The 103,444-nt window shown below is 71.8% G+C and carries 100 protein-coding genes and 3 pseudogenes (1 of these 103 running past the window's edge); 51 read left to right on the top strand and 52 right to left on the bottom strand.

The features are described 5' to 3' along the window. Positions 1-418 precede the first annotated feature (418 nt). A complete protein-coding gene (locus tag ACFZDK_RS29720; protein ID WP_390976995.1) occupies positions 419-1,600 on the top strand; it encodes a GDSL-type esterase/lipase family protein in 1,182 nt (393 codons plus the stop codon). Between the two features lie 13 nt (positions 1,601-1,613). Here the strand turns inward: ACFZDK_RS29720 and ACFZDK_RS29715 are convergent, their stop codons facing one another. Then, positions 1,614-2,099 (bottom strand): DUF456 family protein, encoded by a 486-nt coding sequence (locus ACFZDK_RS29715; RefSeq protein ID WP_390976974.1) that lies wholly within the window; start codon positions 2,097-2,099, stop codon positions 1,614-1,616. A gap of 21 nt (positions 2,100-2,120) precedes the next feature. Next, on the bottom strand, positions 2,121-3,101 hold the full coding sequence (locus tag ACFZDK_RS29710) for a helix-turn-helix domain-containing protein (RefSeq protein WP_390976973.1): 981 nt from the start codon (positions 3,099-3,101) through the stop codon (positions 2,121-2,123). Positions 3,102-3,677: 576 nt separating this feature from the next. On the opposite strand from ACFZDK_RS29710, the gene ACFZDK_RS29705 reads away from it, so the two are divergent. Further along, a complete protein-coding gene (locus ACFZDK_RS29705) occupies positions 3,678-5,153 on the top strand; it encodes a protein phosphatase 2C domain-containing protein (protein ID WP_390976972.1) in 1,476 nt (491 codons plus the stop codon). A gap of 60 nt (positions 5,154-5,213) precedes the next feature. Beyond that, on the top strand, positions 5,214-6,956 hold the full coding sequence (locus tag ACFZDK_RS29700) for a pyruvate dehydrogenase (RefSeq protein ID WP_390976971.1): 1,743 nt from the start codon (positions 5,214-5,216) through the stop codon (positions 6,954-6,956). Positions 6,957-6,971: 15 nt separating this feature from the next. Here the strand turns inward: ACFZDK_RS29700 and ACFZDK_RS29695 are convergent, their stop codons facing one another. After that, positions 6,972-8,285 (bottom strand): helix-turn-helix domain-containing protein, encoded by a 1,314-nt coding sequence (locus tag ACFZDK_RS29695; protein ID WP_390976970.1) that lies wholly within the window; start codon positions 8,283-8,285, stop codon positions 6,972-6,974. A 177-nt stretch (positions 8,286-8,462) separates the two neighbouring features. On the opposite strand from ACFZDK_RS29695, the gene ACFZDK_RS29690 reads away from it, so the two are divergent. From ACFZDK_RS29690 to ACFZDK_RS29680, 3 genes are all read left to right on the top strand, one after another. Then, positions 8,463-9,083, top strand: coding sequence for a hypothetical protein (locus tag ACFZDK_RS29690; RefSeq protein WP_390976969.1), 621 nt, complete (start codon positions 8,463-8,465; stop codon positions 9,081-9,083). A 118-nt stretch (positions 9,084-9,201) separates the two neighbouring features. After that, positions 9,202-9,663 carry a hypothetical protein gene (locus ACFZDK_RS29685; protein WP_390976968.1) on the top strand — a complete coding sequence of 154 codons (462 nt, stop codon included), beginning with the start codon at positions 9,202-9,204 and terminating at the stop codon, positions 9,661-9,663. 307 nt (positions 9,664-9,970) lie between these two features. Beyond that, positions 9,971-10,420 carry an ATP-binding protein gene (locus ACFZDK_RS29680; RefSeq protein ID WP_390976967.1) on the top strand — a complete coding sequence of 150 codons (450 nt, stop codon included), beginning with the start codon at positions 9,971-9,973 and terminating at the stop codon, positions 10,418-10,420. Between the two features lie 82 nt (positions 10,421-10,502). On the opposite strand, the gene ACFZDK_RS29675 is transcribed toward ACFZDK_RS29680, so the two are convergent. Both ACFZDK_RS29675 and ACFZDK_RS29670 read right to left on the bottom strand, forming a co-directional pair. Further along, entirely contained in the window at positions 10,503-11,534 is a 1,032-nt protein-coding gene (locus tag ACFZDK_RS29675) for a DUF2637 domain-containing protein (RefSeq protein WP_355707536.1), read from the bottom strand. Between the two features lie 328 nt (positions 11,535-11,862). After that, entirely contained in the window at positions 11,863-12,687 is an 825-nt protein-coding gene (locus tag ACFZDK_RS29670) for a (2Fe-2S)-binding protein (RefSeq protein ID WP_390976966.1), read from the bottom strand. A gap of 163 nt (positions 12,688-12,850) precedes the next feature. Here ACFZDK_RS29670 and ACFZDK_RS29665 point away from each other — a divergent pair, with 163 nt between their 5' ends. After that, complete coding sequence (locus ACFZDK_RS29665; protein WP_390976965.1) at positions 12,851-13,618, top strand: FCD domain-containing protein; 768 nt, start codon at positions 12,851-12,853, stop codon at positions 13,616-13,618. A gap of 196 nt (positions 13,619-13,814) precedes the next feature. On the opposite strand, the gene ACFZDK_RS29660 is transcribed toward ACFZDK_RS29665, so the two are convergent. Together ACFZDK_RS29660 and ACFZDK_RS29655 are read right to left on the bottom strand one after the other, a co-directional pair. Beyond that, a complete protein-coding gene (locus ACFZDK_RS29660) occupies positions 13,815-14,582 on the bottom strand; it encodes a hypothetical protein (protein WP_390976964.1) in 768 nt (255 codons plus the stop codon). Positions 14,583-14,750: 168 nt separating this feature from the next. Then, positions 14,751-16,448, bottom strand: a complete 1,698-nt coding sequence (locus ACFZDK_RS29655) for a PucR family transcriptional regulator ligand-binding domain-containing protein (RefSeq protein ID WP_390976963.1) — start codon at positions 16,446-16,448, stop codon at positions 14,751-14,753. Between the two features lie 373 nt (positions 16,449-16,821). Between ACFZDK_RS29655 and ACFZDK_RS29650 the strand changes: the two genes are divergently transcribed. The 5 genes from ACFZDK_RS29650 to ACFZDK_RS29630 all read left to right on the top strand — a co-directional run bounded on the left by ACFZDK_RS29650 (position 16,822) and on the right by ACFZDK_RS29630 (position 23,549). After that, positions 16,822-17,712 carry an FAD binding domain-containing protein gene (locus tag ACFZDK_RS29650; RefSeq protein WP_390976962.1) on the top strand — a complete coding sequence of 297 codons (891 nt, stop codon included), beginning with the start codon at positions 16,822-16,824 and terminating at the stop codon, positions 17,710-17,712. Next, on the top strand, positions 17,712-18,281 hold the full coding sequence (locus ACFZDK_RS29645) for a 2Fe-2S iron-sulfur cluster-binding protein (RefSeq protein ID WP_390976961.1): 570 nt from the start codon (positions 17,712-17,714) through the stop codon (positions 18,279-18,281). The genes ACFZDK_RS29650 and ACFZDK_RS29645 overlap by 1 nt, the downstream gene beginning before the upstream one ends. 5 nt (positions 18,282-18,286) lie before the next feature. Continuing rightward, positions 18,287-20,680, top strand: coding sequence for a molybdopterin cofactor-binding domain-containing protein (locus ACFZDK_RS29640; RefSeq protein WP_390976960.1), 2,394 nt, complete (start codon positions 18,287-18,289; stop codon positions 20,678-20,680). Positions 20,681-20,838: 158 nt separating this feature from the next. Beyond that, the gene (locus tag ACFZDK_RS29635) at positions 20,839-22,296 is read left to right on the top strand and encodes a solute carrier family 23 protein (RefSeq protein ID WP_390976959.1); all 1,458 of its coding nucleotides are present in this window, start codon (positions 20,839-20,841) and stop codon (positions 22,294-22,296) included. 95 nt (positions 22,297-22,391) lie between these two features. Beyond that, the gene (locus ACFZDK_RS29630; protein WP_390976958.1) at positions 22,392-23,549 is read left to right on the top strand and encodes an XdhC family protein; all 1,158 of its coding nucleotides are present in this window, start codon (positions 22,392-22,394) and stop codon (positions 23,547-23,549) included. Positions 23,550-23,732: 183 nt separating this feature from the next. Here ACFZDK_RS29630 and ACFZDK_RS29625 read toward each other — a convergent pair whose 3' ends face one another. Further along, positions 23,733-24,389 (bottom strand): cyclic nucleotide-binding domain-containing protein, encoded by a 657-nt coding sequence (locus tag ACFZDK_RS29625; RefSeq protein ID WP_390976957.1) that lies wholly within the window; start codon positions 24,387-24,389, stop codon positions 23,733-23,735. A 96-nt stretch (positions 24,390-24,485) separates the two neighbouring features. After that, positions 24,486-24,926: an SRPBCC family protein gene (locus ACFZDK_RS29620; RefSeq protein ID WP_390976956.1), complete on the bottom strand. Its 441-nt coding sequence runs from the start codon at positions 24,924-24,926 to the stop codon at positions 24,486-24,488. A 156-nt stretch (positions 24,927-25,082) separates the two neighbouring features. Between ACFZDK_RS29620 and ACFZDK_RS29615 the strand changes: the two genes are divergently transcribed. Further along, complete coding sequence (locus tag ACFZDK_RS29615) at positions 25,083-26,123, top strand: DUF2278 family protein (RefSeq protein WP_390976955.1); 1,041 nt, start codon at positions 25,083-25,085, stop codon at positions 26,121-26,123. Positions 26,124-26,221: 98 nt separating this feature from the next. After that, positions 26,222-27,523 (top strand): cytochrome P450, encoded by a 1,302-nt coding sequence (locus ACFZDK_RS29610; RefSeq protein ID WP_390976954.1) that lies wholly within the window; start codon positions 26,222-26,224, stop codon positions 27,521-27,523. Here ACFZDK_RS29610 and ACFZDK_RS29605 read toward each other — a convergent pair. Beyond that, a complete protein-coding gene (locus ACFZDK_RS29605) occupies positions 27,451-28,239 on the bottom strand; it encodes a polysaccharide deacetylase family protein (RefSeq protein WP_390976953.1) in 789 nt (262 codons plus the stop codon). The genes ACFZDK_RS29610 and ACFZDK_RS29605 overlap by 73 nt on opposite strands. A gap of 124 nt (positions 28,240-28,363) precedes the next feature. Here ACFZDK_RS29605 and ACFZDK_RS29600 point away from each other — a divergent pair, with 124 nt between their 5' ends. From ACFZDK_RS29600 to ACFZDK_RS29585, 4 genes are all read left to right on the top strand, one after another. After that, complete coding sequence (locus tag ACFZDK_RS29600) at positions 28,364-29,005, top strand: phosphoribosyltransferase family protein (protein WP_390976952.1); 642 nt, start codon at positions 28,364-28,366, stop codon at positions 29,003-29,005. A gap of 17 nt (positions 29,006-29,022) precedes the next feature. Next, entirely contained in the window at positions 29,023-29,451 is a 429-nt protein-coding gene (locus tag ACFZDK_RS29595) for a TIGR03668 family PPOX class F420-dependent oxidoreductase (protein WP_390976951.1), read from the top strand. A gap of 117 nt (positions 29,452-29,568) precedes the next feature. Continuing rightward, positions 29,569-30,786, top strand: coding sequence for a hypothetical protein (locus ACFZDK_RS29590; RefSeq protein ID WP_390976950.1), 1,218 nt, complete (start codon positions 29,569-29,571; stop codon positions 30,784-30,786). Between the two features lie 119 nt (positions 30,787-30,905). Next, positions 30,906-31,862 carry a protein kinase gene (locus ACFZDK_RS29585; protein WP_390976949.1) on the top strand — a complete coding sequence of 319 codons (957 nt, stop codon included), beginning with the start codon at positions 30,906-30,908 and terminating at the stop codon, positions 31,860-31,862. Here the strand turns inward: ACFZDK_RS29585 and ACFZDK_RS29580 are convergent. Continuing rightward, positions 31,859-34,330, bottom strand: a complete 2,472-nt coding sequence (locus ACFZDK_RS29580; protein ID WP_390976948.1) for a SpoIIE family protein phosphatase — start codon at positions 34,328-34,330, stop codon at positions 31,859-31,861. The two genes, ACFZDK_RS29585 and ACFZDK_RS29580, sit on opposite strands and share 4 nt — an antisense overlap. Positions 34,331-34,564: 234 nt before the next feature. Between ACFZDK_RS29580 and ACFZDK_RS29575 the strand changes: the two genes are divergently transcribed. Next, positions 34,565-34,795, top strand: coding sequence for a helix-turn-helix transcriptional regulator (locus ACFZDK_RS29575; RefSeq protein WP_355707499.1), 231 nt, complete (start codon positions 34,565-34,567; stop codon positions 34,793-34,795). Between the two features lie 77 nt (positions 34,796-34,872). Then, the gene (locus tag ACFZDK_RS29570) at positions 34,873-36,006 is read left to right on the top strand and encodes an NAD(+)/NADH kinase (protein WP_390976947.1); all 1,134 of its coding nucleotides are present in this window, start codon (positions 34,873-34,875) and stop codon (positions 36,004-36,006) included. Between the two features lie 111 nt (positions 36,007-36,117). On the opposite strand, the gene ACFZDK_RS29565 is transcribed toward ACFZDK_RS29570, so the two are convergent. Both ACFZDK_RS29565 and ACFZDK_RS29560 read right to left on the bottom strand, forming a co-directional pair. Then, a complete protein-coding gene (locus tag ACFZDK_RS29565; RefSeq protein ID WP_390976946.1) occupies positions 36,118-37,830 on the bottom strand; it encodes a purine-cytosine permease family protein in 1,713 nt (570 codons plus the stop codon). 124 nt (positions 37,831-37,954) lie between these two features. Then, on the bottom strand, positions 37,955-39,031 hold the full coding sequence (locus tag ACFZDK_RS29560) for an ABC transporter substrate-binding protein (RefSeq protein ID WP_390976945.1): 1,077 nt from the start codon (positions 39,029-39,031) through the stop codon (positions 37,955-37,957). Between the two features lie 112 nt (positions 39,032-39,143). Between ACFZDK_RS29560 and ACFZDK_RS29555 the strand changes: the two genes are divergently transcribed. Next, positions 39,144-39,608: a MarR family transcriptional regulator gene (locus ACFZDK_RS29555; RefSeq protein ID WP_390976944.1), complete on the top strand. Its 465-nt coding sequence runs from the start codon at positions 39,144-39,146 to the stop codon at positions 39,606-39,608. Positions 39,609-39,814: 206 nt separating this feature from the next. On the opposite strand, the gene ACFZDK_RS29550 is transcribed toward ACFZDK_RS29555, so the two are convergent. Beyond that, complete coding sequence (locus tag ACFZDK_RS29550) at positions 39,815-41,158, bottom strand: hypothetical protein (RefSeq protein WP_390976943.1); 1,344 nt, start codon at positions 41,156-41,158, stop codon at positions 39,815-39,817. Between the two features lie 113 nt (positions 41,159-41,271). Here ACFZDK_RS29550 and ACFZDK_RS29545 point away from each other — a divergent pair, with 113 nt between their 5' ends. Beyond that, positions 41,272-42,510, top strand: a complete 1,239-nt coding sequence (locus tag ACFZDK_RS29545) for a molybdopterin-dependent oxidoreductase (RefSeq protein WP_390976942.1) — start codon at positions 41,272-41,274, stop codon at positions 42,508-42,510. Positions 42,511-42,856: 346 nt separating this feature from the next. Here ACFZDK_RS29545 and ACFZDK_RS29540 read toward each other — a convergent pair whose 3' ends face one another. From ACFZDK_RS29540 to ACFZDK_RS29530, 3 genes are all read right to left on the bottom strand, one after another. After that, entirely contained in the window at positions 42,857-43,612 is a 756-nt protein-coding gene (locus ACFZDK_RS29540; protein WP_390976941.1) for a methyltransferase domain-containing protein, read from the bottom strand. Further along, positions 43,609-44,235 (bottom strand): DUF2064 domain-containing protein, encoded by a 627-nt coding sequence (locus ACFZDK_RS29535; protein WP_390976940.1) that lies wholly within the window; start codon positions 44,233-44,235, stop codon positions 43,609-43,611. Before ACFZDK_RS29535 ends, ACFZDK_RS29540 begins: the two co-directional genes overlap by 4 nt. A gap of 116 nt (positions 44,236-44,351) precedes the next feature. Continuing rightward, entirely contained in the window at positions 44,352-45,071 is a 720-nt protein-coding gene (locus ACFZDK_RS29530; protein ID WP_390976939.1) for a glycosyltransferase, read from the bottom strand. A gap of 161 nt (positions 45,072-45,232) precedes the next feature. Here ACFZDK_RS29530 and ACFZDK_RS29525 point away from each other — a divergent pair, with 161 nt between their 5' ends. Further along, positions 45,233-45,997, top strand: coding sequence for a response regulator (locus tag ACFZDK_RS29525; protein ID WP_390976938.1), 765 nt, complete (start codon positions 45,233-45,235; stop codon positions 45,995-45,997). Position 45,998: 1 nt separating this feature from the next. Beyond that, positions 45,999-47,108 carry an ATP-binding protein gene (locus ACFZDK_RS29520; protein ID WP_390976937.1) on the top strand — a complete coding sequence of 370 codons (1,110 nt, stop codon included), beginning with the start codon at positions 45,999-46,001 and terminating at the stop codon, positions 47,106-47,108. A 1-nt stretch (position 47,109) separates the two neighbouring features. On the opposite strand, the gene ACFZDK_RS29515 is transcribed toward ACFZDK_RS29520, so the two are convergent. Then, positions 47,110-48,099, bottom strand: coding sequence for an NAD-dependent epimerase/dehydratase family protein (locus ACFZDK_RS29515; RefSeq protein WP_390976936.1), 990 nt, complete (start codon positions 48,097-48,099; stop codon positions 47,110-47,112). A 140-nt stretch (positions 48,100-48,239) separates the two neighbouring features. Here ACFZDK_RS29515 and ACFZDK_RS29510 point away from each other — a divergent pair, with 140 nt between their 5' ends. The 3 genes from ACFZDK_RS29510 to ACFZDK_RS29500 all read left to right on the top strand — a co-directional run bounded on the left by ACFZDK_RS29510 (position 48,240) and on the right by ACFZDK_RS29500 (position 49,501). Further along, complete coding sequence (locus ACFZDK_RS29510) at positions 48,240-48,485, top strand: multicopper oxidase domain-containing protein (RefSeq protein WP_390976994.1); 246 nt, start codon at positions 48,240-48,242, stop codon at positions 48,483-48,485. Positions 48,486-48,620: 135 nt separating this feature from the next. After that, positions 48,621-48,953 (top strand): Rieske 2Fe-2S domain-containing protein, encoded by a 333-nt coding sequence (locus ACFZDK_RS29505; RefSeq protein ID WP_390976935.1) that lies wholly within the window; start codon positions 48,621-48,623, stop codon positions 48,951-48,953. After that, entirely contained in the window at positions 48,950-49,501 is a 552-nt protein-coding gene (locus ACFZDK_RS29500; protein WP_390976934.1) for a TetR family transcriptional regulator, read from the top strand. Before ACFZDK_RS29505 ends, ACFZDK_RS29500 begins: the two co-directional genes overlap by 4 nt. Here ACFZDK_RS29500 and ACFZDK_RS29495 read toward each other — a convergent pair. Both ACFZDK_RS29495 and ACFZDK_RS29490 read right to left on the bottom strand, forming a co-directional pair. Further along, positions 49,489-50,115 carry a DUF4328 domain-containing protein gene (locus ACFZDK_RS29495; RefSeq protein WP_390976933.1) on the bottom strand — a complete coding sequence of 209 codons (627 nt, stop codon included), beginning with the start codon at positions 50,113-50,115 and terminating at the stop codon, positions 49,489-49,491. The genes ACFZDK_RS29500 and ACFZDK_RS29495 overlap by 13 nt on opposite strands. Positions 50,116-50,267: 152 nt before the next feature. Continuing rightward, on the bottom strand, positions 50,268-50,837 hold the full coding sequence (locus tag ACFZDK_RS29490; protein ID WP_390976932.1) for a hypothetical protein: 570 nt from the start codon (positions 50,835-50,837) through the stop codon (positions 50,268-50,270). Between the two features lie 215 nt (positions 50,838-51,052). On the opposite strand from ACFZDK_RS29490, the gene ACFZDK_RS29485 reads away from it, so the two are divergent. After that, complete coding sequence (locus tag ACFZDK_RS29485; RefSeq protein WP_390976931.1) at positions 51,053-51,748, top strand: DJ-1/PfpI family protein; 696 nt, start codon at positions 51,053-51,055, stop codon at positions 51,746-51,748. A gap of 280 nt (positions 51,749-52,028) precedes the next feature. Here ACFZDK_RS29485 and ACFZDK_RS29480 read toward each other — a convergent pair whose 3' ends face one another. Then, positions 52,029-52,835, bottom strand: coding sequence for an MBL fold metallo-hydrolase (locus tag ACFZDK_RS29480; RefSeq protein WP_390976930.1), 807 nt, complete (start codon positions 52,833-52,835; stop codon positions 52,029-52,031). A 304-nt stretch (positions 52,836-53,139) separates the two neighbouring features. Here ACFZDK_RS29480 and ACFZDK_RS29475 point away from each other — a divergent pair, with 304 nt between their 5' ends. Beyond that, complete coding sequence (locus tag ACFZDK_RS29475) at positions 53,140-53,742, top strand: muconolactone Delta-isomerase family protein (protein ID WP_390976929.1); 603 nt, start codon at positions 53,140-53,142, stop codon at positions 53,740-53,742. A 45-nt stretch (positions 53,743-53,787) separates the two neighbouring features. On the opposite strand, the gene ACFZDK_RS29470 is transcribed toward ACFZDK_RS29475, so the two are convergent. Continuing rightward, the gene (locus ACFZDK_RS29470) at positions 53,788-54,189 is read right to left on the bottom strand and encodes a cupin domain-containing protein (protein ID WP_390976928.1); all 402 of its coding nucleotides are present in this window, start codon (positions 54,187-54,189) and stop codon (positions 53,788-53,790) included. Between the two features lie 713 nt (positions 54,190-54,902). On the opposite strand from ACFZDK_RS29470, the gene ACFZDK_RS29465 reads away from it, so the two are divergent. Further along, on the top strand, positions 54,903-55,745 hold the full coding sequence (locus ACFZDK_RS29465) for a GAF domain-containing protein (protein WP_390976927.1): 843 nt from the start codon (positions 54,903-54,905) through the stop codon (positions 55,743-55,745). 27 nt (positions 55,746-55,772) lie between these two features. Here ACFZDK_RS29465 and ACFZDK_RS29460 read toward each other — a convergent pair whose 3' ends face one another. Further along, a complete protein-coding gene (locus ACFZDK_RS29460) occupies positions 55,773-56,123 on the bottom strand; it encodes a MarR family transcriptional regulator (protein WP_390976926.1) in 351 nt (116 codons plus the stop codon). A 118-nt stretch (positions 56,124-56,241) separates the two neighbouring features. On the opposite strand from ACFZDK_RS29460, the gene ACFZDK_RS29455 reads away from it, so the two are divergent. After that, positions 56,242-56,934, top strand: a complete 693-nt coding sequence (locus ACFZDK_RS29455; protein ID WP_390976925.1) for an ANTAR domain-containing protein — start codon at positions 56,242-56,244, stop codon at positions 56,932-56,934. 57 nt (positions 56,935-56,991) lie between these two features. Here ACFZDK_RS29455 and ACFZDK_RS29450 read toward each other — a convergent pair whose 3' ends face one another. The 11 genes from ACFZDK_RS29450 to ACFZDK_RS29400 form a co-directional block, all read right to left on the bottom strand. After that, positions 56,992-57,147: a DUF6131 family protein gene (locus ACFZDK_RS29450; protein WP_390976924.1), complete on the bottom strand. Its 156-nt coding sequence runs from the start codon at positions 57,145-57,147 to the stop codon at positions 56,992-56,994. A gap of 57 nt (positions 57,148-57,204) precedes the next feature. Next, positions 57,205-57,684: a hypothetical protein gene (locus ACFZDK_RS29445; protein WP_390976923.1), complete on the bottom strand. Its 480-nt coding sequence runs from the start codon at positions 57,682-57,684 to the stop codon at positions 57,205-57,207. Between the two features lie 32 nt (positions 57,685-57,716). Continuing rightward, on the bottom strand, positions 57,717-58,274 hold the full coding sequence (locus tag ACFZDK_RS29440; RefSeq protein WP_390976922.1) for a hypothetical protein: 558 nt from the start codon (positions 58,272-58,274) through the stop codon (positions 57,717-57,719). Between the two features lie 328 nt (positions 58,275-58,602). Further along, positions 58,603-60,453 carry a proton-conducting transporter membrane subunit gene (locus ACFZDK_RS29435; RefSeq protein WP_390976921.1) on the bottom strand — a complete coding sequence of 617 codons (1,851 nt, stop codon included), beginning with the start codon at positions 60,451-60,453 and terminating at the stop codon, positions 58,603-58,605. A gap of 10 nt (positions 60,454-60,463) precedes the next feature. Continuing rightward, positions 60,464-60,808, bottom strand: coding sequence for a cation:proton antiporter subunit C (locus tag ACFZDK_RS29430; RefSeq protein WP_355707450.1), 345 nt, complete (start codon positions 60,806-60,808; stop codon positions 60,464-60,466). Continuing rightward, positions 60,805-61,560 (bottom strand): MnhB domain-containing protein, encoded by a 756-nt coding sequence (locus ACFZDK_RS29425; protein WP_390976920.1) that lies wholly within the window; start codon positions 61,558-61,560, stop codon positions 60,805-60,807. The genes ACFZDK_RS29430 and ACFZDK_RS29425 overlap by 4 nt, the downstream gene beginning before the upstream one ends. Then, a complete protein-coding gene (locus ACFZDK_RS29420) occupies positions 61,550-61,855 on the bottom strand; it encodes a hydrogenase subunit MbhD domain-containing protein (RefSeq protein ID WP_390976919.1) in 306 nt (101 codons plus the stop codon). The genes ACFZDK_RS29425 and ACFZDK_RS29420 overlap by 11 nt, the downstream gene beginning before the upstream one ends. 7 nt (positions 61,856-61,862) lie before the next feature. After that, the gene (locus ACFZDK_RS29415; RefSeq protein ID WP_390976918.1) at positions 61,863-62,171 is read right to left on the bottom strand and encodes a monovalent cation/H(+) antiporter subunit G; all 309 of its coding nucleotides are present in this window, start codon (positions 62,169-62,171) and stop codon (positions 61,863-61,865) included. Between the two features lies 1 nt (position 62,172). Continuing rightward, positions 62,173-62,466: a monovalent cation/H+ antiporter complex subunit F gene (locus ACFZDK_RS29410; protein ID WP_390976917.1), complete on the bottom strand. Its 294-nt coding sequence runs from the start codon at positions 62,464-62,466 to the stop codon at positions 62,173-62,175. After that, the gene (locus ACFZDK_RS29405; RefSeq protein WP_390976916.1) at positions 62,463-62,963 is read right to left on the bottom strand and encodes a hypothetical protein; all 501 of its coding nucleotides are present in this window, start codon (positions 62,961-62,963) and stop codon (positions 62,463-62,465) included. Before ACFZDK_RS29405 ends, ACFZDK_RS29410 begins: the two co-directional genes overlap by 4 nt. Positions 62,964-63,152: 189 nt before the next feature. Beyond that, on the bottom strand, positions 63,153-63,431 hold the full coding sequence (locus ACFZDK_RS29400; protein WP_390976915.1) for a hypothetical protein: 279 nt from the start codon (positions 63,429-63,431) through the stop codon (positions 63,153-63,155). A 41-nt stretch (positions 63,432-63,472) separates the two neighbouring features. Here ACFZDK_RS29400 and ACFZDK_RS29395 point away from each other — a divergent pair, with 41 nt between their 5' ends. From ACFZDK_RS29395 to ACFZDK_RS29365, 7 genes are all read left to right on the top strand, one after another. Beyond that, positions 63,473-63,571: a hypothetical protein gene (locus ACFZDK_RS29395; protein WP_390976993.1), complete on the top strand. Its 99-nt coding sequence runs from the start codon at positions 63,473-63,475 to the stop codon at positions 63,569-63,571. Further along, the gene (locus ACFZDK_RS29390) at positions 63,568-63,804 is read left to right on the top strand and encodes a gas vesicle protein GvpJ (protein WP_390976914.1); all 237 of its coding nucleotides are present in this window, start codon (positions 63,568-63,570) and stop codon (positions 63,802-63,804) included. The genes ACFZDK_RS29395 and ACFZDK_RS29390 overlap by 4 nt, the downstream gene beginning before the upstream one ends. Further along, positions 63,801-64,223, top strand: coding sequence for a gas vesicle protein GvpK (locus tag ACFZDK_RS29385; protein WP_390976913.1), 423 nt, complete (start codon positions 63,801-63,803; stop codon positions 64,221-64,223). The genes ACFZDK_RS29390 and ACFZDK_RS29385 overlap by 4 nt, the downstream gene beginning before the upstream one ends. Positions 64,224-64,306: 83 nt before the next feature. Continuing rightward, on the top strand, positions 64,307-64,480 hold the full coding sequence (locus ACFZDK_RS29380; protein WP_359225796.1) for a CsbD family protein: 174 nt from the start codon (positions 64,307-64,309) through the stop codon (positions 64,478-64,480). Between the two features lie 93 nt (positions 64,481-64,573). After that, on the top strand, positions 64,574-64,933 hold the full coding sequence (locus ACFZDK_RS29375; RefSeq protein ID WP_390976912.1) for a low affinity iron permease family protein: 360 nt from the start codon (positions 64,574-64,576) through the stop codon (positions 64,931-64,933). 64 nt (positions 64,934-64,997) lie between these two features. Then, positions 64,998-65,363 carry a DUF6479 family protein gene (locus tag ACFZDK_RS29370; protein ID WP_390976911.1) on the top strand — a complete coding sequence of 122 codons (366 nt, stop codon included), beginning with the start codon at positions 64,998-65,000 and terminating at the stop codon, positions 65,361-65,363. Between the two features lie 21 nt (positions 65,364-65,384). Then, entirely contained in the window at positions 65,385-65,633 is a 249-nt protein-coding gene (locus tag ACFZDK_RS29365) for a hypothetical protein (protein ID WP_390976910.1), read from the top strand. On the opposite strand, the gene ACFZDK_RS29360 is transcribed toward ACFZDK_RS29365, so the two are convergent. Further along, positions 65,600-65,956 (bottom strand): CAP domain-containing protein, encoded by a 357-nt coding sequence (locus ACFZDK_RS29360; RefSeq protein WP_390976909.1) that lies wholly within the window; start codon positions 65,954-65,956, stop codon positions 65,600-65,602. The two genes, ACFZDK_RS29365 and ACFZDK_RS29360, sit on opposite strands and share 34 nt — an antisense overlap. Here ACFZDK_RS29360 and ACFZDK_RS29355 point away from each other — a divergent pair. Further along, a complete protein-coding gene (locus ACFZDK_RS29355; protein WP_390976997.1) occupies positions 65,898-66,137 on the top strand; it encodes a hypothetical protein in 240 nt (79 codons plus the stop codon). The two genes, ACFZDK_RS29360 and ACFZDK_RS29355, sit on opposite strands and share 59 nt — an antisense overlap. A gap of 1,041 nt (positions 66,138-67,178) precedes the next feature. Here ACFZDK_RS29355 and ACFZDK_RS29350 read toward each other — a convergent pair. Beyond that, complete coding sequence (locus ACFZDK_RS29350; protein WP_390976908.1) at positions 67,179-67,826, bottom strand: DUF1707 domain-containing protein; 648 nt, start codon at positions 67,824-67,826, stop codon at positions 67,179-67,181. Between the two features lie 169 nt (positions 67,827-67,995). Continuing rightward, complete coding sequence (locus ACFZDK_RS29345) at positions 67,996-68,385, bottom strand: metalloregulator ArsR/SmtB family transcription factor (protein ID WP_390976907.1); 390 nt, start codon at positions 68,383-68,385, stop codon at positions 67,996-67,998. Positions 68,386-68,522: 137 nt separating this feature from the next. On the opposite strand from ACFZDK_RS29345, the gene ACFZDK_RS29340 reads away from it, so the two are divergent. Next, positions 68,523-70,502 carry a heavy metal translocating P-type ATPase gene (locus ACFZDK_RS29340; RefSeq protein WP_390976906.1) on the top strand — a complete coding sequence of 660 codons (1,980 nt, stop codon included), beginning with the start codon at positions 68,523-68,525 and terminating at the stop codon, positions 70,500-70,502. Further along, positions 70,499-70,897 (top strand): (2Fe-2S) ferredoxin domain-containing protein, encoded by a 399-nt coding sequence (locus ACFZDK_RS29335; protein ID WP_390976905.1) that lies wholly within the window; start codon positions 70,499-70,501, stop codon positions 70,895-70,897. Before ACFZDK_RS29340 ends, ACFZDK_RS29335 begins: the two co-directional genes overlap by 4 nt. A gap of 344 nt (positions 70,898-71,241) precedes the next feature. Here the strand turns inward: ACFZDK_RS29335 and ACFZDK_RS29330 are convergent, their stop codons facing one another. The 3 genes and pseudogenes from ACFZDK_RS29330 to ACFZDK_RS29320 form a co-directional block, all read right to left on the bottom strand. Continuing rightward, positions 71,242-71,544, bottom strand: coding sequence for a YciI family protein (locus ACFZDK_RS29330; protein WP_390976904.1), 303 nt, complete (start codon positions 71,542-71,544; stop codon positions 71,242-71,244). A gap of 145 nt (positions 71,545-71,689) precedes the next feature. Continuing rightward, positions 71,690-72,676 (bottom strand): annotated as a pseudogene (locus tag ACFZDK_RS29325) (cytochrome P450); the annotation flags it as partial. A gap of 255 nt (positions 72,677-72,931) precedes the next feature. Next, a pseudogene (locus tag ACFZDK_RS29320) lies at positions 72,932-74,299 on the bottom strand (NAD(P)/FAD-dependent oxidoreductase); the annotation flags it as partial. 228 nt (positions 74,300-74,527) lie between these two features. Here ACFZDK_RS29320 and ACFZDK_RS29315 point away from each other — a divergent pair. Next, positions 74,528-75,085: a GNAT family N-acetyltransferase gene (locus ACFZDK_RS29315; protein ID WP_390976903.1), complete on the top strand. Its 558-nt coding sequence runs from the start codon at positions 74,528-74,530 to the stop codon at positions 75,083-75,085. A 63-nt stretch (positions 75,086-75,148) separates the two neighbouring features. Here ACFZDK_RS29315 and ACFZDK_RS29310 read toward each other — a convergent pair whose 3' ends face one another. Next, complete coding sequence (locus ACFZDK_RS29310) at positions 75,149-76,450, bottom strand: cytochrome P450 (RefSeq protein ID WP_390976902.1); 1,302 nt, start codon at positions 76,448-76,450, stop codon at positions 75,149-75,151. 191 nt (positions 76,451-76,641) lie between these two features. Then, on the bottom strand, positions 76,642-77,064 hold the full coding sequence (locus ACFZDK_RS29305; RefSeq protein ID WP_390976901.1) for a hypothetical protein: 423 nt from the start codon (positions 77,062-77,064) through the stop codon (positions 76,642-76,644). Between the two features lie 148 nt (positions 77,065-77,212). On the opposite strand from ACFZDK_RS29305, the gene ACFZDK_RS29300 reads away from it, so the two are divergent. From ACFZDK_RS29300 to ACFZDK_RS29290, 3 genes are all read left to right on the top strand, one after another. Next, entirely contained in the window at positions 77,213-86,737 is a 9,525-nt protein-coding gene (locus ACFZDK_RS29300; RefSeq protein ID WP_390976900.1) for a LamG-like jellyroll fold domain-containing protein, read from the top strand. Positions 86,738-86,750: 13 nt separating this feature from the next. Beyond that, positions 86,751-87,272, top strand: coding sequence for an SMI1/KNR4 family protein (locus tag ACFZDK_RS29295; protein ID WP_390976899.1), 522 nt, complete (start codon positions 86,751-86,753; stop codon positions 87,270-87,272). Between the two features lie 218 nt (positions 87,273-87,490). Then, entirely contained in the window at positions 87,491-87,922 is a 432-nt protein-coding gene (locus ACFZDK_RS29290; protein ID WP_390976898.1) for a hypothetical protein, read from the top strand. 289 nt (positions 87,923-88,211) lie between these two features. Here the strand turns inward: ACFZDK_RS29290 and ACFZDK_RS29285 are convergent, their stop codons facing one another. From ACFZDK_RS29285 to ACFZDK_RS29270, 4 genes and pseudogenes are all read right to left on the bottom strand, one after another. Then, positions 88,212-88,694, bottom strand: coding sequence for a GNAT family N-acetyltransferase (locus ACFZDK_RS29285; protein WP_390976897.1), 483 nt, complete (start codon positions 88,692-88,694; stop codon positions 88,212-88,214). A gap of 121 nt (positions 88,695-88,815) precedes the next feature. Continuing rightward, positions 88,816-89,194, bottom strand: a pseudogene (locus ACFZDK_RS29280) (ATP-binding cassette domain-containing protein); the annotation flags it as partial. A 116-nt stretch (positions 89,195-89,310) separates the two neighbouring features. Continuing rightward, on the bottom strand, positions 89,311-90,153 hold the full coding sequence (locus ACFZDK_RS29275; protein WP_390976896.1) for a DUF4097 family beta strand repeat-containing protein: 843 nt from the start codon (positions 90,151-90,153) through the stop codon (positions 89,311-89,313). A 102-nt stretch (positions 90,154-90,255) separates the two neighbouring features. Further along, positions 90,256-90,774 (bottom strand): hypothetical protein, encoded by a 519-nt coding sequence (locus ACFZDK_RS29270; RefSeq protein WP_390976895.1) that lies wholly within the window; start codon positions 90,772-90,774, stop codon positions 90,256-90,258. Between the two features lie 462 nt (positions 90,775-91,236). Here ACFZDK_RS29270 and ACFZDK_RS29265 point away from each other — a divergent pair, with 462 nt between their 5' ends. Next, positions 91,237-93,192: a KUP/HAK/KT family potassium transporter gene (locus tag ACFZDK_RS29265; RefSeq protein WP_390976894.1), complete on the top strand. Its 1,956-nt coding sequence runs from the start codon at positions 91,237-91,239 to the stop codon at positions 93,190-93,192. Positions 93,193-93,419: 227 nt separating this feature from the next. Here ACFZDK_RS29265 and ACFZDK_RS29260 read toward each other — a convergent pair whose 3' ends face one another. After that, the gene (locus ACFZDK_RS29260; protein ID WP_390976992.1) at positions 93,420-94,139 is read right to left on the bottom strand and encodes an undecaprenyl-diphosphate phosphatase; all 720 of its coding nucleotides are present in this window, start codon (positions 94,137-94,139) and stop codon (positions 93,420-93,422) included. 8 nt (positions 94,140-94,147) lie between these two features. On the opposite strand from ACFZDK_RS29260, the gene ACFZDK_RS29255 reads away from it, so the two are divergent. Both ACFZDK_RS29255 and ACFZDK_RS29250 read left to right on the top strand, forming a co-directional pair. Beyond that, the gene (locus tag ACFZDK_RS29255) at positions 94,148-94,711 is read left to right on the top strand and encodes a hypothetical protein (RefSeq protein WP_390976893.1); all 564 of its coding nucleotides are present in this window, start codon (positions 94,148-94,150) and stop codon (positions 94,709-94,711) included. Next, positions 94,708-95,517: an IS5 family transposase gene (locus tag ACFZDK_RS29250; RefSeq protein WP_390976892.1), complete on the top strand. Its 810-nt coding sequence runs from the start codon at positions 94,708-94,710 to the stop codon at positions 95,515-95,517. Before ACFZDK_RS29255 ends, ACFZDK_RS29250 begins: the two co-directional genes overlap by 4 nt. 17 nt (positions 95,518-95,534) lie before the next feature. Here the strand turns inward: ACFZDK_RS29250 and ACFZDK_RS29245 are convergent, their stop codons facing one another. Next, a complete protein-coding gene (locus ACFZDK_RS29245; protein WP_390976891.1) occupies positions 95,535-96,065 on the bottom strand; it encodes a hypothetical protein in 531 nt (176 codons plus the stop codon). A gap of 275 nt (positions 96,066-96,340) precedes the next feature. Beyond that, entirely contained in the window at positions 96,341-97,522 is a 1,182-nt protein-coding gene (locus tag ACFZDK_RS29240) for a CorA family divalent cation transporter (RefSeq protein ID WP_390976890.1), read from the bottom strand. 168 nt (positions 97,523-97,690) lie between these two features. Here ACFZDK_RS29240 and ACFZDK_RS29235 point away from each other — a divergent pair, with 168 nt between their 5' ends. Next, positions 97,691-98,803, top strand: a complete 1,113-nt coding sequence (locus tag ACFZDK_RS29235; protein ID WP_390976889.1) for a DNA glycosylase AlkZ-like family protein — start codon at positions 97,691-97,693, stop codon at positions 98,801-98,803. 26 nt (positions 98,804-98,829) lie between these two features. Here ACFZDK_RS29235 and ACFZDK_RS29230 read toward each other — a convergent pair whose 3' ends face one another. Continuing rightward, on the bottom strand, positions 98,830-99,477 hold the full coding sequence (locus ACFZDK_RS29230) for a LysE family transporter (RefSeq protein WP_390976888.1): 648 nt from the start codon (positions 99,475-99,477) through the stop codon (positions 98,830-98,832). Positions 99,478-99,541: 64 nt separating this feature from the next. On the opposite strand from ACFZDK_RS29230, the gene ACFZDK_RS29225 reads away from it, so the two are divergent. Together ACFZDK_RS29225 and dmpI are read left to right on the top strand one after the other, a co-directional pair. Then, complete coding sequence (locus ACFZDK_RS29225; RefSeq protein ID WP_390976887.1) at positions 99,542-100,408, top strand: LysR substrate-binding domain-containing protein; 867 nt, start codon at positions 99,542-99,544, stop codon at positions 100,406-100,408. A 45-nt stretch (positions 100,409-100,453) separates the two neighbouring features. Beyond that, positions 100,454-100,693, top strand: a complete 240-nt coding sequence (dmpI, locus tag ACFZDK_RS29220) for a 4-oxalocrotonate tautomerase DmpI (RefSeq protein WP_390976886.1) — start codon at positions 100,454-100,456, stop codon at positions 100,691-100,693. Between the two features lie 101 nt (positions 100,694-100,794). On the opposite strand, the gene ACFZDK_RS29215 is transcribed toward dmpI, so the two are convergent. Beyond that, the gene (locus tag ACFZDK_RS29215) at positions 100,795-101,586 is read right to left on the bottom strand and encodes a serine protease (protein ID WP_359223319.1); all 792 of its coding nucleotides are present in this window, start codon (positions 101,584-101,586) and stop codon (positions 100,795-100,797) included. Between the two features lie 204 nt (positions 101,587-101,790). Beyond that, a protein-coding gene (locus tag ACFZDK_RS29210; protein ID WP_390976885.1) for an AAA family ATPase crosses the window boundary here: on the bottom strand, positions 101,791-103,444 show its 3' portion. 1,148 nt of this gene lie beyond the right edge of the window; the window shows 1,654 of its 2,802 coding nt (coding positions 1,149-2,802); its start codon lies off the right edge, out of view; the stop codon is at positions 101,791-101,793.

The raw sequence follows: 103,444 nt of genomic DNA, 5'->3' as shown, positions 1-103,444 counted from the left end.
ACACCACCCCCCAGGTCATCCGTTCGACAGGGGGCAAAAGTCATGCCGGGCCCGGAGGCCAGCGGCCCTCTTGCAGGACCGCGGAAAACATAACGGGGCTTACCGGCGCTGGCAGGGTGCCGCCCGCGCCCACCTGTGCCGCCCTGCGGCACGCCTGCCCGCGGCTGCCCGTGACTGAGGAGAAGCGGCTGGACAGCGCCCCTTCAGGGGCGCGGGGCTGTATCGATGTGCGGCTCCGCCGCGTGGGCGCGCTCAGCCCCACCCCCCAGCCGCACCGCCACCACCGCCACCACCCCCCTCGGCCGCCCCCCCCATCGCGCTGCGCCACCCGAGTGTCCCCCCGGTCCAGTTGCCGCCCCTCCCACCCTTCGTATGTCACCTTCCCCTCCAGTGGGGCTTCGGAAGGGCGGGCGTGCGGATGGTCAAGGTCGGGCGGGTCGTCGGCGCGGCGTTGCTGCTGGTGATGGGGACGACGGGGCGGGCCGGTGCCGAGGCCGCCCCCTCGCTGTGGGCCGGGAGCTGGGAGGCCGCGCCCTCCGGTACCGTCCGCCAGGTTCCCGGCGCGGCGTTCCGCAACGTCGTGCATCTGAGCGTCGGGGGAAGCGCCGTACGGGTCCGGATCAGCAACCGGCTCGGCAGCGCGCCGCTCCGGCTCGGCGCGGTCACCGTCGCCCTGCGCCAGGGCGCCGGCGCGGACGCGGTCCCCGGGTCGATGCGCCTCGCCACCTTCGACGGCGCCGACACCGCCGTCGTCCCCGTCGGACAGGACCTGGTCAGCGATCCCGTGCCGCTCGTCGTCCCGGCCGCCGCCGACCTGCTCGTCACCGTCGAGACCCCGGGCGACTCCGGACCGGCCACCTATCACCGCGTCGCGCTGCAGACGAGCTACCTCGCCGAGGCCGGCGCCGGGCGGGCCGCCGACGAGAGCGGGGACGCCTTCACCCGGACCACCGGCAACTGGTACTACGTCTCCGGGGTCGACGTGGACAGCGTGCCCCTCGGCAGTGTGGTCGCCTTCGGCGACTCCCTCACCGACGGCAACGGCTCCAGCATCGGCACCAACCACCGCTGGCCCGACCGGCTCGCCGACCGGCTGCGGCCCCTCCGGATCGGCGTCCTCAACGCCGGGATCTCCGGCAACCGCCTGCTGAGCGACAGCACCGGGGGACCGAGCGCGCTGAACCGGCTGGACGCGGACGGTCTCGGCCGGGCGGGCGTCCGGACACTGGTCCTCCTCGAAGGCATCAACGACATCAAGGGCACCCCGGAGGCCACCGACCCCTGGGACTTCGTCCGGGCCTACCGGACCGTCGTGGCCCGCGCCCACGCGCGGGGGATCCGGGTCGTCGGCGCCACACTCACGCCGTACGCCGGGTACAGCGGCTACACCGAGGCCCGGGAGGCCGTACGGCAGCAGGTCAACGCGCTGATCCGCACCGAGCACGTCTTCGACGCGGTCGTCGACTTCGACGCCGTGGTCCGCGACCCGGAGCAGCCGGGACGCATCCGGCCCGCCTACGACCCCGGCGACCACCTGCACTTCAACGACGCCGGCATGAGCGCCCTGGCCGCCGCCGTCCCACTCGTCGAACTTCTCTGAATGGCCGGGCGGGTCAGCCGCCCCAGATCACCGCCGCCAGCCAGCCCGCCGCGATCAGCAGGCAGGCGAACAGCTCGGCCAGCACGCTGGAGCCGCCCGCGGCCATGGTGGCGCGCAGCGCGGCCAGCGCCTCGGCCCGGCGGCCCAGGCGGAGCCGTTCGTGCAGGTAGATCCCGGCCATGAAACCGGGGATCGCGCCCACCACGGGGAGCAGCACGAAGCCGAGGACGGCGCCGGTCCCGGCGTACCCGGCCATCCGGGGCGTGGCACCGCTCGCCCGCAGCCGGCGCGGGGGCAGCGCCCAGCGCACCACGAGCGAGGCCAGCAGCACCCCGGTCGCCCCGACCAGGACCGCCCAGGCCACCGGGCGCGGGTCGTACAGCGCCCACCACAGCACCGCGGCCCACACCAGCCACGAACCCGGCACCCCGGGCACCAGCACTCCGCACAGGCCGAGCACCAGCACCAGGCCGACCAGCAGGAGTTCCCCTGCTCCCATCTGCCCAGAGTGCCGTGTACGTCAGTCCCGGGCCACCCAGCCCCGCTCGTACGCGTGCCAGCCCAGCTGCAGCCGGGTCGTCACCCCGGCCAGCTCCATCAGCCGCTTCACCCGGCGCTGCACGGTCCGCAGGCCCAGATCGAGCTGCTTGGCCACGCTCGCGTCGGTCATCCCGGCCAGCAGGAGCGACAGCACCTCCAGATCGGTGGCGTCGGGGCCGTCCGGCGGCTCCTCGGCCACCCCGGACCCGCCGAGGCGCAGCGGCAGCGCCGTACGCCACACCGACTCGAACAGTTCGCAGAGGAGCTCCAGCAGGCCGCTGGCGTGCACCACCAGCGCGGCGGGCTCGGAGCTGTGCGAGGTGAGCGGGACCAGGGCCAGGGCGCGGTCGGCCACCACCAGCTTGGTCGGGACCTGGTCCACCACCCGCACCTGCTCGTCCCGGCCCAGCGCGGCCGTCAACTCCGTGATCCCGTGCGGCAGATCGAGCACCGACCGCTCCACCACCACCCGGTACCGCACCCCGCGGCCGGCGGCCTGTTCCTCCGCGTCGTTCTCCGTCCCGGAGACCACCATCGGATTGCCGGTGACCAGCGCGCGCACCTCGTCCGAGGCGCCCAGCTGGAGCTGCAGGAACCGCTGGGCGACGGCCGGGGCGCCGGTCACCACCTCCACCAGGTCGTGCACCGCCGGCTCGGCGGCCGTCGCCCGGTACTCCTCGGCCAGCAGCGCCGCCGCCAGCTCGGCCTTCTCCAGCTCGTGCCGCTGCTGGGTGAGCAGCGCGCCCAGCGCGACCCCGGGCGGTGCCGCCACCCAGCGGCCCGGCCGGCCCGAGGACTGGGCCGCCAGCCCGTGCCGCTCCAGCCGGCGCAGCGCCCGCTCGGTGTCCGGCTCGGCCAGCGTCAGCCGCTGGGCCAGATCGGGCACGTCGGCGGCGCCCACGGACACCAGCGCGCGGTACGCCGACTCGTCCCACTCGTCCAGACCGAGCGCTGTCAGCATCGACCCGCTGTCCTCCCTCGAAGCCCGGCGCGGCGCCCCTGGCGGGAACCGGCCACGGCGCAAACCCGCCGGGGCACATCATCCCCGTACCGCCGGTCACTCTGCCAAGATCGCGTCACCGCGGCAGCCCCGCAGCGGATCCGGATGTGACGCCTCGGATCCGGAGGGGTGATGCATGGGATCGGGATCCGTGATGCACGGGATCCGGACCCGTGATTCACAGCCGGCCGCAAGAAAAGCCCGTCACAATCCGGCCTTCCGGTCGGCGCCGTCGCGTCCGGCCGTCCGAACGGTGACCCGGGCCCATGACGCGCGCACGCGTAGGGGATCTGGGGCCGGGTCACTCCGGGTGTCGCCGGGTGGTTCTCCCGTGGGGGGTGGGACCACCCGGCGACTCACACGTGTCATCCGTGTCATCCGTGCCGTGCGTCCCCCGTGTCCCCCGCGTGCCCTCGACTCCCTTTCCTCGTACGGGTGTTCACGATGTCCCTCGACACGCCGTTCGAGACCGGGTCGGGTGCGGGATTTTCCGGATGCCCCGTTTTCATCCGGCCCGCGCGGTGGACAATTAGGGGCATGAGCCAGCCAGGGGGTAGGCCCGCCCGTCACGAGGACGACTGGTGGGGGCAGTTGTACGACGACTCCACCGAGGACACCGGCCCCACGACCGCACCCGATTCCCTGGACGACCGCTTCGTCTCGGCGAAGAACACGGTGGGGGGACGGCGGGGCGTCGTCGTGGAGCCCGAGGACGAACCGCCACCGCCTCCACCGTCGCCACCGCCGACGGTGCCGGCCCAGCGCGCGCCCACCGCCTCCACCGGGGCGCCCGCCGAGGCCGAGGACGCCGGGGCCGACCCGAAGTCCTGGCCGTGGGACGAGGAGGACCAGGAACTGCTGGAGACGGACGACGACGTCCCGGCGGGCTCCCACCCCGCGACCCGACTCGACCTGACCACCCTCCCACTGCACTCGGCCCCGGCCACCCCGGCCACCCCCGCCATCCCGGATCCGCACGCCGCCCCGGACCCGCTGCCCCCGCCGCACTCCCCGTCGGCCGTCCTGCTCCCCGCGCCGGCCGCCTCCTCCGTCGAGTACGTCGGCTCCGGTCCGCCCACCTACGACGCCGAGCCCACCGCCCTGCCCGCCGCCGACCCCGACGAACTCGACGACCTGGTCGCCGACACCGTGCTGGACGGCGCCCGGTACGGCTCCTGCACCCTGCGGGCGGTCTCCCAGCGCGGCGACTCCGCCCGCTACCGGGGCGAGCCGCGCCGCGACGCGCTGCTCACCGCCCGGTTCGGGACCGGCGACCAGGCCCTGGTCCTCGTCGCGATGGCCACCGGCGCCCGGGCCACCCCGGGCGCGCACCGGGCCGCCGCCGAGGTCTGCGCCTGGATCGCCCGGGCCGTGGGCCGCAGCCACCAGCGGCTCACCGAGGACATCCAGGCCGCCCGGCGCGGCGACCTCAAGTCCGGGCTGCACCGGCTCACCGACCGCAGCCTCGGCAAGCTCCGCGCCAGCGCCGCCGAACAGGGCGTCGCCCCCGGCGAGTACGCGGCCAGCCTGCGCTGCCTGCTCATCCCCGCCCACCCCCAGTGCCGTACCCGCGTCTTCTTCGGCACCGGCGCGGGCGGACTGTTCCGGCTCCGGGACGGCCAGTGGCAGGACATCGAACCGCGCGTCGACAGCGACTCCGCCGGGGAGGCCGTGGTCGGCTTCGGCTCGCTGCCCGCCGAGACCCCCGAGGGCGACCGGCTCACCATGGACCTCGGCATCCCGACCCCGCCGAGCCCGTACGAACCGGCCCCCCAACCGCCCCGCGACCCCTTCCTTTTCCGGGCCTCGGTAGCCCGCCCGGGTGATGCCCTGGTGATGTGCACCGGCGGCCTCGCCGACCCGCTGCGCGGCGAGCCCGCCCTCTGCGCCTACCTGTCCCGGCGCTGGTCCGGCCATACCCCGCCCGGCCTCGCCGCGTTCCTCGCGGACGCCCAGGTGCGGGTCAAGGGCTACGCGGACGACCGTACGGCGGCGGCCGTCTGGGAGGCGTGACGGCGGCCCCTGTGCGTGGATGGGAGGTATCCACGCACAGGGAAGGGGCACCCGTCCGCCATGGCCAAGCAGAACGTCGCCGAGCAGTTCGTCGACATCCTCGTCCGCGCCGGTGTGCGCCGCCTCTACGGGGTCGTCGGCGACAGCCTCAACCCGGTCGTCGACGCCGTCCGCCGCAACTCCGCCATCGACTGGATCCACGTCCGCCACGAGGAGACCGCCGCCTTCGCGGCCGGCGCCGAGGCGCAGATCACCGGCAGACTGGCGGCCTGCGCCGGCTCCTGCGGCCCGGGCAACCTGCACCTCATCAACGGCCTCTACGACGCCCACCGCTCCATGGCCCCGGTGCTCGCCCTCGCCTCCCACATCCCCTCCAGCGAGATCGGCCTGGGCTACTTCCAGGAGACCCACCCCGACCGGCTCTTCCAGGAGTGCAGCCACTACAGCGAGCTGATCTCCCACCCGCAGCAGATGCCCCGGCTCCTGCAGACCGCCATCCAGCACGCGGTCGGCCGCAGCGGGGTGAGTGTCGTCTCCCTGCCGGGTGACATCGCCGACCAGCCCGCCCCGGAGCAGACCGCCTCGGCCGCCATCGTCACCTCCCGGCCCACCGTCCGCCCCGGCGACGAGGAGTTGGACAGGCTGGTCGCGATGATCGACGAGGCGGACAAGGTGACCCTGTTCTGCGGCAGCGGCACGGCGGGCGCGCACGCGGAGGTCATGGAGCTGGCGGAGAGGATCAAGTCGCCGGTGGGCCACGCCCTGCGCGGCAAGGAGTGGATCCAGTACGACAACCCGTACGACGTCGGCATGAGCGGACTGCTCGGCTACGGCGCCGCCTACGAGGCCACCCACGAGTGCGACCTGCTGATCCTGCTCGGCACCGACTTCCCGTACAACGCCTTCCTCCCCGACGACGTGCAGATCGTCCAGGTCGACGTCCGCCCCGAGGTGCTGGGCCGCCGCTCCCGGCTCGACCTGGCGGTGTGGGGCGATGTACGCGAGACGCTGCGCTGTCTGGTGCCGCGCGTGCGGGCCAAGGAGAACCGGCGGTTCCTCGACCGGATGCTCAAGAAGCACGCGGACGCGCTGGAGGGAGTGGTCAAGGCGTACACCCGGAAGGTGGAGAAGCACGTCCCGATCCACCCCGAGTACGTGGCCTCCGTCCTCGACGAACTCGCCGCCGACGACGCGGTGTTCACCGTCGACACCGGGATGTGCAACGTCTGGGCGGCCCGTTACCTCTCGCCCAACGGCCGCCGCCGGGTGATCGGTTCCTTCTCGCACGGCTCGATGGCCAACGCGCTGCCGATGGCGATCGGCGCCCAGTTCACCGACCGGCGGCGGCAGGTCGTGTCGATGTCCGGCGACGGCGGGTTTGCCATGCTGATGGGCGACTTCCTGACCCTGGTCCAGTACGACCTGCCGGTGAAGGTGGTCCTGTTCAACAACTCGGCGCTCAGCATGGTCGAGCTGGAGATGCTGGTCGCGGGACTTCCCGCGTACGGCACCGCCAACACCAACCCCGACTTCGCCGCCGTCGCCCGGGCCTGCGGCGCCTACGGGGTGCGGGTCGAGAAGCCGAAGCAGCTCGCCGGCGCGCTCAAGGACGCCTTCCAGCACAAGGGACCGGCCCTGGTCGACGTGGTCACCGACCCCAACGCGCTCTCCATCCCCCCGAAGATCAAGGCCGAGATGGTCACCGGCTTCGCCCTCTCCGCCTCCAAGATGGTCCTCGACGGAGGCGTCGGCCGCATGCTCCAGATGGCCCGCTCCAACCTCCGCAACGTGCCGCGCCCGTAGCCCAGTGGCCGTGGCTCAGTCGGTGAGCGGTACCCACTGGCGGGCGCCGTCGACGAAGCCGTACCAGTAGTGGGGCAGGCCCTTGATGGAGCTGGTGCGGAAGGGCTGCCCGTGGTCGTCGATGCGGACCGTGCCCGAGCGGCCCTGGGACGACCAGTCGAGTTCGAGGTACCAGCGGCAGTCGCAGCCGACGGTGTTCGCCTTGACGCGCAGTACCTCCGGGTCCGTGGACGAGACCCGATAGGGCAGGTGCATGGTCGAGACGGTCTTCCCGTCCGGGCCCTCGCCGGCCACCGGGCGCGCGATCGGGCGGTCCTTGTCCAGGTTCACGTCGAAGTAGCGCGGGGTGAGCCCGCCGCCGCAGCCGTCGGCCGTGGAGTAGGCGATACCGGGCGCGGGCGCGGTACGGCCGACGACCCGCACCCGCAGGTCCTCCAGGACGACGGCGGTGGTCGAACGGCCCTGCACGGAGATGTCCACGATCGTGTTGCCGCCGTGCACCGCGTTCTGGGTGGCCGCCCAGGTGCCGGCGTCCTGCGGGACGGGCGGGGGCGGTACCTGGGCCGGCTGCTTGTCGATGACGTAGTCGTGGCCGCAGCCCCCTTCCCAGATCTGGGAGTCGGCCGTCCAGGTGAGGGGGACGCCGGTCGGGGCCGGGGCGGTGGTCGTGCTCCGGCCGGAGGGGGAGGGGGTCTTCGCGCCGCCCTGGGAAGGGGTGGGCGAAGGGGCGGACGAGGTCGGGCTCGGAGTCGTGGCGGTGGGCGAGGGGCCGTGGCGCCGGGCGTCGCCCGCGGCGGTCGTGGGGGAGGTGCCGGAGTGCCGGGCCGCGGTGTCGTCGGGGTGCCGGTCGTCCGAGAGGGCGGACAGGCTGCCGAGCGTCACCAGCAGGACGGTGGCCACGGCCGAGGCGGCGAGCGTACGGCGCCGGCGGTACCAGGGGCGCGGGGCGGGGGACGGTGTCGGCACCGGTTGTTCATCGGCTTCCGCCGCCGGTTCGGGGGTCTCCGATTCCGGTTCCGGATCCGGTAAGGGTGTACGCGGTCGCTGCCGGGCCGCCACCGCCCGCAGCCAGCGCTCGTGGAGTTCGAGCCGCTCCTGAGGTGTCGCCCCGCAGAACGCCGCCAGACGCTCCACCGGAGCGAAGTCCTGCGGCACCGCCTCGCCCGCGCAGTAGCGGTGCAGGGTGGAGGTGTTCATGTTCAGGCGGCGGGCCAGGGAGCCGTAGCTCCGGTCCGTACGGTCCTTCAACTGCCGTAGCAGCGCCGCGAACTCCTCGACGTCGTCGCGCACGGGCACCCTCCCCCGGTCGTCCGTATCCCAGGCACTCATATACCTGCACGTCAGCGGGGCTGGGATGGTTCCAGGGCGGCGGAACGGGCGGGAGCCGTTGCGGTGGCCGCGGGTGACCGCCGATGCTTCTGGTGTCGCACCGACCAGGGCCGGACCGACCATCCGGAGCCGTCGGCGGCATCCCACACCCATGCACCGATTCACGGGGGATCACCCATGCCCAAGCGCACCCGAGTAGGCGCGCTCACCGCACTCGCCGGCGCCGCACTGGCCGTCGGCACCGCACTCGCCGCCCCGGCGGCCGCCGCCCCGAAGGCACCCGGTTTCCTCGCCGCCGCCGACCTTCCGCCGCGCCCCGGCACGTCCTGGACGGCCGGCAGGGTCACCGCCGGCGTACCGGACGCGCTCCGGCAGGACATCTGCGTGGGCGTCGGACTCGGCACCGGCCAGGACACCTGGTACCGGGAGTTCCGGACCGACCTCGACACCGGTGCCCGTCAGGTCAGCGCCGTACTGCCCAGCGTCAGCAAGGCCAAGGGCCGGTTCGCGAAGCTGGACGAGGACATCGTGTCCTGCGCGGACCGGATCGAGATGGAGGACCCGGAGACCGAGGCCGCCTTCCAGGACCACGGCGACCTGCCCGTCGGGGACGGCGCCCATGTCTACGCCCTGCACACCGTGACCTCCTGGGGCGCCGGCGACATCCGGCTGATCGCACTCGGCCGGGAGGGGCGCACCGTCACGGTCGTCGACTGGGGGCAGCTCGGCGGCTTCGGGGACGCGCCGGTGAAGGCGTTCAAGAAGACCGCCACCACGGCCGTGAACAAGCTCCACTGACCCACGGCCACCGCACAGACCGGGGCCGTCCTCTCGCCCGGGGGACGGGAGGACGGCCCCAACGGACCCCAACGGTCCGTCACCCGCACCAGCACTCACAGAACACGGGGAAACAGACATGAGCAGCAAGACCCGCGCCGTCCTCACCGCCGGCGTCCTCGCCGTGGCCCTCGGGCTCGGCGCCACCGCCCAGGCCTCGGCCGGCGCCTCGCGCAGCGTGAGCGGAAGCCCGGCCGACAACATCACCCGCATCGCGGACTTCTACGGCGCCTACATCGACGCGGAGACCGACCCGGACGGCAGCGGCGACCTGCCCACCGCGCTGCGCGCCTACTACATCGACCCGACCTACCTGAAGAAGCTGGCGGCCTGGGAGGACCGCGAGCACGCCGACGGGGTGCTGCGGGCCCAGAACACCCCGCTCAAGTGGAAGGTGACCGACAACGGCACGGCGAACCACACCGAGGCCGTCATCACCCTCACCTGGAGCCGCAACACCACCACGAAGCTGGTCGTCGACGTGAACCGCCGCACCCACAAGATCACTCACATCGGCCCCACAGGCCACCGGGGCCAGTAGGCGGAAGGTCGGCTTTCGGCCAGCTTCGCCGGTGCCATGGACCGCGTGAATCAGCTCGGGGGGTTGTGCGAGGGGCTGATTCACGTCTGGTCCGTGGCACCGTTGGCGCGTACGGGACGGTCCGGGCGGCGGCGTACGCGCAGGGGCCGATCCGGGACATGGCCGAACACCCCGGCGTCATCGACGTGACATGACTGGCCCGTGCCCGAGCGGGCATGGATCCCCGTGAACGTGTTCGATCAGGAGGGGAACCGGCAACAGCGTGCAGGCGGGGGTCATGAACAGTCAGGCACGAGGGGGCGGTCCCGTGGCCATCGGGGCCTCCTCGGCGAAGACAACGGGGGAAGAAGCCGACACGACGGAACGGGAACATCCATCGCAGCTCAGGCGCCGGCTGGGACGGTCGGACCTGCGGGCGGTGCCCGAGGCGCGCAGGGAACTGCGGGAACTGCTGCGGCACTGGGGGAATCCGGGCCGCTCCGAGATAGCGGAACTGCTCACCAGCGAACTCGTCACCAACGCGCTCGTCCACACCGACCGAGAGGCCGTCCTCACAGCCGTCGTGGAACCGAGCCAACTGCGCGTGGAGGTACGGGACTTCACCGCCCGCAGGCCGCGCGTGCGCGCACCGGACACCGGTGACGGCACCCACGGCCGGGGCCTGGTCCTGGTCAACTCCCTCGCGGACGCGTGGGGTGTGCAGGCGCACGAGGTCGGCAAGTCGGTGTGGTTCGAACTGGACGCGGAAGCGGCCTAGCCGCGGCCTCGCACACAACGGGACGGGGGCGTGACCCTGAAGGTCACGCCCCCGTCCCGAGGTGTCGTACGGCAGCCGGTGATCAGCCGAACTGCTGCTCAAGGTCCTTGAGCTTGCGCTCCAGCGAGTCGAGCCGCGGAAGCGCCATTGTGTCGTCCTCCGCGGTCAGGTCGACCGTGATCGGGTCAGACCCTTTGCGGACGGGCTGCAGGGAGGGCCGCTGGCGTACGGGCAGTTGCTCCGGCGCTGCTATGGCAGGCTCCGCAGTGGGCTGGGAGGCGCGCTCCACCTGGTGCACCTCGTCCTGCCGGCCACGTCCGACGAAGCCGCGGTGGCCCCGGCTTATCGCCTTGAGCTGGGCCCGCTCCAGGCGGTCCTGCTCGCGGCGGCGCAGCCGGTTCGTCTCCTTCTGCCGCTTGTCCTCGCGCACCTCGTCGACCGCCTCGTCCAGGCTGCGCACGCCCTCGAGGAGCATCAGCGACCAGGCCTTGTAGGTCTCGCGGGGGGCGCGCAGCCAGCGGACGATACGGATCTGCGGCAGCGGACGCGGCACCAGGCCCTGCTCGCGCAGCGCGGCCTTGCGGGTCTGCTTCAGCGCGCGGTCGAAGAGGACGGCCGCGGACAGCGACATGCCGGCGAAGAACTGCGGAGCGCCCGCGTGGTCGACGCCCCTGGGCGCGTGCACCCAGTTGAACCAGGCCGCGGCGCCGGCGAACGTCCACACGAGTATCCGGGAGCCGAGGGCCGCGTCACCGTGGCTCGCCTCGCGCACCGCGAGGACGGAGGAGAACATCGCCGCGCCGTCCAGACCGAACGGCACGAGGTACTCCCAGCCGTCGGAGAGGCCGAGGTTCTGCTGGCCGAAGCCGACCAGCCCGCGGAACGAGAGGGCCGCCGCGACCGACGCGGAGGCGAACAGGAGCGCGTAGGAGACGGTGCCGTATATGGCCTCCTTGCGCCGCCGCCGCTCCTCGCTACGCTCCCACGAGTCGTCCTTCGCGTGCTCCCCGCCGGACCGCTTGGAGCGCGCCAGCACCGCCACCGCGACCAGCATGCCCAGGAGCAGTACGGCGCCGGGTAGCAGCCAGTTCAGCGATATGTCGGTCAGTCTCATCTGGGGTCCCTTGCATTGGGATAGGGCGTATCGCCCGCCATAGTGGCCCAATCCCACTGGCCCTCAGGGGGTTTCGGGGCAAGAGGCCGCCAAGGAAGTGCAAGGGGATGCCCCAGGGCGGCATTCTGCTCGAACTGCCGCTTGAGGGGCGGGAGTTGAGTTCGAGTAAGACTACCCATACGGGTGGTTCCTCGGAAAGTTCCTGCGACAAGTGAGGAAGTTGTGAATTCACTGTCGACGCAGGAGCGATCTTGTCATCGGCGATCCTAGTGGATGCCGGGCGGTACTCCGACCCGGGGGTGGCCCCGTACGACGGCCTGAGAGAACCTCAGGCCGCAGTGGCCGCCGCCAGTTTGGCGATCCGGTCGTCGTCGCAGGTGCGCGGGCAGGTGGTGCAGGTGTCCTCGGGGCGCAGCGTGTAGTACATGCAGCAGCTCGCCCGGTCCCGGGTCGGCAGCGGCTCCCCGGCCGGGCCGGTCAGCACCCGGAAGGCGGCCGAGCCGACGTACGGCTTGGTGGCGCCCGGGAGCAGCTGTTCGAGTTCGCGTACGGCCCGTGCCTCGTCCCCGAGCAGTCCGGCGATGTACCAGAGCCCCTCGACGATCTCGTCGGTCGCCATGCCCCACAGCGCGCGCCCGCGCCGCCGCATCCGCGGCCCGAAGCCGCCGAGGACCGGTTCCAGGTGCTCGGCGACGGCCGCCCGCACCTCGGCCCGCAGCGCCTCCTCGCCGGCCACGACCACCGCGCCGGGCAGCGCCGCGGCCGGGTCGCCCGGGAGACAGGCGAAGGAGGCGACGCGTACGGCCATCAGGCCCGCCGTGCGGTCGTACGACACCCCGGCCGCGGGGAGGCGGGGGACCCGGCGGTCCAGGAACCACGGGAGGGTGATCAGCAGGCAGGCGGCCCAGCTGTAGCGGTGCAGGCCGAAGCCGGCGACCACGTCGGGGCGGGCGGGCCGGCCGTGGTCCTGCCGGATCTGGTCCTCGTCCCAGGCGAGAAAGGCGTCCAGGCCGGGGCCGCCCGCGGCGAGCTCGGCGGCGCCGATCCAGCCGCTGCCCCGCGGTGCCGCGTCGCCGGGCCCCAGCTCCGTGATCACCAGGTCCGGGCAGACCTCGGTGAGGCGCGCGTAGGCGGCGGAGACGGGGGAGGTCATGGGCTACCACCGATCGGGTGCGGACCGACTGCCGGATAAGTAAGCCTTACCTTACCCAGTCGTTCGGAAATTTGAACCAGCGCCTTGTGCGCCTAAGGTGCTTGACGGACAAGTAACAACCCGCCGTTAATGACCCAAGTGCCGACGACCCGGAGGAGGACCCGTGAAGCAGGACGCGCACGCGGCTCCCGCCGAGACGGCCCGGGTGCCGGCGCAGACCCGCTCCGGGGAGACGGCCCGGGAGGCCGCCGGGTACACCGCCGCCGCGCCCGCCGCGCGGGGCGAGCACACGCACAGTGAGCGGCCGATCCCGCAGCCGCGCCCCGCCGTGCAGCGGGCGTCCGTGCGCGGCCAGATCCTGGACGCGCTGCGGACCGCACTGGCGAGCGGTGAGCTGGCGCCCGGCGAGGTGTACTCGGGCCCTGCTCTCGGGGAGCGGTTCGGGGTCTCCGCGACGCCCGTGCGCGAGGCGATGCAGCAGCTGGCCCTGGAGGGCGCGGTCGAGGTCGTGCCCAACCGCGGCTTCCGGGTCGTGCGGCGGGGTGCGCGGGAGCTCGCGGAACTCGCCGAGGTGCGGGCGCTGATCGAGGTGCCGGTGATGATGCGGCTCGCGCGCAGCGTGCCGGCCGAGCGGTGGGCCGCGCTGCGGCCGCTGGCCGAGGAGTCGGTCCGGGTGGCGGCGACCGGGTGCCGGGCGACGTACGCGGAGACCGACCGTGCGTTCCACCGGGCGGTGCTGGGCCTCGCGGGCAACGAGCAGCTCGTGCAGATCGCGGAGGACCTGCACCGGCGAGCACTGCCGCTGCGCGGGGCTCGGGCCGAGCTCGTGTCGGACGCGGCCGAGCACGCGGCGCTGCTGGAGGCGTTGATCGCGGGCGAGCTGGATGTCGTGCGGACGCTGGTGGCGGGGCATTTCGCCGACGCCGGCTGACCGGGGGCGGGGTTTGCGCGGGGGCCCGCCGTAGGGGGTGCGGGCGGTGTGCCGGGTGCGGGTGGTTCGTGGCCGGTCGCGCAGTTCCCCGCGCCCCTCAGGTTTCTCGGCCGCGGGCAGTCGTGCCGCTGGGGCGGCACGGGTGGGCGCAGCGGCACCCTGTCGGCGCCGGTAAGCGAACCCCCCGCCCCAGCCGTCACGCCGTAGCCGCTCCAGGTGCAGGTGGGGTCAGCTGGCGGGCCAGCCAGGTCGGGACGCCGCCCAGGAGGCGGAAGAGGCGGCCGGCCTCCTCGCGGAGTCGGGAGGCCTCGGGTTCGGATTCCGCGTCGGCGAGGGAGACGAGGGCTGGGGCTGTGCCCACCAGGTAGCCGAGTTCCTCTCTGATCCGCAGGGACTCGGCGAAGCCGTGCCGGGCTTCGCTCAACTCGCCGTCACGCAGGGCGAGTCCGGCCAGGTGGCGCCAGGTGAAGGAGAGCAGGAGCGGATCGGCGTGGGCCGTGGCGGCGGCGTGGGCACGGCGGTAGGCGGCGCGGGCCGCCTGGGGGGAGCGGGTCAGGTTCTCCGCCAGCAGGCCCCGGCGGAAGTCGAGCAGCGCCCGCCCCGGTGCCCCCGGAGGGATCAGCGCCGCCGCCCTGCCGAGCGCGGCCCGCGCCTCGTCGGCCCGGTCGCGGACGCCGTGCAGCGTGGCCGCGTAGGCGAGTTGGCCGCGTTCGCAGGCCGCCGCGCCCCGTTCCTCGTCGGTCCGGGCCACCGCCTCCGCCGTCCGCAGCGCGTCCTCGGCCTCCTCCCAGCCCCCCTCGGTGTACAGGCACCGTTCGACCATCAGCCCCGCCCGCTGCAGCGAGTACGTCGGCGTGTCCGACGGCAGCAGTGCCGCCGCGTCGACCCAGCAGGCCCGCGAGCGCAGCCGCCATACCGCGGTCTGGAGCGGATCGTCACCGGCGTTCGTTCCGTTCCCAGACATGGCGGAATACGCCACGTTGCCCTCCCCTAGCGCGCCGTCGAGCAGTGAAGTGGTGGCCGCATTCCAGCACCGATCGCCGCGCGGGGCCAAGAGGGTGGGTGAATAATTTCACAAAGTCGTGGGACAGCGGCGGTACTTGGCGAGAGCCGTCCGCCCGCCCGCGTGACCTCAGCTCATCCGCAACGCCAAGAAGAAATCGAGCTTGTCCTCCAGCCGGGACAGGTCCCGGCCCGTCAACTGCTCGATCCTGCCCACGCGATAGCGCAGCGTGTTGACGTGCAGATGGAGACGGGTGGCGCAGCGGGTCCAGGAGCCGTCGCAGTCGAGGAACGCCTCCAGGGTGGGAATCAGTTCGGCGCGGTGGCGGCGGTCGTAGTCCCGGAGGGGGTCCAGCAGCCGGGCCGTGAAGGCGCGGCGCACGTCGTCGGGGACGAAGGGCAGGAGCAGGACGTGCGAGGCCAGTTCCTGGTGGCCGGCCGCGCACACCCGGCCGGGGCGGGCGGCGGCCACCCGGCGGGCGTGCCGGGACTCCTCCAGCGCACCGCGCAGCCCCTCCGCCGAGTGCACGGCCGCGCTCACCCCGAGGGTGACCCGGCCGTCGTCGGCCAGGCCCGCCGTCAGCGGGTCCCGGACCGCCTCGAGGAGCTCGTCGGCCTGGATGCCGGACTCGGAGCCGTCGTGCTCGGCGGCGACGGCGGGCAGCGGGACGAGGGCGATCGCCTCGTCGCCGGTGTGGGCCACCGCTATCCGGTCGGACGGCTCCGGGCCGGTCGCCAGCGGGTCGACCAGGATCTCCTCCAGGAGGGACTGGGCGACCGGGCCGCCCTCGACCTCGCCGCCGTCCCACTCCACGCGGGCGACGACCACCTGCCAGTGCGGGGCCGCGCCGAGGCCCGGCAGCAGCACGGGGGCGGCCACCCGCAGCCGGGCGGCGATCTCGGCCGGTGCCGCGCCCGTCTGGACCAGTTCGAGGACCTCCTGGGCCAGCCGGCGCCGTACCGTGCGGGCCGCGTCGCGCCGGTCGCGTTCCACGGAGATCAGCTGGGTGACGCCCTGGAGCAGGTCGAGCCGTTCCTCGGGCCAGTCGCCCGCGTCCGCCTCGACGGCGAGCAGCCAGTCCGACAGGACCGTCTCCCGGACGTCCCGGGCGCCCTGCGCCGAGCGGCCTCCCCCAGCTACCGCTGGGAGGTGCCCCCGGCGGATCGGGAACAGGGAGTACGTGGTGCCGTCGAGCAGGACGCGGTGCGGGCCGCGGCGGCCGGTGCGGGTGGCGGCCAGGTGCTCGGCGGCGAGCCCGGCGCAGACACCGGCGGGCAGCGCGGGGCCCGCCACCTTGGAGCCCGCGATCAATCGGCCGGTCGGGGACAGCACCCAGGCGCGCAGGTCGAGGTCCGAGCCCAGCAGGTCCAGGACCACGTCCGGCCCGCCGCCCGCCGGACCCGAGGTCATCATCCGGCGGTGCCGGTCCACCACGGCCGCGAGGTCCCCGGCGCGCTCGCCGCTGACCTGCCGTACGACATGCTCGGTGATCGTCGCGAAGGCCACCGACTCGTGGACCGCGAAGAGCGGGAGGCGGTGCCGGGCGCAGGCCACGACCAGGTCGTCCGGGACGTCACCCAGCTCGGCCTCGCCGGCGGCCAGCGCCACCACCCCGGCCTGCACGAGCAGTCGTACGAACGGCTCGGAGTCCGCGGCGTCCCGGCGCCAGGCCAGGCCCGTCAGCACCAGCTCGCCGCCCGAGAGGTAGCGGCTGGGGTCCCGCAGGTCGGTGGTCATCACCCCGCGTACGGTGCGGTCCAGCTCGTCCTCGCCGCCGAGCAGCCGCAGGCCCAGCGCGTCGGTGTCCAGCAGTGCGCGCAGCCGCATCTCGTCGCCGCCGTTCTGTGTCTCGAAATCTACGATGAATCCTGAAGGGTCACGGGGAAGGCACCCGGCAGGCGCCTCCGCGGGCCGTGACCGAGAGCTGCGGGACCGCGACCGGCGGTCGCCAGGGCGTTTCCTGCGTTTCCACAGGAAAACCAAGAGGTTACTGATGACCTCCGTTCATACGAATCTACAAGATGCCCGTGCTGGCCAGCCAACTCCTTCATGGTTTCGGTGACTGACCCCGCTGGAGTACGGGGCGGTGTACTGGCCTCATTCCGCGTTAACAGGACATGAACGAGCCGGGCCCGCCGCACACGGATTGGCTCAATCCGCACGACTCACGAGACTCACGAGACGGAGAAGAGAGCCGGTCATGGACTTCCTTCGCCCCGCCAGCTGGGAGGAGGCGCTCGCCGCGAAGGCCGAGCACCCCACCGCAGTGCCGATCGCGGGTGGCACCGATGTGATGGTCGAGATCAACTTCGACCACCGCCGGCCCGAGTACCTCCTCGACCTCAACCGCATCGGCGATCTCTACGAATGGGAGACCGGCGAGGAGAGCGTACGGCTCGGCGCCTCGGTGCCGTACACCCGGATCATGGAGAACCTCCGCACCGAGCTGCCGGGCCTCGCCCTGGCCTCGCACACGGTCGCCTCCCCGCAGATCCGCAACCGCGGCGGCGTCGGCGGCAACCTCGGCACCGCCTCCCCGGCCGGCGACGCCCACCCCGCGCTGCTCGCGGCGGGCGCCGAGGTCGAGGCCGAGTCGGTGCGCGGCTCGCGGCTGATCCCGATCGACGAGTTCTACACGGGCGTCAAGCGCAACGCGCTCGCGCCCGACGAGCTGATCCGCGCGGTCCACGTGAAGAAGGCCGACGGGCCGCAGCAGTACTCCAAAGTCGGTACGCGCAACGCGATGGTGATCGCCGTGTGCGCCTTCGGGCTCGCCCTGCACCCCGGGACCCGGACCGTGCGGACGGGGATCGGCTCGGCCGCCCCGACACCCGTACGGGCGAAGACCGCCGAGGACTTCCTGAACGCGGCGCTCGACGAGGGCGGCTTCTGGGACAACGGCAAGATCATCACCCCGTCGGTCGCCAAGCAGTTCGCGGACCTGTGCGCCGCCTCCTGCAACCCGATCGACGACGTCCGGGGCACCGCGAGCTACCGCCGCCACGCGGTCGCGGTCATGGCCCGCCGCACGCTCACCTGGACCTGGGAGTCGTACCGCGGCACTACTTTTCAGAAGGGGAGTGTCGCCTGATGCGCGTCAACTTCACCGTCAACGGACGTCCGCAGGAAGCCGACGACGTCTGGGAGGGCGAGAGCCTGCTGTACGTGCTGCGCGAGCGGCTCGGCCTTCCGGGGTCGAAGAACGCCTGCGAGCAGGGGGAGTGCGGGTCCTGCACGGTCCGTCTGGACGGGGTGCCGGTGTGCTCGTGTCTGGTCGCGGCCGGGCAGGTGGAGGGCCGGGAGGTCGTCACCGTCGAGGGGCTCGCGGACTACGCCCGGCAGCGTGACTGCGGCACCGCCCACGGGACCTCGCTCGACCAGGCCCAGCGCTGGGCCGCCAAGGGGCAGGACTCCCAGACCGGCGAGGGGACCGAACTCTCCCCGGTCCAGCAGGCGTTCATCGACGCCGGCGCCGTCCAGTGCGGCTTCTGCACGCCCGGTCTGCTGGTCGCCGCCGACGAGATGCTGGAGCACAACCCCAACCCGAGCGACGCGGACATCCGCGAGGCGCTCTCGGGCAACCTGTGCCGCTGCACCGGCTACGAGAAGATCATGGACGCGGTCCGCCTCGCGGCCGCCCGGCAGGGAGAGGCGGTCTGAGCCGGATGCCCAGCAACAGCGCGCCCCTCGGCACTCCCACCAAGGTCACCCAGGGTTCCCAGACCAAGGGCGGCATCGGCGAGTCCACCCTCCGCCCGGACGGCACCCTCAAGGTCACCGGCGAGTTCGCGTACTCGTCCGACATGTGGCACGAGGACATGCTCTGGGGCCAGATCCTCCGCTCCACGGTCGCGCACGCCGAGATCGTGTCCATCGACACCAGCGAGGCGCTCGCCCAGCCCGGCGTCTACGCCGTCATGACCTACGACGACCTGCCCACCGAGGTGAAGAACTACGGCCTGGAGATCCAGGACACCCCGGTGCTCGCGCACGGCAAGGTACGCCACCACGGCGAACCGGTCGCCATCGTCGCCGCCGACCACCCGGAGACCGCCCGCCGCGCCGCCGCGAAGATCAAGGTCGAGTACCGCGAGCTGCCCGTCATCACCGACGAGGCCTCCGCCACCGCCCCGGACGCGATCCACGTCCACGAGGGCCGCGCCGACCACCACATCGGCCACGTCCCGCACCCCAACATCGTGCACCGCCAGCCGATCGTCCGCGGCGACGCCGACGAGGCCGCCAAGCGAGCCGACGTCATCGTCAAGGGCGAGTACTACTTCGGCATGCAGGACCAGGCCTTCCTCGGCCCCGAGTCCGGCCTCGCGGTGCCCGAGGAGGACGGTGGCGTCCACCTCTACATCGCCACCCAGTGGCTCCACTCCGACCTGCGCCAGATCGCGCCCGTGCTCGGCCTGCCCGAGGACAAGGTGCGGATGACGCTGGCCGGCGTCGGCGGCGCGTTCGGCGGCCGCGAGGACCTGTCCATGCAGATCCACGCCTGCCTGCTGGCCCTGCGCACCGGCAAGCCCGTCAAGATCGTCTACAACCGTTTCGAGTCCTTCTTCGGGCACGTCCACCGCCACCCGGCCCGCCTCTACTACGAGCACGGGGCCACCCGCGAAGGCAAGCTGACGCACGTCAAGTGCCGGATCGTGCTCGACGGCGGCGCGTACGCCTCCGCCTCCCCGGCCGTCGTCGGCAACGCCTCCTCGCTCGGCATCGGGCCCTACGTCGTCGACGACGTCGAGATCGAGGCCATCGCCCTCTACACCAACAACCCGCCCTGCGGCGCGATGCGCGGCTTCGGCGCGGTCCAGGCGTGCTTCGCCTACGAGGCGCAGATGGACAAGGTCGCCGGGCAACTCGGCATGGACCCGGTGGAGTTCAGGAAGCTGAACGCCATGGAGCAGGGCACGATCATGCCGACCGGCCAGCCGGTCGACTCGCCCGCCCCGGTCGCCGAACTCCTGCGCCGGGTCACCGCGATGCCGCTGCCGCCCGAGCGCCAGTGGGAGAGCAGCGAGGGCGCCGACGTACGGCAGCTGCCCGGCGGTCTGTCCAACACCACCCACGGCGAAGGCGTCGTACGCGGCATCGGCTACGCGGTCGGCATCAAGAACGTCGGCTTCTCCGAGGGCTTCGACGACTACTCGACCGCGCGGGTGCGGATGGAGGTGGTCGGCGGCGAGCCGGTCGCCGTCGTGCACACCGCGATGGCGGAGGTCGGGCAGGGCGGGGTCACCGTGCACGCGCAGATCGCGCGCACCGAGCTGGGCGTGGCCCAGGTGACCATCCACCCGGCCAACACCCAGGTGGGCTCCGCCGGTTCGACCTCGGCCTCCCGGCAGACGTATGTCACCGGCGGTGCCGTGAAGAACTCCTGCGAGCTGGTCCGCGAGAAGGTCCTCGACCTCGGCCGCCGCAAGTTCGGTACGTACCACCCGGCCTGGGCCACTGCCGAGCTGCTCCTGGAGGGCGGCAAGGTCGTCACCGACGGCGGCGAGGTGCTCGCCGACCTGGTGGACGTCCTCGGCGACGAGGCCGTGGAGATCGAGGCGGAGTGGCGGCACCGGCCGACCGTGCCCTTCGACCTGCACACCGGACAGGGCAACGGCCATGTCCAGTACAGCTTCGCCGCGCACCGCGCGGTCGTCGAGGTCGACACCGAGCTGGGCCTGGTCAAGGTGATCGAGCTGGCCTGCGCCCAGGACGTCGGCAAGGCGCTCAACCCGCTCTCCGTCGTCGGCCAGATCCAGGGCGGCACGACCCAGGGCCTGGGCGTCGCGGTGATGGAGGAGATCATCGTCGACCCGAAGACGGCGAAGGTCAGGAACCCGTCCTTCACGGACTACCTGATCCCGACCATCCTCGACACGCCGACCATCCCGGTCGACGTCCTCGAACTCGCCGACGACCACGCCCCGTACGGGCTCCGCGGCGTCGGCGAAGCTCCGACGCTGTCCTCGACTCCGGCGGTCCTCGCGGCGATCCGCAACGCGACGGGCCTGGAGCTGAACCGGACGCCGGTACGTCCGGAACACCTCACGGGCACGTGACCCCTCGGGGATCGAACCGGTGAGTTTCCCGGGGGACCTGGTCCCCCGGGCCCCCACATGTCCGTCCTGGGCCGTCCCCCGGGCCGTGCACATCCCAAATCCCGTACGTCGTGAAAGGCGATGCACGGGTGCCCCTGTGAACCTTGGGAGACGGCACCATGACCCAGCAATCAGTGGAGCCCAGGACCACGGCCGACGACGCGGGAGAAGGCACCCGCGTCCCGGCCGGACGCTCCTGGCTCGACCGTTACTTTCACATATCCGGGAGAGGTTCCTCCGTCGCGCGGGAGGTCCGCGGCGGCGTCACCACCTTCATGGCGATGGCGTACATCCTCCTGCTCAACCCCCTGATCCTGTCCGGCAAGGACGCGGCCGGGGACACGCTCGGCCAGAAGGCGCTCATCACGGCGACCGCGTTCGCCGCGGCCTTCACCACCCTCCTGATGGGCTTCGTCGGCAAGGTGCCGCTCGCGCTCGCCGCCGGCCTGTCCGTCTCCGGCGTGCTCTCCTCGCAGGTCGCCCCGCAGATGACCTGGCCGCAGGCGATGGGCATGTGCGTGCTCTACGGCGTGGTCATCATGCTCCTGGTCGTCACCGGCCTGCGCGAGATGATCATGAACGCGATCCCGCTCGCCCTCAAGCACGGCATCACCATGGGCATCGGCCTGTTCATCGCCCTCATCGGCTTCTACAAGTCCGGCTTCGTGCACCAGGGCAAGGCCACCCCGGTCACCCTCGGCCCCGCGGGCGAACTCGCCGGCTGGCCGGTGCTGCTCTTCGCCGGCACCCTGCTGCTGATCTTCATGCTCCAGGCCCGGAACATGCCCGGCGCCATCCTGATCGGCATCATCGGCGGCACTGCCGTGGCGGCGGCGCTGAACGGCCTCGGGGTCGTCGACCCCGAGCAGTGGGCCAACGGCGCCCCCGAACTGCACGGCTCCGCCGTCTCCATGCCGGACTTCTCGCTCTTCGGGCACGTCGAGTTCGGCGGCTGGGGCAAGGTCGGCGCGATGACGGTGGGGATGATCGTCTTCACCCTCGTGCTCGCCGGGTTCTTCGACGCGATGGCCACCATCATCGGCGTCGGCACCGAGGCCGGGCTGGCCGACGACAAGGGGCGGATGCCGGGGCTGTCCAAGGCGCTGTTCATCGACGGTGCGGGCGGTGCGGTCGGCGGGGTGGCGGGCGGCTCCGGGCAGACCGTGTTCATCGAGTCGGCGACCGGTGTCGGCGAGGGCGCCCGGACCGGGCTCGCCTCGGTGGTCACCGGCCTGTTCTTCGCGGCCTGCCTGTTCTTCACGCCGCTCACCGCGATCGTCCCGCAGGAGGTCGCCTCCGCCGCCCTGGTGGTCATCGGCGCGATGATGCTGATGAACGCCCGGCACGTGGACTGGGCCGACCGGGCCACCGCCATCCCGGTGTTCCTGACGGTCGTTCTGATGCCGTTCACGTACACGATCACCACGGGTGTGGCCGCCGGTGTGATCTCGTACACCGCCATCAAGGCAGCTCAGGGCAGGGCCAGGGAAATCGGGGCATTCATGTGGGGCCTGACAGGGATCTTCCTGGTCTATTTCGCACTCCATCCCATTGAGAGCTGGCTGGGCGTCCATTAGACGTTCCGCCGGCTTGGCCGTGAAGGGGCCGGGGGTCGGTACCCCCAGCGCCCCTTCGGGGCGCCTGTCCTGAACCTCGTTAAGGAGATCCGGAAATGCTGGACATCGCCGAGGAGCTGAGTCGGTGGGTCGCCGATGGGCGGGACTTCGCCGTGGCCACGGTGGTGGCGGTCGGGGGGAGTGCGCCGCGGCAGCCTGGTGCCGCTCTGGCGGTGGATGGGGAGGGGACCGCCGTCGGGTCGGTGTCCGGGGGGTGTGTGGAGGGGGCGGTGTACGAGCTGTGCCGGCAGGCGCTGGAGGACGGGGAGACCGTGCTGGAGCGCTTCGGGTACAGCGACGAGGATGCCTTCGCCGTCGGTCTGACCTGCGGCGGTGTCATCGACATCCTCGTCACCCCGGTGCGGGCGGCGGATGCCGTCCGGCCGGTGGTGGTGGCCGCGCTGGCCGCCGCCGCCCGCGGGGAGGCGGCGGCGGTCGCCCGGATCGTGACCGGGCCGGCGGAACTGGTGGGCCGTGCCCTCCTGGTGGACGCCGACGGCGCGTACCAGGGCGGCTTCGGCGCCCACCCCGAACTGGACCGCACGATCGCCGCCGAGGCGACCGCCTTCCTGGACGCGGGGCGCACCGGCACCCTGGAGATCGGAGAGCAGGGCTCGCGCTGCGGAGCACCGCTCACGGTGCTGGTCGAGTCGTCCGTCCCGCCGCCCCGGATGATCGTCTTCGGGGCGATCGACTTCGCGTCGGCGCTGGTCCGCGTCGGCAAGTTCCTCAACTACCGGGTGACCGTGTGCGACGCACGGCCCGTGTTCGCGACGCGGGCCCGCTTCCCGGAGGCCGACGAGATCGTCGTCGAGTGGCCGCACGGATACCTGGAGCGCACCCCGGTCGACGGCCGCACCGTCCTGTGCGTCCTCACCCACGACGCCAAGTTCGACGTCCCCCTGCTCCGGCTCGCGCTGCGCCTCCCGGTGGCGTACGTCGGCGCGATGGGCTCCCGCCGCACCCACCTGGACCGCAACGAGCGGCTGCGCGAGGTCGGGGTCACCGAGCTGGAGCTGGCGCGCCTGCGGTCCCCGATCGGTCTCGACCTCGGCGCCCGCACGCCCGAGGAGACCGCGCTCTCGATCGCCGCCGAGATCGTCGCGAACCGGCGTGGCGGCAGCGGGCTCTCCCTGACCGGGGCACACACCCCGATCCACCACGACGCGACGTCGGCGCCGGCCCCGACGCGGCGGATCGGGTCGGTGGCCTAGTCCCCCCGGGCCGGCCACCCCCCCCCCCGTGGAGCGGAGCGCCCGGTCCGTTCCCCCGATCGCCGTACCGGTCCGGGCGCCAGGGGACGATGGAAGCGCCTTCCCGGCCGTGGCACAGCGTCAAATGACGCATTCGGCGGCGGGAGTTCCGTTCTCATGCGACCGGGGTGCAAGCGCGCCGGTTCACTCCTCCTCCGCCCAGCGCCGTAACCCGGCCAGGTCCAGTACGACGGTCCGCCCCCGCCTGGTGGCCACCAGGCCCTCCTGCTGCATGGCCCGCAGACAGCGCACCACCGACTCCCGGGACGCCCCGGTGGCGGCGGCCAGTTCGCGCTGGTTCACCTGGACGGCGACCGCGCCCGGCAGCGTCTCCGGCGCGGCCGAGCCGTACTGGACGGCGAGCTTCACCAGCAGCCCGGCGACCCGGGCCCGGGTCGTGCGGGCGCCCTGTTCGGCGCGCAGCCCGTCGGAGTCCCGTAATCGGCCCACGACCGAGCGCAGGACCGACAGGCAGAGGCTGGCGTCGTGCTCCAGGAGCCGTACGAAGGCGTCCGAGGCGACCACCACGCCCTCGCTGCGGCGCATCGCGGTGACCGTCGCGCCGCGCGGCCGGCCGTCGATGCAGGAGAGTTCGCCGAGGAGTTCACCGGGGCCGCGCAGGGCGAGCAGGCTGGTGTAGCCGTTGGCCGAGTCGACCGTCGCCTTGACCAGACCGCCGGTGAGCAGCACGACGGAGTCGGCCGCCTCGCCCTCCCGCATCAGGACCTCGCCGCGGGCCCACCCGCGCGGGTGGCCCGCCTCCCGTAACAGCTTCGCTTCCCCGGGCGAGAAGAACGCCACCTCCGAGCCTCCCCGGCCGCATCGACCCACGGTGCCCGTTCGGCACCGGAGGGCCACTGTCCATCGTGCGGCCGGGATCTGCCAAGGGGCGCCCGGTCAGGGGCTGCGGAGCAGGGCGTTGACCGCCCGCCCGAACACCGCCCGGGCGGTCCGGCGCACCAGAGGGTCGAAGGCCGACGGCAGCCCCCGGATCCGCAGTTCCTCGCGCCACACCACCCGGGTCCGGCCGCCGGGGCCGGGACGCACCTCCAGTTCGGCCCAGCCGAGCACCACCCGGCCGTGCTTGACCAGCCGGCACCGGCCGGGGCCGCCGTCCTGCGGGGGATGCCAGACGGTCACCTCCATGGGATCCTCGAAGGACAGCGGTCCGAGTCCGGAGCGCGCCACGAAGACCGTGCCCTCGTGGGTCGGGGGATCGGTGAGCACGGTGATCCGGGTCAGCGGGACCACGTCGGCGTGCCGGGACCACTCCGTGAGCCGGCGCCACGCCTCGTCGATCGGGAGTGGAGCCGTCCGTTGGAGGAGGAAGTTGACCACGGCACGATCGTAGGGAACCGGCCACCGGTTACGGGACGCGCACCGACTGTTCACAGGACCGACAGAATCGTCCAAGCCGGGCCCGAACCGGCCCCGGCCCCGTACGATTCCCGCCATGGCGGGCAAACCGCCCGCTTCCACGGGGAGTTGGTCATCATGCCCTTGAAGACCTACGGCGTACTGATCACGCGGGCAGTCGACATCCGGCGCGAAGGCGCCGCCGGGACCCCGCACTACCAGATCCACCTCGCCGACGACTCCGGCACCCACTACCGGGCCGCCGTCAACGTCCTGTCCCAGCAGAAGCCCGCCGACCTGCTCTACCTCGTCGACGACGACTTCAGGCACCCCCTCACCGCCCGCCTGGAGGGCCTGACGAGCGGCTGGAACACCCTGCCGCCGGGGCCCGGCGGCCCCAACCTCGACTTCGTGCGCGGCAACCTGTTCGACCCGGCGAAGATGCGCGTCCTGCCCGCGGACCGCCCCGGCCCGGACAACGACCTCGCCGACCTGCTCGACCACTACGTCCGGCGGGCGGTCGAGGACCCCCGCGCCCGGCTGTACCTCTTCGGCGAGCGCTGGGGGCCCGAAACCGGCGTCAAGGACAAGGTGTTCGGCTTCCTGCCCGGCAACGGCGTCCACGACATCCATATGAACCAGGGCAACAGCGGCCGCTTCGCCGGCGACGACGGGGTGTGGCAGGACGGCGGGCTGCTCATCCGCCTCCCCGGTGGCGACACCGACGGTGGCGACGGCCAGGGGCAGGAGCGCTGGGTCGGGGTCTTCCTCGCCTTCCAGAGCCAGGCCTGGCACACCGACGACGCCACCGGCCACACCCTTCCCGACGTCGACGTCTCCCGCCCCGCCACCGGCGAGCAGCCGGTGCGGATCGTCGCCGCGCTGGTCAACCCGCCCGGCCCGGCCCCCGAGGCGGAGACCGTCACCCTTCTCAACGCCTCGCCCGCCCCGGCCGACCTCACCGGCTGGCGTCTCGTCGACCGTATCGGCCAGTCCTCCCCGGTCCCGGCCGGCCCCCTGGCCGCCGGCGCCACGCTAGCCGTGCCGCTCTCCGGCGGCGCCCAACTCGGCAACCACGGCGGCGAGGTCACCCTCCTCGACGCCGCCGGTCTCAAGGTGCACGGGGTGTCGTACACGGCCGAGCAGGCGGCCCGCGAAGGCTGGTGGGTCGTCTTCTGACCGGTTTCTGAACGGTTCCGACCGGACCCTGTCGTGGGCGTACGGCGGTACGGCACCATGAGCGCGACCCGTACCGCCGTCGTCCCGGGGGGCGTCTCGTGGAACATGAACTGCACGACAAACTCGATGAGTTGATGCGCGGTCCGTATCCCCTCTACGCGCGGGCGCAGGCGGCCGAGGGGCTGCTGCGGGTGCCCGAGCTGGACGCCTGGCTGGTCGCCCGGGACGCCGACGTCCGCGAGGTGCTGCGCCGCCCGCTGGAGTTCTCGTCGGCGAACGCGTTACGGCCGGACGTGCTGCCCTCGCCCGCCGCGCTCGAGGTGCTGGCCGGAGGCTTCGGCGGCCGGCCGGTCGTGGTCACCTCGGACGGGGAGCGGCACCAGCGGCTGCGTGCCCCGCTGGTGCGCGCCCTGTCGCCCGCCCGGGTCGCGGCGGCCGCGCCGTACGCCCGGGAGCGCGCCGCCGCCCTCGTCGACGGGTTCGCCGAGGACGGCCGGGTGGAGCTGATGTCGGCGTACGCCATGCGGCTGCCCGGTGACGTCATCGGCCGGATCGTCGGGCTCGACCCCGCCGACGTGCCGCTCGTCGTGCACGGCGGGCACCGGGCCGAGCAGCTGCTGTTCCGGCCGCTGCCGGAGGCCGAGCAGATCGCCGCCGCCGAGGACGTGGTGGCCATGCAGCACGTCCTGGACCGCTGTGCCCGCGACCGCTACGTCCGTCCCCGCGAGGACCTGGCCACGGAGATCGTCGCCTCCGTGGCCGAGCCCGGGCAGGGCGAACTCCCGCCGGACGGCCGGCACGAGGCCGTCGCTCATCTCCAGAACCTGCTGATCGCCGGGCACCTGACCACGACCGCGCTGATAGGCACCACCGTGCTGCATCTGCTGAGCCATCGGGACCAGTGGGAACTGCTCCGCGAGCGGCCCGACCTGATCCCGGCGGCCGTCGAGGAGGCGGCCCGTTACGACGGCGCGCTCCAGGGCTTCCGCCGCGTCACCACCCGGCCGGTCGCCCTCGCCGGCACCGAACTCCCGGCCGGGGCCGAGCTGTTCGTCGCCTTCGGCGCGGCCAACCGCGATGCCTTGCGTCACCCCCGCCCCGACACGTTCGACATCACCCGCGACGCCCCCGCCCGCCACCTCGCCTTCGGCTTCGGCGCCCACGCCTGCGTCGGCGCCCAGCTGGCTCGCGAGCAACTCCGCATCACCGTCGAGGAACTGACCCGCCGTCTGCCCGGCCTGCGGCTCGCGGAGGGCCACCCGGTCACCATGCGGCCGACGATGATCCACCGCTCACCGGAGGAGCTGCACCTCACGTGGCCGGTGGCTCAGGGGCGGTACACCTTGCCCGGTACGGCCTTGCCGGGGGCCAGCAGCTGCGGGACCGTCACGAACACGTAGCCGCGCTCCTTGAGGGCGTCGATGATGCCGGGCACGGCCGGCACGGTGCCGCGGTAGATGTCGTGGAGCAGGATGATCCCGTCCCGGGACGCCTGGTCCAGGACCCGCCGGGTGATGAGCCGGGGGTCGGTGGTCAGGTAGTCCTTGGCGGTGACGCTCCAGAGCACCTCGGAGAGCCCCAGCTCACGGCAGATCCGGTGCACGTTCGCGTCGGTGCGGCCCTGCGGCGGGCGCATCAGGGTGGGCTTGCGGCCGGTGAGGCGCTCGATCGCGTCGTCGGGGCGGGTGAGTTCCTCGCGTATCCGGCGGTCCGGGATCCGCGTGAGGATCTTGTGGTCCCAGGTGTGGCTGGCGACCTCGTGCCCCTCCGCGGCCATCCGCTTCACCAGCTCCGGGTACTGCTCGATGTGCCGCTTGCCCAGCAGGAAGAAGGTCGCCGGGACGTGCTTCTCCCTGAGGATGTCGAGCAGCCGGGCCGAGTTCTCGCTGGGTCCCGCGTCGAAGGTGAGCGCGATGCACTTCGCCTCCCGGCAGTCGACGGTCCCGAACCGGACCTGACCGCTCTTCGCGGCGTGGTTGCGGGCATCGGCGGGTGATGTCGTGTCGACCTGCGCGCAGCCGGACAGGGTCAGGGCGAGACAGACGGCGGCGACGGTCGGGAACCCGAACGGCCGTCTTTCCCTCTTCTTGATCGGAAGCTTGCTCCACAGTGGCATGCGGGGACTATACACACAGTGTATAGAATGCGTGTGCGAATTATGGGAGATGGACTCGGCTTCCGGCGTCCTGGGGTGTGAGCATGGAGGAAGGGGATCCGACCTCACCCGGAGAGGACCGGCCGTGCGCTACCGGGACCGTGCCCACGCGGGCCGCGAACTCGCCGCCGTACTGCGGAAGTTGCGCGACAGGGGGGAGCTGCCGGACCCGATCGTGCTGGCCCTGCCCCGCGGCGGCGCGGCGGTCGCCGCGGAGGTCGCGCGGGAGCTTCCGGCCCCGCTGGACGTCCTCGTCGTCCGCAAGATCGGAGCCCCGTACCACGAGGAGTTCGGCGTCGGTGCGATCGCCGGGGACGACCCGCCGCTCTTCGATCTCGCGACCCTGGCCCACCTCGGCCTGGACGAGGAGTCCCTGGCCCCCGTCGTGGAGCGCGAGCGGCAGGAGCTGCGCCGCCGCGAGCGCCGCTACCGGGAGGGCCGGCCGCCGCCCGAACTGCGCGGCCGTACCGCGATCGTCGTCGACGACGGCCTCGCCACCGGCAACACCGCCCGCGCCGCCCTGCGCCACGTACGGCGGCGGAACCCCGCCCGGACCGTACTGGCCGTCCCGGTCGGCGCCCCCGACTCCCTCGACGCGCTCGCCGCGGAGGCCGACCTCGTCGTCTGCCCGCACCGTCCGGTGATCTTCAGCGCGGTCGGGCAGTGGTACGACGACTTCGCCCAGCTGACGGACGCCGACGTGCTCGACGCGCTGCGCGGGGCCTGAGGAGGGAGGGGCGCACGGTGCCGGAGCTGTCCGAGGACGAGGCGCGGCGACGGTTCACCGCGGCCCGGGTGGCCCGCCTCGCGACCGTGGACGAGACCGGCCGCCCCCACCTGGTGCCGGTCGTCTTCGCGCGGTACGGCGCCGACGGGATCGTCACCGCCGTCGACCACAAGCCGAAGACCACGCCCCGCCTCAAGCGGCTGCGCAACATCGCCGCGCAGCCGTCGGTCTCGCTGCTCGTGGACGTGTACGACGACGAGAACTGGGACCGCCTGTGGTGGGTCCGGGCGGACGGCGACGCGACGCTGCTTTCCGCCGACGCGGCGGTCGTCGAGCCGCTGCGCGAGAAATACCCGCAATACCGGGAGCGCCCCCCGCATGCCACGGTCATTCTCGTGACCGTCTCGCGCTGGACCGGCTGGCAGGCGGCCCCTTTTAGACGGTGAATTTCCCCCTGTCAAGTCCCGAGCTGTCGGAACGTGACCCGTGCGTGGGCTGCGCGCCTACTGGAAGCACGAGCCCGACCGGAGACACCGGAAAGGGCGCTTCCGAAGGAGAAGGAAATGATCCGCAAGACGCGCAACGCCGACAGCGAGGGAAACCGTTCGAAGCGTCGTCTGGGGGCGGCGGCCGTGCTGGCCTCCGCGGTGGCCGTCGCCGGCGGCGTGGTCCTGCCGGCCGCGGTGGCCACGGCGGCACCGCTGCCGAAGGCGCCGACGGCGCCCGCGGCCGACGCCCACCTGTCCGAGGCGCTCAAGAAGTCCTGCGGCAAGAAGCCGCCGGCGAGCCATTCGCAGGGCCGCGTGTACTCGTGCTGGGCCAACAACAAGCATTACTACTGGGACGAGGAATACCACTGCTATTACTACCTCGTCGGCTCGCACAAGTACTTCTGGGACTGGGACCACGACTGCTATTACGTGGTCAAGAACCACCACAAGTACTACTGGGACCACCACTACGACTGCTACTACGTCGTGGAGAAGCACCACAAGTACTACTACTGGGAGTCCTACGGCCACTACAACTACTGGGAGCACAACAAGCACGAGAAGCACTGGGACCACTGGGACAACGACTGCTGGAAGAAGCCCGACTGGGTGGACAAGCACGACAAGGAACACCCGGACGACAAGGGCAAGGACAACTCCGAGCACGGCCAGCCCCCGGCCAAGGGCCCTGACGGCACCCAGACCACGGAGAAGGGCGACGGCGGGTCTGATCAGGGTGGGACTGATCAGGGCGGTGCTGATCAGGGCGGTGCTGATCAGGGTGGGACCGATCAGGGTGGCACTGATCAGGGCGGTACTGATCAGGGTGGGACCGACCAGGGCGGTACTGATCAGGGTGGGACCGACCAGGGCGGTACTGACCAGGGCGGTACTGATCAGGGTGGGACCGACCAGGGCGGTACTGACCAGGGCGGGAAAAACGATCAGGGCGGTACTGACCAGGGCGGGACCGACCAGGGCGGTGCTGACCAGGGTGGGACCGATCAGGGCGGTACTGATCAGGGTGGGACCGACCAGGGCGGTACTGACCAGGGTGGGACCGATCAGGGTGGGACCGACCAGGGTGGGACCGATCAGGGTGGCACTGACCAGGGTGGCGCTCCGGCTGACGACGGTGGTGCTGAGCAGCCTGCGGACCAGGGTGGTGCCGATCAGCCTGCCGACCAGGGTGGCGCTGACCAGCCTGCCGACCAGGGTGGCAGTGGCGATCAGGGTGGTGCTCCCGCCGGCGACCAGGGTGCCGATGTCGGTGCCGGTGCGGCCGGCTGAGGTGTGGGTCTGAGCGGTGGGTGAAGGTCTTCCGGGCCTTCACCCACCGCCGTTTCGCGTGGATGCGGCAGTACTGGATACGATTTGGCAAGGTTTCAGGCGCTACGGGTGGACGGGTGATGGCGACGCGGATCGCGGGCTACGAGGTCCAGGGCGAGATCGGGCGCGGCGGCATGGCCGTCGTCTACCGTGCGAGGGACCTGCGCCTGGACCGGACCGTCGCCCTGAAGCTGCTCGCCCCGGAGATGGCCCGCAACGACACCTTCCGCCGCCGTTTCACCCATGAGTCGCGGGTGGCGGCGGCCCTCGACCATCCCCACATCGTGCCGATCTTCGAGGCCGGTGAGACGGAGGGCGTGCTCTACATCGCGATGCGGTACGTGTCGGGCCCGGACCTGCGCGCGCTGCTGGACAAGGAGGGCGTGCTGCCGGTGGACACGGCGCTGCGCGTCGCCGCACAGGTCGCCTCCGCGCTGGACGCGGCGCACGAACACGACCTGGTGCACCGGGACGTGAAGCCCGGCAACGTCCTGGTGGCGGAGGGCACGGACAGCGAGCACCCCGAGCACGTCTACCTCACGGACTTCGGCCTCACCAAGAAGTCGCTGTCGCTGACGGGGTTCACCACGGTCGGCGAGTTCGTCGGCACGCTGGACTACGTGGCGCCGGAGCAGATCTCGGGCCGCCCGGTGGACGGCCGTTGCGATCTCTACAGCCTGGCCTGCGTGGTGTTCGAGATGCTGGCCGGCGGGCCGCCGTTCGTCCGGGACGAGGACATCGCGCTGCTGTGGGCGCACCAGTACGACCAGCCGCCCGCGCTGAGCGAGGTGCGGTCGGGGCTGCCGCCGAAGTTCGACGAGGTGTTCGCCCGGGCGCTCGCCAAGGCCCCCGAGGACCGGTACGGCACCTGCCTGGAGTTCGTGGGCGCGCTGCGGCTCGCCGCGCACGGCCTCGGCCCGGCGGAGGAGCCCGCCCCGGCGGACCGGTCCGCCGGCGGCGCCCCCACGGTCGGCCGGGACACCGGCGGCCGCACCCCGCCGCCACCCGCCTGGGCCCGCCCGGTACTGGACCGCTAGCCCCTGCCCTTGCGACCCTCCGTGCCCTTCGCCTCCTCCGTGAGGAACTGCTCGGCCCAGACGGTCTTGCCGGTGGTCGCGTGCCGGGTGCCCCAGCGCTGGGTCAGCTGGCCGACGAGGAGGAGACCGCGGCCGCCCTCGTCGTAGGCGTGGGCCCGCCGCATGTGCGGGGCCGTGTTGCTGGAGTCGAAGACCTCGCAGGTGAGGGTGTGGTCGTCGTGGATGAGCCGGAGCCGGACCGGCGGCCGGCCGTAGCGGAAGGCGTTGGTGACCATCTCGCTGACGACGAGTTCGGTGACGAACGCGGCCTCCTCCAGCCGCCAGGCGGTCAGCCGCTCGGTGGCCAGCTTGCGTGCCTCGGCGACGGCGGCGAGGTCGAAGGGCAGCTCCCAGGTGGCGACCCGGTCGGCGTGCAGGGCCCGGGTGCGGGCGACCAGCAGGGCGATGTCGTCGTCGGGGCGGTGGGTGAGCATGGTCGTCAGAACCCGGTCGCAGACGGTGTCCAGGCTCTGCGCGGGGCGGGCGAGCGCGGCGAACATCTTGTCCAGGGCGTCGTCGATGTCGTGGTCGCGGGGTTCGAGCAGGCCGTTGGTGTAGAGGGCGATGACGCTGCCCTCGGGGAGTTCCGTCTCGTACGACTCGAAGGGCAGCCCGCCCAGGCCCAGCGGGGGTCCGGCCGGGACGTCGAGGAAGCGGACGGCGCCCTCGGTGACCACGGCGGGCGGCGGGTGGCCGGCCCGGGCGACGGTGAAGTGCCGGGTGACGGGGTCGTACACGCCATACAGACAGGTCGTGCCGACGCCGCCGGCGGTCTCCTCGGCGTTGTCGGCGCCGGCCTCCTCGGCGGAGAGATGGATGACCAGGTCGTCGAGGTGGCTGAGGAGTTCGTCGGGCGGCAGGTCGACGTCGGCGAGGGTGCGGACGGCGGTGCGGACCCGGCCCATGGTGGCGGCGGCCCGCATGCCGTGCCCGACGACGTCGCCGACGACGAGTGCGACCCGGGTGCCGGAGAGCGGGATCACGTCGAACCAGTCGCCGCCCACCCCGGCCTGGCCGGCCGCGGGCAGATAGCGGGTGGCGATGTCCAGGGCCGCCTGCTCGGGCAGGGTCTGGGGGAGCAGGCTGCGCTGCAGGGTCATCGTCGTGGTGTGCTGTCGCTGGGCGCGTGCCGCGCCGTGGATGCTGGTGGCCGCGCGGGCGGCGAGCTGTTCCGCCAGCCACAGGTCGTCCGCGTCGAACGGCGCGGTCCGCCGGACGCGCCCGAAGAGGGCCACGCCGAACGTGGTGCCGTCCGCCCGGAGCGGCACCGCCAGCAGTGAGTGCGCCCCGCTCTCCCGGATCCATGCGGCGGCCCGCGGATCCTCCCGCGCCCAGCGGGCCACCACCTCGTCGCCGCCCGCGTACACCGCGCCCCGCCCCTCGGCCAGCGACCGGCCCGAGGGCGACCAGGGCGGGCAGTGCAGCAACTCGCCGGAGGGCTGGGGGAGCGGCGGGCCGTCGGGCGCCGTGCGCACCGCCGCCCGGCGCAGAGCGGGAACGCCGGCCGGTGCCGCGCCGGGCTGCCCCGGGTGGCTCGGCTGCCCCGGGCGGGGCGGGGCGTCCAGCAGGTCGACGGCGCACACGTCGGCGAAGGCGGGGACGGCGACGTCGGCCAGCTCCCGCGCGGTCCGCTGCACGTCGGAGCCGGTGCCGATGCGCACCCCGGCGTCGCTCAGCAACAGCATCCGCTGTCGTACCAGCCGCTCGGAGGGATCGGAGTGGGCCGTCAGGGCCACCGCCCGCACCCGCCCGTCCGGGTCCGTCAGCGGCACCAGCCACGCGTGCCACTCGCGCTCCGGGTCGGCCGGGTCCAGGCGGAGGCGGGTCTCCTGCGGCCCGCCGCCGTCCAGGACCCGCCGCATCCTCGTCTCGGCCTCGGCGCTGCCGGGGTAGGGCGCGATGTCCGTCAGCCGCAGTCCCCGCATCGTCCCCTCGGCCAGCGACAGCGTGCGCTGGGTGCCGGCGCTGGCCCGGGCCAGCCGCAGCCGCTCGTCGAAGACGGCGCAGACGCAGGGCGACCGGTCGAAGGCCCAGGCCCCGAGCGCCTGGCCGGCCGCGGCCGGTGCCGGGCCGGTCACGGCGGACACCACCAGCCACTCGGTACCGCCCGGCCGCTCTCCGGAGGGCCTGCGGTGGACCAGGACGTCCCGGTCCAGCCGGTGTCCGTCCCGGTGGCGCAGGCCGGCCGTCCCGCTCCACCGCGTCCCGGCGGCGGCCGCCCGCCAGGCACTCTGGTCCGGTTCGGCGAGCAGCAGGGCCGCCCGGCGCCCCAGGATCTCGGCCGGCCGATAGCCCAGCAGCAGCGCGGCCCCGTCGCTCCAGCCGGTGACCACGCCCCGCGCGTCGATCGTGGCCTCGGCGGTGCGGGCCCCCTGGGGGACGGCGTGGGTCTGTGCCGGGTGGCTGGGAGGGGTGGGACGTCGTTCCATCGCCGCTCATCCTTCGCGGAACCTGCACGGCCGGCTCTTCTCCCCAGGATGATCCCGGCCGACACGGAGCACCAATCCGCCCCGGTTCCGGGACCGGGCTCCCGGCGCGGCGCTCGTGACAGGCCTGTGACAGTCGGCGGACACCGCCATGACGTCGGCTTGTGAGGGTTCTGTAAACGGACAAATCGCCTCAATCGGGCAATTGTCATCGTCGGGTATGTGAAGGAACCTCTCATGAGCTTCACCGCAGTCACCCAGCACACCGAGACCGCCGCCGTCGCGCTGGCCCCGCGTGAGCGCGAGACGCTGAAGCACATCGCCGCCGGCTGCACCTATCTGCAGGCGGCCCGGCAGATGGGGCTCTCCCGGCACACGGTCGACGCCTACCTCCGCCGGATCCGCGCCAAGCTCGACATCAACACCACCGCCGAGCTCACCCGGCTGGCCATCTCCCTCGGCCTGTGACCGCACTCCGCCCGACAGATCGGCCGCGCCGTGACAGCGTGGGAACAGCGGCCGACCACGGTGTCCTGGAGGCGGAGATGACAGTGAACGGGCTCGGACTGGTGGTGCACGGCGGACGCGCCGAGGCGGTGGACGCGGCCCGCGCCGTACGGGAGTGGGCCGCCGAGCACGGCGTGCGGTGCACGGACATCGACGTGTGGCACGACGGCGGACGGCACCACTCGGGGGAGGAGGTCGAGGCCGCGGGCGACCCCGACCTGATCGTCACCCTCGGCGGGGACGGCACCTTCCTGCGCGGCGCCCGGCTCGCCGCCCGCAACGACGCCCTGGTCCTCGGTGTCGACCTGGGCCGGGTCGGGTTCCTGACCGAGGTGCCGGTCCGCTCGGTGCGGGCGGCGCTGGACGCGGTGCGCGAGGACCGGTTCACCGTCGACAGCCGGCTGCTGCTGACCATGCGGGCCTCCCGCCGCCTGGAGATGCCGGCCGACATGGAGACGCTGATGCAGTACGGCCGCGGGCCGCTGCTGCCACCGCCCCAGGTCCGCACGGACTGCGAGCAGGACACCGACTGGGGCGTCCCCCTGCACATCACCGCCGTCAACGACGTCGTCCTGGAGAAACTCTCCCGGGACCGCCAGGTCTCCGTCGGCGTCTACGTCTCCGGCCGGCTGCTCGCCTCCTACTCCGCCGACGCGCTGCTGGTGGCGACCCCGACCGGCTCGACCGCCTACAGCTTCGCCGCCGGCGGACCCGTCGTCTCGCCCTGCGCGGAGGCGCTCGTCTTCACCCCGGTCGCCCCGCACATGACGTTCAACCGCTCGGTCGTCACGGCCCCGAACGAGGCCGTCGGCCTGCGGGTCCTGGAACGCTCGGGCCAGGCCGCGGTCAGTGTCGACGGCCAGGTGCGGGGCGTGCTGGGACCGGGGGACTGGATCGGCGTGTACGCCGCCCCGACCCGGCTGCGGGTGGTGCGGCTGGCGTCGATGGACTTCTACGGCCGGCTGCGCGAGCGCATGAACCTCACCGACGCCCCGGCCGCGGTGGCCGACGGCACCCCCGCGCCCCTGTGGTCGCTGACCGCGCCCCCGCCCGGCGACCTCGCCCACCTCTCCTTCCCGCTCCTCGACGACCAGCGCGCCCTGGCGGAGGAACTCTGCGTCGACGGGAAGGACGGTGTCGCCCCCGCGCTGGAAGGCGACCACCACCCGTGACCCCCGACGCCCGGGCCGACCGGCAGATCACGCTCCTGTTGGACGGCCCGCACACAGGAGCTCCGGCCCGCGCGGCAGGGCGCGAGCCGGAGCGGTGAGCGGAGGGGGCGGTCAGTCGGCGGTCCGCACCGCCGGGATGCCGAGTGCGACCGGCCCGGTCTTGCAGGAGTCGTGGCAGTCCTTCTCCAGGCTGCAGCACAGCGAGCAGATCGCCCCCGAGTGGAACGGGCAGTTCGCCACGTCCGGCCGCTCGAAGTCGGTCGCGCACACCGTACAGGTCAGCGTCACCGCCGACGGCAGCCCGTCCGCGCCGAGCAGCGGCTCGGCGAGGTCGTCGACGCGGGCGATGTAGTACTTCCCCTTGGTCAGCACCGCGAACAGCGGCGAGAGCACCATCGCCAGGAACAGCGCGATGAAGGGCGAGTACGCCTTGCCGTACTCCCCGAAGGCGTTGAAGTACGCGGCGATCGAGACCGCCGACGCGATCAGCATCGAACCGAAGCCCACCGGGTTGAAGTTGTGCAGATGGGCGCGCTTGAACTCGATGTACGACGGGCTCAGCCCCAGCGGCTTGTTGATGACCAGGTCGGCGACGACCGCGCCGATCCAGGCGATCGCCACGTTGGAGTAGAAGCCGAGCACGGTGTTGAGGAAGCCGAAGACACCGCCCTCCATCAGGGCCAGCGCGATGCCCACGTTGAGGAAGATGTAGACCACCCGGCCCGGGTGACGGTGGGTCAGCCGGGAGAAGAAGTTCGACCAGGACAGCGAACCGGAGTACGCGTTCGTCGAGTTGATCTTTATCTGGGAGAGGATCACGAAGAACGTGGCCAGGCCCAGCGCGACCGGCGCCGCGAACGTCTTGAAGCCCGACACGTACTGCTGGATCGGCTCGTTGGCCTTGGCGAGGCCCACGCTGCCCGCGATGTAGAACGCGAGGAAGGCCCCGCCGATCTGCTTGGCCGCGCCGAGCACCACCCAGCCCGGACCGGCGGAGAGCACCGCCGCCCACCACTTCTTTCCGTTCTCCGGCGTCTTGTCCGGCATGAACCGCAGGTAGTCCACCTGCTCACCGATCTGCGCGATCAGCGACAGCGCCACACCGGCGCCCGCGCCGACCCCGAGCATGCTGATGCTCGACCCGGTGGGGGAGTCGCCCGCGAAGTGCGTGAACTCCGAGAACTTGCCCGGCTCCTGGATCGCGATCGACACGAACGGCGCGACCATCAGCACCAGCCACACCGGCTGCGTCCACACCTGCATCTTCGACAGCGCGGTCATCCCGTAGATGACCAGCGGCAGGATGATGAGGGAGCAGATCAGGTACCCGACCGCGAGCGGGATGTGCAGGCCCAGCTCCAGGGCCTGCGCCATGATCGAGCCTTCGAGGGCGAAGAAGATGAAGGTGAAGCTGGCGTAGATGACCGAGGTCAGCGTGGAGCCGAGGTACCCGAAGCCCGCGCCCCGGGTCAACAGGTCCATGTCGATGGAGTACTTGGCCGAGTAGTACGAGATCGGGATGCCGGTGAGGAAGATGACCACCGCGGCCGTCAGGATCGCCACCATCGCGCTGGAGAAGCCGTTGGAGATGGCGATGGAGCCGCCGATCGCGAAGTCCGCGAGGTAGGCGATGCCGCCGAGCGCCGTGGTGGCCACGACGTAGGGGGTCCAGCGGCGGAAGGACTTCGGCGCGTAGCGCAGCGAGTAGTCCTCCAGGGTGTCGTTCTGCGCCCAGTCGTTGTACGTCCGTTTGCCGTCCGTCCGGCTGTCCGTCCCGCCGTCCGCCGCGGCCGGCGGCGCCTCTTTGCCGACGATCTCCGTCACGACTCTGCCCTCTCTCGTCCCCGGTCGTTTGCACGGAAGAGTCGCGGCATGCTGTTTCCCGAACGTTTCACCCGCTTTAAAAGACAAACCTTGATACTTCCCGTGGGAAGTATCGGGCGCCGGCTCAGAGTTGGGCGACGATATGGAAGTCGAAGGCGTCCGCCCGTGCCAGGTACAGCCGTTGGGCCAGATGGTTGTCGCGCAGCCGTACGACACCCCGCGGGCCCTCGTACGACACCGCGTCCCCCAGCGCGCACATCGCCCGCACGTCCAGCGACCGCGCCCGCTCGGCGAGTGCCGCCAGCAGCCGTACCCCCTCGAAGCACGACTCGCCGAGGCTCCCCACCACGGGCGCGTGCACCCCGAACCGGGCCGCGTACCGGGCGCTGAAGTCGAGGCTCTCGGCGGTCGCGAGGGTCTCGAAGAAGCCGGCCGCCGCCCAGAGCCCGTCGGTGCCGTCCGCGCCGGTGGCCAGCAGGATGTTCTCGTCCATGTGGGTGCTCAGCCGGAGGCAGCGCTGGTGCAGCCCGTACCCGGCGAACGCCCGGTTGAAGCGGGCCGCGTCCGCCCCGACCAGCAGCATCAGCACCGCGTCCGCCTCGCACCGCTCGACCCGGCGCAGCACCGGGCCGAACTCCTCCGTCCCCAGCGGCACGAACACCTCGTCCCGGACCCGGCCGCCGCAGTCCCGCGCATACCCGCGGGCCGCGCGGGCGGTCACCCGCGGCCAGACGTAGTCGTTGCCCACCGTGCACCAGCGCCGTACCCCGGCCGACTCCGCCAGCACCCGCATCGCGGGCAGCAGTTGGGCGGCGTCGGTCTCACCGGTCAGGAAGACGCCGGGGGTCCGCTCGCCGCCCTCGTACTGCGCGGTGTAGACGTACGGAACCCGGCCCGCGACCCCGGGCAGCAGCGCCTGCCGGACCGCCGAGGTGTGCCAGCCCACCACCCCGTCCACGGCGCCCAGCGAGACCAGCGCCCCGACCTCGGCCGCCACCCGGGCCGGCGGCGCCCCGCCGTCCACCGTGAGAAGCCGGACCTCCCGGCCCAACACCCCGCCCGTGGCGTTGAGTTCCTCCACCGCCAGCCGCGCCGCCGACTCGCAGGACGGCCCGAGGACACCCGCCGGCCCCTGCAGCGGAACAACCAGGGCGACGACCAGGGGCGTACCCGTCGGGTCGCTCGGCGGCGCCGGACGCATCGGGCCACCTCCGTGCGGGCATGGGGAACGCGGATTCCGGTCCCGGGCCCCGGCGCCCTCGCCAAGACTCGTATTCTGCGCGCACAGTAGACCTGACGGAAGGACACCGGCAATGCCGTCCGTACCCTCCTCGCCGGACCTCGCCCATCTCCTCGGCCATGCCGAGCGGCGCATCGTGCAACGGCTGGCCGCGGTGCTGGCCGAGGAGGGCTGCGCGGTCGAGGAGTGGCGCGTCCTGTCGCTCGTCGGGGACGGCCGGGGACACCCGATGTCCGAGATCGCCGACCACGCCCTGATGCCGGCGCCCAGCCTGACCAAGCTCGTCGACCGGATGGTCGCCGGCAACCTCGTGCACCGCCGCCCCGACCCCCACGACCGCCGCCGCGTCCTGCTCTACCTCACCGAGCGCGGCCAGGACCTGTACGCCCGCGCTGCCCACCGCGTCCACGCCGACCAGGCCCGGCTGCTCGACGCGCTCGACGACGGGGCGGCGCTGGCGCGGCTCCTCCCGCAGCTCACGGCGGCGGCCGAGGCCGAGACCCGGACGACGGACGCGGGCCGCCCGGTCCTAACCTAGTGCTGCGACCGGAAAGGTTCACCGGCTCGCGACGCCCGGCACGGCACCTCGCCGCGTTGTCGCATCACCCGAGTACGTCCAGTACGCGGGCGATGCTCCGCCTTGCGATGCACCGCACCGGACGCCGCGAGCTTCCCGGCAAACCTTTCCGGTCACAGCACTAGCCGGACCGCCGAGGCCCGCCCGGCTTCCGCTCCCCGGAGGCGTCACCAACCGGTGAACAGCAGATGGTTCAGCAGCAGCGCCAGCACCGCCTGGGCCGTGAGCCAGACCCGCGGCCGGGGCAGGAACGCACAGGCCGGGAGCAGCCACATCGCGAACGGCAGCCAGATCCGCTCCGTCTCCGCCTTGCTCATCCCGGACAGGTCGGCGATCAGCAGCGCGAGCAGGGCGGCGCCCACCAGGAAGGCGAGGCGGATCTCCGGGGCGGGCGCGGTACGGCGGTGGAGCAGGACGGCGCCCGCCCGCCGCAGCCCCGCCGCCGTGGCCAGGCCGGTGATCACCACCGTGCAGGCCAGGTTGGCCCACACCCAGTAGCCGTACGGCCGGGTCCCGCCCACCCCCTGGTAGTAGCGGGTGACCAGCAGCCGGTACCCCTCCCACCAGTCGAACCCGGCGAGCGTGAACACCAGCGGGACCACCGCCGCCCCCGCCACCAGCAGGGCGAGCACGACCGGGCGGGCCCGGACCCGGCGCCGGCCGAGCACCAGCACCGCCGCCCCGATCAGCGCGAAGAGCGTCAGGCCGTACGACAGATAGCAGGTCAGCCCGTACAGCAGCCCCGCCCCCGCCGCCCACGCCACGGACCGTCCGGTCACCGCGAGCGTCAGCGGGGCCACCGCCCAGGCGGCGACCGCCGCGAAGTACCCGTCGGCCGAGGCGCCCACCCACACCGCGGCCGGGGCCAGCACCAGGAAGGGCGCGGCCCGCCGGGCGAGCCGCTCGTCGGCCAGCGCCCGCACCGCGACAAGCACGGCGACACAGGCCGTGGACCCGACGGTGATGCACCAGGCCCCCGCCCAGCCGCCGCCGTGCAGCCCGATCCGGTCCAGCAGGACGAAGGTGAGGGTGGCCGCCGGCGGATGCCCCGCGATGTGCGCGGGCCAGGGCGCGGGGGAGCCGCTGACGATGTGGTGGGTGAAGTCGCGCAGGGTCACCGGGATGTCGTGGAACCGGCCGATGACCGTCAGGTACTCGTTCGGACTGGTCAGCCGGCCCGCCACCCCCCGCTGCCAGCCGTCCACCAGCGCCAGCGACCACGTCCAGGCCAGACAGGCGCCCCAGGCAGCGCCGAGCAGTCCGCGCCACGGCAGCCGTACGGCCAGGTGCGGGCCGTACACCACCACGCCCGCCGCGACCAGCAGGGCGGCCGGGGTGCCCGGGCCCAGGTGCGGGTCCCAGTCGGCGAAGAGCGGCGGCCAGTGCACGAACAGGATCCGGTAGGTGTCCTGGAGGTGCCGGCCGACCAGGACGGCGACGAGCACGAGCAGGGCGGCGGCGAGGACGGCGTACAGATCGGCACGGCCGTCGGGACGGGGAGCGCGGGTCACACCGGAACGCTAGGTCGGCGACCGCGCCGGAGCGTGGATCAAGGGGCTGACGTCAGACTTTCGTCATGGGTCGCGGACCCGTTCCGGGGGTTTTCCCGGCCTACGGTCGGACCATGCGAGACGACGACCCACGGCTTCCCACCTCACCCGGCTTCTGGCGCAGCCCGCTGCGCGGCACCTGGTTCACCTCGGTGCTCGGCCTCGTGCTGCTCGTCGGCATCACCGTTGTCTTCGTCACGGGACTGCTGTCGTACGCGGCCTACAACCCGAACCTGGCGCCCGTGAACGACCAGACCCCGGACAAGGGCATCCTCGGCTTCTACCTGTTCTCCTGGCCGACGAATCCCTCCTGGCTCTACCGGCTCACCCAGGGCCTGCACGTCACCCTCGGTATCGCCCTGATCCCGGTGCTGCTCGCCAAGCTGTGGTCGGTGGTCCCGAAGCTGTTCACGCTGCCCCCGGCCCGCTCCCTCGCGCACGCGCTGGAGCGGATCTCGCTGCTCCTGCTGGTCGGCGGCGGCCTCTTCGAGTTCACCACCGGCGTCCTCAACGTCCAGCTCGACTACGTCTTCCCCGGCTCCTTCTACCCCCTGCACTTCTACGGCGCCTGGGTCTTCTTCGCCGCGTTCCTCGCCCACGCGGCCCTGAAGACCCCGGCGGCCGTCCGGGCGGTCCGCCGACGGCGCCAGGACGAGGCCCAGTTGGAGTCACCGAGGCCGGACGCGCCCACCGTCTCCCGGCGCGGGGCGCTGTGGTTCGTCTCCGGCGCCTCCCTGCTCCTCCTCGTCACCACGGCCGGGCAGAGCATCGGCGGCGCACTCCGCCGTACCGCCCTGCTCGCCCCGCACGGCGGAGCCGACCCCGGCAGCGGCCCGAACGGCTTCCAGATCAACAAGACGGCCGCCTACGCCAGGATCGACGCGCGGGAGACCGGGGCGGAGGCATGGCGGCTCCTCGTCACGGGACGCGACGGCCGCACCGTCCGCCTCACCCGCCCGGAACTCCTCCGACTGCCCCTGCACAGCGCCGCGCTGCCCATCGCCTGCGTCGAGGGCTGGTCGACCGCCGACCAGTGGTGGCGCGGGGTACGGCTGCGCGACCTCGCCGCCCTCGTCGGCTACGACGGCGACCCGCCGGACGTACTCGTGGAGTCCCTGCAGCTCCACGGCGCGTTCCGGCGCGCGGCCCTGCGCGCCAACCAGGTCGCCGACCCGCGCTCCCTGCTCGCCCTCCAGGTGAACGGCGAGGACCTGTCCCCCGACCACGGCTACCCGGCCCGTGTGATCGTGCCCGCCGCACCGGGCGTGCTCAACACCAAGTGGGTGGCCCGGATGACCTTCGGAGACCTGTGATGTTCCCCCGCCCCGCCCTCGGCAGCCCCCTCCAACTCCTCCTCCTGGCCTGCTCGTTCGCGCTCGCCGCCTATGCCGGCGTCCGGCTGCTGGCCGGCGACTGGCTCGGGGTGGCCCTGTGGGTGGTGGGGGCGGCCCTGCTGCACGACCTGGTGCTGCTGCCGCTGTATTCGCTGGCCGACCGGACGCTGGTACGGGGGCTGGGGGCCGCCGGACGCCGGATGGGGGCACCGCCCACGCCTTTCGGGCAGTGGGGGAGGACGATGTACGTCCGGGTCCCGGCCGCGCTCTCCGCGCTGCTCCTGCTCGTCTGGTTCCCGCTGATCAGCGGGGCGGTGGCCGGGCACTACCGGTCGGCCACCGGCCTGTCCCCGGCCGGCTTCCTGTCCCGCTGGCTGCTGATCACCGCCGTGCTCTTTGGCGGCTCGGCGCTGCTGCTGGCGCGTCGGCTGCGCAGGGCGGCGAAGCGGCGCCCGCCGACCGCCCACTGACCGGCCGGCTCCCAGCCCCGCGCGTACCGCAGCAGCGCCGGGGTGCCGAGCCGCGCCCACAGGAAGGGGGCGCCGACCGCGTCATGGGCGTCGTCGGTGAGGTGGACGTCGGCCCGCTCATCGACGTCCACCGCGGCCGTCTCGGCGATCAACAGACCACCAGGGGCCAGGAGTTGCGCCACCCTGCCGAGCAGGGCGCCCGGGTCGCCGCCGATGCCGACGTTGCCGTCCATGAGCAGGACGGTGCCCCAGCGGCCCTCGCCGGGCAGCGGCTCGAAGACCGAGCGGCGCAGCGCCTGGCCGCCGAGCCGCACGGTGTGCTCGACGGCGGCGGCGCTCACGTCGATACCGAGCACGGTACGGCCCCGGAACGCGAGTTCGACGACGAGCCGCCCGGGGCCGCAGCCGACGTCGAGGACGGCGCCCTCGCAGCGGTCCAGGACCGCCCGGTCGACCGGGTCGGCGCGGGCGCACCAGCGCTCGACCTCCAGGGGCAGCAGCCAGCCGTCGGTGCGGCGCAGGAACAGCGGACCCTGGCCGGCACGCAGGGCGGCGGCGTACGGGTCGGCGGGGTCGGCGCCGGTCCAGGCGACGGCCGGCGGGGCGGTCATCGGCGGCCCGTTCCGCTGTGCGCCGCGTACCGGGCGAGCGCGGCGGCGAAGCGGCCGTGCGGCACGAGGGCGGCGACGGCCGCCGCGTCCGCCGCGGTGTCCACGTCCCGCAGCCGGGGCAGATCCCGCACCCGCAGCCCCGCCGCGACGAGCCGCCGCCGCTGCACCGCCCCCGTCTCCGGCACGGACATCGGCACCCCGCACAGCAGCGCCGGATCCGGATCGGCCAGCCCCAGCGCCCAGAAACCACCGTCCTCGGCGGGCCCGAAGTACGCGTCGCAGTCCCCGAAGTCCACGGTGAGAAGGGCCGGGGTGACCTGTGGGGTGTCCATGCCGATGAGCAGAGTCGGCCCCGAGCACCCGGCGAAGGCATGCGCCAGCCGCTCGTCCAGCCCCCCGGCACACTGCGGCACCACATCGAACCCCGGCGGCAGCCAGGCGCCGGGGGCGCCCTCCAGAGCCAGGACCCGGCGCGTCGCGGGCGTCTGGGCCACGGTCCACAGAGTGTCGGCGAGCGACGCCTCGGCGAGAGCGGCGGCCTGCTCGGGCGAGAACGGCGGCGTGAGCCGCGTCTTGACCCTGCCGGGCCGCGGCTCTTTGGCGATGACGAGAAGGGTGGTCATGTGGGGTTCCTTGGCTGGTGCGGCTGGGTGGGGTCGGCTTTGAAGAGGCGGCGACTGCAGCGCCTCGTCAGGGGCGCGGGGCTCTGACAATGTGCGGCTCCGCCGCGTGGGCGCGCTCAGCCCCCACTCACCCGCACCCGACCCGGCTCCCGCAGCACCCTGCTCATGTCCCGCACCGCCTGCCACGTGCCACGCCACGTGCCCGTCACCTTGGAGGAACCGACACGCGGCCGGTACGGCACGTCGTGCTCCACCACCCGCCACCCCGCGTCGGCGGCCCGCACCACCATCTGCAGCGGGTAACCGCTCCGCCGGTCGTCGAGGTCCAGCGCCAGCAACCCCTCCCGGCGGGCCGCCCGCAGCGGTCCGAGGTCGTGCAGCCGCAGCCCGGTCCGGCGCCGCAGCATCCGCGAGAGCGCCAGGTTCCCGGCCCGGGCATGCGCCGGCCACGCCCCCCGCCCCTGCGGACGCCGCCGCCCCAGCACCAAGTCGGCTTCCCCGTCGGAGACTTCCCGCACGAACGGCACGAGGAGCCCCGGATCCATCGAGGCGTCGCAGTCGCAGAAGCAGACGATGTCGGCGGTCGCCGCGGCCAGCCCCGCATGGCACGCCGCGCCGAAGCCGCGCCGCGCCTCGTGGACGACGGTCGCACCGAGCGCCCGGGCGACGTCCGCCGAGCCGTCGGTGGAGCCGTTGTCGACCACGAGGGCCCGCCAGGCGGCCGGGATCCGGCCGAGCACCCAGGGCAGGGCCGCGGCCTCGTTCAGACAGGGAAGGACGACGTCCACGTCCGTCGACGGTGAGGAGGATGAAGATGAGGTGGTCACGGCTTTCACCCTACGAACGCGAACCCGGCATACCGGGCGTCGGCGTCTTACGAAACGCGGACGTCGGACCCGGGCTCCCGGACCCCGGGTTTCTTACGAAACGCGGACGTCGTGACCGGCCCCCACCCGCGGGCGCGACACCCGCGACGGCCCGGTGCGAGGGTGGAGGCATGCAGCAGCCGTACGAGCTCATCGCGGACCGGCCCACCACCGGTTCCGCCCGGGTCCTGGTCGTCGACGACGACCCGACCGTCGCCGAGGTCGTCGCCGGGTATCTCGACCGCGCCGGTTACCTGGTCGACCACGCCGCCGACGGCCCCACCGCCCTGACCCGCGCCGCCGCCCACTGGCCGGACCTGGTCGTGCTCGACCTGATGCTGCCCGGCATGGACGGCCTGGAGGTCTGCCGGCGGCTGCGCGACCGCGCCCCCGTCCCGGTGATCATGCTGACCGCACGCGGCGACGAGGACGAACGGATCCTCGGCCTGGAGGTCGGCGCCGACGACTATGTCACCAAGCCCTTCAGCCCGCGGGAACTCGTCCTCCGGGTGGAGTCGGTGCTGCGCCGCAGCCGCCCCGCGCCCGCCGCGCACGCCCTGTCCACCGCCGGACTCACCCTCGACCCCGGTGCCCGCCGCGCCACCAAGGACGGCATCGAACTCGCCCTCACCCTGCGCGAGTTCGACCTCCTCGCCTTCTTCCTGCGGCACCCGGGGCGGGCGTACGGCAGGGAGGACCTGATGCGCGCGGTGTGGGGCTGGGACTTCGGCGACCTGTCCACCGTCACGGTCCATGTCCGCCGGCTGCGCGCCAAGGTCGAGGACGACCCGGCCCGGCCGAGCCTCATCCAGACGGTCTGGGGCGTCGGCTACCGCTTCGAGCCGACCGGACAGGGGCCGGAAGATGCAGACGGTGAAGGGGAAGGGGCGGCCTGACATGCGCGACACCCTCCTCATCGCCCTGTACGCCTTCGCCGGGGCGGCCGGCACGGGCCTGCTGGGGGCGGCCGTGCTGCGCCTGCTGCGGCGCCGTTCGCTGACCGCGTCCGTCGCCGTGGTCGCGTCCGTCGGCGTGGTCGCGATGCTCGCCGGCACCCTCGCCGTGGCCTGGGCGATGTTCCTCTCCTCGCACGATCTGTCGGTGGTGACGACGGTCGTCGCGATGGCGGCCGCCGTGTCGCTGGCGACCGCGCTGATACTGGGCCGCTGGGTCGCCGCCCGCAGCCGTGAACTCGTCCTCGCGGCACGCTCGTTCGGCGAGGACGGCGACTTCGCCGCACCCGTGACCCCGGCCACCGCCGAACTCGCCGAGGTGAGCCGCGAGCTGGCCGCCACCAGCGCGAAGCTCGCCGAGTCCCGGGAACGGGAACGCGCGCTGGAGACCTCGCGCCGGGAGCTCGTCGCCTGGATCTCGCACGACCTGCGCACCCCGCTCGCCGGGCTGCGCGCCATGTCGGAGGCGCTGGAGGACGGAGTCGCCACCGACCCCGACCGCTACCTCAAGCAGATCCGCACCGAGGTCGAGCGTCTCAACGACATGGTCGGCGACCTCTTCGAACTCTCCCGCATCCACGCCGGGACGCTCGCGCTGAGTCCGAGCCGGATGTCGCTGTACGACCTCGTCGGCGACGCCCTCGCGGGCGTCGACCCGCTCGCGCGCGAGCACGGCGTACGGCTGGTCGGCGACCGGGTGGAGCCGGTGCCGGTCGAGGTGGACGGCAAGGAGATGAGCCGGGTGCTGGGCAACCTGCTGGTGAACGCCATCCGCCGGACACCCCCCGACGGCACGGTCGCCGTCGCCGCCGAGCGCGGCCCCGAGGGGGTCGTCGTGTCCGTCACGGACGGCTGCGGCGGCATCCCCGAGGAGGACCTGCCCCGGGTCTTCGACACCGGCTGGCGCGGCAGCCACGCACGGACCCCACCCGCCGGCGCCGGACTCGGCCTCGCCATCGTGCGCGGGATCGTCGAGGCCCACCAGGGCCACGCCAGCGTGCACAACATCCCCGGCGGCTGCCGCTTCGAGGTCACCCTGCCGACGGCGCCCTAGCTCATCGCGAGCCCGCGAACTCCCGCATCCCCTCCGCGAACCCGACCTCGGCCTTCCAGCCCAGCTCGGCCCGCAGCCGGGAGGAGTCGGCCGTGATGTGCCGTACGTCGCCCAGCCGGTACTCCCCGGTGACCACCGGTGCCGGGCCGCCGTGGGCCTCCGCCAGCGCGCGGGCCATCTCCCCGACGGTGTGCGGCTCGCCGCTGCCGGTGTTGTACGCGGTGAGCGCGCCCGGGGCCGCCCCCGCCTCCAGCGCCACCGCGTTGGCCGCGGCCACGTCCCGGACGTGCACGAAGTCCCGGCGCTGCCGCCCGTCCTCGTACACCCGCGGCGCCTCCCCGCGGGCCAGCGCCGAACGGAAGAAGGAGGCCACGCCCGCGTAGGGGGTGTCGCGGGGCATCCGGGGGCCGTACACGTTGTGGTAGCGCAGCGACACCGCCGAGCCGCCCGTCGACCGGGCCCAGGCAGCGGCCAGATGCTCCTGGGCCAGCTTGGTCGTGGCGTACACGTTGCGCGGATCGACGGGCGCGTCCTCGCCGACCAGCCCGGGCGTCAACTCGGCCCCGCACTGCGGGCAGTTCGGCTCGAACCGCCCGGCGTCCAGATCGGCGACCGCGCGCGGCCCGGGCCGTACGACACCGTGCCGCGGGCACGCGTAGCGGCCCTCCCCGTACACGACCATGGAGCCGGCCAGCACCAGGTGCCGTACCCCCGTCTCGGCCATCCCGGAGAGCAGCACGGCCGTACCGAGATCGTTGCGGGAGACGTACTCGGCGGCGTCCCCGAACCCGACGCCCAGGCCGACCATCGCGGCCTGATGGCAGACGGCGTCCACGCCCGCGAGCGCCCGCCCCACCGCCACCGGGCTGCGCACGTCGGCGCCCGGATCGTCCCGCACGTCGAACACGACCGCTTCGTGCCCGCGCGCTTCCAGCGCCTCGACGACATGGGACCCGATGAACCCGGCACCGCCGGTGACCAGTACACGCATACGGCCACGCTAGGCCCGTACGGCCGCCGGACCACGTGCCCACACCCGCACGTCACGACTCCGTAAGACGATCCGTTTCCCTTGCCCCGTGGGTCGTTGAATTCGGCGCGGCCGACACCGGTGCATGATGGCGGCCGGAGATCCGGATTTCCCGTCGCACACGAAACGCCTGCGAAAGAGAGCACACCGACGACTTCCAGGTGATGAGCATCAACGGCAGGCCGCAGCGGAACTACGGTTTCCAGGACACCGTCGACATCCCGCAGCGGGGCCGGATGGTGATCCGGGTCCGGTTCGCGGACTTCGCGGGCCGGACGGTGCTCCACTGCCATGTCCTCAACCACGAGGACCTCGGCATGATGTCGGTACTCCAGATCGACAAGTAGCCACCGGACCAGCCGGGACACCACGCGGAGCCCAGGTCCGAGTGCCGAGAAGGATTCGGACTGTGGGCGGGTCCCGGCCGCGGACCGCGTCACTAGCGCGGCCGATGGCCGGCGACGACATACCCGAGGAGCCCCATGCCCGCCAGCGGCTACGCGTACCTCTGCGAGTTCGATGTCCTGAAGGAGGGCGTGCCCCGGCGGTTCGAGGCGGAGGGCGTGCCCGTCTCCCTGGTCCTTCGGGGGCGGGAGCTGTTCGCCATCCACGACGTGTGCTCGCACAGCGCGGTCTCGCTCTCCGAGGGCGAGGTGGACGGCTGCACGGTCGAATGCTGGCTGCACGGCTCCCGGTTCGACCTGCGCACCGGGCGCCCGCTCGATCCGCCGGCCACCCGCCCCGTCCCCGTGTATCCGGTGCGGGTGGAGGATGGAGGCGTGTACGCCAGCCTGGCACCGCCGAGCGCGGGATGACCCGGCCACCGGACGACCCGGCTGAGGAGCGGGCGGCCGACAGGGGAGCCGGGAACGTGACCATGGACGAGGTCGCCCACGAGGCCGGCGTGGGCAAGGGCACGCTCTTCCGCCGGTTCGGCGACCGGTACGGACTGCTGCTGGCACTGGTCGACGACGTCGAGGCGGACTTCCACGAGGCGTACACCTCCGGCCCCCCGCCACTCGGGCCGGGCGCACCGCCCGGCGACCGGCTGACCGCGTTCGGCTGCGCCCTGATCGAACGCGTCGCCGACACCACGGACCTGGGCCCCGCGCTCGCCCGCCAGGTCCCCTGCGACCGCCGCCACACCTCGCCCTACGGCCGCCTCTTCCACGGCCACATCTCAGCCCTCCTGCGCGAGGCGGGAGTCCAGGGCGACCACGACATGCTCGCCCACGCCATGCTCGCCTTCGTGAACCTGGAGACCCTCGACCACCTGCTCGACGCGCCCCACATCAGCACCGAGCGCCTCCGGAACACCTGGACGGACCTGGTACGCCGGGTGACCACCCCTCAGCCGGGGTGACGGACGTCCCCCGCCGCCAGGGCCGGAGACGCGGCGGGAGCGGTGGCGCCGAGCGCGGCGCTCTGCAGTGCCGTGATGCGCTCGATGACGAGCCCCACCAGCACGGCCGCCGCGACCATGAGCGCCTCCGTCACCACCAGGCAGGCCATCGACCCCGGGGCCACCCGGCTCGCCACCGACAGCACCAGGGCGTGCGCGATCCAGGCCACCCACCACGCGTTCACCAGCGCCGTGTCCCGTTTCACCGCCCAGGACGCGGAGCTCGCGCGCCCGATGTCGAGGAGGAACCGGCGCGGGACAAGGAGGTTGACCACCGGAACGAACCACGCGCCGATCGTCCAGCCCCGTCCCGGGAGCGCGGCCTCGGGCGACAGCTCCTGGGCGTTGCGCCGGGACCGGGCGAGCCACACGAGGAACAGCACGATCGCGAGCGTCATCAGATAGAGGAAGACCATGGAGACGAAGCCCGACCTCTGCAGCGATCCGTCCGTGGGGCGCAGGGAGTGATCCCGCAGAGCCACCGCGCGCAACACGTCCGCCACGGCGGCCACGGCGATCGCCGCCTGCGCGGAACGGGCAAGGAACCGGGGAGCCCGGCGGGTGGCAGTCGTCATCGTCAGTGGCCTGTCTCGGGGCGTACGCGGCCCCGGCGGACGCCGGGGCGGAGCGATCATAGGGTCTGACTCTCATACGTGCGTACGACATTCGGGCCCTCGGTCTTCGAGCTCGCTGCGGCAGTCATGGTCGTGCGGTCCGGCCGGTCGGCTCAGGACGACCGGGTGGCCGTCCGCCCCACCCCGACCTGTGCCTCCGCGGCCGCCGGCACCGCCTCGACAAGGTCCTCGGGGGACCGGTCCGTGCTGGTGTCGATGTGGTCCGGCCGCAGCCGTGCGACTGAGTCGAGCAGCATCGTCCGGTAGCGCAGCGTGCGGGCGAGGAACCTGTCGACCGGAAGCCGGTCCCGGGCGGGCAGCCGGTCGTAGTGGCAGCTCGCGTGCATCCGCGCGGTCAGGACGCCCTCGTCGGCGGTGAGCCACACGGCCGCCGTGTGCGGTACGGCGAGCCGCACGCCGCTCGCCGGCCACAGCGCCGACCCCTCCAGCACCAGACCCGCCGTGTCCGGTTCCGCGCGGGCGTGGGTCGTGAGCTCGTCGACCGTGAGCGACCGGTAGTGCTCGTCGACGTGTGGCGGCACCTGCCAATCCGGTGTCGGCCACGGTCTGCCCGGGTGCCGCGCCAGCCCGTCCGTGGACAGACAGCCGAACCCGAGCCGGTCCGCCACCGCCCGGGCCACCGTCGACTTGCCGGTGTGCGAGGTGCCGCCGATCAACACCACTTTCACGCTGTCCGTGAGCGGGACGCCACGGGACGGAGGTCCACGGCGCCTCAAGGCTTCAAGGACGGAGTCCGGCAGGGGAGTTCGGCGGTCCGCACGTGTCGTGGGAAAGCCGTTCACATGCGTCTCGTCCCGTGTGTGCCTAGGCTGGAGGGCGTTCCAATCCCTCATGGAGTTCCTCATCGAGCAAGGCGTGGGCGAGGAGGCTGAGTGCGATGGCGAGAGTGCTCTTCATCGTGAGCGGGGCGACGTATTGGGTCCTCAAGGACGGCACGAGATACGCGACCGGCTACTGGGCCGAGGAATTCGCGATGCCGTACAAGAAAATCACGGAAGCCGGTCATGACGTCGTCGTCGCGACGCCGGGCGGTGTGACCCCGAACGTCGACATGATGAGCCTGCGCCCGTCGATGGCGGGCGGCGAGGAGGGCGCCCTCGAACTGGAGGCCATCATCCGTTCCGCGGAGGTGATGCGCCGGCCCCTCCGGCTGTCGGACGTCCGCCTGGAGGACTACGACGCGGTGTACCTGCCCGGCGGCCACGGACCGATGTCGGACCTGGCCTTCGACGCCGACGTCGGCCGGCTGCTGACGGCGCAGCTCGCCTCGGGCAGGCCGCTCGCGATCGTCTGCCACGCACCCGCGGCGATCCTGGCCACCAGGATCCACGGTGAGTCGCCCTTCAAGGGGTACCGGATCACCTGTTTCACCGACGAGGAGGAGGCGGCCGTCGGCCTGGCCCCCAGGGCACCGTGGCTGCTGGAGACCGAGCTGAAGGAGAAGGTCGGGGTCGACTTCAGCCGCGGTCCGATCTGGGAGCCGTACATGGTGGAGGACCGCAACCTCATCACCGGTCAGAACCCGCACTCGGCCGGGGTTCTCGCGGACCGGCTGCTCGTGCTCCTCAAGTGAGCGCGTAGCCCGCGTCCCGCACCGGCGAACGGTCAGTACCGGGCGCCGGCCGGGGCCGGGAGACGGAGGCGGCTTCGTCGCGTGGGGCGGCCATGTCGCAGGCGAAGCTCATCCCCATGGCGCCCAGGCCGATGACGCCGACTTCCGGTCCATGGGTGCCGATGGGGGACGGTAGGCGGCCGGACGAGGGGGAGTCGAAGGCCTGGCGGGCCCGGGCCGGGACCCTTTTTCTCGAACGTGAGAGGCCCCGACTCCCAGCGCCCGTCGGCGCGGTCGGCGGTCAGAACGGCAGGTCGATCCAGGTCCCGTTCTCCGCCAGGCGCAGGCACCCGGTGAGTCCGGCGTCGTCGAACGCGGTCGCGATGTCGGCGCGCTCTTCGCTGAAGTGGGCCCAGCCGTCGCAGTGCGCGGGAACCACGACGGGCACGCCCAGCACGGACGCGGCGGCGCTCGCCCGCTCCGCGGACAGCGTCAGCGGGCGCCCGCGCATCTTGGCCGGCACCCGGGCCGCCCCCATGAACAGCACCGCGACATGGATCTGCGGCAGGCGCCGGGCGATCCCGGCGACGACGCCCACGGAGGCGTTGTCGCCGCTGACGTAGACGGTCGGCAGGCCGTCGCCGCTCAGGACGAAGCCGGTCACCTCGCAGTTCACCTGCCCGTCCTGGTCGCGCTCCCCGTCGTCCGGCCCGTGCTGGGCCGGAACGGCGGTGACGTCGAGCGCCCCGCCGTCGGGGCGCACGAGGCGGGCGGTCTCCCAGTTCGCGAGCGCCTGCGCGGGTGCGCCCAGCCGCCCGGCGGCGGCCGGACCGGTGAGCACGAGCGGAGCCCGGAGCGCGAAGGCCCGTCCCCGGGTGTCCAGGTTGTCGGGGTGCAGGTCGTGGCTGACCAGTACGGCGTCGACGGCACCGAGGTCCGCTTCGGTCGCCGCGGGGCCGGCCGTCTTCGTCAGATAGCCGTGGTCGCCCGCGTCGTCGAACGTCGGATCGCACACCAGGCGCAGCCCGCCGATGTCGATGACGGTGGTCGGCCCGCCCAGCACCGAAACGGCACAGGGCCGGCGTCCAGGACCGACTGTGGGAGCCATGACCGCACCTCGCTGACGAGTGGTCCGCCGACGGTGGACTCCAGGCTCCCTCACCAGCCGCGGGCGGGCACGGCGAACGACCGGCCGGACGCTGTCGGCGGGGTGCGTGCGGCGGGCGCGGTGGGGCGGGTGCGGTGCGGCGGGTGCCGTGCGGTACCGGACGTCCCCGGCGCGGATGCGATCGCCCTCCGGGTGCGAGACGGTGGAGCCGGACAGCGGTTCCGGGCGCCGAACCGCGCCGATGGGCCCCGGCCGGTGCGGACGTCGACGGGCCGGGAGTTTCGGGGCCGGAGGGTGATCCACCATGGAATACCTCGTCACCATGACCACCCACGTCCCGGAGGGAACCTCTCCGGAGGAGGTCGACGACGTCCGCGCCCGTGAGGCCGCCAACTCCCTCGGACTCGCTGAGGCGGGCCGACTGCTGAGGCTCTGGCGGCCGCCGTTGCGGCCCGGCGAATGGCGCACCCTCGGGCTGTTCGCCGCACCGGACGCGGCACGCCTGGAGGACGTCCTCTCCTCCATGCCGCTGCGTGTCTGGCGCAGCGACGAGGTCACACCGCTCACCCCGCACCCGAACGACCCGGGCCCGGCCGTCCGAAGGGCAGCGGGCGCGGCCCGGGAGTTCCTGGTCGCCTTCGCGCCCGAGGGTGCCCCGTCCCAGGCGTTGGCGGACACGGCATTGGCGGAGGCGGCTCGCGCGAAGGAGCTGGCCGAAGAAGGGCACTTGGTCCGGCTGTGGCGGACCCCGGACGACAGGGCGCTCGGCCTGTGGCGCGCCCGTGACCCCGCCGACCTGCAGATCGTCCTCGACTCGCTTCCCCAGGCGCCGTGGCTCTCCACGGAGACAACGCCGCTGACGGAACACCCGAACGATCCGGGGCTCAGGCCGCCCGAGGGCGGCTGAAGGCTGATGGCCGAGGGCACCACGGTGACCGGCGCTCCGTACCCGTCAGGCGCGCGTGCCGTGGCGGGGGCCGCCGTACTCGACGTCGCTGACGTGCTCCAGCCAGTGGACGTCGTCCGTCTCCCACAGGGCGATGTGGGTCATGAAGTGGTCGGGCGCGGCGCCGTGCCAGTGCTCCTCGCCCGGCGGAGTCCAGACCACGTCGCCCGGACGTGCTTCGAGGATCTCTCCGCCGCGGGACTGGATCAGGGCGATGCCCTCGACGATGTAGAGGGTCTGGCCCACACCGTGGGAGTGCCAGGCCGTCCGCGCGCCGGGGGCGAAGCGGACCGCGTTGGCCCGGACGCGGGAGGGCTCCTCGCCGCGGTGGATGACGTCGGCCCACGCGTCGCCGGTGAACCACTCGGCCGGCAGTTTGACCGTCGGCTGCTTCTTCAACAGTTCCATCGTGAAACGTCTCTTTCGTGCTGGTGGGGTCGGGCGGCCGGGCCCTCGGGGCGGAATGCTCCGTGTGCGTCCGACTGCCACGATCAATGAAACCGCTGGTCACACGGATGAGGAAGGTAAGGCTGTTCCAGGTAAGGGCAGTACCCCCCCAGGTCCCGTGTGAAGGGGAGGAATGCGTACATTCCTCAGGAGCAGCCCCTTCCATGAAATCCATGAGGGCCATGAAAGCCATAGGACTGACCGAATTCGGTGGACCCGAAGTGCTGCGGATCCTGGGGACGCCATGGTGCGCAGGGCGTGGCCTTCGTGTCCGACGCGGAACCCCCGAGCAACCGGTCCCGGGGCCGGCGGCCCAAATCCGGATGCCCGGCGCGGGCACGGTCGGCTAGCGTCCTCTTCGTGCAGGTGCGCAGGCAGCGGATACTTCGCCTTCCACGCGGGTGACGCGGGTTCGAATCCCGCCGCCGGCTTCGGCCGGTGTCGTCCAGCGGCCCAGGACGCCTTATGTCTCCGCCGCCGACCCTGATCTCTGCACTCCACACGGGCACGGCCCGCCCGGCCTCGGGCGGGGCCGGGCCCCTGCGAGTCCGGCGCAGGCCGTATGGCGGTGGCGGTACGGGGCATGCGTACCGTGCACCGCAGTGCCGCCGCTCGCGCGGGGACCCGGCTGCGGGGTGCCGTGCGGGTGTCGAGCGATCAGGAGGGCGCCGTCAGTGACCGAGTACCCGAGTACGTCCGCCGCGTCGTCGGGCGTGGAGCGTCGTGATTCCCAGGACTGCGCGCGGAGTGCCGTCGACGAGCGCAACCGCCGGCTGGCCCGTGCCGGTGTCGCCCGAGCCGAAGAGGTTCTCGTGACGCGCTACCGGATCCCCTCACGGCAGGAAGCCTTCGACCTCCTGCGCCGGACCTCGCAGAAGTTCAACGTCAGACTCCACACCCTCGCCGATGTCGCCGTGCGTCTTCCGGCTCCCGAAGCCGGTGCCCCCCGCTGGGTGCCGAACCGTCCGCAAGGGGCCGCACCCGCGATTCCCGCACTGCGCACCGACCCCTCGCAGCTCACGTCCCCGCGCGCCGTGCTCAAGGCCGCCCTGCGCCACACCCGGCGTGTCACCGACGCTCCGATGGGCAATGTGCAGCTGGCGGAGTGCGGAATGCTGCGTCTGGAGCAGCACACCGGGCTGAACCGGCACTTCACCGACTACTTCGCCTTCGTCGACGACTCGACGACGGCCTGTGCGCAGGCCGCGGAGGAACGCCGGCAGGTCACCGTCAAGGACGTCGCCTCCTCCGACATCTTCGACGAGGCATCCCGGCAGACGATCCTGCAGGCGGGCAGCCGTGCCTGCCACAGCGTGCCCCTCGTCAGCCCCAGGGGCAGCGTGATGGGCATGATCTCCACCCATCACGAGCGGCCCGTGGGCGGCTTCAGCCCGGCCCAGCTGACCGCGTTGCACCACCTCGGTGGCCAGGTCGGCCGCTGGCTCCTGTGGCACCGCAACACCACCGTCTTCACCGCCCTCAACGATCTCCACGGCAGCGCCATCCGGCGGAACTGATCCGAGGGAACCCGGCAGGGGGCGGGGTCAGGACTCGGTTCGGGTCTGCTCGGCCGTGCCCTGGCGTTCGACCTCGTCCCTGACCAGCATCGACAGCAGAGACGCCACGGTGAGCCCGGCCTCGGCCGGATGGCGCAGGACCATGCTCGGGTCGATCTGGTACTGGTTGGTGCGGCCGCTGCGGGTGTGGGAGAGATAGCCGTCCTGTTCGAGATCCGAGATGATCTTCTGGACGGCGCGTTCGGTGAGCCGGCAGCGGGCCGCGATGTCCCGGATCCGCGCGTTGTGGTTGTCGGCGATGCTCGCCAGGACGCGCGCGTGATTGGTCACGAACGTCCATCCCGTATGCGGCTCGGGCACTCCATCGACTCCCAGCATGGCCAAATCCTACGGCTGTTCGTTCACGCACACAAAAGCAGGAAAAGATATTCACGTATCTCTTGACGTGTCATAGGGGACGTAAGAACCTGGAGAAGGAGACGTGGAGGAGGCGACGATGGCCGAACCGTCCTACGATGCTCCCGGCGCGGATGAAGGCGCGGTCATACGCGCCGCGTCGGTCCCGTCGGCCACCGTCCTGCTGGTACGGGCGGCCCCGGACGACGCCCGGGTTTCGGTCACCCTGAGCGGGGAGTTCTGCCTCGACAACAGCCGGCAACTGCGACACGCTCTGACCCGTGCCCTCGCCGGCTCGGCCGAGGGAATCGACCTGGATCTCGCGGGCACGACGTTCGCCGACTGCTCCGCGCTCGACGTGCTGCTGGCCGTACGCCATCAAGCGGTGCAGGACGGGAAGACGGTCGCCGTCACCGCCGCGAGCCCGGTCGTCGAGCGGCTGCTGACCGCCACGGACACCTACACCCTCCTCTCGCCCGGAGGCGGTGACGACGGTCTTCTGCAGGCCGAGGTCGTACAGCTGCGGCGGGCGATGCGCACCAGGCCGGAGATCGACCTGGCCCGCGGAATCCTCATGGCGTCCTTCGGCCTGAACCCCGACGAGGCATGGGAGACGCTGGTCACCGCCTCCCAGAACACGAACACCAAGCTGCACCGGCTGGCCGGCGACGTGGTGGCCACCGTGGTGCAGGGGGCGTCGCTGCCGGAGCAGGTCCAGCGGCAGCTGGCGATCGCCGTCGCCCGGGCCAGGGCGGCCGCGGAGGCCGAACCACTGGACCGGCCTCCGCGATAGACAGTGCGGCGCGGTCACGGCACGTCATCTTCTCTCTGCGTGTTGCCTGTTCACCGGCTACCAGTAGTGGCGTCGCCCGGCGACCGCGTGGCCGAGCGAGCCGAGGACGAACAGGATGAGCCCGATCACGAGCAGGATGATCCCGATCGTCCACAGGAACCCGATGTGGAAGACGAATCCGAGGACGAGCAGTATGACGCCGAGGGCGATCATCGCCGTCTCCTCTCTCTCCGGCCGAGGTGTCGGCCACTGATGGTGGGGTGAGCTTCTTCAGCTGGTCAGCAGGCGGTTGAAGAACGAGCGGTAGTGGCGGAGCGCCGTACGCAGTGCTTCGGTGTCGGCGTCCCCGCCCTGGCTCCACTGGTCTTCGAGTTCCTTCTTGTGTTCGTCGAACGTCGCGGCAAGCGTCCGCATGACGTTGGCGACCAGAGTGTCCGCTGCCTCAACGGTGTCGCGCGGGTCGTCGACGAAGGCGGTCTGGATCTTCTCCCAGCGTGCGCGGAATTCCTCCTCGTCCTGGGACGTCAGCAGCCGCGGCAACTCGTCCGCGTCCCCGGCGGCCCGTCCTGCCGTCGCCGGGGCGCCCGCCTCGTCCGCCCCGATGTCGTCCATGTCGGCTCGTGTGTCGCTCTCGCCCGGGTAGATCGGGGGCTGCGCGGTGTCGTCCGGGGCTGTGCTCTCGCGAGGCTGCACGAGGTCCTCGGTGGACAGCCGGCTGTCGGTCGTGTGCGCTGTGTCGTTGCGTTCCATGTCGTCTCCGTCGGATCTCCGCTGCTCGGCGGTCAGGCCGGGGCGTGGCGGGCCTGACCGCCGTCGAAGAGAAGTTCGTCGAACAGCGCGCGGTAGTGCACCATGGCGCTGCGCAGCTGTTCGGTGGTGGCCTGGTGGCCCGTGCTGAGCGTGTCGATCTCGTGGGCGGCCCGGTAGTGCTCAAGGGTGCGGCCGTGTTCCACGGAGAGATCCTTCAGCTGCTGGTCGTAGCTGTCGGTGGGATAGCCGCGTGCCCGCATCAGCGACGTCACCAGCCGGTCCGCGTCATGCACGGCGTCCTCGGGCCGGTCGACGAACTCGTGCTGCACGTCGTCCCAGTCCCGGGTGTAGCGCTCCCGGGCACCGGCGGGCAGCGGTTTGATGTCGAGCTTGTCATGTCGCTTCTCGCGGGTGCTGAGCTCGCGCTCCGCGGCCAGCCTGCTGTCCGCGGAGTCGACGGTCCGCTCGTACTCGGGGCCGAACCGCTCGCGCAGAGCCTTGCGTCGCTGCAGGAGAACCACGGCGAGTGCGATCAGCGCGACGACCACCGCGAGGGGGATGACGATCGCCAGAAGCGTGCCGGTATTCATCTGACCGACCTCCTTTCCGATGGGTCGGTGCCCTTCCGGGTACCCCTTCTGCTTCGGGTATTCCGAGGCGCGGAAAGTGTTTTTGGGTGAGAAGAGGACGTTTCGCGCCGCCGACTGGGGTCACGCGTCTGTGAGGGAACCCGAGAGGAGAACCTCATGAAGAAGACCTCCGGAGACCACGACACACCTCCGCCCGACGACGAGACACGGCAACGCTCCGCGGAGCAGCGGAATGTCACCGCACCCACACCGAGGGACGTGCGGGAAAAGGCCGAACACGACGACGGGCCCGAATTCCCCACCCGGAAGAGCACTTGATCGCGGCCCGCTACACGGTCATGGCGACCAGCAGGACCGCCACCCCGACGGTGAGCCAGGCGACGTAGTCGCCGAGGTGCCCCGAGTGCAGCCGTCGCAGCGGCACGATCACCCGCCGTCCGACGGTCTCGCAGACGGTTCTGACCGGGCCCACGAGCGGTGAGCGCAGTGCGGGACCCCAGACGGCGGCCGCGGCGAAGAGCGCCGCCAGGAGGGCCGAGGCGAGGGCGAGGAGTACGCCCTCGGTGGTCCAGCCGACGTCGGGGACCGGCGCGGTCGGTGCGACGGGGTGGCCGAGGACGGCGGTGGTGTAGGCGGAGCGGTCGGTGAACTGGCGGGCGGCGCGGGCCAGGGCGGCACCGAGGCCGGGGAGCACCCCGACGGCCAGCCCGGCGGCGAGCAGAACGGCGGGTACGGCGAGCATCGGGACCGGGATCCGGCGCCGCGGATCGCGGATCTCCGGTTCCTCGCCGCCACCCGTGGTCTCCGGCCCCGTGTACCGCTCGCGCGGCCGGGGCCCGGCACCGGCGAAGATCCGGGCACCGGCGCGCAGCACGGCCCCGCCCGTGAGGGCCGACACGAACACGAACACCGCGGGCAGCCAGGGGAACCGCTCCGCACCGGCATGCTCGGTGACGGCCTTGCCGAGGCCCGTGCCGAACGGCGGCAGACCGGCGAGCGCGAGCCCGCCGACGGCGAACAGCGCCCCGACGAACGGCAGATCCCGGCCGCGCCGGTACAGCCCGTGCTCGTCGACGGAGCCGAACCGGTCGAGCAGCACGCCCGTCGCGGCGAACAGGGCCGCCTTCACCCCGGCGTGGGCGGAGACGTACAGGGCCACCCCGGCCGTTCCGGCGGGGGTGAGCAGTGCCGCCCCGGCGAGGAAGAGGCCGACATGGCCGACGGTGGAGAAGGCGAGCAGACGCTTGAGATGCCGTTGCTGCCAGCACATCACGGCACCCACCAGCGCCGTCAGCACCCCGACGGCCACGAAGACGTCCCGCAGGTGTGCCTCCGCGATGCCGTGCGGTCCGGAGAACACGACCCAGTAGACGCGCGCGACGCCGTAGACGCCGAGTTCCACCATGACCCCGGAGAGCAGCATGCACACCGGGGTCGGCGCGACCGCATGCGCATCGGGCAGCCAGAAGTGCAGCGGCACCACCGCCGCCTTGACCAGCAGCCCGGTGACGACCAGCACGAAGGCGACGGCGAGCAGGGCGTCGGGGCGGTGCCTCGTCAGCTGCACGCCGATCTGGGTGAAACCGAGCTCACCGGTGCGCGCGTACACCAGGCCGATGCCGAGCAACGAGCAGTACGCGCCGAGGGAGTTGACGACGCCGAAGACCAGGGCGCCCTGCACCGGACGCGGGTCCTCGATGCGGTAGCCGGTGAGCGCGTAGGCGACCGCCCCCATCAGCTCGAAGAAGACGAACGCGTCGAACAGGTCGCCGGTCAGCGCGAACCCGACCATGCCCGCCTCGAAGAGAAGGAGGAGCGCGGGGAAGACGCCGGCGTGTGCCACGGGCGGCTCGTCGAAGTAGCGCCAGGAGTAGACGACGACCGTGAGGACGAGCGCGGCGGCCAGCAGCGCGAGGCCGACGCCGATGCGGTCGCCGACGAGCACGATGCCGACGCTCTCGCCGCGCACCGGTGTCCAGCCGCCCAGCCACGAGACACCGTGCCCGTCGCCGGTCCGCAGCCACAGCAGCACGAGACCGGCGACCTCCAGCGCCGCCCAGCCGGTGACCAGGGCGTCGATGGCGAGGCGGGGCAGCCGGCGCCCGGCGATCACGAGGACGACGGCGCCCAGCAGCGGGACGGCGACGGCGAGCGGCAGCAGGTCGGCGGTACGCACCATGCCCGGCCCGTCAGCCCTTCAGCCCGGTCAGCGCGTCCGGGTCGACCGTGCCGTGGCGCTTGCGGATCTGGATGGCGAGCGCGAGCAGCAGCGCCGTGACCGTGGCGCCCACGACGACGTCGGTGAGCGCGAGCGCCTGCACGACCGGGTCGACGGTGTGCGTGCGCAGGGGAGTGTCGGTGAAGTACGGCGCGATGCCGCCGCGCCGGTAGCCGACGGTGAGCAGCAGCACGTACGTCGAGGACTGCGCCACCGCGAGACAGCCGACGGTGTGGACGATGTCCCGGCTGGTGACCATGCCGTACACGCCGACGAGGAGGATCCAGCCGGCGGTCAGGAAGGGCAGGACGGTCATGTGCCGCCTCCCGGGCCGGAGTTTTTCTCCGATCTCACCTCGACGGCCTGGTCGAGGAAGGAGGCGAGCAGGACGATGACGCCCGAGCCCACCTCGATGCCGACCGCCGCGTTCAGCAGCGGGACGAGGCCACCGGACGAGAGCGTGCCGAAGGTGCCGAGCGGCAGCACGTTCTGGAGATAGGCGCCGCCGGCGATCAGTCCCGCGAAGCCCAGTGCCACGAACGCGCCCGCGCCGCACGCGTCGGCCGCGTCGAGCACGGCCAGCGGACGGATCCGCTGCAGCACGCGGTAGTCGGCGGCCACGTACGCCATGTGCAGCCCGGTGGCGAGGATGACGCCGCCCTGGAAACCGCCGCCCGGCGACAACTGGCCGTGCGCCACGATGTACACGCCGGTCAGCAGGGTGAGCGGCACCATCACCAGGCCCAGCAGCCGGGTGCTGGGCAGGACTCGTCCCGCGCGCGGCCGGCCGACGCTCTCGTCGCGGGCGTGGCGCAGCAGCACGATCGTGCCGAGAACCGAGGCGAACAGGATCGACTCCTCCCCGAGGGTGTCCAGGGCGCGCTGGTCGAAGTTGACCGACGAGACCACGTTGGCGGTGCGCTGCCGCAGGGACGCGGCCACCGCGCGGGTGCCGTAGGGGTGCACCGCCGTACCGAAGTGCGGCAGTCCGGTGCAGGCGAGCGTGTACACCACGGCGAAGACGACGGCCGCCGCCCAGAACAGCCGGACGCGCGCGCTACGACTCATCGGTGCCCTCGGACCCGCGGTCGTCCCGGCCGCGGTGCGACGCCGTGGCGCGGCGCACCTTCCGGACCGTCAGCAGGATCAGCAGCGGGGTGACCGCCGTACCGACCGCCAGCTGGGACAGCGCCACGTCGGGCGCCTGCAGCAGCGTGAACAGGACGGTGAGACAGAGACCGAGGACGGCCAGCAGCACGGCCTGCCGCACCGGGTCGCGGGCCAGCGCCGCGGCGGTGGCGCTCGCCGCCACCAGCACCAGGGCGACGGCGATCAGATATTCCTGTGCGGTCGCGGTGTTCATGCCGGCCTCATTCCGGGGAGTCCTCTCGCAGCAGACGTTCGTGCTGGGCGGTGGCCCTGCCGATCGCCATGGCGGTGACCGCCCCGCCGAGCGCGACGACCACCGCGATGACCAGCAGCTTGAGGGCGGCGCGTCCCGGGCCGGTCTCGACGGCCATCGCGAGGGCGACGAGCGGCACCCCGACGGTGGAGGCGGGGGTGAGGGCGTGCAGCCGCTGGAACGGCCCCGGGAGCGCCACCAGGCCCACGGCCGAGAGCAGCAGCACCCCGGTGCCGGCGGCGAGCAGGACGAGCGCGCAGACATGACGGACCGTCATCTCACCGCTCCTCGTGGTTCGTTCGTGCGCCGGGCGGCTCGATCGACGGGCCGCCGAGGAAACGGGCGAAGACCAGGGTGCCGGCGGGCCCCAGGACCGCCAGGACGAGGCCGAGATCGGCGAAGGCGCCGCGCCCGAACCCCTGTCCCGTCAGCAGCAGGACGGCGGTGACCACGGTGGTCGCCAGGCTGAGCCCCGCCAGCCGCTCGACCGCCGACCCCCGGCCGGCGGCCCACACGCACGGCGGCACACCCAGCGTCAGCAGCGCCGCCGTCGCGAGCAGCCAGGCGTTCACCGGCGCGGGCCCTCGGTGAGTACGTCCTCCAGGCGCGTACGGTCGTCGGTGAGAACGTGTGCGACGACTTCCCGTTCCCGCGAGGCGGGTGCCTCCCCTCGCGTTCCGCGTACGTCGACGACATACGCGCCGGGGGTGGCGGACAGCAGGGCGCAGGCCCACGCGGCACCCGTACCGGGAGCCAGGGTCATCGTCTTCAGGCTCCCCTCGGACGCACGGCCGCGGAGCGCACGCGCGGTGAGCCGCCACAGCCCGACCAGGTCGGTGAGCACCGCACCGGGCCATGCCGACACGGCCGTTCCCCATCGCCGGGTACCGCCGAGCCGGGCACCCGACGCCGTGCGGACGGCCCGCGCGGCGATCGCCGCGATCACCGCTCCGCCGGCGGCCACGACCAGTTCGAGGGCGGAGACCGTGCTGATGAACAGGATGTCGAGGACGACCAGCACCGCCCACCAGGCGAGTACCTCACCGAATGCCGTCAGCGCCTTGCGCATCGCCCCTCCTCACCCGCACGCGTCGGTCGTCGCGGACCAGCAACGTGTACCGCGTACGGCCGACGCCATGCCCCCCGCACGCCGGAGAACCCGATCCGTCGGGGCGAGCGTCACCGCGATGGCGCATCGTGCGCGGGGGCGCGGGGCCGGGGCGTGACGGTGGACGTCAAGCCTCCTCGTCCTCCCGTCCTACTCCTCGTCCTCCTCGCCCTCTTCGTCTTCCTCCTCGTACTCGTCCTCCGCTTCGGGATACGCGTCCTCCGGCGCCGCTTCCTCTTCTTCGCCGGACTCGTCCTCGGGCTCCTCGTCCTCGTACTCCGCCTCTTCCTCCTCCAGCGCCTCCTCGTGCGTGCGCACCACCTCGCCGTCCCGGATCTCACCGCGCCAGCCGTCGGCGGCCTCGTCGGAGAGGGTGACGTAGCGCTGGAAGTGCTTGGCCTCGACCACCCGGTCGACGACCCAGCCCACGGGCGGAGTTCCGTTCGCGGGTCCTCGACACCGTCCAGGGCCTGCCCGGCGTACGGATCGACGTCACCGGGCCCTGGGCGCCGTACTCCTTCGCCACCCCGCCCGGTGCGGGGACTCCCGCGACGGACCGGGCGCCATGAGCGCGGTCGAGCAGCCGCCCGGCGCCGAGCCGCTGGCCCAGCGCCAGGTGGCCCTCATCGACCTCCTCGACCGCCTGCTCAGCGGAGGTGTCGTCGTCACCGGGGATCTGGTCCTGTCGATCGCCGACATCGACCTGGTCCGGATCTCGCTGCGCGCCCTGATCGTCTCCGTGAGCGCCCGGAACCCGTCACCGTGGACGACACCACCGGCCCGCCCCGAGGACGCGCCATGACGGACGCGGCCGCCGACCGACACCCCGGTCCCGACCGACCGGACCGCCTGGCCGAGGTCACAGCCGCGGCGGCCCGGGCCTTCCGGCTGCTGCCCGCCGTACCGGACGACACCCGGGAGCCGGGGCCGCCGCGACCGGCCCGCCGCATCAGCACGGACCCGGACACCGTCGAACGCGACCTGGTCAGACTCGTTCTCACCCTGGTCGAACTGCTGCGGCAGCTCATGGAACGGCAGGCGCTGCACCGTGTCGACCAGGGGGATCTCACCGAGGAGCAGGAAGAACGGCTGGGCTCCACCCTCATGATCCTCCACGACCGCATGTCCGACCTGTGCGCCACCTACGGCCTGACCATGGAGGACCTCAACCTGGACCTCGGCCCGCTCGGCACCCTTCTCCCGCCGGCGCGTCCCGACTGACCATCGCCACTCCGTTTCACCGCCCGACAGGGGGTTACTCGGAACGGGTGCTCGATTCCCCATGGGGCGAGGAGAGAAAGACCATGGCCAAGCAGCAGAAGATCAAGGGCAAAGCCGAAGAGGCCGCGGGAAAGGCCAAGGAGACGGTTGGCCGCACCGTGGGCAACGAGCGGATGACGGCCGAGGGGCAGGCCAAGAAGTCGAAGGGCGCGGCCCGTCAGGCCAAGGAGAAGACGAAGGACGTTTTCAAGCACTGACAAGGCGACAACCGGGCGGGCTCTCCCATCCGAGGGCCCGCTCCTTCGTACCGTCAAGCCGTCCGTTTCCTGGTCCCGGGAGGCGAGGAGAACATGGTCGTCCGGCATCCTGCCGAGAGGGGCAAAGGAAGGTTCGAGCGGTTCGCCGAATCCGCCTCGAACGTGACCAGCTCGCCCGTGTTCTACGGGTTCTGCCTGCTGCTCGTCGCCTTCTTCGTGGCCACGCACGTCGCGGGTCTGTCGATCTCGCAGCAGATGCTGGCCGGTGATCTGATGACGTGCGTCACGTTGCTGCTGCTGGCGTTGTTGAAGAACTCGGAGCGCCGGGCCGAGCGCGCCGTCCAGCGAAAGCTCGACGCGATCGCCGCGGCGCTCCTGGAACAGAGCGAGGGCGAGGCGCGCGAGGCCCAGGAGGATCTGCGGAGCGCCATCAGGCTGGAAGAGGATCTCTGAACTCGCGCCCCGGGCCTCCGCACCTCCCCGGCATTCGACGTCCTGCGCCGGGTACCCGGCTTCGATGAACAGGACAGTCGAGCAACTGGCCGCCGCCCCCGTGGCGGGAATGATCATGGTCGTCGCCTGCGGTCTGCTCGTCACGGCCGCGTTGGTGGCGGCCGTCCGGTTCGGCATCGGCGTACGGCAGCGGGAACCCGCGCCACCTCGACGCTCTGACCACCCCACGCTGCCCCGCACCGGGCCGGTGCGCGAGGAGAGCCAGATGCGCGAGCCGAACGAAGTACCACGAGCCGCGGACGGAGCCGACCGCCTCACCCCGTACCAGCTCGGCAACGCCCCCACCAGGCCCGGCAGCGACCAGACCCGCCCGCGCCGGCAGCGCGGCTCCGGCGGATCCCTCGGGGGCGGAGGCGGAGGCGCGAAGTAGCCCGCGTCCGGGACCGCTGCGATGGCAGGGGCGCACCATGAGGCCGCCTTCGCCGGCCGTGACCCCGGCACCACGGCGACCAGAAGACCGGCCCCCGGCGACTTCGTGTTCGTCCCCGCGCACGCCGTCCACCAGGAGGCCAACGCTTCCCCGGAGTTCGAGACGGTCCGGGCCGTCGTGCGCTCCGGCGTCGATCCCGTCGTCGTGAACCTGCACCCACCCGTGACGGCGTCAGCTCAACGGGCGGTGGCGAAGTCCTGGGTCCAGTAGCTGTCGGGCTGGGCGAGACCGACGCCGATCTCCTTGAACGTGCAGTTGAGGATGTTGGCCTTGTGGCCGGGGCTGGCCATCCAGGCCGCCATGACCTTCTCGGGAGTGGCGTAACCGTAGGCCACGTTCTCGCCGTAGGCGCTCCAGGTGTACCCGGCACGGGTGATCCGGTCTCCGGGGGAGGAACCATCGGACCCGGAGTGCGACATGTTCTGGTGAAGCGCCATGTCCTCACTGTGTGCCTGTGCAACCTTGGACAGGGTCGTGTTCAGGGTCAGGGCCGAACAGCCGACCTTGCTGCGCTCGGCATTGACGAGTTCCACGATGCGGGCGACGACTCCGGACGCCGTGCTGGTGGGCTTCGGGGTGCTCGACGTGCTCGGCGTGCTCGACGGCTTCGGGGCCGCGGAAGCGGCGGCGGTGGTGTTCCGGGTGCTGGGCGACGTGGTGGCCTTCGGCTTCGGCTTCGGCGCGGTGGTCTTCCTGGCGCTCGCAGGGGCGTGAGGAGTCTTCTTCCTGGCGCTCGGGGTCTTTGTGGCGCTCGGCGTCGCCGATGCCGTCGGCGAGGGCCGGTCGGCCTGGTCGTCGTCCCAGGGGCGGCCCCAGCTCGCGTCGTTCCACCAGCCCTTCTTGTTCCACGAGGCGTTCGTGGCGCTGTTCTCGGCGCCGTCGGACCGCTGTCCCTCGCTGTCAGGCCAGTTGGTACAGGCCATGGCGGCGGACGGTATGCCCACGGCGCCCACGGCGACGGCAGCGATGACTATCCGCCGGTAATGCGTGTTCTTACGATGTCTACCCATGCGTAACCCGCTCCTGAGCTGCGGCGTCGTCCTGCGGGTCGCCATTCTTAAGACGCCCTTACGAGGAGCGCAAAGGGCGTCGGTACTAGCTCGCTTAGTAGGCTCGGGCGGCCCTTGCCAGGGGAGCGGGGTGCGTCGGTCGGGCCGCCGGGACCTCTCCGGTCCTCTGTCGCTCCGTCAGAATCCCTGCGCGCGCGCAGAACGGATGAAAGTGGTTCGCGGATGGAAAGCCGTGAATCCATGCGTGGCGCCTGCGCGCCCCAAGCCGGACAAATCCCATATGTCGTCAGAGCGCCTTCTACTATCCGGCACGGCTAGGTCCCGGATCCGCTGTGATGGATGTCACGGAACCATGCATTCCGGTTCTGGTCCGACCTGGATGCCACCGGTCGGTTGACGACGGCGCCCGCGAAGACCATCGGTGACGGCGGCGCACCCCGGCGAATCCCGCCCCCGGCGGTCCGGACGGCGGTCCACGCGCGCGGCGTCCACCGCGTCATCGGCCTGGTCCACGGCGCTGAGCGGGGCCCCGCGCCGCAGCGCGGCAAGCGGTTCGGTGCCGGGCTCCTCGTCGAGCGGGTCGTAGGTGAAGACGGCCTGCCAGGAGGAGGGCGTGGGAGACGGCGTCCCCGGTGAGCGCGGCGGTGTCGTGTCCGATCCTCGGTCGTGCCGGTCTCCGCGCCGCCAGAACGCCGGCGGGCCCGCGTCGGGTCGGTCGACCCCGCCAGAGCGTTGTGCGGGGGAGTCAGGCGGGTGTGGAAGGGGACGCGGGCCTGCGCAGCAGCCATTGCCGGAGACTCCGGCGCGGGGGCCGCACCACCACGCTGCCGTGGGCCTTCTGGCCGACCAGTTCCACTCGCAAGGTGACCGGCGTATCAGAACTCCCCGGAACCCGGCGGTACTTGACCCTGCTGTGTACCAGCTTCAGACCATCGGTATCGACCACGACGCCCGGCCTCGTCACCAGCGTCAGGGTCTTCCCCGTCATCCCCATGTCGATCCGCAAGGTGTCATGCGTGACCACGGCGTCGGTGAAGTCGAGCGTCACCTCGCAGTAGGTCACCGCCAGCTCCAGCCTCCGCGGCACCACCCATCGCCCTGCCCGCTCGACCGCGCCGCTGTGGACCCCTTCGATCCGGACCACGTCCTTGACCTCTGCCTCGGCCGCGCCGGCGGGCGGCAAGTCGGCGGTGAGCGTGGTCAGTTCGCCCAGGGTCCGCGCCGACAGGGCGGCCTCCAGGCGCTCGTCCAACTCCTCCGCGGTCAGCAGGCCGTCGCCCGCCGCGATACGCAGTACGTCCACCACCCGGTCCCGGTCCGCATGAGAGGCCCGCAGTGCGGGCGACGAGCCGGGGCCGGAGCGCTTCCCGCTGGGTGAGATCTCTCCCGACATGCTTCCGTCCTGGTCCTGTTGAGCATCTCGGCGCGACGCGACAGCGACGCGGGCAGAAGGCTAGCGTCATATCGCGACACGGATCCCGGCTGGGCCGCATCGCGGAGGGGCGGCGGCGGTCGGTGCTGTCGGCTGCATGTCATTCCCCTGCCCGCGTGAGGCCCGGCGCTCAGCGGGCCCCGGCCGCCTCGCTCGGGGCCGGGGCGTCCCGCAGGCCGAGGCGCAGGTGCTCGACGTGGTGGAGGGCCTGCTCCAGGAGTTCGGCGACGTGGTTGTCGTAGAGGGCGTAGATCACCGAGCGGCCGCGCCGCTCGCCGGTGACCAGGCCGAGGTTGCGCAGCAGGCGCAGTTGGTGGGAGCAGGCGGACTGTTCCATGCCGACGGCGTCCGCCAGTTCGGTCGCCGCGCACGGACCCTCCTGCAGGCGGGCCAGGATCCGCAGCCGGGACGGGGTGGCCAGCGCCTGCAGCGTGGTGGCCACGTCGGTGGCGCCGACGGTCTCCAGGCGCTCGCGCACCGTGGCGGCGGTGGTGTTCTCGGCGTCAGCTCCGTGGCCCATGGGCTTCATCCTACGGACCGGTGGACATGAACACATGAACGAGTCTTCATGTGGTCCTGTACGGTGGGAACGCGGAACCGGTGCGTCCGGTGCCCGCAACCGCGCCGTACCGTCCGCCGTGAAGGACTTCCGTTCCGATGACCTCCTCCACCCTCGCCCCGCCGTCCCCGGGCCAGGACGCGCCCGCGCGCGAGGGCACCGCATCCCGCCGTACCCGTGTCCTCGCGCTGCCCGAGGCCCGCTGGGCCGCCGCCGCCCTGGTGCTCTTCCTGGCGGCGCTGCCCCTGCGGCTGACCGGCGCCCCGGCCTGGACCTGGGGCCCGCTGTACGCGCTGACCTACGTGGCCGGCGGCTGGGAACCGGGCTGGGCCGGGCTCCGGGCGGTGCGGGAGAAGACCCTCGACGTCGACCTGCTGATGGTGGTGGCGGCCCTCGGGGCGGCGGCGATCGGGCAGGTGACGGACGGCGCGCTGCTGATCGTCATCTTCGCCACCTCCGGCGCCCTGGAGGCGCTGGCCACCGCCCGCACCGCCGACTCGGTGCGCGGTCTGCTCGACCTGGCCCCGGCCACGGCAACGCGGCTGACGGCAGCAGGGGAAGAGGAGACCGTCGCCGTCGAGACGCTGGCGGTCGGCGACCTGCTCCTCGTACGGCCCGGCGAGCGGGTCGGCGCCGACGGACGGGTCCTGGACGGCGCGAGCGACGTCGACCAGGCGACCATCACGGGCGAGCCGCTGCCGGTCGCCAAGGAGGCGGGCGACGAGGTCTTCGCGGGCACCCTCAACGGCACCGGCGCGCTGCGCGTGCGGGTGGAGCGTGACGCCTCCGACTCGGTGATCGCCCGGATCGTGCGCATGGTGGCGGAGGCGTCGGAGACCAAGGCGCCCACCCAGCTGTTCATCGAGAAGGTCGAACAGCGCTACTCGCTCGGCATGGTGGCCGCGACCCTCGCAGTCTTCCTCGTCCCGCTCGCCTTCGGGGCGGCACTGACCGGTTCGCTGCTGCGGGCGATGACCTTCATGATCGTGGCCTCGCCGTGCGCGGTCGTCCTGGCCACCATGCCGCCGCTGCTCTCCGCCATCGCCAACGCCGGCCGGCACGGTGTGCTCGTGAAGTCCGCCGTGGTCATGGAACGCCTGGGCGAGATCGACGCGGTCGCGCTCGACAAGACCGGCACGCTCACCGAGGGCACCCCGCGCGTCACCGACGTCCGGCCGCTCGCCGGCGGCGGGCTGGACGAGACGCAGCTGCTGACGTTCGCCGCCGCGGCGGAGCACCCGAGCGAGCACCCGCTGGCCCGTGCCGTCGTCGACGCCGCGCGGGAGCGGGGCCTCGACCTGCCGGCCACCGAGGAGTTCGGCTCCGCACCAGGGGTCGGGGTCACCGCGACCGTCGGTGGACGGAAGGTCGCCGTCGGGGCCCCGGCCCGGCTGCTCGCCGAGGCGGACGACCCGAGGTCCGTGCGGGCCGCGGTGGTCGCCGCCGAGTGGGAGGAGGGCGGCCGCACCGCCGTCCTGATCACCGTCGACGGCACCCCGGCCGGGCTGCTCGGCATCGCCGACCGGCTGCGCGCCGACGCCACCGTGACCGTGTCCGCGCTGACCACCCTCGTAGGATCGGCACCCCTTCTGGTGACCGGCGACAACCCCCGTGCTGCCGCCCGCCTCGCGGCCGAGGTCGGTATCGCAGACGTGCGGGCCGGGCTGCTGCCCGAGCAGAAGGTGGCCGCCGTACGGGAGTTGGAGACGTCGGGCCGCCGGGTGCTGGTCGTCGGCGACGGCGTCAACGACGCGCCCGCCCTCGCCGCCGCCCACACCGGCGTGGCCATGGGCCGGGCCGGTTCCGACCTCGCACTGGAGACCGCCGACGCCGTGATCGTCCGCGACGAACTCCGCACGGTCCCGGCCGTGATCACGCTCTCCCGGCGGGCCCGCGACCTGGTCGTGCAGAACCTCGTGATCGCCGGCCTCTTCATCACCGGCCTAGTCGCCTGGGACCTCATCGGCACCCTGCCGCTGCCGCTGGGCGTGGCGGGCCACGAGGGTTCCACCGTCATCGTCGGCCTCAACGGACTGCGCCTGCTGCGCGAGGCGGCCTGGCAGCGGGCCGCCGCATGAGCCGCCGCAAGCCACCCGCCGCGCAGGGTGAGCCCCGGTGCACGGTCACCGTGTGCCGCGGCTGCTGCTGCGGTACGGACAAGATCCCCGGCGTCGACCACGCAGCCCAGCTCGCCACGCTCAAGTCGGAATTGGGCCCGGCCGCCCGGGTCCGGGCGGTGAACTGCCTGGACGCCTGCGAGCAGGCGAACGTCATCGTCGTCCAGCCCTCCTCCGCCGGCCGCGCGGCCGGCGGCCGACCGGTCTGGCTCGGCCTGGTCAACGACCCCGACGCGACAGCCGACATCGCCGACTGGGTGGCGGCCGGCGGCCCCGGCCTCGCCGACCCGCCCGACATCCTCGACCTGTACGCGTTCGCCCCCTCGCGGCGCGTGCGGCGGGGGGTGGAGGACTGAGGTCCCCGTACCTCACCGGCCAGGTACGGACGGCACGCCGGACACATCGCCGGCAGTGGCGCGGGGCCGGTGGGCCGGGGGGTGGGCCTTGGCGCCGACGCGGCCGACGCCGTGGTCACCGAGCGGGACGGGACCCCGGTGCTCAAGGGGGCGGGTTGCGTCGGGGCGTCACGGTTGTCGACGGCGGCATTCGTCGAGGCGCGCCGCTGCTCCGTGGTGAGGAGCGGGCGGGTGGTCCTCACCGGGGCAGGTGGAGCCGGACCTCGGCGAGCCGTTCGGTGAGGAATCCGCGTTCGGCGTCGTTGCCGCTGAGGAGGAGGGCCTCCTCGTGAGGACCTCCTGGTTCATCCGGGCTCCACCACCGAGCGGATCTCCGCCCCGCTGTGACCGGCGGTCGCCTGGTACAGGTGCTCGGCCAGCCCCAGCACCTCGTCGAGATGGCCGGCCTCGATCAGGTAGTAGCCGCCCGCCGCTTCCTTGGTCTCCAGGAACGGTCCGTCCGTCACGGCGAGCCGCCCCTGGGCGTCCGCGCGCAGCGTGGTGGCAACGCCGGCCGGCTCCAGCTCCCGGGTGTCGAGCACCGCCGGCCCGGCCGCCGCCACGAGGGCACGGTGCCCTTCGGCATGCGCCCGCGGCTCCTGCTCCACACGTCGGCACCGCACTCGCGTCCCACAGCGCCGAGCTCGCCCCGGGCCGGAGCCCGCTGGTGCGGCAGATCGGCTCCGACGGAGTTCGGGCAGCCGTCAAGGGCGGAACCGATGACGCCAGGTTCGGAACGGGCCGCGCCCTCGCTCACCCATCGCCCTGCTCGATGTCCAGATGGACCGGCCCCCGGAGGACGGGGCTGCGCCGGTACGGCGGCGGGTCGGCGACCAGGCTGGGGTGGTCGAGGCGTCGTACCAGCTCGGTCAGCGCGATCTGGGTCTCCCGGCGGGCCAGCGGGCCGCCGAAGCAGAAGTGGATGCCGCTGCCGAAGCCGAGGTGCTGGTTGTCGGTGCGGTCGGGGTCGAAGCGGTCGGGATCGCGGAAGCGCTCCGGATCGCGGCTGCCCGAGGCGAGCATCAGCATGATCTGCGAGCCCTTGGGGATGACGGTGTCGGCGACGGTGATGTCGCTGTACGCGGCCCGCCACGGAATGATCTGCACGGGTGGCTCGTAGCGCAGCAGTTCCTCGACCAGCGGGACGACCAGTTCGGGTTCGTCGCGCAGCCGGCGCAGCACGTCCGGGTGGCGCAGCAGCGTCAGTATCCCGTTGGTGATGAGGTTGGCGGTGGTCTCGTGACCGGCGACGAGGAGCAGTTTGGCGGTGGCGACGATGTCGGCGTCGGTCATCCGGCCGTCGGGCCCGTCGTCGTTGGCCAGCTGTGACAGCAGGCCGTGTCCCGGCCGGCCGTGGCGCCGCGCCACCAGCTCGCCAAGGCAGCGGCGCAGGTCCTCGCGGGCTCGCACGCCCTTGTCCAGCTTCTCCTTCGGGTCGGTGGCGGGGTCGTAGTCGACCGAGTCCATGATGTCGTGCACCCAGCGGTGGAACCTCGGCTCGTCCTCGCGTGGCACGCCGAGCACGTGGCAGGTGATGGCCAAGGGGAGCGGGAAGGCGAAATCGTCGACGACGTCGATCCGCTCCTTGTCCGCGAAACCGTCGACCAGCCCCCCGACGGTGGCGGCCAGGAAGCCTTCGAGCCCGTTCACCAGCCCAGGGGTGTGCGGGGGGCCGAAGTGCCGCATCGCCATCCGTCGCAGCCGGTCGTGCTCGGGCGAGTCCATGTGGATGAACGACGAAGGGGCCTGGTCCGACGGCATCGGACCCGACAGGTTGCGCACGTCGGAACTGAGATGCGGGTCGTTCAGCACGTCCGTGATCTCGCGGTGAGTGCTGATGACGTAGCTGCCGTCCTCCTGCCGGGCCACCGGCGTCTCGCGCAGTTCGGCGTACAGCGGATAGGGGTCGGCGCGGGCGGAGTAGTCGTAGATCCGTCGCAGCGTGCCGGGGGTTCCGCTCGCGGTTGGCAGGCCTTCCTTCGGCGGATGCCGGTGCACGGCCGGGACACGGCGGCGTTCGCCCGGATCGTGGCCTGTGGCGTCCGGCTCCGACAGGGCGGGGCCGCAGAAGCCGGCGGGCAGCGGGTGTTGGTCCATGGGCCGGTCGGGCGTGGGGCAGAGGGGTGGGAAGGGCGCAGCCGTCTCGATCAACCGCCGGTAGTGGTTCAGCGACCTGCCGTCGTCGAAGCTGACGGCAGCGGCGACCCGGCCCCGGTAGCCGTATGCGGCGACGAAGCGGTGGTCGGCCACCGATCCCTGGGTGACGACCACCTGGTCGGCGAAGGCCGGCACGCCGACGGACTTGATGTTGACGCCGAACTGGATCGACCAGAACAGCGGGACGGACAGGTGGGGCCGTTGCTCGGCCTCGGAGCTGACCATGTTGTGCGCCGCGACCTCGGCCTGCTCCACGGCGTTCGCCCAGTGCTCAAGCGAGACGAGCCGGTTCCCGTGGACGGGGTTCGGGCAGCGGGCCACGTCCCCCGCCGCGAAGACGTCGCCGGTGACGTGGCCGTTGGTGTCCAGGGCGCGGCAGCCCGTGTCACAGGTGACCCCCCACTCGCCCGCCGCCAGCCCCGACCCCCGCAGCCACTCGGTGTTGCGGATGCTCCCGAGCGCCACCACCGCCACCTCGGCGTCGACCGTGCCGCCGTCGTCGAGATGAGCACCGCGAAACCGTCCCCGCGCGTCGCCCTCCAGCCGGACGACCTGGACACCGCACCGCAGGTCCACGCCGCGAGCGCGCTGCATGTCGGCCGCGACCTCGCCGATCACGGTTCCGAGCGCCCCGGCCAGTGGGGCGGGCGCGAGTTCGGCGACCGTCACCGGGATGCCCCGCTCCCGGCAGACGGAGGCGATCTCGCAGCCGGTGAACCCCGCGCCGATGACCAGCACCCGGGACGGCCCGGCGGCGAGGGCCCGCCGCAGGCCTTCGGCGTGCTCGCGCGTCCGCACGACGAAGACTCCGTCCAGGGCCGCCTCGGACTCGACGAACCACGGCCGGGCCCGTACCCCGGTGGCGACCAGCAGCCGGTCGAAGGCAATCCCGCGTCCGTCGGCGAGACGCACGTGGTGCGACGCGAGGTCCAACCCGGCGGCGGGCACGCCCAGCAGCCACTCCGCATCGACGGCGCGACGCCGGGGCAACGTGGTGGCGTCGGCGGGCACCCACCCCGTCAGCACCTGCTTGGACAGCGGTGGACGGTCGTAGGGCTCGCACGGCTCGTCACCGACGATGGTCAACGATCCCGTGAACCCCTCGTCGCGCAGTGACTCCGCGGCCCGCAGCCCCGCCAGCGAAGCGCCGACGATCCCGATGCGGCCGGAGCGCCTGAACGCCCGCAGGTGAGCGGCACCGGTCATGGTGTCGACGTCCTCGGGCCCTGTCGGGCGTCGTCAGGGTGTGGATGGCACATGGGCGCTTCCTCACCGTGCATCCGGAACGGATCTCCGTCACGCCGGAGAAGTCTGCGGCACGGCATGCCGGAACATCGTCAGAAAATCAGCCTAACAGCGGCCTCGGCAGCGGCGATCCCAGCGCCCCGGTGTGCCTCGCGGCCTGGCGCGCACCGCGGCGTTATCAAAGAGGGCATGGAATCGTCCTGGACCGGTCATCGGGTACGCCTGCGCGCCGTCGAGCCCGACGACTGGACGGCGCTCATGGGACTCGCCGCCGACGACGGGCGGCGAGGAAGCCGGCCGGAGCTGCCGCGGTCCGCCGAGAGTCACCGTGTCCGGGCGAAGGAGCAGGCCGTTGCCGGGGACGATGACGACCGCTTCCGGCTGGCGGTGGAGGCGACGGCCACGGGGGTGCTGGTCGGCACGGTCGGCTCGCACCGCACCGGCCGTCGTTCAGGCTGGTTCGAGGTCGATGTCGAGATCGGGTCCGACCACCGGCGCAAGGGCTACGCGCTGGAAGCGGTGGCGCTGCTGCTGCGCTTCATGTTCGCCGAGCGGCGCTATCACAAATGCCTGGCAGCGGTCCTCGCCCCCAACGAGGCGTCGCTGGCGCTCTTCCGTCGGCTCGGCTTCACCGAGGAGGGGCGCTTGCGAGAACACGTCTTCCTCGCCGGCCGGCACCACGACCTCGTCATGATGGGCATGCTCGCCGACGAGTTCGACCAGCGGTACGCGACGGCCGGACCATGAGCCGGTGATCCGTCCGACCGGGACGCCGACGGCGACGGACGGTCACGGACAGCAGCACCGACCTCAGTCGCGCACGGTGGCGCGCAGGCGCAAGCCGACCGTCGCGAGGCCTTCGAGGGTGGTGACCTGGTAGCCGGGTCCCTGTCCGGGCGGCTCGCTCAGGTGGTAGCGGCGGGCGGTCTGCGCGGTGAGGACCGTCAGCATCGCCATGGCCAGCGCGGCTCCCTCGCAGCCGTGCGGTCCGGTACCGAAAGCGAGGAAGACCCCGGGTTTCGCCGGTGAGCCCGTGTCGTCGAGCCAGCGTTCGGGCAGGAACCGGTCCGGCTCGGCGTACTCCCGTGCGTCGCGGTGAGCGGTGTAGGGGCAGACGAGGACGGTGGACCCGGCGTCGATGGTGTAGCCGGCGAGCCGGGTCTGCCGCGGGGCACTCCGGGTCAGCAGCCAGCTCGGGGGGTACAGCCGGAGCACCTCACTCACCAGTGCCTCGGTGTACGGGAGGCCCCTGAGGTGGGTGCGGGTCGTCGTGGCCGGGTCCACGGGGAGCGCGGCGGCTTCGGCCGCGACGCGGGCGGCCGCCCGGGGGTGCCGGGCCAGGTGGAGCAGGATCCATCCGGCGGCCCGGGAAGGGGTCTCGAAGGTGGCGACGGTGATTCCGGGGAGAGTGTCGAGGACGGCCTCTTCCGGCAGCAGGCCGTAACGGGGGGAGGGGCGGAGCATCTGTCCCAGCAGGTCGTCACCGAGCCGGCCCGATGAGCGACGCCGCCGCACGACGGCCCGCAGCGCGTCGGTGAAGGCGACCTGCTGCCGTGTGCGGAACCGACGTGCCGGGGTGGGCATCCAGCGGGGCGGTAGCCAACGCGAGGGGCGTACGAGCACCTCCCGGGCGAGGAAGAGCTGTGCCGCATGGGGCTGCAGGGCGGGGGCGTCCTCGGAGAAGAGGTAGTGCACACCGATCTCCGCCAGGGCGTGCCGGACCGGTGGCAGAATCTCTACGTCCTGGCCCGTGGGCCACTGGTCGGCGAACCGTGCGGTCCGGGGCGCGATCTCGCCGATCCTGTCCGCGACCGCCTGCGCACGGAGTCCGTGCATCCGGGCCGCGTGCGCATGCGCACGCTCCTCGGGTGCCGGTGCTCCGCTCGACCGCTTCAACGGCGGGAAGAGGGGAGAGGGTGCCTTGGGGAAGTCCCGTGCGCGGTGCAGCACTTCTTCACATGGTGCGGCCGCGGCGGCTACGTAGATCCCCGACTCCAGCTGCCAGACGTCCCCGCACTCCTCGGCGCCGCGGCGGGCTGCCTCGAGCCGGTCGCGACTCCAGGTCGCGTAGCTGCCTCCGGGCAACCGCGGCGGCTCATCACTTCGGCCCATGAATTCGTCCCTGGCTCCCGTATCCGTCCAGGCGATGCCGCCGGCAGCGTGGCCGGGAACGGGCGCCCGCCCCAGGGCGCCCGCCGGCTTGTGGGTTCAGTCCTGCTCGTCGCCGGCGTACGCGTCCCATTCGTGGGCGCCGTACGCACCGTAGTGGCGCGTGAAGGACAGCTTGCGGAGCAGCTTGGCGATCATGAAGCACTCCTCTCGCCGGTCTGCGGCACAGAAAGCCACTCTTCACATTTTGTCACATGCGGAATATGTGCGACATCGCGAACATTTAGGTTGAACGCCGCATTCCCGGTGCTCGGCGGACGGGCGCCAGGGTGCATACTCACCCGGTTCTCACCTTGCGGGCCGTAGGGCTGGATGTCCGGGATGTCTTCCTGCGGGCTGCTGGTCAGAGCCAGTCCTTGCGCCATCAGAACGATCGTGAGGTGCAGGCGACGTGACGTGCGGGGCGTGGGAAGGCCATGGGGTCGCCCGTCGTGTGCATGACTCGGCGGTGACGTGCTGGTGAAGGGAAGGCAGCCGTCCTGTGGGTTCTCCCGCAGCCCGGTAAAGGGATGCCACAGGTCTTCACAAGGGATCTTGTACTTCTCTTCATGCCGCACTTACAACTTGGTGCCGCAGCCCGCGTGATCACGGGGGTCGACCTGACGCATCGGCTGCTCCTGTCGTGATGCGATACGTAAAGGGTCGGTGGGTGGGGTGCGTCCGCTGTCGCGGTGGCGTGTGTGGCTGGCTGTGGTGCCGTTGCTGGTGTCCTTCTGGGCTCAGGAGGGAGGCGCGGCCTATGCGGCGACGCGTCCGTCGGCCTCGCTCGGTGCCGGGCTGGGCCAGGTGTGGAAGTGGTTGTCGGGTGCGGACGGTCCGGGGCCGCGGTCCAAGACCGGCTCGGCCCACGACGTACGCGCCGCGAAGGCAGGCAAGGGACGGCCTGCCGGAAAGGCGCCGGGCAAGGGCAAGGGGCAGCTGGCTGCCTGGAAGGCCCCGGGCGTTCAGGCCGGGAAGGAACGTTCCGGTAATGCGGCCGTGGGCTTCAACCCGAAGACGAGCAAGCGCGTGGCCGCGAAGTCCGGCGCGCAGTTCGACTACTTCCAGAACGCCGACGGGTCCTTCACCCGGAAGATGTCGCAGTCCCGGATCAACTATCGGGACGCCGACGGCACTTGGAAGTCCATCGACACCGGCGTAGCGCGGCGCGCCGACGGCCGCTGGCAGGAGAAGGCGAACTCTCTCGGGGTGTCCTTCGCGTCCTCCACGGCGGCGGACGGCTCCGTACGGCAGTCCGCGCTGCGGGGGAGCGGCGCGGGCTCGGTCGTGCCCGCGGCCCTGACCTGGAAGACCGCCTCCGCGAAAGCCGCCTCCGCCCTCCAGGCCGACGACACCGACGATCCGGCGGCCACTCCCAGCCCGGCCGTCAGCTCCGGCACGTCCGCTCAGGGGGACCTCGCGACCCTGACCATCTCCGACTCCGAGTCCGTGTCCTGGTCGTTGGCCGGCGCGAACGCGGTCACCGGTACGGCCTCCGGCTCCGGCGTCGAGTACGACGGTGTCCTGACCGACACGAACCTCGTCCTCGCGCCCACCGCGAACGGCGTGAAGGAGTCCCTGGTGCTGACCTCGGCGAACGCGCCGACCAGCTGGGTCTTCCCGATGTCCCTCAAGGGGCTCACGCTGACCACCGCGTCCGACGGCACGGTGGAACTGGTGGACGGCAGCGGCACCGTCATGGCCACCCTGCCGCAGCCGTTCGCCCGGGACTCCTACGTCGACCCGGCCACCGGCGAGTCCCACGACAACTGGGCCATGACGTACAGCGTCACCGAGGTCGACGGCACCCCGGCCGTGAAGATGTCCCTGGACCCCTCCTGGCTCGCCGGCTCCGACATCACCTTCCCGGTGACCGTCGACCCGACGATGACGGTGTCGACCGCCGGCCAGAACCTCACGACGTACGTGTACTACCCGAACACCGCCGACTACTCGTCGGACACGATCATGCGCGTCGGTACCCCGGACGGCGGCGCGTACATCGGGCAGGCGTTCATGAAGTTCCTCGGGCTGCCGGACACCGACGGCTATCACATCACCGACGCCGACCTGCACCTCTTCAACGTGTGGGCGTACACATGCAGTTCCTCCACCTCGTACAACGTGTACCCGATCACCGAGCAGTGGTGGGTGACCGGGCAGAAGTCCTGGTCGGACCGGCCCGCGACGGCCGCCTCCATCGGCACCTGGTCGGGCACGGTCTCCGACACGGTCTGCGGCAACACCTCGGTGTCCACCGGTACCGGCCAGTGGCAGACCACCGACCTGGACACGGACTACTTCCAGAAGATCGCCCTGGGCGAGACCAGCAACTACGGCCTGTCCGTGTTCAGTTCGGCGACCAGCTCCTCTCAGTGGAAGAAGTTCGACTCCGACCAGGTCGACTCGCACGCCCCGTACGTCACGGTCACCTACAGCAAGAACACCGCGCCGGACATCGAACACACCTATCCCAAGGCGAACTTCACCTCGCCCTCCCTGCGTCCGCAGCTTCAGGTCAAGGCGGTCGACCCGGACTCCTGGCCGACCACACCGCTGAAGTACGACTTCGCCGTGTACTCCTCGGCGGGCAAGCAGATCGACACCTCCGGCTGGCAGACCTCCACCAAGTGGACCGTACCGTCAGGTGACCTGGGCTGGTCCACGTCGTACTACTGGACGGTGTCGGCGAACGACGGCTGGTCGACGACCACGAGCGGCACCCAGCCCCTGTCGACGCTGGTGGCACAGCCCCTGGTCGCCTCCCGGCTGGCGCAGAACGGCGGGCACGGCTACGACGAGGAGGCCGGCAACTACACCACCTCCGCCACCGACGCCTCCGTCGCCACCGTCGGCCCGTCCCTCGACGTGACCCGCTCCTACAACTCCCTGGACACCAGCACCGCCGGAGCCTTCGGTGCGGGCTGGTCGGCGCTCGCCGACATGCGGGCCGTGATGGACGACGACGGTTCCAAGAGCGTGGTGCTCACGGACGACGGCGGAAAGCAGGAACGCTGGGGCTATTCGTCCTCCGGGTACACCCCGCCGACCGGCACCTACGGCACCTTCAAGGCACTGTCAGCCGGCTACTCCCTGACCGAGACCTCCGGCACGACGTACACCTTCGACACCCCCGGCGGCACGAACATCTGGCTGCTGTCGAAGATCAAGACCCACGCGGGGCTGACCGAGACGCTCAGCTACGACTCCTCGTACCGGCTGAGCACCATCAAGAACGACGTCTCCGCCCGCACCCTCTACTTCACCTGGGCCAAGCCCTCCGGCGCCGCCCACTACCACGTCCACACGGTCACCACCGATGCCGCCACCAGCGGCGACACCACGACCGCCGCCCTGTGGACCTACGGCTACACCGGTGACCGGCTCACCTCGGTGTGCCCGCCGGCCACCGCCTCCCCGTCGACCGCGTCGACGTCCTGCTACGCCTACACCTACATCGCCGGCTCCAACTACCCCTCGGCCGCCCTGGACGCAGGCCCCAGCGGCTACTGGCGTCTGGACGAACCGTCCGGGAGTACCACCGCGGCTTCCTCAGTGCTGGCCAACGAGCAGACGGACGCGGGCAGTTACAAGAACGCCACTCTGGGCAGCTCCACCGGCCCGCTCACCGGCTCGACGGCAACCGCCCTGACCCTCGCGGGTACCGGCTACACGAAGGTCCCGGCCGGGCTGCTGCACGCCAGTACCACCCGCGCGCTGTCCCTGTGGTTCAAGACGTCCAAGAAGGGCGTCCTGGTCGGCGACCAGTCCAAGGCCGTCGCCGGCACCGCGGCCACCGGTACCTGGACGCCGGTCCTGTACGTGGGTTCGGACGGCAAGCTGCACGGCCACTGGTGGAGCGTGAGCGGTTCGGGCAGCGCCGACTTCGGCTCCACCGGCACGGTCACCGACAACACCTGGCACCACGCCGTCCTCAGCTCCGACGGCGGCACCCAGACCCTCTATCTCGACGGCGCCAAGCAGGACACCTTCTCCGGCACCCCCGACGACCAGGACAACGCCTACACCTACATCGGCGCCGGCTTCGCCGACTCCTGGCTCGACTCGCCCGGCGACGTCAGCTACTTCATCGGCTCCATCTCCGACGTCTCCTTCTACAGTCACCCGATCACCGCCTCCCAGGTCGACGACCTGTACGCCGCCGGCACCGCCAGCGCGGCCCTGCTGATGAAGGAGTCCAGCCCGGCCGGCCGGACCACCGCGGCCGTCTCCTACGACACGGATGCCGACCGTCTGACGCAGGTCACCGACGAGAAGGGCGGCACCTGGAAGCTGGGCACGCCCACCGTGGCGGGCTCCAGTGCGGTCTTCCGGGGCACGGTGCTCGGTGCGGACCCGGCCGGCTACTGGCAGTTGGGCGACGACAGCGACGACGGCTCCGCCACGTACGCGGCCGACGAGGTCAACGGCGGCGACGGCACGTACAACAACGTCACTCTCGGCGTCAGCGGCCCCTTCAGTGCCAAGGACAGCACCGCGAACACGGCCGCCTCCTTCGACGGTTCCAGCTCCTACGTCTCCGTACCGGCCGACCTGCTGCACACCGACACCAAGCGCAGCGTCGGCATCTGGTTCAAGACCTCCACCGCCGGCGTGCTCATCGGTGACCAGTCCACGGCGATCGACGGGGCCACGGCTGCCTCCGGCACCTGGACGCCGGTCCTGTACGTGGGTTCGGACGGCAAGCTGCACGGCCACTGGTGGAGCGTGAGCGGTTCGGGCAGCGCCGCCTTCGGTTCCACCGGGACGGTCACCGACAACGCGTGGCACTACGCGGTGCTCAGCTGCGACGTCGACAGCCAGGCCCTGTTCCTCGACGGCACCAAGCAGGACACGTTCGCCGGTACACCGGCCGACCAGTCCAACACCCTGACCTACATCGGCGCGGGCTTCGCCAAGAGCTGGCTCGACTCGCCCCGTGAGGTCAGCCACTTCAAGGGTTCCATCGCCGACGTCGCCTTCTACGACCACAACCTGACCTCCGCACAGGTCGCCACGCAGTGGAACGCCTACAAGCAGTCCACCGGCACCATCGCCACCGAGTCCGTCGACGTCACCGACCCCGGGAACAACACCCTCACCAGCACCTACGACCTCTCCAACGGCGGCCGTATCCTCACCGACACCGACGGCACCGGAGCCACCACCTCCTACGGCTACGACACCTCCGGCTTCCTCTACACCACCACCGACGGCAACGGGAACGTGACCACCACCGGTCACAACTCCCGTGGTGACGTGGTCTCCCGCACGACCTGCCAGGACCAGTCCGACTCCCTGTGCTCGACGTCGTACTTCACGTACTACCTCAACGCGGACTCGGACACGGACCCGCGCAACGACCAGCTGCTGACCTCGTCCGACGGACGGTCGTCGAGTTCGACGGACACCACCTACCGCACCGTCAACTCGTACGACGGCAACGGCAATCTGCTCACCACGACGACCCCGGCCGTCACCGGCCACAGCGCCGGCCTGACGACCGTGAAGACATACACCAGCTCCACCACGGCCGGTTACACCTCGGGCACCACGGCCCCGGCCGGGCTGCTGGCCTCGACGACGACACCGGGCGGCGCGAAGACGTCATACCTCTACTACGCGAACGGCGACCTCGCCCAGGAGACCTCACGGCTCGGCCTTGTCACCCGGTACACGTACGACGCGCTCGGCCGCGTCCTGACGAAGACCGAGATCTCCGACACCTACCCGGCGGGCCTGGTCACCCACTACACCTACGACCCGCTGGGCCGCGTCCTCACCGAACTCGACCCGGGCACGACGAACGCCGTCAACCAGGCTGTCGTCCACACGGCCCTGACGACCCGGACGTACGACGCGGACGGCAACACCCTGACCAGCACGGTCTCCGACACGACCGGCGGCGACACCGCCCGCGTCACGAGCACGGTCTACAACGACTTCGGCGAACCGAAGACCGTCACCGACCCCGAACAGCACAGCACGGCCTACACGTACGACACCTACGGCAACAAGCAGACCGAGACCGACCCCGACGGGCAGAATTACGCCTTCACCTACGACGCCAACGGCAGCCTGCTGACCACTGTCCTCACCAACTACACGGGTTCCTCCAGTACTTCGCAGCCGACCGCCGCGAAACTCCTGGAACAGCGGACCTACGACCCGGGCAGTCGCCTCCACACGATCACCGACGCGATCGGCGTCACCACGGCGTACGCGTACTACGACAACGCGCTGACGAGGCAGATCACCCGGACCGGTGCCGCGGGCACGACCTTCGTCGACGAGCAGGACACCTACGACGACGCGGGCAACCTGACCGGGAAGACCACCGGGAACGGCGCTCTCGCCACCACCTACACGATCGACGCCGCCGGCCGCACCACGGCCACCACGACGGACCCCTCCGGCCTCGCGCAGACCACCGCGTACACCTTCGACGACGACTCCCGTGTGCTGACCTCGAAGCAGACCGACGCGGCAGGCGACCCCGCCCAGAACTGGACGTACACCTATGACGCGGCCGGTGACACGACGTCCGCCGCTCAGTACGTCTCCAGTTCTCTCACCCTCACCACCAAGGCCACCTACGACGACCGCGGCCTGAAGGTCACCTCGACCGACGCCCAGAACAAGGTCTACTCGTACGCCAACGACGAGGCCGGCCGGCCGACCACCACGACGAGCCCGGCGATCACGACCACCGAGCCCGGCACAGGCGCGACCGAGACCTCGTACCCGACCACGATCAACGGCTACGACACCTTCGGCGACCGCACCGAGGCCGAGGACGCGAACGGCCACATCACGGCAACCGCCTACGACCGCGACGGCCGCAGGAGCGGCACCACCCTCCCGTCGTACAACGGCACCTCCGCCACCACCGCCTGGACCTACGACGCCTCCGGCGACGTCCTCAGCGAGTCGGACGCCAAGGGCGAAACCGACTACACCTACGACCAGTTGGGCGACCTGGTCCAGCAGACCAACCCGGCGATCAGCATCTCGGGCACCGACACCCGCGGCAGCTTCACCTACTCCTACGACCTGGCCGGCGACCGCCTGACCGAGACCTCCCCGTACGGATCGGTGACCCACCACAGCTACGACGACCTGGGCCGCGACAGCGGCACATGGGCGTACGTCTACACGTCCACGAGCGCGCAGACGAAGCAGGAGACCGACACCACCTACAACAGCGCGGGCCTGGTCGCCAAGAGCGTGTCCGGCACCGGCGTCGCCACCGGCTACACGTATGACGCACTCGGCCGCACGCTCACCACCTCCGACACGACCGGCGACACCACCGCGTACACCTACGACCTGCGCGACGACGTCATCAAGGCCGTTCTGCCGGACCAGAGCATCCAGACGGCGACCTACGACGCGGCGGGCCGCAAGACCGCGACCGCGAACGCGACGTCGGCCGGCTCGGTGCTGTCGTCCACGTCGGCGACGTACACGAACGACGGCCGGCTCCAGACAACCATCGACGCCCGTCAGCACACGACCAGTTACGAGTACGACGACCTCGGCGACCTGACGAAGCAGACGGAGCCGCTCTCCGACAGCGCCTCCATCGTCACCAGGTACGGCTACGACGCCTCCGGGCACCAGACCGCCTACACCGACGGCAACGGCGACACCACGTACTACACGTACAACGCGCTCGGCCTGCCCGCGAGCAAGGAAGTCCCCGCGGTCACCGGGTACACCAGCGACGCCGACCGGACCACCACCTACGCCTACGACGAGCGCGGCCGTCTCGTCACCCAGACCGACCCGGGCGGCGTGACGACCACCAACACCTACGACGCCCTCGACGATCTGACCGCACAGAGCGGCGCCGGCGCCGACGCGACCACTGCCGACCGCCACTTCACCTATTCGCTGGACGGTCACCTCGTGGCCTCGGCCGTCGGCGACACCTGGGAGTACTACGCCACCAACGCGCTCGGCGACCTCCTCACCACCTCCGGGCAGGCGGGCAGTTCGTCCTTCACCTACAACGCCGACGAGAACCCGGCCAGCCGCACCGACGCCTCCGGCACCAGCAGCTACACCTACGACACGGACGGGCGCCTGGGCACCGACACGGACGCGTCGACGGGGACGACCCTGACCTATCAGTACAACGCCCTGTCCCAGCCCAAGTCGGTGACGTACGGGACCTCGGGCGACGTCCGCAGCTTCGGCTACGACTCCCTGCACCGCCTGACCTCCGACACCCTCACCACCGCCACGGGCGCCACCGTCGCCTCGGTCGGCTACGACTGGGACAAGAACGACAACCTGACCTCCAAGACCACGACCGGAGTCCAGGGCGCCGCCTCGAACTCGTACGCCTACGACTACGCCAACCGGCTCACGTCCTGGACCTCCGGCTCCACGAACACCGGCTACACCTATGACGCCGACGGCAACCGCCTGACCGCGGGCTCCACGACGTACACCTACAACGCGCGGGACCAGCTGACCTCCGACGGCACGCTGGACTACAGCTACACGGCTCGGGGCACCCTCTCGGCCAAGGGCTCCACGGCGTACACCTTCGACGCCTACGGCCAGCAGGCCACCGCCGGGGCGACCGGGTACACGTACGACGCGCTGGGCCGTGCGGTCACCGCCGGGTCGACCGCCCTCGCCTACTCCGGCACCGACAACACGGTCTCCTCCGACGGCGCGAGCACCTACAGCCGCGACCCGTCGGGCGCCCTCACCGGAGAATCCTCGGCGACCGGCGCCACCCTGGCCTGGACCGACCTGCACACCGACGTCATCGGCCAGTTCACCGCGACCGGCACCACCCTGACCGGCTCCGCGAGCTACGACCCGTGGGGCACCGCCATCGCCTCCACCCTGACCGGCAGCGCCGGCTACCAGAGCGAGTACACCGACCCGTCGACCGGCAACGTCAACATGCACGCCCGTTGGTACAGCCCGAACACGGGCGGCTTCGACTCGGCGGACACGGTCGACAACACGGCGGTCGCAGACAGTACCAACGCGAACGACTACGCCTACGCGAACGACACACCGCTCACCGGGACGGACCCGAGCGGGCACTGCCTGTGGGACCTGTGCATCGGAGAGGCGGAGGGTGCCTACCTCCTGGGCGCGGCCCTGATCAGCACCTGCATCGAGTACTGCTCGGCGCTTTCCAGGAGTATCTCCGACGCCTTCTCCTCCTCCAGCTCCTCGTCGTACAGCCACGCATACACCTCCTCGGCCGCCGCCGGCCACGCCGTCACCCACGGCCGCACCTGCGCCCAGACCCATTCCTATGCCTTCTGCGAGTCCCTCCAGAGCAGCGGCTCCTCCAGCGCGGGCCGGGGCGGTGGAACCGGCGGGGGCGGAGGCGGGGGCGGCTCCGGCGCCGGTACGTGCTACTCCTGCGGCGGAGGGAGCGGCGTCAGCGCCGCAGACGTCGCAGCCGCGGCGGCCAGGGCAGCGGCGGCCAGAGCAGCGGCCGAGGCCGCCCGCCGCGCGGCGATCCGCGCCCACGCCATCAAGATCACCGCATCCATCGGCAAGTCGACCCTGAAGGTCCACTCCATCTCGGCTGCCGGCGAACCCCCGACCGTGCAGATCAACATCAGCAACTCGGTACGCAACGCGGCCTCGGCCATCGCGGCGGGACTCACTACGGCGGCCGTCTGCGTGTCCACCGGTGGCTGCGCCGGAGACGACGATGACGACGGGCGCAGGAGTTCGTGCGATGCGATGCCCCTGATCGACGGTGGGCGGATCTACGGAGGTCTCGAGGAGTACACGGACCATCAGGGGAACAAGGGATGCAGGGCGACCGGTGCCATCGCATTCCTCACCAAGAGCGATCGCAGGTCGCGGACCGGAGCCGGCGGTTTGCCGAAGTGCCCAGAATGTGAACCGTCGGTCGAGCCGGACGGAATGGGAGAGATCAGAGCAGGAGGCGGAAGGCCGCAGGCCGGCCACCTGATAGGTTATTGGGGAAAGGGTACCGGCGAGGATGTCCGCAACTTGGTGGCTTTGAATGCCAGGGCGAATGCTCGCATGGCGAGCAAGGTGGAAGCCTTCGGATGGAAGGCCCTGAACGGGAACAACAGCCTGTTCATGTCGGTCGTTCCCGTGTACGGAGACACTCGCTCGGCCGTTCCGACGACCATCCAGGTGGGAATGGCCGTGTACGGATCCCGGGGCAGGATCACGGACAGCTATTCCTGCACTGTGGTCAACTCCAGGACCGGTATCGGCTCGACATGCTAGAAGGGGTCAAGTGATGGCAACGCTTGCAGAGATCCGAGCCTTGCTGGGCGAACCTGGATTCAACTGGACGGATCCGGCGCCATGGAGTGAAATGGAGCGGGAGTTCGGAATCGAATTCCCGGCGGACTTCCGCGGGATCGTTGATGCCTATGGATCGGTCCAGATCAACAATCAACTGTATCTGGAGCATCCCGCCGGCCATCTTCTGCACAATCTGAGGGAATCCATCAGGGGTGATCTCGAGCTTTTCCGTGAGGAAGACATGGCGGAGTACCTGCCGAGTCCGGCAGGGGCGAACCCCGGTGAGCTGATGCCGGTGGCGTCGGCCACGACGGGGGAATGGGTTTTCCTCCGTGTTCCCGACAGCCCCTCGTCGCCGTGGCGCGTCCTGGTGCAGGAGCTTGACAGCCCGGCTTGGGTGCTCCATGAGATGACATTCAGTGAGTGGTTGCTGGCTTACCTCAGGGGTGAGGACGTGACGGTGTGTTCTCGCAACTTCGCGCCCGATCGCCCGTTCTTCGAACCGCTGAGCTGAGCCGCCTTGCGCCGCCGCCCTCGGCCGGTGGCGACACGGTGGACCGGGATGCTCTGCACGCTGAGACGGGATGTCGGCCGCATTCGAATCCTGGCGCGAGGAAGAACGGCGCCTGCTCGACGAGGAAGGTAATCTTGAAGGCTTCTGACCGTGCCCACCGCCCGTCTCGCGAAAGGCGGGGGGTCGTTCTCGGTGCGGGCGTCGCAGTGCTCATTGCCGTGGCCGGTGTCGTAGCGCTGCTCCTGCCCTCGGAGTCCAGCGAGGACACGACGCCGCCCGTGCCGGTGTCGCACGTCGACACCGCCACCCGAGCCTGCCTTCTGACGTCCACCGACACGGACACGACAGGTACCTGGGCGGCGATGCAGGAGATGGCGAGGGCGAGCGACACGAACGTGCTGGTGCAGCGCTACCGCCTGCCCGCGTCGGGGAAGGCGGCCGCCTATGTCAACACCCTCGTTCAGCTGCGCTGTTCCGCGATCGTCACCACCGGCACCGCGGCGCGCTCCGCCGTGGCGTCCCGTCTGGTCGACGGACACATCCCGGACATCCGCTTCGTGGTCGTCGCCGGCCAGCCGGTGTCGGGTGCAACGCATCTGAGTCCGGACTCGGTGAGCGCATCGACCCTGACTCGGGCGGTAATGCGCTGAGCGGCGCGAACCGGTGGGCGCCACCGCTGAGGGGCGGACGGGGAAAGGGAGCGCCGAGGCAGCCCCGCTGTGTTGGCGCGCGGAGTGCTGGTCCCACGTCGACCGCGGATCCAGCCCTGGGCGACGCCCCCAGTGCCAAGCGGATCGGTACACGGCTGGACGAGGAGTTCGGCGTCTCCCTCCCCTGTACCGCCACCCTGCGCGACTTCGTCACCGCCCGCCGCCATGCGATCGCCGCAGAGACGGCCGTGACCGAGGTTGACGGGGCGAAGCAGTCCCTCGGCGGCTGTCACGGATAGGAGGTGGTGCGGGCGACACGGGCGTGAAGCAGACGGGGCGATGATTCGAAACCGTGGCGGGAGTAGGCCGGGATCGCACGGGGGCTGGAGTGCACGGTGACGCGTTCGAGCCCGAGTTCCCGAGCGCGAGCCAGGACCGCGTCGATGAGCCGGCCGCCCAGGCCGCCATCGCGTTCGCCGGGAACGACATACACGCACTGCAGGTCGCCCGATGCCCGGTGCAGGGCACGCGGGCTGGGCACTCGCGGGAGGACCGCCAGCCAGGCCATGCCGACGATCACCTCATCGCGGACCACGACCATGCAGCGATGCGACGACGTGTTCTCCTTCGCCCATGTGACGAAGTGCCGCACGAACTCCGCGCGCCCGGTGACGGGAGCATCTTGGTTCTCCAGGACCCACTGCCATCGGAGTTCAGCGACGACGTCCAGTTCATCGGAGACGGCCGGACGGATGACGACGTTGTTGTCCACCCGCGCATTGTGCGGTCATCCGGCCGCCGCCGTCATCACCGCAACGCGGCCCCACACCCACCACAGCGATGCGCGGTTCATTCTCCCCAGCGGCCTTGAGCGGGACTTCTCCTGGCCTCTCGGGCTTCTTCGCGGCCTCGGTGAGGTCGAAGCGCTCCAGCAGCCCGGCGACCACCCGCCGGCCCTCCGCGCGGGGGAGGTGGTGCAGGTCGGCCATCAGGAGCATGTTCTCCTCGCCGGTGATCAGTCCGTCCACTGCGGGCGACGTCATGACCGGCTACCTGGGCCTGCCCGCCGTCGGCGGTGACGAGGGTGGAGAGGATCTTGACGGCGGTGGTCTTGCCGGCGCCGTTGGGTCCGAGCAGCGCGAACACGGACCCGGGGGGGATGTACATGTCGATGCCGTCGAGGACGGTCTTGTCGCCGTACGACTTGCGCAGACCGACGGCGCAGACGGCGGCGGGCGACTGCGGATCGCCACCCCGACTGGATGTGGGCATGACAGATGTGGCCATGGAATCCTCCCGTTCGGAGACTCTCGGAGACCTTCGGAGTCTCGCGAAGGCGCACGGAGACTGAAGTGACTGGGGGAGCGGGTGAGTTGGCGGGCGGGTGGTCAGAGACGGGAGCGGCTGACGTCGATGTTGCCCCAGTTGGTCCGTGCCCGGACGGTGACCGTCTCCTCGGTCTGCTCCGGGGCCTCGGAATCGGCGAGCGTGTTGCGCACCTGCCCGCGGTTGGAGCTGACGTCGAGCCAGGCGGCGGTGCCTTCGTGGATGCCGATCTCGATGGAGCCGTTGGAGGTCTCCAACTGGATCTCGCCGCGAGCGACTTCGGCGACCCGGAGGGAGCCGTTCGTCGCGGTGCCGGTGACCGACGCCCCGGCGCGCGTGATGTCGATCGCGCCGTTGGTCCCGCTCACCCGCAGCTCGCCGGTCACGGTGCCGACGGTCGTGGTGCCGTTCGAGTTCTTCAGGACGGCGGGGCCGTCGACGAGGCCGACGCGCACGTTGCCGGAGCTGGTGGTGATCTCGGCCGCCCCCTCGACCCGGTCCACGACGATCGAACCGTGTGACAGGGCCAGGTTCAACGGGCCGGTCGTGTCGAGCCGGACGTCGCCGACCGAGGTCTTGATCCGGACCTCGCCGAGCCGGCCCTCACCGAGCACCTGGGCCCAGGGGCCGGTCATGTCGATGTGCGACCCCGTGGGCAGTTCGACCGTCACGTCGACGACTCCGCTGGGCCCGAGCATGCGCCGCTCCTTCGTCCGGACGGTCAGCACACCGCTCGCGTAGGAGACCTCGGTCTGCTCGGCGGCCCGTACGTCCTTGTCCCTCTTCGGGTCGCGGGGCCGCGCGTGAATCACGGTGTCGAGACGGTCGCCCGCGGTGAAGAGGATGGAGCCGGCGCCCACGTGGGCGGTGACCGAAATGGGTTCGGGTGTGTCGAAAGAAGGCATGGCTGTCCCGTCCTCTTGAGTCCTTGAGTCGTCCCCGCAGGTGGGACGTGGTGTGGGTGAAGTGGTGCGATGCGACGTGCTGTTCGGGGCGGGCGCTGCTAGCTAGCGCACCCAGCCCTTGAAGCTCTGTCCGACGGTGCGGGTCCGCTGCGGTGTACGCGGCTGCGTGCCGCCCTCGACCGCGGCCGATACGGCCCGCACCAGCCACGCGTTGACCGACAGCCCCTCGCGGCTCGCGGCCTCCTCGGCCCGCGCCTTGAGGGGGGCCGGCAGGCGGAGGTTGACGCGCGCGGTGCCGCCCTCGTCACCGTCGGCGGGCGCCGGAGCCCTGAGCGGTTCGACGGGCGCGTCGCCCGCTTCCGCATAGCCGCCACCGGCCGGCGGCAGCGTCACCACGAAGTCGGGGTCGAGCCCGCGCAGCCGTACGTCGACCGAACCGGGGGCGAGTTCGCGGGTGATCTCGTCCATCGCGGCGGAGAGCACGTTGAGCATGGTCAGCCGGGTCGCCGACTCCAGTGGAGCCGTCAGCCGCTCGGCCAGCTCACGGGCATCGTCCCCGCCGGCTTCGGCGGCCACCGCGAGTTCACGGCGGAGGGTGTCGACATACGGGGTGAGGTCCATGGCCACATAGTGGCACCACAATGGCGCCATTCGCAAGCCCGAATGGTGCCACGGGTGTGGCGGTCCCTCCGATCCCGCCTTGAACTGCGGAAACGCGGTGACGTGGCCCTTGAGTGATGGTGGCGCCATGTCTACTAGCGCGTTGCCGGGTGCAGGAGCGACGCCAAGATGGTGCCAGGTGGTGCCAATAGGTGTCATCCGGTGCCATGCGACGCCATGAATGCCTCAGGCGTCGCGCGGCACGGCCTCGAACGCCCTCCCCAGGTGGTTGCTGTCCAGCCGCAGCCGCCGCACCCGCATCCGTCGGCGCTCTGCCTGTGCGGACGACCACGTCGATCGGCCGGTGGGGAGGGCGGGGCCGCAGAAGCGGCGTGCGCGTGCGGACGATTGTGCGAAGGCCGGTATCGTCCGCCGTGACACACCTGACCTGGGGCACAGCAGCCCGTGCGGAGGAGGACCACCATGGCCGACAGTCGGCAGGAGAACGCGCCGACGCCGCCACCCGAGGCCCACCGCCAACTCGCGCACGACTCGGTGCGTCTGGCGGTGGTGATCGGCGCTCTCGGCGTGGTCTTCGGTGACATCGGGACCAGTCCGATCTACACCCTGCAGACCGTGTTCAACCCGAGCGACCCGCACCCCGTGCCCGTCAGCACGCAGAACGTGTACGGGGTGGTGTCGTTGGTGTTCTGGTCGGTGATGGTCATCGTCACGGTCACCTATGTGCTGCTGGCGATGCGCGCCGACAACGACGGCGAGGGCGGCATCATGGCGCTCATCACCCTGGTGCGCAGGTGGAGTTCGCAACGAGGCCGGCGGACCGCTGCCGTACTGGCCGCGCTCGGCATCTTCGGCGCGTCCTTGTTCTTCGGCGACAGCATGATCACCCCGGCGATCTCGGTGCTGTCCGCGGTCGAGGGGCTCAAGGTCGTCGAGCCGTCGCTGGACGACGCGGTCGTGCCGATCACCGCCGTGATCATCGTGGTGCTGTTCCTGGTGCAGCGCCGGGGGACGGCGGCGGTGGGCCGGGTGTTCGGACCGGTGATGATCGCCTGGTTCACGGCCATCGGCGCGTGCGGGGCGGTGGGCATCGCCGACCACCCGGACATCCTCAAGGCGCTGTCGCCGACGTACGCGCTGGGCTTTCTGTTCGGGCACTTCGGCACCGCCTTCTTCGCCCTGGCCGCGGTCGTGCTCGCGGTCACCGGCGCCGAGGCCCTCTACGCCGACATGGGGCACTTCGGGCGCCGGTCCATCACCCGCGGCTGGCTGTTCCTCGTCTTCCCGGCCTGCGTCCTGAGCTACCTCGGCCAGGGCGCGCTGATCCTCGACGACCCGGCCAACATCAGCAGCCCGTTCTTCCTGCTCGTGCCCGACTGGGGACGCTGGCCGATGATCCTGCTGGCCACGGCGGCCACCGTGATCGCCTCCCAGGCGGTGATCACCGGCGCCTACTCGGTCGCCTCCCAGGCCGCTCAGCTCGGCTACCTGCCGAGGCTGCGGATCGCGCACACCTCCGAGTCCACCGTGGGCCAGATCTACGTGCCCTGGATCAACTGGCTGCTGATGGTCTCGGTCCTCACCCTGGTCTTCGCCTTCCGCAGCTCCGCCGCGCTGGCCTTCGCCTTCGGCATGGCGGTGACCGGCACGATCACGATCACCACGCTGCTGTTCTTCTACGTCGCCCGGGCGAAGTGGGGGACCCCGAAGTGGCTGATCGGTATCGGCGCGAGCGTGCTGCTCTTCGTGGACCTGCTGTTCGTGGCGGCCAACATGACCAAGCTCGTCCACGGTGCCTGGCTGCCGCTGCTGATCGGCCTGACCGCGTTCACCGTCATGACGACCTGGCAGCGTGGCCGCGAGCTCGTCACCGCGGAGCGGGCCCGCGAGGAGGGCCCGCTGCCGGAGTTCATCAACGGCCTGCGCAGCGGTGAACTGCCGGTGCAGCGCGTGCCCGGCACGGCCGTCTTCCTCAACCGGGGCAAGGACACCGCGCCGCTGGCCATGCGAGCCAACGTCGAGCACAACCACGTGCGGCACGAGCAGGTCGTGATCCTCTCCATCGAGACCGAGCCGGTGCCCCGCGTCCCGGCCGACCGGCGGCTCGCCGTCGACAGCCTCGGCTACGCCGACGACGGGATAGTCCACGTCACCGCCACCTACGGCTACATGGAGACCCCGGACGTGCCCGCCACCCTGGCGATGCTCGACCCGGCCGAAACCGAGGGGCCCCTGCAGCTCGACCAGGCAACCTACTTCCTGTCGAAGATCGAGCTGCGGCGGGGACAGGCACCCACGATGGCGCCCTGGCGCAAGCGGCTGTTCATCGCCACCTCCTACATCACCGCCGACGCGGCCGAGTACTTCGGCCTCCCCCGCGACCGCACGGTCATCATGGGCTCGTACATCGAGGTGTAGGCGACGTTGGGCTTTGTGCGCCGACGTGTGCTGCCACGGCGGCCTGGGGGGCCGGACTCGCCGACCCTCCCGCCCTCCTGGGCCGGTACGAATTCACCACCCGTCGCGACGTGTACGACGGGGCGTGGAGGACTGACAGCCCTCGCGTGTGACGAGGGCTGGGGAGTCTGCCTCCATGATGAGCGGATGTGCAGGCCGTCGGCGTGGCCGTCGTATCGATCGGTGTGTCAGGCGAAGTGGACGGCGCTGGCCGCGCCCGCCAGCAGGCAGTAGACGGCGAACGGTGTGAGGGTCCGGGTGGTGAACCAGCGGGACGGGAAGCGGACCGCGACGTACGCGGCGACGGCGGCGGTGCAGAGCCCGACGATCACCTGGCCGTGGATGTGGGCGCCGGCGGGACCGGCCAGGCTGGGCAGCTTCAGGACGCCCGCCGCCAGGATCACCGGGGTGGCCAGCAGGAAGGAGAACTTGGCGGCGTCCTCGTGGTCCAGGCCGCGCAGCAGGCCGCCGACCATGGTGATGCCGGACCGGCTGATCCCGGCGAACAGGGCCAGAGTCTGGAAGAGGCCGATGACGCCCGCCTCGCGATGGCTCAGGGTCTCCAGCTTCCGGTTCGCCGCCCCCGCCGTACGGGTGTCGGTCGCCAGCGCCGCCCCTGGACCGCCCGGAAGGGCCGCTGCCGTGGCCTGCCGCTCGGAGCGGCGCCGAAGCCGTTCTCCGGCCAGCAGGATCAGGCCGTTCAGGGTGAGGAAGACCGCCGCCGCGAGCGGCTTGGCGAAGAGGGTGCGGAAGGTGCGCTCCAGGGCCAGGCCGGTGAGGCCGACCGGGATGGTGGCCACGATCAGCAGCATGGCGAGGCGTTCGGTGGAGGTCTCGACCCGGCGGGTGCGGGCGACGCCGACGAGGGCCCGGATGATGCGGGCCCAGTCCTTGCGGTAGAAGACCAGGGACGTAGTTGGCCGGCTACATCGAAGACCGTTGGATCAAGAAGAAGAAAGACGCCGTCACCGGCAAGCGAGAGCGCACCACCCGCTACGGCAAAGGCTCCAGGTACCGGGTAGCCGGTATCCCCGGAGTCCGCGACAAGTCCTTCGACATCCTCGAAGACGCCAAGGCGTGGCTCCGCAGGGCCGGCACGGACAGCGAACGAGGCGAGTTCGTCGACCCCCGCGACGGCTCCATCACGGTCGACGACTACGTGACACGCTTCTGGCGGACGGGAGTTCGCGGGACGCCTGCCACGGTCAAGCGCATCGACGAGCGGGTTCGCCTCCACATCCAGCCTCACCTGGGCACCGTGTCTGTTCGCGACATCACACCGGTGGTGTTGCGCGGATACATCGCTGCGCTGGAGGCCGAATGCTCACCGCGGTACGCGCGCCAGATCCTGTCCTCGCTCTCGAACATCTTCGAGACCGCCATCGACGACAAGCGTCTGGTGCGCAATCCGCTCAGGGCCAAGTCGGTTCGTTGGCCGAAGGTTCCGCCGTGGTGGCATTGGGGCACGCTTCCGGTGTGAACAGCGATCTTGTGCCCGACGACCTATGGGAGCGGATAGCCCCGCTAATCCCGGCCCGGCCGCCGCGGCGGCACCGGTTTCCCGGACGCAAGCCAGTCGACGACCGGACTGCGCTGGCCGGGATCGTGTATATCCTGCGCAAGGACGTGTCCTGGGCGGACGTCCCGGCCGAACGGATCGGCTGCTCTGGGGTCACCTGCTGGCGGCGACTACGAGACTGGACGGAGGCGGGGGTATGGCCCCGCCTGCACGAGGCCCTGCTCGTCGAGCTGCGACATGCCAGCCTGCTGGACATAAACGACTGCGCGATCGACGGCTCACACGTCAGGGCCCTCAAGGGGGGGGCTCACATCGGGCCTTCACCAGTCGACCGCAGTCGCCCGTGCAGCAAGCACCATGTGATCGTCGACCGCCACGGTACCCCGCTCGCCGTCTCGCTGACCGGCGGCAACCGGCACGACGTCACCCGGCTCATCCCGCTCTTGGACGCGATTCCGCGTATCCGGGGCCTGCGCGGCCGTCCCCGCCACAAGCCGAAGCGCCTGTACGCCGACCGAGGCCACGACTTCCGCAAGTACCGCCGACTTGTGTGGGCCCGCGGTATCGTCCCGAAGATCGCCCAGCGCGGCGCCCCGCACGGCTCCGGCCTGGGCAAGACCCGCTGGGTCGTGGAACGCACGTTCGCGTGGCTGCACCAGTTCAAACGCCTACGCATCCGCTACGAGATACGCGCCGACCTACACCACGGACTCCTCCAACTCGCCTGCGCCATCATCTGCTTGAGGCGGCTACGGAGCGCATTCTGAAACGATCAGTAAGCCGGTCAGCGGGGAGGGGGCTGGCCGGTGGTGTCGAGAAGGTGGGTGCACCATCGTGGATCCTCGGCGGTCCACCCCGTCCAGCGGTGCCAGACCATGTCCGGCCAACAGTCGTTCGTGACGACGTCCGGCCGATGGCGGGGGTCCTGGGCATGTCCACGGTGCCAGGCGGCCCAGCCGAGGAAGGCATTGACCGCGCCGGCGTCCCATCGGCCGGCGAGCCGGTCGCGCCGGTCTTCGTCGGCGACGTCGATCAGGCAGACCGCGATTCCGTCCAGCAGCGGCGCGGAGGGAGTGGCCAGGACTTCGCCCAGCGGGGACTGTCCCGTCAGCAGCAGGTCGATCCCGCGGCTCCGATATGCCAGTGCGCGACGCACCCAGTGTTCGGTCATGCGGTGTCGCCACTGGCGATCGGCACGCTCCGGCACGCCGATCTCGTCGAAGTCGTGTACGGCGACCTGTTGGAGCCGGTCGGCCACCGACCGGGCGAGTGTCGTCTTGCCCGAACACCTGGAGCCCGTCAGCTTGAACAGCATCGGGCCAGAGTCGCAGCCCACCCTGACCTTCTCGACCGAATTTCCCCGGACGCCCGATCGTTCCCGGTACTGCTTACTCTCCGTGTTGGATGAGCACCTTGTGACGGCAGCGAGGAAGCCTCGGTCGGGGCGAGCGGGTCTGAGGTCGAGGAGCGCCAGCCGAAGCGGCGCGGGTTTCATTCTCCCCAGATTCTCCCCAGCGGCCCTGGGCGGGGCTTCAAGCGGTCACGAACACCTCCGTGACGCCCTGACGCAGGCCCTGGGCGATCAGTTACTCAGAGCCAGTCCTTCCGCTTGAAAATAAAGTACAAACTGGTGCATACGATCGCCATCAGGATGATTGCAAAGGGGTATCCCAACACCCAGTGCAACTCCGGCATCTCCCGGAAGTTCATCCCGTAGATCGTGCCGACCAGGGTCGGAGCGAAGAGGATCGCCGCCCATGACGAGATCTTCTTGATCTCCTCGTTCTGTTCGAAGCCCGCCTCCGCCAACGCGCGCATCTCGGCGTTCTGTTGCTGGGTGACCAGGGTCGCGTTGACCGTGAGGATTTCGGTGAGGGCCTGGCGGAAGCCGTCGACGCGTTCGCTGATGTGGGTGACGTGGTCGGCGACGTCGCGGAGGTAGCGCTGGAGTTCCTCGTCGGTCTCGTACTTGGTGAAGCCGGCCATGAGGCCGTGCAGCATGCCGACGAGGGGGCGGGTGGCGCGCTGGAACTCGACCATTTCTCGGGAGAGTTCGTAGATACGGCGGGAGACCTCCGGGTCGCCGCGGAAGACTTCCGTCTCGATCTCGTCGATGTCGATCTGGACGCCGGACACGACCGGGGCGTAGCCGTCCACCACCGCGTCGAGTATGGCGTAGAGGACCGCTTCGGGGCCGAGTTTGAGGAGGTCGGGGGAGTCCTCCATGCGGTGGCGGACCGCCGAGAGGTCGGGGGCCGCGCCGTGCCGGACCGTGATCACGAAGTCCGGGCCCACGAAGACGTGGAGTTCGGCGAAGTCGACCTCCTCCGGTGCGTCCAGGTAGCGGGCGGCGCGCAGGACGACGAAGAGCGTGTCGCCGTACCGTTCCAGCTTCGGGCGCTGGTGGGCCTCCATCGCGTCCTCGACGGCGAGCGGGTGCAGGTCGAACTCGCTGGCCAGGGAGAGGAGTTCGTCCGAGGTCGGGCGGGCCAGGCCGATCCAGGCCATGCCCGCGGGCTGGTCGCGCAGTTCGCGGTACGTCTCGGCGAGGGTCGCCGGCGTCGAGACGCGCACGCCGTCCCGGTACAGCGCCGCCTCCACGACGCTCTGCGGCTCGGCCGGGTCGGCGGACGGCGGGGACTGCGGCTGCGGCAGTTCCGCGGTGTCCGGCTCCGCCGTCAGGGCACGGCGCCAGACCGACCTTCTGCCGCTCCGGCCGTCCTTGCCGTTCCCGGAGTGCTTGGAGGCCGGGCTGGGGCGTCGCTCGGACATCGCGGCCGCCTCTCGGTGGAGCCTGCATCGGCGTGCACAGTGTGCTCTGCGTGATCGGTGGGTCTCGGAGCAGGATATACGGGGCATACGGGCCCGGCGGAGGAATCAGAGAGGGAGGGAGGAGGAAGCGGACAGGATCTGTCCTCGATCGGGGCTAGCGTGCGCCGTATGACCAAGACGCCGTCCGGGCCGGTCCTCGGCACCCGCGCCCTCAACCGCGCCACCCTCGCCCGCCAGCTCCTGCTGCGACGCTCGCCCCGGCCGGCTGAAGAGGCGGTGGCGCACCTCGTCGGTCTCCAGGCGCAGAACGTGAAACCGCCGTACTTCGCGCTCGCCGCCCGTCTCGACGGCTTCACCCCCGAACAGCTCTCCACCCTCATGGCGGACCGGGAGGTGGTCCGGATCGTCACCATGCGGTCGACCATCCACACCCACACCGCCGAGGACGCCCTCACCCTGCGGCCGCTGGTCCAGCCCGCCCGGGACCGGGAGCTCAGCGCCTTCCGCAAGGGCCTGGCCGGCGTCGATCTGGACCGGCTCGCCGTTCTCGCCCGGCACCTCGTCGAGGCCGAGCCGCGCACCATGGCCGAACTGCGCCAAGCCCTCCTCGCCGAGTGGCCCGGTGCCGACCCGCAGTCCCTCGCCGTCGCCGCGCGGTGCCGGCTGCCGCTCGTCCAGGTCACCCCGCGCGGCCTGTGGGGCCGGTCCGGACAGGTCGCCCTCACCACCGCCGAGCACTGGCTGGGCCGGCCTGCCGAACCGGCGCCCGGCCCCGACGGGACGGTCCTGCGCTATCTCGCCGCCTTCGGGCCGGCCTCCGTCAAGGACATGCAGACCTGGGCCGGACTGACCCGGCTCCGCGAGGTCTTCGAACGGCTCCGACCCCGCCTGCTCACCTTCCGCGACGAGAGCGGCACGGAACTGTTCGACCTGCCCGAAGCCCCGCGTCCCGACCCCGGCACGCCCGCCCCGCCGCGCTTCCTCCCCGAGTTCGACAACCTGCTGCTCTCCCACGCCGACCGCACCCGCGTCGTCCCGCCCGAGCACCACGGCCGAGCCTGGCGGGGCAACCAGGCCTACCGCACGCTCCTGGTCGACGGCTTCCTGGCGGGCGTGTGGCAGCTGGACGGCGAGGTCCTGGTCGTCGAGGCGTTCGGACCGCTGAGCCGTCAGCGGCGGGCGGAGGTGGCCGAGGAGGGCGAGCGGATGCTGGCCGCCCTGTTCCCCGGAACGTCGTACGACATCCGGTTCGGGACGGTCGTAGCCCCGACCGGTCGGTGATCGCTCACACTGCGGTCGGCGACGGTTCAGTCCGCCCGGCCCGTCACCGCCACCGTCACGCCCAGCCCGATCATCGCCATCCCGCCCGCGCCGCCGACCAGGGACAGCCGGCGGTCCGAGCGGGCGAACCAGGTGCGGGCCGCCGACGCGGTCAGGCCCCACAGGGTGTCCGTGACCAGGCCGATGGAGATGGGGACCAGGCCGAGCAGCAGCATCTGGGCGGAGACCTGGCCGGCCGTGTGGTCGACGAACTGGGGGAGGACGGCGGCGAAGAAGACCACGCCCTTGGGGTTGGTGGCGCCCACCAGGGCGCCGTCCAGCACCGTGCGCAGATCGCCGCGCGGTGCGCCCGCCGGGGTCCGCCGGATGGCCGAGGCCCTGAGCTCCTTGCGGTGCCGGAAGGCCTGGACGCCCAGGTAGACCAGATAGGCCGCGCCCAGCAGCTTCACGGTCAGATACACCGTCACGGACCGCTCCACCAGTGACCCGATGCCGATCGAGACCGCCACCACCAGCAGGTACGAGCCGAGGACATTGCCGATCGCGGTGGCCACGGCGGTACGGCGGCCGTGCGCCAGCGCCCGGCCGATCACGAACAGCACGCTGGGGCCGGGGATCGCGATGACCAGCAGCGACATCGCCGCGAACGCCAGGATCCGGTCCGTGGACACCATCGGCCTCACTCCTCCCGCTCGGCTCATTCAGGGCACATTCAAACAGGCCTCTAGAGTCGGGGCCATGGAACTGCGGCAGCTCACCTATTTCGTCGCCGTCGCCGAGGAGTTGCACTTCGGACGGGCCGCCGGCCGGCTGCACATCGTGCAGTCGGCCGTCAGTCAGCAGATACAGCGCCTTGAGCGGGAGCTGGGTGCCGAGTTGTTCGACCGGTCGCCGCGCCGGGTCCGGCTCACCGGCGCGGGGGAGCGGCTGCTGCCCGAGGCGCGGGCGGTGCTGGCGGCGGCCGAGCGGGTGCGGGCCGCCGTCGCTCCGCCTGCCGGGCTGCGGATCGGCACCAGCACGGGACTGGGCACGCATCTGGACCGGGTGCTGGCCGCGTTCGCGCGCCGCGCGCCGGACGTGCCCGTCGAGCTGTACTCGCTGCCGGTCACCGAGCGGCTGGCCCGGGTCGCGGGCGGGCGGCTGGACGCCGCGTTCGTACGCGCGGTCGAGCCGGTGCCCGGCGTACGGGTCCACCCGCTGTGGCCCGACCCGCTGGTGGCCGCCCTGCCCGCCACCCACCCCCTCGCCGACCGCACCGAGATCGGCGTCGGTGAACTGGCCGGGCTGCCGCTCGCGCTCACCGAGCGCCGCACCAACCCCGCCCTGGTCGACCTGGTGGTCGGCGCCTGCCGCGAGGCCGGCTTCGAGCCGCTGCCCGGACCCTCGCCCGGCTCCCTCCAGGACACCCTCGCCAGCATCGGCACCCGCCCCCTGTGGACGGTCGTGTACGCGTCCCACGCGCGCGTGCTGCACACCCCGAAGGTGGCCTTCGTGCCGTTCCGCCCCCCGGGCCTGGCCCTGACCACCGGCCTCGCCGTCTCCGCGACCACCCCGCCCCCGCAGCTGAACACCTTGCTGCTGGCCTGCGGCGATCACGAAAGCTGATCGCAGTGGTCGGGATCTGGTTCTTGGCCGGGGGCGGCACGCGCGGTGGACTGGGGGGCACCGAACAGGAAGCGCACTCGGAGGAGTTCAGCGATGCCGATCGTCACCATTCAGCAGGGTCCCCGCGACACGGAGCTCAAGCGGGACCTCGTGCGGCGGGTCACCGACGCGTTCGTCGACGCGTACAAGATCCCGGCCGAGACCGTGCAGGTGTGGATCCACGAGGTGCCGGCGGAGAGCTGGGGGGCCGCCGGGACGCTCACCGCCGACAAGCAGAACAAGTAGGCGGACGCATGGATAGGGGGCGCTGCGGGCTGCTCGTGGTAGCCCGCAACGCCCCCTGGTCACTCACCTGAGGGATACTCAGGAGTTTCTCTGGTGGAGAGTTACGAATTGACCTGCGCGGTCACCAGGTTCGAGAAGGTGGTCAGCCGGGTGTACACACCCGGGTAACCGGCCTCCGCGCACCCCTCTCCCCAGGAAGTGATCCCTGCCAGGACGCCCCCGATGAGCAGGGGACCGCCGCTGTCGCCCTGGCAGGTGTCTACGCCGCCGGATGTGTATCCGGCGCAAACCATGTCGGTCGCGACGAAGTCGGAACCGTAGGAGCTCTTGCAGCTGGAGTCGGACACGATCGGGACGGTCGCGGTCCGCAGCTGGTTGGAGGAGCTGCCGTTCTCCGAGGTGGTGCCCCAGCCGAGGATGCGGGCCGTGGTGCCGGCCGCGTACACGCTCGTGTCCGAAGCGGAGACGTACGACGCCGGGGTGTACGACATCGACGTCGACAGGGTCAGGACGGCCACGTCGTCGCCGTTGGTGGCGTCCGTGTAGTCCGGGTTGATCCAGATCTTGCTGACCCGGCTGACCGTGCCGTTGGTGCCGTTGAGATAGGTCCGGCCACCGACCACGCGGACGCTGCTGGTGGACTCGCCCTCCATACAGTGCGCGGCGGTCACCACCTTCGTCGCCGACACCAGGGTGCCGCCGCAGAACTGGCTGCCCGACGCGTCCGTGATCTGCATCATGAACGGGTACGCGGTCGTGGTGGTCGTGGTGCCGCCGACGATCGGCTGGGGGGCGGCTGACGCGGTGGGGGACGCGATCAGCGCGGTCGCTGCGGCGGCGACCGTCGCCACGAGGGTGGCGGCGGCCTTTCTTGCGCGGTTTGGCCCGAACATGAGTCTCCTCAGTGGGGGTTGCCGGTGGGGGTCGCGCGGGTGTGGGGGGTGCAGCACGGGGGTCGCGGGACCGACCCCCGTATGCCCGGGCGAGCGGCACATCCATAAGCTAGGACCCGGAACCCCACCCTCCCAATGAGGGAACCCCCTAGGGGGATGGGGGAGGGAAAACCCTCGGTCCGCCTCAGTTAACCGGGAGCGCTCTCACTTCGCGCGTCGCCCCGCCGCCAAACGGACTATGTCGACGCGCGATCGGATGCCCAGTTTGCGGTACACCCGGGTCAGTGTCGCCTCCACCGTCTTGACGCTGATGAACAGCCGGGCGGCGATCTCCCGGTTGGTGGCCCCCTCCATGACCAGCGCGGCGACCTGACGCTCCATCGCGGCCAGCCCGTCCAGGGCGGCCGGTTCGGCCGGCGCCTCCACCTGCGGCTCCGGGGCCGAGACGGCCTCGTCCACCTGGCGGAGCCAGGGCAGCGCCCGGCACCGCCGGAACAGCCGGGTGGCCTCGTCGAACACTGTGGGGGAGCGCCGGTCGCCCAGCGAGGCCAGGGCGAACGCGGCCCGCGCCTCCTCCAGACCGTAGCCCAGTTTGGCGAACCGGTCCTGAGCCGAGGTCAGCTGGGCGACGGCCGCCTCGTGGTCCCCGTGCGCCGCCCGGACCAGCGCCTCGGCCCGGTCGAGGGCGGCGAGCACACTCTCGCGGCCCAGCCGCAGCGCGTGCTCCCGGGTGGCGTCGATGACGTCCTGCGCCTCGGCCGGTTCACCCACCCGGACGAGTGCTTCGGCGAGGTCGCCCTGCCAGCGGCCACGGGCCGGGTCGGTGATGCCGAGGCTCAGCTCCAGCTCCCGCACCCGGCGCAGCGAACGGACGGTGCCCGCCGGGTCGCCGGCCACCAACTGGGCGTATCCGAGGGCGCCCAGGGCGCGGGAGAGGTAGACGGTGTCGCCGTCCTGCTCGGCGTGCTCCACGGCCTCCCGGGCGAGGGCCAGGCCCCGGTCCACGTCGCCGCCGGAGGCCTCGGCCAGTGAGGTGAGCATCGCGGAGGCGGTCTCGCCGATCCCGGAGTCGTGGGCCAGGCGCAGGCCCTCGCGGGCCAGGTCGAGGGCGCGGCCGCAGTGCCCGGAGCGCAGCTCGGTCTCGGCGAGCCCGCGCAGGAAGTGCACCTCGGACTCCACCTGCCCGCGCCGGCGCACCTCGCGCAGCAGCGCGGTGACCGTGGTCCGGGCGTCGGCCAGCTGGTCGCCCATCACCAGCCAGCGGAACCGGGCGCTGCCGGCCCCGTTGTGATGGCAGGACACGTTCGGGTCCTGCGGCTCCTTCAGCGCGCGCTTGATGGTGGCGGGCGCCGCCGGATGGCCCATCAGGGTCTCGACCTGGGCCTGCAGGGACAGCGCGAGGAGTTCGGTGCGCCGGTCGCCGCCCTGGGCCGCGAGGTCGGCGGAGTGCGCCGCCGCCTGCCGGGCCTCGGTGAAGTCGCCGCCCACGATCAGCGCCCGCCAGGCCAGCTGGTAGTGGACCTTGCCGAGCAGCCGCGGGTCGTCGCCGGCGTCGGCGAGGGCGTGCGGGAACGCCGCGTCGACCTCGGTCATGGTGTGGCCGGCGGAGTCGATGACGAGGATCCAGGCCCGCACCCGGTCCGCCGGACGGGTGGCGTGGGTGAGCACCTCGCGGGCGATGTCCTGGGCGAGGTCGACCTCGCCCGCGCTGGTCGCGTCCTCGGCGGCCCGGAGCCGGCGCTCGTCCGGTCCTGGCACGCTGTCGACGGGGGTGTGCCGGGCGGCGAGCAGCCCGATCTGCGCGGCCACCGAGGGCGCGCCCCGGTCCCGGGCCTCGGTCGCGGCCTCCGCCAGCTGC

This window comes from Streptomyces sp. NPDC007901, from assembly GCF_042959465.1.
In the GTDB taxonomy this organism is placed as follows: Bacteria; Actinomycetota; Actinomycetes; order Streptomycetales; family Streptomycetaceae; genus Streptomyces.
The sequence above is the reverse complement of the archived record's forward strand: the minus strand, read 5'-3'. Positions and strand labels throughout refer to the sequence as shown.

Coding starts and splice junctions, on each gene's coding strand:
- ACFZDK_RS29445 (WP_390976923.1), bottom strand. CDS start 57,684: ATGGAACGCAACGACACAGCGCACACGACCGACAGCCGGCTGTCCACC.
- ACFZDK_RS29485 (WP_390976931.1), top strand. CDS start 51,053: ATGGCGAGAGTGCTCTTCATCGTGAGCGGGGCGACGTATTGGGTCCTC.
- ACFZDK_RS29295 (WP_390976899.1), top strand. CDS start 86,751: ATGGCAACGCTTGCAGAGATCCGAGCCTTGCTGGGCGAACCTGGATTC.
- ACFZDK_RS29370 (WP_390976911.1), top strand. CDS start 64,998: ATGAACAGGACAGTCGAGCAACTGGCCGCCGCCCCCGTGGCGGGAATG.
- ACFZDK_RS29545 (WP_390976942.1), top strand. CDS start 41,272: ATGCGAGACGACGACCCACGGCTTCCCACCTCACCCGGCTTCTGGCGC.
- ACFZDK_RS29385 (WP_390976913.1), top strand. CDS start 63,801: ATGACGGACGCGGCCGCCGACCGACACCCCGGTCCCGACCGACCGGAC.
- ACFZDK_RS29710 (WP_390976973.1), bottom strand. CDS start 3,101: ATGCTGACAGCGCTCGGTCTGGACGAGTGGGACGAGTCGGCGTACCGC.
- ACFZDK_RS29390 (WP_390976914.1), top strand. CDS start 63,568: ATGAGCGCGGTCGAGCAGCCGCCCGGCGCCGAGCCGCTGGCCCAGCGC.
- ACFZDK_RS29340 (WP_390976906.1), top strand. CDS start 68,523: ATGACCTCCTCCACCCTCGCCCCGCCGTCCCCGGGCCAGGACGCGCCC.
- ACFZDK_RS29455 (WP_390976925.1), top strand. CDS start 56,242: ATGGCCGAACCGTCCTACGATGCTCCCGGCGCGGATGAAGGCGCGGTC.
- ACFZDK_RS29685 (WP_390976968.1), top strand. CDS start 9,202: ATGAGCAGCAAGACCCGCGCCGTCCTCACCGCCGGCGTCCTCGCCGTG.
- ACFZDK_RS29690 (WP_390976969.1), top strand. CDS start 8,463: ATGCCCAAGCGCACCCGAGTAGGCGCGCTCACCGCACTCGCCGGCGCC.
- ACFZDK_RS29495 (WP_390976933.1), bottom strand. CDS start 50,115: ATGACGACTGCCACCCGCCGGGCTCCCCGGTTCCTTGCCCGTTCCGCG.
- ACFZDK_RS29555 (WP_390976944.1), top strand. CDS start 39,144: ATGCCGTCCGTACCCTCCTCGCCGGACCTCGCCCATCTCCTCGGCCAT.
- ACFZDK_RS29615 (WP_390976955.1), top strand. CDS start 25,083: ATGCCCTTGAAGACCTACGGCGTACTGATCACGCGGGCAGTCGACATC.
- ACFZDK_RS29705 (WP_390976972.1), top strand. CDS start 3,678: ATGAGCCAGCCAGGGGGTAGGCCCGCCCGTCACGAGGACGACTGGTGG.
- ACFZDK_RS29660 (WP_390976964.1), bottom strand. CDS start 14,582: ATGTCTGGGAACGGAACGAACGCCGGTGACGATCCGCTCCAGACCGCG.
- ACFZDK_RS29225 (WP_390976887.1), top strand. CDS start 99,542: ATGGAACTGCGGCAGCTCACCTATTTCGTCGCCGTCGCCGAGGAGTTG.
- ACFZDK_RS29430 (WP_355707450.1), bottom strand. CDS start 60,808: ATGACCGTCCTGCCCTTCCTGACCGCCGGCTGGATCCTCCTCGTCGGC.
- ACFZDK_RS29590 (WP_390976950.1), top strand. CDS start 29,569: ATGATCCGCAAGACGCGCAACGCCGACAGCGAGGGAAACCGTTCGAAG.
- ACFZDK_RS29310 (WP_390976902.1), bottom strand. CDS start 76,450: ATGGGCCGAAGTGATGAGCCGCCGCGGTTGCCCGGAGGCAGCTACGCG.
- ACFZDK_RS29585 (WP_390976949.1), top strand. CDS start 30,906: ATGGCGACGCGGATCGCGGGCTACGAGGTCCAGGGCGAGATCGGGCGC.
- ACFZDK_RS29525 (WP_390976938.1), top strand. CDS start 45,233: ATGCAGCAGCCGTACGAGCTCATCGCGGACCGGCCCACCACCGGTTCC.
- ACFZDK_RS29235 (WP_390976889.1), top strand. CDS start 97,691: ATGACCAAGACGCCGTCCGGGCCGGTCCTCGGCACCCGCGCCCTCAAC.
- ACFZDK_RS29500 (WP_390976934.1), top strand. CDS start 48,950: ATGACCCGGCCACCGGACGACCCGGCTGAGGAGCGGGCGGCCGACAGG.
- ACFZDK_RS29345 (WP_390976907.1), bottom strand. CDS start 68,385: ATGGGCCACGGAGCTGACGCCGAGAACACCACCGCCGCCACGGTGCGC.
- ACFZDK_RS29515 (WP_390976936.1), bottom strand. CDS start 48,099: ATGCGTGTACTGGTCACCGGCGGTGCCGGGTTCATCGGGTCCCATGTC.
- ACFZDK_RS29715 (WP_390976974.1), bottom strand. CDS start 2,099: ATGGGAGCAGGGGAACTCCTGCTGGTCGGCCTGGTGCTGGTGCTCGGC.
- ACFZDK_RS29435 (WP_390976921.1), bottom strand. CDS start 60,453: ATGGTGCGTACCGCCGACCTGCTGCCGCTCGCCGTCGCCGTCCCGCTG.
- ACFZDK_RS29450 (WP_390976924.1), bottom strand. CDS start 57,147: ATGATCGCCCTCGGCGTCATACTGCTCGTCCTCGGATTCGTCTTCCAC.
- ACFZDK_RS29425 (WP_390976920.1), bottom strand. CDS start 61,560: ATGAGTCGTAGCGCGCGCGTCCGGCTGTTCTGGGCGGCGGCCGTCGTC.
- ACFZDK_RS29645 (WP_390976961.1), top strand. CDS start 17,712: ATGCGCGTCAACTTCACCGTCAACGGACGTCCGCAGGAAGCCGACGAC.
- ACFZDK_RS29535 (WP_390976940.1), bottom strand. CDS start 44,235: ATGACCACCCTTCTCGTCATCGCCAAAGAGCCGCGGCCCGGCAGGGTC.
- ACFZDK_RS29480 (WP_390976930.1), bottom strand. CDS start 52,835: ATGGCTCCCACAGTCGGTCCTGGACGCCGGCCCTGTGCCGTTTCGGTG.
- ACFZDK_RS29520 (WP_390976937.1), top strand. CDS start 45,999: ATGCGCGACACCCTCCTCATCGCCCTGTACGCCTTCGCCGGGGCGGCC.
- ACFZDK_RS29650 (WP_390976962.1), top strand. CDS start 16,822: ATGGACTTCCTTCGCCCCGCCAGCTGGGAGGAGGCGCTCGCCGCGAAG.
- ACFZDK_RS29405 (WP_390976916.1), bottom strand. CDS start 62,963: ATGCGCAAGGCGCTGACGGCATTCGGTGAGGTACTCGCCTGGTGGGCG.
- ACFZDK_RS29670 (WP_390976966.1), bottom strand. CDS start 12,687: ATGACCTCCCCCGTCTCCGCCGCCTACGCGCGCCTCACCGAGGTCTGC.
- ACFZDK_RS29275 (WP_390976896.1), bottom strand. CDS start 90,153: ATGCCTTCTTTCGACACACCCGAACCCATTTCGGTCACCGCCCACGTG.
- ACFZDK_RS29245 (WP_390976891.1), bottom strand. CDS start 96,065: ATGCTGTTCAAGCTGACGGGCTCCAGGTGTTCGGGCAAGACGACACTC.
- ACFZDK_RS29335 (WP_390976905.1), top strand. CDS start 70,499: ATGAGCCGCCGCAAGCCACCCGCCGCGCAGGGTGAGCCCCGGTGCACG.
- ACFZDK_RS29380 (WP_359225796.1), top strand. CDS start 64,307: ATGGCCAAGCAGCAGAAGATCAAGGGCAAAGCCGAAGAGGCCGCGGGA.
- ACFZDK_RS29265 (WP_390976894.1), top strand. CDS start 91,237: ATGGCCGACAGTCGGCAGGAGAACGCGCCGACGCCGCCACCCGAGGCC.
- ACFZDK_RS29640 (WP_390976960.1), top strand. CDS start 18,287: ATGCCCAGCAACAGCGCGCCCCTCGGCACTCCCACCAAGGTCACCCAG.
- ACFZDK_RS29230 (WP_390976888.1), bottom strand. CDS start 99,477: ATGGTGTCCACGGACCGGATCCTGGCGTTCGCGGCGATGTCGCTGCTG.
- ACFZDK_RS29695 (WP_390976970.1), bottom strand. CDS start 8,285: ATGAGTGCCTGGGATACGGACGACCGGGGGAGGGTGCCCGTGCGCGAC.
- ACFZDK_RS29605 (WP_390976953.1), bottom strand. CDS start 28,239: ATGCCACTGTGGAGCAAGCTTCCGATCAAGAAGAGGGAAAGACGGCCG.
- ACFZDK_RS29575 (WP_355707499.1), top strand. CDS start 34,565: ATGAGCTTCACCGCAGTCACCCAGCACACCGAGACCGCCGCCGTCGCG.
- ACFZDK_RS29675 (WP_355707536.1), bottom strand. CDS start 11,534: ATGAGACTGACCGACATATCGCTGAACTGGCTGCTACCCGGCGCCGTA.
- ACFZDK_RS29365 (WP_390976910.1), top strand. CDS start 65,385: ATGGCAGGGGCGCACCATGAGGCCGCCTTCGCCGGCCGTGACCCCGGC.
- ACFZDK_RS29350 (WP_390976908.1), bottom strand. CDS start 67,826: ATGTCGGGAGAGATCTCACCCAGCGGGAAGCGCTCCGGCCCCGGCTCG.
- ACFZDK_RS29470 (WP_390976928.1), bottom strand. CDS start 54,189: ATGGAACTGTTGAAGAAGCAGCCGACGGTCAAACTGCCGGCCGAGTGG.
- ACFZDK_RS29560 (WP_390976945.1), bottom strand. CDS start 39,031: ATGCGTCCGGCGCCGCCGAGCGACCCGACGGGTACGCCCCTGGTCGTC.
- ACFZDK_RS29570 (WP_390976947.1), top strand. CDS start 34,873: ATGACAGTGAACGGGCTCGGACTGGTGGTGCACGGCGGACGCGCCGAG.
- ACFZDK_RS29420 (WP_390976919.1), bottom strand. CDS start 61,855: ATGAACACCGCGACCGCACAGGAATATCTGATCGCCGTCGCCCTGGTG.
- ACFZDK_RS29475 (WP_390976929.1), top strand. CDS start 53,140: ATGGAATACCTCGTCACCATGACCACCCACGTCCCGGAGGGAACCTCT.
- ACFZDK_RS29505 (WP_390976935.1), top strand. CDS start 48,621: ATGCCCGCCAGCGGCTACGCGTACCTCTGCGAGTTCGATGTCCTGAAG.
- ACFZDK_RS29635 (WP_390976959.1), top strand. CDS start 20,839: ATGACCCAGCAATCAGTGGAGCCCAGGACCACGGCCGACGACGCGGGA.
- ACFZDK_RS29375 (WP_390976912.1), top strand. CDS start 64,574: ATGGTCGTCCGGCATCCTGCCGAGAGGGGCAAAGGAAGGTTCGAGCGG.
- ACFZDK_RS29215 (WP_359223319.1), bottom strand. CDS start 101,586: ATGTTCGGGCCAAACCGCGCAAGAAAGGCCGCCGCCACCCTCGTGGCG.
- ACFZDK_RS29630 (WP_390976958.1), top strand. CDS start 22,392: ATGCTGGACATCGCCGAGGAGCTGAGTCGGTGGGTCGCCGATGGGCGG.
- ACFZDK_RS29655 (WP_390976963.1), bottom strand. CDS start 16,448: ATGCGGCTGCGCGCACTGCTGGACACCGACGCGCTGGGCCTGCGGCTG.
- ACFZDK_RS29460 (WP_390976926.1), bottom strand. CDS start 56,123: ATGCTGGGAGTCGATGGAGTGCCCGAGCCGCATACGGGATGGACGTTC.
- ACFZDK_RS29315 (WP_390976903.1), top strand. CDS start 74,528: ATGGAATCGTCCTGGACCGGTCATCGGGTACGCCTGCGCGCCGTCGAG.
- ACFZDK_RS29240 (WP_390976890.1), bottom strand. CDS start 97,522: ATGTCCGAGCGACGCCCCAGCCCGGCCTCCAAGCACTCCGGGAACGGC.
- ACFZDK_RS29270 (WP_390976895.1), bottom strand. CDS start 90,774: ATGGACCTCACCCCGTATGTCGACACCCTCCGCCGTGAACTCGCGGTG.
- ACFZDK_RS29415 (WP_390976918.1), bottom strand. CDS start 62,171: ATGACGGTCCGTCATGTCTGCGCGCTCGTCCTGCTCGCCGCCGGCACC.
- ACFZDK_RS29540 (WP_390976941.1), bottom strand. CDS start 43,612: ATGACCGCCCCGCCGGCCGTCGCCTGGACCGGCGCCGACCCCGCCGAC.
- ACFZDK_RS29580 (WP_390976948.1), bottom strand. CDS start 34,330: ATGGAACGACGTCCCACCCCTCCCAGCCACCCGGCACAGACCCACGCC.
- ACFZDK_RS29720 (WP_390976995.1), top strand. CDS start 419: ATGGTCAAGGTCGGGCGGGTCGTCGGCGCGGCGTTGCTGCTGGTGATG.
- ACFZDK_RS29700 (WP_390976971.1), top strand. CDS start 5,214: ATGGCCAAGCAGAACGTCGCCGAGCAGTTCGTCGACATCCTCGTCCGC.
- ACFZDK_RS29440 (WP_390976922.1), bottom strand. CDS start 58,274: ATGAATACCGGCACGCTTCTGGCGATCGTCATCCCCCTCGCGGTGGTC.